The 115,343-nt window shown below is 40.4% G+C and carries 121 protein-coding genes, 1 tRNA gene, 3 pseudogenes and 1 other annotated feature (1 of these 126 cut by a window edge); of the genes and pseudogenes, 75 read left to right on the forward strand and 50 right to left on the reverse strand.

Annotated features, from left to right (window positions below; all coding sequences use genetic code 11):
• Window positions 1-263 precede the first annotated feature (263 nt).
• The 4 genes from BM195_RS02990 to BM195_RS03005 all read left to right on the forward strand — a co-directional run bounded on the left by BM195_RS02990 (window position 264) and on the right by BM195_RS03005 (window position 4,385).
• Window positions 264-1,463: a quaternary amine ABC transporter ATP-binding protein gene (locus BM195_RS02990; protein WP_090233406.1), complete on the forward strand. Its 1,200-nt coding sequence runs from the start codon at window positions 264-266 to the stop codon at window positions 1,461-1,463.
• Window positions 1,456-2,310, forward strand: coding sequence for an ABC transporter permease (locus BM195_RS02995; protein WP_090233409.1), 855 nt, complete (start codon window positions 1,456-1,458; stop codon window positions 2,308-2,310). Before BM195_RS02990 ends, BM195_RS02995 begins: the two co-directional genes overlap by 8 nt.
• A 73-nt stretch (window positions 2,311-2,383) precedes the next feature.
• Window positions 2,384-3,298, forward strand: a complete 915-nt coding sequence (locus BM195_RS03000) for a glycine betaine ABC transporter substrate-binding protein (protein WP_090233413.1) — start codon at window positions 2,384-2,386, stop codon at window positions 3,296-3,298.
• Between the two features lie 133 nt (window positions 3,299-3,431).
• Complete coding sequence (locus tag BM195_RS03005) at window positions 3,432-4,385, forward strand: glycine betaine ABC transporter substrate-binding protein (protein ID WP_090233417.1); 954 nt, start codon at window positions 3,432-3,434, stop codon at window positions 4,383-4,385.
• Between the two features lie 55 nt (window positions 4,386-4,440).
• Here the strand turns inward: BM195_RS03005 and BM195_RS03010 are convergent, their stop codons facing one another.
• From BM195_RS03010 to BM195_RS03020, 5 genes are all read right to left on the reverse strand, one after another.
• Complete coding sequence (locus tag BM195_RS03010) at window positions 4,441-4,803, reverse strand: YtxH domain-containing protein (protein WP_090234167.1); 363 nt, start codon at window positions 4,801-4,803, stop codon at window positions 4,441-4,443.
• A 142-nt stretch (window positions 4,804-4,945) separates the two neighbouring features.
• Window positions 4,946-5,131 (reverse strand): tryptophan transporter, encoded by a 186-nt coding sequence (locus tag BM195_RS18950; RefSeq protein WP_342028007.1) that lies wholly within the window; start codon window positions 5,129-5,131, stop codon window positions 4,946-4,948.
• Between the two features lie 14 nt (window positions 5,132-5,145).
• The gene (locus BM195_RS18955; protein WP_342028008.1) at window positions 5,146-5,331 is read right to left on the reverse strand and encodes a tryptophan transporter; all 186 of its coding nucleotides are present in this window, start codon (window positions 5,329-5,331) and stop codon (window positions 5,146-5,148) included.
• A gap of 14 nt (window positions 5,332-5,345) precedes the next feature.
• The gene (locus BM195_RS19045; RefSeq protein ID WP_425283888.1) at window positions 5,346-5,474 is read right to left on the reverse strand and encodes a tryptophan transporter; all 129 of its coding nucleotides are present in this window, start codon (window positions 5,472-5,474) and stop codon (window positions 5,346-5,348) included.
• A gap of 190 nt (window positions 5,475-5,664) precedes the next feature.
• The gene (locus BM195_RS03020) at window positions 5,665-6,090 is read right to left on the reverse strand and encodes an HIT family protein (RefSeq protein ID WP_090233420.1); all 426 of its coding nucleotides are present in this window, start codon (window positions 6,088-6,090) and stop codon (window positions 5,665-5,667) included.
• Window positions 6,091-6,772: 682 nt separating this feature from the next.
• Between BM195_RS03020 and BM195_RS03025 the strand changes: the two genes are divergently transcribed.
• Together BM195_RS03025 and BM195_RS03030 are read left to right on the forward strand one after the other, a co-directional pair.
• On the forward strand, window positions 6,773-7,516 hold the full coding sequence (locus tag BM195_RS03025) for an ABC transporter ATP-binding protein (RefSeq protein ID WP_090233423.1): 744 nt from the start codon (window positions 6,773-6,775) through the stop codon (window positions 7,514-7,516).
• Entirely contained in the window at window positions 7,509-8,723 is a 1,215-nt protein-coding gene (locus BM195_RS03030; RefSeq protein WP_090233425.1) for an ABC transporter permease, read from the forward strand. Before BM195_RS03025 ends, BM195_RS03030 begins: the two co-directional genes overlap by 8 nt.
• A 75-nt stretch (window positions 8,724-8,798) precedes the next feature.
• Here the strand turns inward: BM195_RS03030 and BM195_RS03035 are convergent, their stop codons facing one another.
• Together BM195_RS03035 and BM195_RS03045 are read right to left on the reverse strand one after the other, a co-directional pair.
• A complete protein-coding gene (locus tag BM195_RS03035) occupies window positions 8,799-9,998 on the reverse strand; it encodes a M20 family metallopeptidase (protein ID WP_090233429.1) in 1,200 nt (399 codons plus the stop codon).
• 304 nt (window positions 9,999-10,302) lie between these two features.
• Window positions 10,303-10,737 (reverse strand): ferritin-like domain-containing protein, encoded by a 435-nt coding sequence (locus BM195_RS03045; protein WP_090233434.1) that lies wholly within the window; start codon window positions 10,735-10,737, stop codon window positions 10,303-10,305.
• A gap of 303 nt (window positions 10,738-11,040) precedes the next feature.
• On the opposite strand from BM195_RS03045, the gene BM195_RS03050 reads away from it, so the two are divergent.
• The 6 genes and pseudogenes from BM195_RS03050 to BM195_RS03075 all read left to right on the forward strand — a co-directional run bounded on the left by BM195_RS03050 (window position 11,041) and on the right by BM195_RS03075 (window position 14,214).
• The gene (locus BM195_RS03050) at window positions 11,041-11,688 is read left to right on the forward strand and encodes a phosphatase PAP2 family protein (protein WP_090233438.1); all 648 of its coding nucleotides are present in this window, start codon (window positions 11,041-11,043) and stop codon (window positions 11,686-11,688) included.
• Between the two features lie 111 nt (window positions 11,689-11,799).
• Complete coding sequence (gene liaF, locus BM195_RS03055; RefSeq protein ID WP_244535653.1) at window positions 11,800-12,537, forward strand: cell wall-active antibiotics response protein LiaF; 738 nt, start codon at window positions 11,800-11,802, stop codon at window positions 12,535-12,537.
• A 14-nt stretch (window positions 12,538-12,551) separates the two neighbouring features.
• Window positions 12,552-12,929 (forward strand): methyl-accepting chemotaxis protein, encoded by a 378-nt coding sequence (locus BM195_RS03060; RefSeq protein WP_090233444.1) that lies wholly within the window; start codon window positions 12,552-12,554, stop codon window positions 12,927-12,929.
• Window positions 12,908-13,141 (forward strand): annotated as a pseudogene (locus BM195_RS03065) (helix-turn-helix domain-containing protein); the annotation flags it as partial. The gene BM195_RS03060 and the pseudogene BM195_RS03065, both read left to right, overlap by 22 nt.
• Window positions 13,142-13,275: 134 nt before the next feature.
• A complete protein-coding gene (locus BM195_RS03070) occupies window positions 13,276-13,701 on the forward strand; it encodes a disulfide oxidoreductase (protein ID WP_090233447.1) in 426 nt (141 codons plus the stop codon).
• A gap of 3 nt (window positions 13,702-13,704) precedes the next feature.
• Window positions 13,705-14,214 (forward strand): thioredoxin family protein, encoded by a 510-nt coding sequence (locus BM195_RS03075; RefSeq protein ID WP_090233450.1) that lies wholly within the window; start codon window positions 13,705-13,707, stop codon window positions 14,212-14,214.
• A gap of 155 nt (window positions 14,215-14,369) precedes the next feature.
• Here the strand turns inward: BM195_RS03075 and BM195_RS03080 are convergent, their stop codons facing one another.
• The gene (locus BM195_RS03080; RefSeq protein ID WP_090233452.1) at window positions 14,370-14,867 is read right to left on the reverse strand and encodes an antibiotic biosynthesis monooxygenase family protein; all 498 of its coding nucleotides are present in this window, start codon (window positions 14,865-14,867) and stop codon (window positions 14,370-14,372) included.
• A 369-nt stretch (window positions 14,868-15,236) separates the two neighbouring features.
• On the opposite strand from BM195_RS03080, the gene BM195_RS03085 reads away from it, so the two are divergent.
• The 4 genes from BM195_RS03085 (at window position 15,237) to hemY (ending at window position 20,911) form a co-directional block, all read left to right on the forward strand.
• Window positions 15,237-17,366 (forward strand): transglycosylase domain-containing protein, encoded by a 2,130-nt coding sequence (locus BM195_RS03085; protein ID WP_090233454.1) that lies wholly within the window; start codon window positions 15,237-15,239, stop codon window positions 17,364-17,366.
• Window positions 17,367-17,518: 152 nt separating this feature from the next.
• On the forward strand, window positions 17,519-18,553 hold the full coding sequence (gene hemE, locus BM195_RS03090; protein ID WP_090233457.1) for a uroporphyrinogen decarboxylase: 1,035 nt from the start codon (window positions 17,519-17,521) through the stop codon (window positions 18,551-18,553).
• A 16-nt stretch (window positions 18,554-18,569) separates the two neighbouring features.
• On the forward strand, window positions 18,570-19,508 hold the full coding sequence (hemH, locus tag BM195_RS03095; RefSeq protein WP_090233461.1) for a ferrochelatase: 939 nt from the start codon (window positions 18,570-18,572) through the stop codon (window positions 19,506-19,508).
• Complete coding sequence (hemY, locus tag BM195_RS03100) at window positions 19,505-20,911, forward strand: protoporphyrinogen oxidase (protein WP_090233465.1); 1,407 nt, start codon at window positions 19,505-19,507, stop codon at window positions 20,909-20,911. Before hemH ends, hemY begins: the two co-directional genes overlap by 4 nt.
• Window positions 20,912-21,132: 221 nt before the next feature.
• On the opposite strand, the gene pepF (BM195_RS03105) is transcribed toward hemY, so the two are convergent.
• Together pepF (BM195_RS03105) and yhfH are read right to left on the reverse strand one after the other, a co-directional pair.
• The gene (gene pepF / locus BM195_RS03105) at window positions 21,133-22,944 is read right to left on the reverse strand and encodes an oligoendopeptidase F (protein ID WP_170848131.1); all 1,812 of its coding nucleotides are present in this window, start codon (window positions 22,942-22,944) and stop codon (window positions 21,133-21,135) included.
• A gap of 208 nt (window positions 22,945-23,152) precedes the next feature.
• Window positions 23,153-23,281 (reverse strand): protein YhfH, encoded by a 129-nt coding sequence (yhfH, locus tag BM195_RS03110; RefSeq protein WP_090233472.1) that lies wholly within the window; start codon window positions 23,279-23,281, stop codon window positions 23,153-23,155.
• A gap of 100 nt (window positions 23,282-23,381) precedes the next feature.
• On the opposite strand from yhfH, the gene BM195_RS03115 reads away from it, so the two are divergent.
• From BM195_RS03115 to BM195_RS03135, 4 genes are all read left to right on the forward strand, one after another.
• On the forward strand, window positions 23,382-24,125 hold the full coding sequence (locus BM195_RS03115) for an MBL fold metallo-hydrolase (protein ID WP_090233474.1): 744 nt from the start codon (window positions 23,382-23,384) through the stop codon (window positions 24,123-24,125).
• A 63-nt stretch (window positions 24,126-24,188) separates the two neighbouring features.
• Window positions 24,189-25,184: a lipoate--protein ligase gene (lplA, locus tag BM195_RS03120; protein WP_090233475.1), complete on the forward strand. Its 996-nt coding sequence runs from the start codon at window positions 24,189-24,191 to the stop codon at window positions 25,182-25,184.
• A 261-nt stretch (window positions 25,185-25,445) separates the two neighbouring features.
• Window positions 25,446-26,984, forward strand: coding sequence for a fatty acid--CoA ligase family protein (locus tag BM195_RS03125; protein WP_090233479.1), 1,539 nt, complete (start codon window positions 25,446-25,448; stop codon window positions 26,982-26,984).
• Between the two features lie 213 nt (window positions 26,985-27,197).
• Window positions 27,198-27,719 (forward strand): competence protein ComK, encoded by a 522-nt coding sequence (locus tag BM195_RS03135; RefSeq protein ID WP_090233486.1) that lies wholly within the window; start codon window positions 27,198-27,200, stop codon window positions 27,717-27,719.
• Here the strand turns inward: BM195_RS03135 and BM195_RS03140 are convergent.
• Entirely contained in the window at window positions 27,667-28,056 is a 390-nt protein-coding gene (locus tag BM195_RS03140) for a YhjD family protein (RefSeq protein WP_090233491.1), read from the reverse strand. The two genes, BM195_RS03135 and BM195_RS03140, sit on opposite strands and share 53 nt — an antisense overlap.
• Window positions 28,057-28,308: 252 nt before the next feature.
• On the opposite strand from BM195_RS03140, the gene BM195_RS03145 reads away from it, so the two are divergent.
• The 6 genes from BM195_RS03145 to BM195_RS03165 all read left to right on the forward strand — a co-directional run bounded on the left by BM195_RS03145 (window position 28,309) and on the right by BM195_RS03165 (window position 38,397).
• Window positions 28,309-28,971, forward strand: a complete 663-nt coding sequence (locus BM195_RS03145) for a TVP38/TMEM64 family protein (protein ID WP_090233494.1) — start codon at window positions 28,309-28,311, stop codon at window positions 28,969-28,971.
• Between the two features lie 133 nt (window positions 28,972-29,104).
• Window positions 29,105-29,653: a signal peptidase I gene (lepB, locus tag BM195_RS03150; protein WP_090233496.1), complete on the forward strand. Its 549-nt coding sequence runs from the start codon at window positions 29,105-29,107 to the stop codon at window positions 29,651-29,653.
• A gap of 498 nt (window positions 29,654-30,151) precedes the next feature.
• On the forward strand, window positions 30,152-33,688 hold the full coding sequence (gene addB / locus BM195_RS03155; protein ID WP_090233498.1) for a helicase-exonuclease AddAB subunit AddB: 3,537 nt from the start codon (window positions 30,152-30,154) through the stop codon (window positions 33,686-33,688).
• Window positions 33,689-33,850: 162 nt separating this feature from the next.
• Window positions 33,851-37,570, forward strand: a complete 3,720-nt coding sequence (gene addA, locus BM195_RS03160) for a helicase-exonuclease AddAB subunit AddA (RefSeq protein ID WP_090233502.1) — start codon at window positions 33,851-33,853, stop codon at window positions 37,568-37,570.
• A gap of 385 nt (window positions 37,571-37,955) precedes the next feature.
• Complete coding sequence (locus BM195_RS18775; RefSeq protein WP_280141231.1) at window positions 37,956-38,084, forward strand: hypothetical protein; 129 nt, start codon at window positions 37,956-37,958, stop codon at window positions 38,082-38,084.
• Window position 38,085: 1 nt separating this feature from the next.
• Window positions 38,086-38,397, forward strand: a complete 312-nt coding sequence (locus BM195_RS03165; RefSeq protein ID WP_244535654.1) for a cupredoxin domain-containing protein — start codon at window positions 38,086-38,088, stop codon at window positions 38,395-38,397.
• A gap of 56 nt (window positions 38,398-38,453) precedes the next feature.
• Here the strand turns inward: BM195_RS03165 and BM195_RS03170 are convergent, their stop codons facing one another.
• The 6 genes from BM195_RS03170 to BM195_RS03195 all read right to left on the reverse strand — a co-directional run bounded on the left by BM195_RS03170 (window position 38,454) and on the right by BM195_RS03195 (window position 40,425).
• Window positions 38,454-38,672, reverse strand: a complete 219-nt coding sequence (locus tag BM195_RS03170; RefSeq protein WP_090233505.1) for a spore germination protein — start codon at window positions 38,670-38,672, stop codon at window positions 38,454-38,456.
• A gap of 138 nt (window positions 38,673-38,810) precedes the next feature.
• Complete coding sequence (locus BM195_RS03175; protein ID WP_090233509.1) at window positions 38,811-39,191, reverse strand: spore germination protein GerPE; 381 nt, start codon at window positions 39,189-39,191, stop codon at window positions 38,811-38,813.
• An 11-nt stretch (window positions 39,192-39,202) separates the two neighbouring features.
• Window positions 39,203-39,349, reverse strand: coding sequence for a spore gernimation protein GerPD (locus BM195_RS03180; RefSeq protein WP_342028011.1), 147 nt, complete (start codon window positions 39,347-39,349; stop codon window positions 39,203-39,205).
• A 7-nt stretch (window positions 39,350-39,356) separates the two neighbouring features.
• A complete protein-coding gene (gene gerPC, locus BM195_RS03185) occupies window positions 39,357-39,923 on the reverse strand; it encodes a spore germination protein GerPC (RefSeq protein WP_170848132.1) in 567 nt (188 codons plus the stop codon).
• Between the two features lie 69 nt (window positions 39,924-39,992).
• The gene (locus tag BM195_RS03190) at window positions 39,993-40,196 is read right to left on the reverse strand and encodes a spore germination protein GerPB (protein WP_090233523.1); all 204 of its coding nucleotides are present in this window, start codon (window positions 40,194-40,196) and stop codon (window positions 39,993-39,995) included.
• Between the two features lie 16 nt (window positions 40,197-40,212).
• Window positions 40,213-40,425, reverse strand: a complete 213-nt coding sequence (locus tag BM195_RS03195; RefSeq protein WP_090233527.1) for a spore germination protein — start codon at window positions 40,423-40,425, stop codon at window positions 40,213-40,215.
• A gap of 201 nt (window positions 40,426-40,626) precedes the next feature.
• Between BM195_RS03195 and BM195_RS03200 the strand changes: the two genes are divergently transcribed.
• Window positions 40,627-41,799, forward strand: a complete 1,173-nt coding sequence (locus tag BM195_RS03200) for a DUF418 domain-containing protein (RefSeq protein WP_090233530.1) — start codon at window positions 40,627-40,629, stop codon at window positions 41,797-41,799.
• Window positions 41,800-42,065: 266 nt separating this feature from the next.
• On the opposite strand, the gene BM195_RS03205 is transcribed toward BM195_RS03200, so the two are convergent.
• Complete coding sequence (locus tag BM195_RS03205) at window positions 42,066-43,262, reverse strand: ornithine--oxo-acid transaminase (protein ID WP_090233534.1); 1,197 nt, start codon at window positions 43,260-43,262, stop codon at window positions 42,066-42,068.
• Between the two features lie 169 nt (window positions 43,263-43,431).
• On the opposite strand from BM195_RS03205, the gene BM195_RS03210 reads away from it, so the two are divergent.
• Together BM195_RS03210 and BM195_RS03215 are read left to right on the forward strand one after the other, a co-directional pair.
• Window positions 43,432-43,797: a YisL family protein gene (locus BM195_RS03210; RefSeq protein WP_090233537.1), complete on the forward strand. Its 366-nt coding sequence runs from the start codon at window positions 43,432-43,434 to the stop codon at window positions 43,795-43,797.
• 317 nt (window positions 43,798-44,114) lie between these two features.
• Window positions 44,115-45,611 (forward strand): alpha-amylase family glycosyl hydrolase, encoded by a 1,497-nt coding sequence (locus BM195_RS03215; protein ID WP_090233541.1) that lies wholly within the window; start codon window positions 44,115-44,117, stop codon window positions 45,609-45,611.
• An 84-nt stretch (window positions 45,612-45,695) separates the two neighbouring features.
• On the opposite strand, the gene yppF is transcribed toward BM195_RS03215, so the two are convergent.
• Both yppF and BM195_RS03225 read right to left on the reverse strand, forming a co-directional pair.
• Window positions 45,696-45,881 carry a YppF family protein gene (yppF, locus tag BM195_RS03220; protein ID WP_090233543.1) on the reverse strand — a complete coding sequence of 62 codons (186 nt, stop codon included), beginning with the start codon at window positions 45,879-45,881 and terminating at the stop codon, window positions 45,696-45,698.
• 205 nt (window positions 45,882-46,086) lie between these two features.
• Window positions 46,087-46,947: a DegV family protein gene (locus tag BM195_RS03225; protein ID WP_090233545.1), complete on the reverse strand. Its 861-nt coding sequence runs from the start codon at window positions 46,945-46,947 to the stop codon at window positions 46,087-46,089.
• Window positions 46,948-47,208: 261 nt separating this feature from the next.
• On the opposite strand from BM195_RS03225, the gene BM195_RS03230 reads away from it, so the two are divergent.
• Complete coding sequence (locus BM195_RS03230; RefSeq protein WP_090233546.1) at window positions 47,209-48,051, forward strand: YitT family protein; 843 nt, start codon at window positions 47,209-47,211, stop codon at window positions 48,049-48,051.
• A 187-nt stretch (window positions 48,052-48,238) separates the two neighbouring features.
• Here the strand turns inward: BM195_RS03230 and BM195_RS03235 are convergent, their stop codons facing one another.
• From BM195_RS03235 to BM195_RS03245, 4 genes are all read right to left on the reverse strand, one after another.
• A complete protein-coding gene (locus BM195_RS03235) occupies window positions 48,239-48,502 on the reverse strand; it encodes a NifU N-terminal domain-containing protein (RefSeq protein ID WP_090233548.1) in 264 nt (87 codons plus the stop codon).
• A 208-nt stretch (window positions 48,503-48,710) separates the two neighbouring features.
• A complete protein-coding gene (locus BM195_RS03240; RefSeq protein WP_090233550.1) occupies window positions 48,711-48,914 on the reverse strand; it encodes a DUF3813 family protein in 204 nt (67 codons plus the stop codon).
• A 1-nt stretch (window position 48,915) separates the two neighbouring features.
• Window positions 48,916-49,065 carry a hypothetical protein gene (locus BM195_RS18190; protein ID WP_170848133.1) on the reverse strand — a complete coding sequence of 50 codons (150 nt, stop codon included), beginning with the start codon at window positions 49,063-49,065 and terminating at the stop codon, window positions 48,916-48,918.
• 184 nt (window positions 49,066-49,249) lie between these two features.
• Window positions 49,250-50,080, reverse strand: coding sequence for a Cof-type HAD-IIB family hydrolase (locus tag BM195_RS03245; RefSeq protein ID WP_090233553.1), 831 nt, complete (start codon window positions 50,078-50,080; stop codon window positions 49,250-49,252).
• Window positions 50,081-50,211: 131 nt separating this feature from the next.
• On the opposite strand from BM195_RS03245, the gene BM195_RS03250 reads away from it, so the two are divergent.
• The 5 genes from BM195_RS03250 (at window position 50,212) to moaD (ending at window position 52,943) form a co-directional block, all read left to right on the forward strand.
• A complete protein-coding gene (locus BM195_RS03250) occupies window positions 50,212-50,973 on the forward strand; it encodes an alpha/beta fold hydrolase (RefSeq protein ID WP_090233556.1) in 762 nt (253 codons plus the stop codon).
• Window positions 50,974-51,094: 121 nt separating this feature from the next.
• Window positions 51,095-51,406 (forward strand): metal-sulfur cluster assembly factor, encoded by a 312-nt coding sequence (locus tag BM195_RS03255; RefSeq protein ID WP_090233558.1) that lies wholly within the window; start codon window positions 51,095-51,097, stop codon window positions 51,404-51,406.
• Between the two features lie 338 nt (window positions 51,407-51,744).
• On the forward strand, window positions 51,745-52,251 hold the full coding sequence (mobB, locus tag BM195_RS03260) for a molybdopterin-guanine dinucleotide biosynthesis protein B (protein ID WP_090233560.1): 507 nt from the start codon (window positions 51,745-51,747) through the stop codon (window positions 52,249-52,251).
• Window positions 52,241-52,717, forward strand: coding sequence for a molybdenum cofactor biosynthesis protein MoaE (locus tag BM195_RS03265; RefSeq protein ID WP_090233564.1), 477 nt, complete (start codon window positions 52,241-52,243; stop codon window positions 52,715-52,717). Before mobB ends, BM195_RS03265 begins: the two co-directional genes overlap by 11 nt.
• Window positions 52,710-52,943: a molybdopterin converting factor subunit 1 gene (moaD, locus tag BM195_RS03270; RefSeq protein WP_090233567.1), complete on the forward strand. Its 234-nt coding sequence runs from the start codon at window positions 52,710-52,712 to the stop codon at window positions 52,941-52,943. The genes BM195_RS03265 and moaD overlap by 8 nt, the downstream gene beginning before the upstream one ends.
• 292 nt (window positions 52,944-53,235) lie before the next feature.
• Here the strand turns inward: moaD and BM195_RS03275 are convergent, their stop codons facing one another.
• Window positions 53,236-53,928, reverse strand: coding sequence for a Crp/Fnr family transcriptional regulator (locus tag BM195_RS03275; protein ID WP_090233569.1), 693 nt, complete (start codon window positions 53,926-53,928; stop codon window positions 53,236-53,238).
• Window positions 53,929-54,081: 153 nt separating this feature from the next.
• Here BM195_RS03275 and BM195_RS18015 point away from each other — a divergent pair.
• A pseudogene (locus BM195_RS18015) lies at window positions 54,082-54,285 on the forward strand (hypothetical protein); the annotation flags it as partial.
• A gap of 16 nt (window positions 54,286-54,301) precedes the next feature.
• On the opposite strand, the gene BM195_RS03280 reads toward BM195_RS18015, so the two are convergent.
• Window positions 54,302-55,117: an undecaprenyl-diphosphate phosphatase gene (locus BM195_RS03280; protein ID WP_139223968.1), complete on the reverse strand. Its 816-nt coding sequence runs from the start codon at window positions 55,115-55,117 to the stop codon at window positions 54,302-54,304.
• Between the two features lie 103 nt (window positions 55,118-55,220).
• On the opposite strand from BM195_RS03280, the gene BM195_RS03285 reads away from it, so the two are divergent.
• Complete coding sequence (locus BM195_RS03285) at window positions 55,221-55,556, forward strand: hypothetical protein (RefSeq protein ID WP_090233577.1); 336 nt, start codon at window positions 55,221-55,223, stop codon at window positions 55,554-55,556.
• 226 nt (window positions 55,557-55,782) lie between these two features.
• Here the strand turns inward: BM195_RS03285 and BM195_RS03290 are convergent, their stop codons facing one another.
• Window positions 55,783-55,962 (reverse strand): DUF2929 family protein, encoded by a 180-nt coding sequence (locus tag BM195_RS03290; RefSeq protein WP_090233579.1) that lies wholly within the window; start codon window positions 55,960-55,962, stop codon window positions 55,783-55,785.
• 94 nt (window positions 55,963-56,056) lie between these two features.
• Between BM195_RS03290 and BM195_RS03295 the strand changes: the two genes are divergently transcribed.
• From BM195_RS03295 to BM195_RS03320, 6 genes are all read left to right on the forward strand, one after another.
• A complete protein-coding gene (locus BM195_RS03295; RefSeq protein ID WP_090233582.1) occupies window positions 56,057-56,638 on the forward strand; it encodes a hypothetical protein in 582 nt (193 codons plus the stop codon).
• A gap of 208 nt (window positions 56,639-56,846) precedes the next feature.
• Window positions 56,847-57,809, forward strand: a complete 963-nt coding sequence (locus BM195_RS03300; RefSeq protein ID WP_342028009.1) for a BMP family ABC transporter substrate-binding protein — start codon at window positions 56,847-56,849, stop codon at window positions 57,807-57,809.
• A 90-nt stretch (window positions 57,810-57,899) separates the two neighbouring features.
• The gene (locus tag BM195_RS03305) at window positions 57,900-58,841 is read left to right on the forward strand and encodes a beta-ketoacyl-ACP synthase III (protein ID WP_090233587.1); all 942 of its coding nucleotides are present in this window, start codon (window positions 57,900-57,902) and stop codon (window positions 58,839-58,841) included.
• A 29-nt stretch (window positions 58,842-58,870) separates the two neighbouring features.
• Complete coding sequence (gene fabF / locus BM195_RS03310) at window positions 58,871-60,121, forward strand: beta-ketoacyl-ACP synthase II (protein WP_090233591.1); 1,251 nt, start codon at window positions 58,871-58,873, stop codon at window positions 60,119-60,121.
• Between the two features lie 284 nt (window positions 60,122-60,405).
• Window positions 60,406-60,612 (forward strand): YuzI family membrane protein, encoded by a 207-nt coding sequence (locus BM195_RS03315; RefSeq protein WP_090233594.1) that lies wholly within the window; start codon window positions 60,406-60,408, stop codon window positions 60,610-60,612.
• A 92-nt stretch (window positions 60,613-60,704) separates the two neighbouring features.
• Window positions 60,705-61,460, forward strand: a complete 756-nt coding sequence (locus tag BM195_RS03320; protein WP_090233598.1) for a YjbA family protein — start codon at window positions 60,705-60,707, stop codon at window positions 61,458-61,460.
• Between the two features lie 143 nt (window positions 61,461-61,603).
• On the opposite strand, the gene trpS is transcribed toward BM195_RS03320, so the two are convergent.
• Entirely contained in the window at window positions 61,604-62,599 is a 996-nt protein-coding gene (gene trpS, locus BM195_RS03325; protein WP_090233601.1) for a tryptophan--tRNA ligase, read from the reverse strand.
• Between the two features lie 48 nt (window positions 62,600-62,647).
• Window positions 62,648-62,824, reverse strand: a binding site (T-box leader).
• A gap of 184 nt (window positions 62,825-63,008) precedes the next feature.
• Between trpS and BM195_RS03330 the strand changes: the two genes are divergently transcribed.
• On the forward strand, window positions 63,009-63,965 hold the full coding sequence (locus BM195_RS03330) for a ketopantoate reductase family protein (protein WP_342028012.1): 957 nt from the start codon (window positions 63,009-63,011) through the stop codon (window positions 63,963-63,965).
• Between the two features lie 89 nt (window positions 63,966-64,054).
• Here the strand turns inward: BM195_RS03330 and panD are convergent.
• The 3 genes and pseudogenes from panD to panB all read right to left on the reverse strand — a co-directional run bounded on the left by panD (window position 64,055) and on the right by panB (window position 66,143).
• Window positions 64,055-64,416: pseudogene (gene panD / locus BM195_RS03335) on the reverse strand (aspartate 1-decarboxylase).
• 11 nt (window positions 64,417-64,427) lie between these two features.
• Window positions 64,428-65,300, reverse strand: coding sequence for a pantoate--beta-alanine ligase (panC, locus tag BM195_RS03340; protein ID WP_090233607.1), 873 nt, complete (start codon window positions 65,298-65,300; stop codon window positions 64,428-64,430).
• A 12-nt stretch (window positions 65,301-65,312) separates the two neighbouring features.
• Window positions 65,313-66,143, reverse strand: coding sequence for a 3-methyl-2-oxobutanoate hydroxymethyltransferase (panB, locus tag BM195_RS03345; protein WP_090233611.1), 831 nt, complete (start codon window positions 66,141-66,143; stop codon window positions 65,313-65,315).
• A 361-nt stretch (window positions 66,144-66,504) separates the two neighbouring features.
• On the opposite strand from panB, the gene BM195_RS03350 reads away from it, so the two are divergent.
• The 6 genes from BM195_RS03350 to pepF (BM195_RS03375) all read left to right on the forward strand — a co-directional run bounded on the left by BM195_RS03350 (window position 66,505) and on the right by pepF (BM195_RS03375) (window position 73,522).
• The gene (locus BM195_RS03350) at window positions 66,505-67,725 is read left to right on the forward strand and encodes a putative glycoside hydrolase (RefSeq protein ID WP_090233614.1); all 1,221 of its coding nucleotides are present in this window, start codon (window positions 66,505-66,507) and stop codon (window positions 67,723-67,725) included.
• A gap of 237 nt (window positions 67,726-67,962) precedes the next feature.
• Window positions 67,963-68,550, forward strand: coding sequence for a GNAT family N-acetyltransferase (locus BM195_RS03355; protein WP_090233619.1), 588 nt, complete (start codon window positions 67,963-67,965; stop codon window positions 68,548-68,550).
• A gap of 279 nt (window positions 68,551-68,829) precedes the next feature.
• On the forward strand, window positions 68,830-69,225 hold the full coding sequence (spxA, locus tag BM195_RS03360; protein ID WP_090233623.1) for a transcriptional regulator SpxA: 396 nt from the start codon (window positions 68,830-68,832) through the stop codon (window positions 69,223-69,225).
• A gap of 366 nt (window positions 69,226-69,591) precedes the next feature.
• On the forward strand, window positions 69,592-70,287 hold the full coding sequence (gene mecA, locus BM195_RS03365) for an adaptor protein MecA (RefSeq protein ID WP_090233626.1): 696 nt from the start codon (window positions 69,592-69,594) through the stop codon (window positions 70,285-70,287).
• Window positions 70,288-70,436: 149 nt separating this feature from the next.
• Window positions 70,437-71,627 carry a competence protein CoiA gene (locus BM195_RS03370; protein ID WP_090233629.1) on the forward strand — a complete coding sequence of 397 codons (1,191 nt, stop codon included), beginning with the start codon at window positions 70,437-70,439 and terminating at the stop codon, window positions 71,625-71,627.
• An 83-nt stretch (window positions 71,628-71,710) separates the two neighbouring features.
• Entirely contained in the window at window positions 71,711-73,522 is a 1,812-nt protein-coding gene (gene pepF / locus BM195_RS03375) for an oligoendopeptidase F (protein ID WP_090233631.1), read from the forward strand.
• 339 nt (window positions 73,523-73,861) lie between these two features.
• Here pepF (BM195_RS03375) and BM195_RS03380 read toward each other — a convergent pair whose 3' ends face one another.
• The 4 genes from BM195_RS03380 to BM195_RS03395 form a co-directional block, all read right to left on the reverse strand.
• Entirely contained in the window at window positions 73,862-74,050 is a 189-nt protein-coding gene (locus tag BM195_RS03380) for a hypothetical protein (RefSeq protein WP_090233634.1), read from the reverse strand.
• 424 nt (window positions 74,051-74,474) lie between these two features.
• Window positions 74,475-75,371, reverse strand: coding sequence for a ClpXP adapter SpxH family protein (locus BM195_RS03385; RefSeq protein WP_090233636.1), 897 nt, complete (start codon window positions 75,369-75,371; stop codon window positions 74,475-74,477).
• A 257-nt stretch (window positions 75,372-75,628) separates the two neighbouring features.
• A complete protein-coding gene (locus BM195_RS03390) occupies window positions 75,629-76,018 on the reverse strand; it encodes a globin domain-containing protein (RefSeq protein WP_090233641.1) in 390 nt (129 codons plus the stop codon).
• Between the two features lie 82 nt (window positions 76,019-76,100).
• Entirely contained in the window at window positions 76,101-76,676 is a 576-nt protein-coding gene (locus BM195_RS03395) for a CYTH domain-containing protein (protein WP_090233644.1), read from the reverse strand.
• A 234-nt stretch (window positions 76,677-76,910) separates the two neighbouring features.
• On the opposite strand from BM195_RS03395, the gene yjbM reads away from it, so the two are divergent.
• From yjbM to BM195_RS03410, 3 genes are read left to right on the forward strand one after another with little or no spacing between them, the layout of a single operon-like run.
• The gene (gene yjbM, locus BM195_RS03400) at window positions 76,911-77,516 is read left to right on the forward strand and encodes a GTP diphosphokinase (protein WP_090233647.1); all 606 of its coding nucleotides are present in this window, start codon (window positions 76,911-76,913) and stop codon (window positions 77,514-77,516) included.
• A gap of 14 nt (window positions 77,517-77,530) precedes the next feature.
• Window positions 77,531-78,337, forward strand: a complete 807-nt coding sequence (locus BM195_RS03405; protein ID WP_090233651.1) for an NAD kinase — start codon at window positions 77,531-77,533, stop codon at window positions 78,335-78,337.
• Window positions 78,338-78,368: 31 nt separating this feature from the next.
• Window positions 78,369-79,241 carry an RluA family pseudouridine synthase gene (locus BM195_RS03410; protein WP_090233654.1) on the forward strand — a complete coding sequence of 291 codons (873 nt, stop codon included), beginning with the start codon at window positions 78,369-78,371 and terminating at the stop codon, window positions 79,239-79,241.
• Between the two features lie 101 nt (window positions 79,242-79,342).
• Here BM195_RS03410 and BM195_RS03415 read toward each other — a convergent pair whose 3' ends face one another.
• Window positions 79,343-80,530: an FtsW/RodA/SpoVE family cell cycle protein gene (locus BM195_RS03415; RefSeq protein ID WP_090233657.1), complete on the reverse strand. Its 1,188-nt coding sequence runs from the start codon at window positions 80,528-80,530 to the stop codon at window positions 79,343-79,345.
• Between the two features lie 298 nt (window positions 80,531-80,828).
• Between BM195_RS03415 and mgtE the strand changes: the two genes are divergently transcribed.
• A complete protein-coding gene (gene mgtE, locus BM195_RS03420) occupies window positions 80,829-82,187 on the forward strand; it encodes a magnesium transporter (RefSeq protein WP_090233660.1) in 1,359 nt (452 codons plus the stop codon).
• 189 nt (window positions 82,188-82,376) lie between these two features.
• On the forward strand, window positions 82,377-82,880 hold the full coding sequence (locus BM195_RS03425) for a CotO family spore coat protein (protein ID WP_170848134.1): 504 nt from the start codon (window positions 82,377-82,379) through the stop codon (window positions 82,878-82,880).
• Between the two features lie 137 nt (window positions 82,881-83,017).
• Here BM195_RS03425 and BM195_RS03430 read toward each other — a convergent pair whose 3' ends face one another.
• Window positions 83,018-83,476, reverse strand: coding sequence for a CotY/CotZ family spore coat protein (locus BM195_RS03430; RefSeq protein WP_090233664.1), 459 nt, complete (start codon window positions 83,474-83,476; stop codon window positions 83,018-83,020).
• Window positions 83,477-83,751: 275 nt separating this feature from the next.
• Between BM195_RS03430 and BM195_RS03435 the strand changes: the two genes are divergently transcribed.
• The 5 genes from BM195_RS03435 (at window position 83,752) to BM195_RS03455 (ending at window position 86,261) form a co-directional block, all read left to right on the forward strand.
• Complete coding sequence (locus BM195_RS03435) at window positions 83,752-84,003, forward strand: hypothetical protein (protein WP_090233666.1); 252 nt, start codon at window positions 83,752-83,754, stop codon at window positions 84,001-84,003.
• 114 nt (window positions 84,004-84,117) lie between these two features.
• Window positions 84,118-84,309 carry a hypothetical protein gene (locus BM195_RS03440; protein ID WP_090233669.1) on the forward strand — a complete coding sequence of 64 codons (192 nt, stop codon included), beginning with the start codon at window positions 84,118-84,120 and terminating at the stop codon, window positions 84,307-84,309.
• Window positions 84,310-84,378: 69 nt separating this feature from the next.
• Entirely contained in the window at window positions 84,379-84,642 is a 264-nt protein-coding gene (locus tag BM195_RS03445) for a hypothetical protein (RefSeq protein ID WP_090233674.1), read from the forward strand.
• Between the two features lie 882 nt (window positions 84,643-85,524).
• The gene (locus BM195_RS03450; protein WP_090233676.1) at window positions 85,525-85,884 is read left to right on the forward strand and encodes a hypothetical protein; all 360 of its coding nucleotides are present in this window, start codon (window positions 85,525-85,527) and stop codon (window positions 85,882-85,884) included.
• Window positions 85,885-85,958: 74 nt separating this feature from the next.
• The gene (locus BM195_RS03455; RefSeq protein WP_090233678.1) at window positions 85,959-86,261 is read left to right on the forward strand and encodes a hypothetical protein; all 303 of its coding nucleotides are present in this window, start codon (window positions 85,959-85,961) and stop codon (window positions 86,259-86,261) included.
• Window positions 86,262-86,402: 141 nt separating this feature from the next.
• Here BM195_RS03455 and BM195_RS03460 read toward each other — a convergent pair whose 3' ends face one another.
• The 6 genes from BM195_RS03460 to BM195_RS03485 all read right to left on the reverse strand — a co-directional run bounded on the left by BM195_RS03460 (window position 86,403) and on the right by BM195_RS03485 (window position 92,638).
• Complete coding sequence (locus tag BM195_RS03460) at window positions 86,403-87,095, reverse strand: DUF421 domain-containing protein (protein WP_090233682.1); 693 nt, start codon at window positions 87,093-87,095, stop codon at window positions 86,403-86,405.
• A gap of 135 nt (window positions 87,096-87,230) precedes the next feature.
• Window positions 87,231-87,656 carry a GNAT family N-acetyltransferase gene (locus BM195_RS03465; RefSeq protein ID WP_090233685.1) on the reverse strand — a complete coding sequence of 142 codons (426 nt, stop codon included), beginning with the start codon at window positions 87,654-87,656 and terminating at the stop codon, window positions 87,231-87,233.
• Entirely contained in the window at window positions 87,653-88,171 is a 519-nt protein-coding gene (locus tag BM195_RS03470) for a YjcG family protein (protein WP_090233687.1), read from the reverse strand. The genes BM195_RS03465 and BM195_RS03470 overlap by 4 nt, the downstream gene beginning before the upstream one ends.
• A gap of 92 nt (window positions 88,172-88,263) precedes the next feature.
• Window positions 88,264-88,995 (reverse strand): alpha/beta hydrolase, encoded by a 732-nt coding sequence (locus BM195_RS03475; protein WP_090234174.1) that lies wholly within the window; start codon window positions 88,993-88,995, stop codon window positions 88,264-88,266.
• Window positions 88,996-89,085: 90 nt separating this feature from the next.
• Window positions 89,086-90,918 (reverse strand): ABC transporter ATP-binding protein, encoded by a 1,833-nt coding sequence (locus BM195_RS03480; protein WP_090233689.1) that lies wholly within the window; start codon window positions 90,916-90,918, stop codon window positions 89,086-89,088.
• Window positions 90,899-92,638 carry an ABC transporter ATP-binding protein gene (locus tag BM195_RS03485; protein WP_090233691.1) on the reverse strand — a complete coding sequence of 580 codons (1,740 nt, stop codon included), beginning with the start codon at window positions 92,636-92,638 and terminating at the stop codon, window positions 90,899-90,901. Before BM195_RS03485 ends, BM195_RS03480 begins: the two co-directional genes overlap by 20 nt.
• 308 nt (window positions 92,639-92,946) lie before the next feature.
• Between BM195_RS03485 and BM195_RS03490 the strand changes: the two genes are divergently transcribed.
• The 5 genes from BM195_RS03490 to BM195_RS03510 all read left to right on the forward strand — a co-directional run bounded on the left by BM195_RS03490 (window position 92,947) and on the right by BM195_RS03510 (window position 95,964).
• Window positions 92,947-93,639, forward strand: coding sequence for a DUF421 domain-containing protein (locus BM195_RS03490; protein WP_090233693.1), 693 nt, complete (start codon window positions 92,947-92,949; stop codon window positions 93,637-93,639).
• A 97-nt stretch (window positions 93,640-93,736) separates the two neighbouring features.
• Window positions 93,737-93,809: transfer RNA gene (locus BM195_RS03495), tRNA-Val, on the forward strand.
• 191 nt (window positions 93,810-94,000) lie between these two features.
• The gene (locus BM195_RS03500; protein ID WP_090233696.1) at window positions 94,001-95,083 is read left to right on the forward strand and encodes a hypothetical protein; all 1,083 of its coding nucleotides are present in this window, start codon (window positions 94,001-94,003) and stop codon (window positions 95,081-95,083) included.
• Window positions 95,084-95,110: 27 nt separating this feature from the next.
• Window positions 95,111-95,506, forward strand: coding sequence for a BRcat domain-containing protein (locus BM195_RS03505; protein ID WP_090233699.1), 396 nt, complete (start codon window positions 95,111-95,113; stop codon window positions 95,504-95,506).
• 68 nt (window positions 95,507-95,574) lie between these two features.
• Window positions 95,575-95,964 (forward strand): hypothetical protein, encoded by a 390-nt coding sequence (locus tag BM195_RS03510; protein ID WP_090233703.1) that lies wholly within the window; start codon window positions 95,575-95,577, stop codon window positions 95,962-95,964.
• Between the two features lie 38 nt (window positions 95,965-96,002).
• On the opposite strand, the gene BM195_RS03515 is transcribed toward BM195_RS03510, so the two are convergent.
• From BM195_RS03515 to BM195_RS03525, 3 genes are read right to left on the reverse strand one after another with little or no spacing between them, the layout of a single operon-like run.
• Window positions 96,003-97,181, reverse strand: coding sequence for a tyrosine-type recombinase/integrase (locus BM195_RS03515; protein ID WP_090233706.1), 1,179 nt, complete (start codon window positions 97,179-97,181; stop codon window positions 96,003-96,005).
• 38 nt (window positions 97,182-97,219) lie between these two features.
• Entirely contained in the window at window positions 97,220-97,396 is a 177-nt protein-coding gene (locus BM195_RS03520; RefSeq protein WP_090233708.1) for a helix-turn-helix domain-containing protein, read from the reverse strand.
• 6 nt (window positions 97,397-97,402) lie between these two features.
• Entirely contained in the window at window positions 97,403-98,083 is a 681-nt protein-coding gene (locus BM195_RS03525; protein ID WP_090233711.1) for a helix-turn-helix domain-containing protein, read from the reverse strand.
• A gap of 93 nt (window positions 98,084-98,176) precedes the next feature.
• Between BM195_RS03525 and BM195_RS03530 the strand changes: the two genes are divergently transcribed.
• Both BM195_RS03530 and BM195_RS03535 read left to right on the forward strand, forming a co-directional pair.
• A complete protein-coding gene (locus tag BM195_RS03530) occupies window positions 98,177-98,989 on the forward strand; it encodes a helix-turn-helix domain-containing protein (RefSeq protein WP_090233714.1) in 813 nt (270 codons plus the stop codon).
• Window positions 98,986-99,774, forward strand: a complete 789-nt coding sequence (locus BM195_RS03535) for a hypothetical protein (protein ID WP_090233717.1) — start codon at window positions 98,986-98,988, stop codon at window positions 99,772-99,774. The genes BM195_RS03530 and BM195_RS03535 overlap by 4 nt, the downstream gene beginning before the upstream one ends.
• A 745-nt stretch (window positions 99,775-100,519) precedes the next feature.
• Here the strand turns inward: BM195_RS03535 and radC are convergent.
• From radC to BM195_RS03555, 4 genes are all read right to left on the reverse strand, one after another.
• Window positions 100,520-101,128 carry a RadC family protein gene (gene radC / locus BM195_RS03540; protein ID WP_244535655.1) on the reverse strand — a complete coding sequence of 203 codons (609 nt, stop codon included), beginning with the start codon at window positions 101,126-101,128 and terminating at the stop codon, window positions 100,520-100,522.
• Between the two features lie 202 nt (window positions 101,129-101,330).
• Window positions 101,331-102,092, reverse strand: coding sequence for a hypothetical protein (locus tag BM195_RS03545; protein WP_090233721.1), 762 nt, complete (start codon window positions 102,090-102,092; stop codon window positions 101,331-101,333).
• Between the two features lie 24 nt (window positions 102,093-102,116).
• The gene (locus BM195_RS03550; protein WP_139223966.1) at window positions 102,117-102,635 is read right to left on the reverse strand and encodes a hypothetical protein; all 519 of its coding nucleotides are present in this window, start codon (window positions 102,633-102,635) and stop codon (window positions 102,117-102,119) included.
• A gap of 62 nt (window positions 102,636-102,697) precedes the next feature.
• On the reverse strand, window positions 102,698-102,901 hold the full coding sequence (locus tag BM195_RS03555; protein ID WP_090233724.1) for a hypothetical protein: 204 nt from the start codon (window positions 102,899-102,901) through the stop codon (window positions 102,698-102,700).
• 269 nt (window positions 102,902-103,170) lie between these two features.
• Here BM195_RS03555 and BM195_RS03560 point away from each other — a divergent pair, with 269 nt between their 5' ends.
• The 8 genes from BM195_RS03560 to BM195_RS03595 all read left to right on the forward strand — a co-directional run.
• Window positions 103,171-103,437, forward strand: a complete 267-nt coding sequence (locus BM195_RS03560) for a TIGR04540 family protein (protein WP_090233727.1) — start codon at window positions 103,171-103,173, stop codon at window positions 103,435-103,437.
• Window positions 103,438-103,462: 25 nt separating this feature from the next.
• The gene (brxF, locus tag BM195_RS03565) at window positions 103,463-103,921 is read left to right on the forward strand and encodes a BREX-3 system P-loop-containing protein BrxF (protein WP_090233730.1); all 459 of its coding nucleotides are present in this window, start codon (window positions 103,463-103,465) and stop codon (window positions 103,919-103,921) included.
• A 13-nt stretch (window positions 103,922-103,934) separates the two neighbouring features.
• Window positions 103,935-107,618, forward strand: coding sequence for a DUF6079 family protein (locus tag BM195_RS03570; RefSeq protein ID WP_090233733.1), 3,684 nt, complete (start codon window positions 103,935-103,937; stop codon window positions 107,616-107,618).
• 17 nt (window positions 107,619-107,635) lie between these two features.
• Window positions 107,636-110,371, forward strand: a complete 2,736-nt coding sequence (locus BM195_RS03575) for a DNA methyltransferase (protein WP_090233735.1) — start codon at window positions 107,636-107,638, stop codon at window positions 110,369-110,371.
• Window positions 110,372-110,392: 21 nt separating this feature from the next.
• The gene (gene pglZ / locus BM195_RS03580) at window positions 110,393-112,345 is read left to right on the forward strand and encodes a BREX-3 system phosphatase PglZ (RefSeq protein WP_090233737.1); all 1,953 of its coding nucleotides are present in this window, start codon (window positions 110,393-110,395) and stop codon (window positions 112,343-112,345) included.
• A gap of 16 nt (window positions 112,346-112,361) precedes the next feature.
• Window positions 112,362-113,072: a hypothetical protein gene (locus BM195_RS03585; RefSeq protein WP_090233739.1), complete on the forward strand. Its 711-nt coding sequence runs from the start codon at window positions 112,362-112,364 to the stop codon at window positions 113,070-113,072.
• Between the two features lie 462 nt (window positions 113,073-113,534).
• Window positions 113,535-114,536, forward strand: a complete 1,002-nt coding sequence (locus BM195_RS03590) for an AAA family ATPase (protein WP_090233741.1) — start codon at window positions 113,535-113,537, stop codon at window positions 114,534-114,536.
• Window positions 114,529-115,343 carry the beginning of a S8 family peptidase gene (locus tag BM195_RS03595; protein WP_090233744.1) on the forward strand. Its footprint extends 1,762 nt past the window's final position, so 815 of the gene's 2,577 nt are visible here — the first part of the coding sequence; the start codon lies at window positions 114,529-114,531; its stop codon lies off the right edge, out of view. The genes BM195_RS03590 and BM195_RS03595 overlap by 8 nt, the downstream gene beginning before the upstream one ends.

Here is a 115,343-nt window from a genome sequence, read left to right on the forward strand (position 1 = left end):
ATTTGAAATCTGTATCGGATAGGATATATAGTATTAAGAGTGATGCAGAACGGATCTAATGAATGCTTTTATATTGTCATAGATTTCATTGGACGACGTGTGTATAACATACATGAAAAATGTACTAGTACTTTTTTCTTGGCGGACAGGAAGTGTGCAATTCCTGTTGCTGAACTGGAGCAACAAGAATCATGGCTAGCATTAAGTCAAGGTTCCCAGCGTGCTGTGAATTCAGAAAGTCAATTGAAGAGAGGTGAATAATTTTGCCAGTGATAGAGGCAAAGGGCCTGTCTAAAATTTTCGGCAGGAACCCAAAACAAACAACAAAGCTCTTAGATGAAGGTTTATCAAAAGAAGAAATATTGAAAAAAACCGGAAATACAGTAGGTGTAAACCGTGCCACGTTTGAAGTGGAAGAAGGCGAAATCTTTGTCATTATGGGGTTGTCGGGAAGCGGTAAATCGACATTGGTACGACTGATTAATCGTCTGATTGAGCCGACTGAAGGCAGTATCATGATTGATGGTGAGGACTTGGCTTCAATGGACAAGGAATCGTTAAGGAAAGTTCGCAGGGAAAAACTGAGTATGGTTTTTCAGCGATTTGCATTGTTTCCGCATCGGACTGTTCTGGAGAATGCAGAGTTTGGTCTGGAAATTCAAAATGTGGCAAAAGAAGAAAGGGAAAAGAAAGCCAAGGAATCACTTGAAATGGTTGGTCTGGGGGAATATTTTCATCAAAAACCGGGTCAGCTTTCGGGCGGTATGCAGCAGCGTGTCGGTTTAGCACGTGCGCTTGCAAATGACCCTGAAGTCTTGCTGATGGATGAAGCATTCTCAGCGTTGGATCCCCTTATCCGGAAAGATATGCAGGATGAGCTAATTGATCTACAATCGAGCATGAAGAAGACCATTGTGTTTATTACACACGATTTGGATGAAGCATTAAGAATAGGTGACCGTATTGCATTGATGAAGGATGGTTCCATTGTACAAGTCGGAACACCTGAAGATATATTAGTGAATCCGGCAAACGACTATGTTGAAAAGTTTGTCGAGGATGTGGATCGTTCTAAAGTACTGGTTGCGCAAAATATTATGAAGCGCCCTGAATACGTTAATATCGACAAACATGGTCCGCGCGTTGCACTTGAACGTATGCGTGAAGAAGGACTTTCCAGTATTCTGGTGATTGACAGTAAGCGGAACTTGAAGGGATATGTAATAGCCGAGGACGCCTCTGAAGCACGCAAGAAAGAAGTACGTGACCTGAATAACATTCTGCGTACAGATATTGAAAGAGTTAGCAAGGATACACCGCTGAATGATATCTTTAACGTTATTCATGATTCACCAGTTCCGGTTGCTGTTGTTGAAAACGAAAAACTGGCGGGAATCATTGTACGCGGTGCTGTACTGGCCGCACTTGCTGGAGATGGCGAGGTGAATTTGGAAGATGCTTAATGATATATTGGATTTTGTGCCGGAGATTCCGGTTGCAGAATGGGTAGAAACGGTTACAGATACAATTACTGACTGGTTTGCATTTTTATTTGATCCGGTCAAGGAACACTTCGGCTCATTCATGGAATGGTCATCCGAAATGCTCATGCAGGTACCGGCTGTGATTATTATATTGATTGTTGCAGTACTTGCCTTTTTCTTGTCAGGTAAAAAAATTGGTCTGGCAGCATTCAGTATTGTCGGTTTATGGTTTATTTATAACCAGGGATATTGGGAACATTTGATGAGTACATTTACATTGGTATTAATTGCAAGTCTTTTATCCGTCATTATCGGAGTTCCGTTTGGTATTCTGATGTCCAAAAGCAAAACTGCTGAAGCAATCATTACACCAATACTTGACTTTATGCAGACGATGCCAGCGTTTGTTTACTTGATACCTGCTGTTGCATTTTTCGGTATTGGTATGGTACCGGGAGTTTTCGCATCACTTATTTTTGCGACACCCCCAACAGTACGTTTTACAAACCTGGGTATCCGTCAGGTATCAAAAGAACTGGTTGAAGCCTCTGATGCATTTGGAAGCACCGGCTCGCAAAAATTGTTTAAAGTGGAACTGCCAATGGCTAAAGCGACCATTATGGCTGGTATTAATCAGACTGTTATGCTATCGTTATCCATGGTGGTCATTGCATCGATGATCGGTGCACCCGGACTTGGAAGAGAAGTGCTGTCATCACTGCAGCGTGCCCAGGTAGGTACCGGGTTTGTTGCAGGTGTAGGAATTGTGATTCTTGCCATTGTAATTGATCGGTTTACACAGACGGTTAATTCCAAAAAAGATTAAATCGTTGGTACCTTTTCTTCATGAAAAGTTCCATATAGAAACAATATTATTATAAAAAGGGGAGTTTATAGTTATGCTTAAACTTAATTGGAAACGTCTTGGCCTTGCTGCCGGACTTTCATTATCGTTAGTAGCTGCTGGATGCGGCGGCGGATCAGATGACGACGGATCTGGAGACAATGGTGAATCCGACGATGGATCAGCTGTTGGTGAAGGTAAGGAAATCGAACTGGCCTATGTTGAGTGGGATACAGAAGTAGCATCCACTCATGTTGTAGGAAAAGTATTGGAAGACCTTGGCTATGATGTGAATTTGACACCTTTAGATAATACAGTTATGTGGGAAGCAGTAGCGAACGGTGAAGCAGATGGCATGGTTGCAGCATGGCTTCCAGCAACACACGAAAGCCAGTATGAAGAGTATTCCGACCAAATGGTTGAGCTGGGTGTGAACTTGGAAGGTGCCAAAATCGGTGCAGTTGTACCAGAATACATGGATGTTGATTCTTTGGAAGACCTTGATTCACAAGCTGATCAGACGATCACAGGGATTGAGCCTGGTGCTGGTGTCGTAGCAGCATCTGAAGAAGCTGTGGAAACATATGATAACCTTGAAGGATGGGAAGTACAGACATCCTCAAGTGGTGCCATGGCTACTGCACTTGGTGAAGCAATCGATAATGAAGAAGACATTGTTGTTACAGGCTGGTCACCGCACTGGAAATTCCAGAAATATGATCTTAAGTATTTAGAAGATCCTGAAGGTGTTTATGGTGAAGCCGAAACCATTGAAACTATGGTACGCGAAGGTTTAGAAGAGGATCTGCCAAACGCTTACCAGGTATTGGATAACTTCCAATGGGAGTCTGCTGACATCGAAAGTGTCATGCTTGATATCAACGAAGGTACTTCACCTGAAGATGCAGCCGCAACATGGGTTGAAGAAAACCAGGAAAAAGTAGATGAGTGGACAGAAGGTATTGAGTAAGAAGTAAAAAAGACAAATAGAGGCTGATACATACTGTGTCAGCCTTTTGTTTTGATATTTTATGTAACTTGGGGAACTATGAAAAGGGATCTAAAACATTTCACCATGAGATCAGAAGGAGCGATGCGCACTTATGAAGAAGGTACTTGGAAAGAGATTAACCCTCTTGATGGGAATTACGATTGTGTTGATCATAGCTGGATGTGGTGGAGGCAATGACACAGATGATTCTGCCACTTCTGAAGATGCTGGAGATAATGATGGGGCTAGCGAAGAGATAAATTACAGTGAAGCGGTTGAGTATACCATTACAGGTATTGAACCTGGTGCAGGGATCTCTGTCACAACCGAAAAAGCGATTGAAGAATATGATTCGCTCAGTGGCTGGGAAGTTAATTTATCATCAACTGCTGCAATGGCATCTGAACTGGATGAAGCGATCTCCAATGAGGAACCGATTATCATTACAGGATGGAATCCGCATTGGACATTTGCTCAGCATCCGGATATGAAGTATTTGGATGACCCGAAAGGTATTTATGGTGAAACGGAAGTTATCAAAACCATTGTTCGCCAAGGATTGCAAGATGATAAGCCAAATGGATATAAACTGATTGACCAATTTGAGTGGGAAGTTGAAGATATGGAAAGCATCATGTATGAATCAAAAGAGACCGGTGATGATATCGAAACTGTTGCAGAGCGCTGGGTCGAAGATAATCAGGACAAAGTCAGTGAATGGACAGAAGGTGTCGAGGAGGTAGACGGCGAACCATTTGAGCTTGTGTCTACACCGTGGGATTCTGAGCGAGCTTCCGCCTATGTGATAAAATCTGTTATGGAGCGGTTGGGCTATGATGTTACGGTAACACCTGTAGATGTCGCTGTTGTATTTGAATCAATTGCAAATGGTGATGGTGATGCATCATTGGCACCATGGATGCCTTTAACACACAAGGATTTTTATGACGAATATTCAGATCAATTTGAAGACCTTGGACCGAATATGGAAGGAGCCAAAATCGGCTTGGTTGTTCCAGAATACATGGATCTTGAATCGATTGAAGATCTGCAGCCGAACGAATGAAGAAAGTAAAGAGGCTATCGTATATTTTTCCGATAGCCTCTTTATGATGAACATGTTAGCGTGATTCCTTCACTTTATCTTCTAAATCTTTTAAGCTTGATTCAATTTGTTCCAGGTATTCATGAATGTTTTCCTGATGTGGCTCCACCGTTTTTTTCCATTCTTCCACAGAGCTTATCATTTCCTGTGTCAATTCCTTAACAAGGACAGCACCCTCTCTGGACGTTTCAGTAATCTGTTTTTTCAGCTGCAGACTTTCATTCTTTAATTTTTCGAACAGCCCTCTCCATTCAAGGCTTTGTATCCTGGCACGACTCCGGAAGTTTTTGCCTGATTCTGGTGTGCTTAGCAATGTTGCGGCAGCACTTACTGTTCCCCCTACCAGGATCCCAAGAAGTAATGATTTTCCTTTAGCCATAATGACGAATGCTCCTTTCAATGACTCCATATTACATTTACCTTTTTGGACTATATAAAAACATGATGTTACCATATCTGATTTTAAAAAATCCTCTGACAAGTAAATGCGCCAAAGGATTGATCATGCAAGCAGTCATATATCACGCGGGGGTCAGTGGCCATGATTGTTTTAGGATGCTTTGGACAAGTGGATAAACAATTATCATAAATACTGTATTCAATGCAGCCGCTGATAATACGACTGTCACAAACAATATCGGAAACACACCTTCCATTAATCCGATAATATAAAGAGCCACTGTTAAAAATACTGAATCGCTGATCATGGTGCCGATAGCTGTTAGACAGGAACATGAATATTGTTGTTCATCCGATTTTTAACCAATAATAGTAATCCAAAAAACAGTATTCCCGTAATCGGCTTATCAATCATGTTGTGTCCGCCTGGTGTTTGTGTGGTCAAAGCAGAAATAACACCTGCTACAATGGATAATACCAGAACATACTTCGTTTTCGGAAAAAGCATAATTCCCAAAAACATCATGGAGAGCAGATGTCAGGTTTCATTCCGTAAATGAAAGGCGGAATTATAAAATGTAATACTGCACCAATCCCCAAAAACAATGATAAAGGACTAAAATCCTCGTATTCATTTTTGCCTCTCCTCATCTCAGCTATAGCCTAGTGGATACAGGTCAATTCAATGTTGCCACAAGATGTGGCGGATTAGTCGAACTTTTTTTCCAGGCTAATCATTTCCAGCTGTGCACTTATTGCCAGCTGCGAAATATACTTTCATTATAACAGAAAAGGGTTTAAATAAACAGTATTAATTTTCTAATATTTGAAGGATGTTGTGTTAAAAAGCTGCATTAATTTCATCAGCGATTTGCGTCAGGTCATCTTGTGAATAATCATCGCTATGTACTTGCCAGTTGGATGAAAATCCGTCATGATCGCCATAGCGCGGGAGTATGTGAATATGTAAATGGAATACTGACTGATCTGCAGGTTTCTCATTATTGTTCAACAGGTTCATACCGATGGGCTGATATGCTTTCTTAAGGGCATTTGCAATTTTTGGGATACGTTCAAACAGTTTCCCGGCTACTTCAGGCGGTGTTTCATAAATATTTTTTGTATGTGTTTTGGGGATGACCAGTGTATGTCCTTTTGTCACCTGACTGATGTCGAGAAACGCGTAAACAGCTTCGTCCTCATAAACTTTCGCCGATGGTATTTCCCCATCAATGATCTTGCAAAAAATACAATCCTCATGAGCCATTTCCAATCACTCCTATACATGTTTTTAATCATTGTATATAGAAACAGAGGTGAAAGTAAAGCTAAACGTATAGAAAAGTCGAGGTGCACCCTTGGCCTTGAATGCTAAAAAAATAAACAGGTCAGGCTCACGTTTTAAGTGAACCTGCCTGCTTTAAGAAGCAAGAGAATGACAAAGCATCTAACGTTGGGGACTTTGTAATATTCGTTAAATCGCATACTGCTATTAACGCGATTACAAAAACCGATTTGTCAGAATCCCAAATAATTGGGAGGTTCAGGCAAAAAGGTTTAAAGCATTAGATGGTACATTTAAAGACCTATGCTTTGCATCACAAGACGCTCGGCTGCTGATCTTTGCCTGTTAATCACCTAATTATCGATCACAGACACCTCATTTGTGTGTAATGCGAAATTATATGATTTTGTTCATCCTCTTTACTTCATTCCCTAGTCTGTACGGTGGATAATATTTTATACACATTTATCCCGCAGTAATGGTCAGCAACTCGCCCAAAAACGGCAGTCAACTACCTCTGAATGCCCGATTCTGTTCAATTAACATGTCAGTGGAAAAAACCTCCACTGAATGAAATTTTACTTGATTGTCGAAGAGTTTGCTTTGGCATGACACGTTAAACGTGGTAAAATTTTAACTAAGTGAAAATTCAGGAGGAACGCTTGTGGAACCTTTGTTACATATAAATGACCTCTATGGTGGTTATACGCATAAAAACGTGCTGCATGGTATTTCGTTTGATGTTTATCCCGGAGAAATTGTCGGGCTGATTGGACTGAATGGTGCAGGGAAAAGTACAACAATTAAGCATATTATCGGATTGATGCAAGCTAAAAAAGGAACGGTCGCGGTTAATGGAAAAACATTTCAGGAAAACCAGGACACGTACCGGAGTGAAATGGCCTATATTCCGGAGATGCCGATACTGTATGATGAACTGACATTGTACGAGCATCTTCGGCTGACGGCAATGGCCTACAATATTTCAGAAGACCTTTTTGAAAAAAGACTGCCGCCACTGTTGAAAGAATTTCGGATGGAGAAACGGCTCAAATGGTTTCCAACTCATTTTTCAAAAGGAATGCGCCAAAAGGTCATGATTATGTGTGCGTTTTTAATCGAACCGCCGCTTTATATTGTGGACGAGCCGTTTGTCGGACTTGACCCGCTCGGTATTAAGTCATATTTACAACTAATGGATGACATGAAAAAAGATGGATCCGGCGTGTTAATGTCGACACATATTTTGGCGACAGCTGAACGCAATTGTGATCGGTTTGTCATATTGCATGAAGGCCGGATCAGAGCAGTCGGTACGCTCGAGAAACTGCGGCAGGACTTTCATATGCCTGAAGCAACACTTGATGATTTATATGTGGAATTGACAAAGGAAGATAGCCATGTTTGATTCGCATGATTTTTTCAAACAACGCTTTGCGGCGCATATGAAAGAGATAAGCCGTTATTTGCGTTATATTTTTAATGGACACATTGCTTTTGCCATGCTGTTTTTTGTTTCTGCAGCTGCTTATTATTACCAGCAGTGGCTTGCTGGTCTTCCCGAAAATTTTCCGACGGCATTGATCGTTGGGGGGACATTCGGGCTTTTGGTCAGTTACAGTCCTGTTCGCACGCTGCTGAAAGAGCCCGACCTGGTTTTCCTGATTGCCGCCGAGAATAAAATGGGTCCTTATTTCCGGGATACGCTGCTTTACAGTTTTGTTGTCCAGCTTTATATTATATTACTAGCCGGTGCTGCATTCGGTCCGTTATATTTTGCTTCTTATCCTGACCGCGCAGGAAATGCCTATTTATTGACTCTTTTTGTTGTGCTTATTTTCAAAGCTGGAAATATGATTGCCAACTGGTGGATGCTGAAAATTAGAGAACCCGGAATGCGTCAGGCTGATCATGCTGTACGTATTTTACTGAATGTTGCTGTTTTTTACTTTATCATTCGGGGTGAAATGATGTGGGCCGGTATCACAACGGTTTTGTTTGCATTCGTATTTTTATACGACTTAAGTGTCTCTCGAAAGCAGCCCGGTATTGTCTGGGATTTACTGGTGGAGAAAGACCGCAGCCGGATGCAGATGTTCTACCGGATGGCTAATATGTTCACAGATGTTCCACACTTAAAAAATCAGGTGAAAAGCAGACACTGGCTAGTATCACTGGTCAGCAGGGTGCCATTTGCCAATCAGCATACCTTTGATTATTTGTACCGGATTTCATTTGTGCGCGGCGGAGACTATTTGGGTATGTATGTCAGACTGATTGTTATAGGCGGTTTGTTTATTTACTTCGTACCGAACATTTGGATGAAATTACTGTTTGCATTACTGTTTTTATACATGAGCACGTTTCAGATGATGACGTTATACCATCATCACCGGACGGTTATGTGGCTTGATTTATATCCGATTGATTTGGGCGTACGCCAGCGGTCACTGTTAAAATTGCTGTTTCAGCTGACACTGATACAAACTGTTGTATTTGCACTATTGTTTTTGAGCATGCAGGAATGGATTGGTATGGGCGTCGTGCTTGTCGGTGGTACGGTGTTTAACTATCTATTTATTCAGGGATATGTGAAAAAGAGAGTGCAGGTATAGAAGGAAAAATCAATGTACTTCCTGTTTTGAAGCGTTCAGTCGTTTTACATTTTTATCTGTCAAAAGAGACTGGTACTAATAAGAACCAGCCTCTTTTAACTTTTTATTACTGTCTTGATATTCAAAATATGCTGAGATAAGCGTTTTGGCCGCTACCGGCAATGCGCGTTCATCGATATCAAATTTTGGATGATGGTGCGGATATTCATTTCCCGCTTTTTGCGCCCCTGTAAAAAAATACGCGCCGGGCTTTTCGAGCGTATAATAGGCAAAATCCTCGCCGCCCATGACCGGTTTTACTTCTTCGGTTGTGTGAATTTCATCAACATATTTTGCAGCCCGAAGTACCAGCCCGGCTTCTTCAGCGTGATTGACAAGCGGCGGATATCCCTTTTCATAATTGAATGAATAAGTTGCATCATTCGCGACACATACGCCTTGAATGATCTTTTCCATTTCTTCAATGACTTTTTCCTGAATGTCTGTGTTTAAAAATCGGACGGTGCCAACCAATCTGGCAGTATCTGCAATGACATTGAATGTAGTCCCTGCATCAAACACACCTATCGTTACAACTGCCGTTTCAAGCGGATCAATACGCCTGCTGACGATTTGCTGGAGCTGTGATACCACTTGGGAACCAAGTACAATAGCATCTTTGGTTTCATGTGGGTATGCACCATGACCGCCGAGCCCTTGAATATTGATTTCAAACCGGTCCGTTCCAGCCATGAATACGTTTTTCGATGTTTGCATCACACCAAATGGGGTAGTAGCCCACAGATGTGTCCCAAAAACGGCATCGACATGATCAAGCGCACCGGATTCTACAATCGGTTTTGCCCCGCCTGGTGCATACTCTTCTGCGTGCTGATGCAGAAATACTATCGTTCCCGGCAAGTCGGCTTGAAAAGATTTCATCGTTTTGGCGAGTGTCAGGAGTGCTGCAGTATGTCCGTCATGTCCGCATGCGTGCATTACACCGTCCACTTTTGATTTATAGGGAACATTTTTTTCATCCTGGATCGGCAATGCATCAAAATCGGCTCTCAGTGCAACGGTTTTGCCTGGTTTGCCGCCTTTTAAAGTGGCAATCACGCCATTGCCACCGACATTTTTCTGGTAAGGGATTCCTAGTTCTTCGTAAAAATCAGCGATATATTGAGCTGTTTTCGTTTCCTGAAAGGACAATTCGGGATACTGATGCAGATAACGGCGAATGTCAACCATTTCGGGGTATAGCTCATCCAGTCTTTTATGTATATCCTGTAACAATGAAAAGCCTCTCCTCTTTGTAATTTCCAACTATTATAACACTTTTTAAGGAAGAAGTGTTGATTGGAGGGTATATTTCTGAAAACACCTGTATAGGAAGGAGAAGTGTCCTATTCGGTGGAAAATATCTTCTGGGACGAGACAATCCCCAAAAGAGCAGGAACTTCGGCCGGAGAGCAGGGACTCCAGCCGGAGAAAAGAACTTTAATCTAGGAAACAGTTATTACAGCCTGACATACACAAAATTGCGAAAAACTGCACAAACTGCTCCAAAAATCCAACTTTTGAAATAGTCTTTTATCGTTTAATTAACTCTTGGATCAGTTAATAACCGTTCAATCTCTTCTTTATGCCCTGTTTCATCTGCAATCATATCTTCCAATTTTACGACTAGTTCAGTGTAGCCTAATTGTTCTGCCTGTTGTTTGCGTTGTTCATAACGTTTAATCGTATCGGCCTCAGAATCGAGAGCAGCTTCCAGTAAATCTTTGACTTCTGTTGGCTGCGGAATGTCAGCGGATTTCGTTGTCGGCGTTCCGCCTAATGACTTGATTTTTTCGGATAAGTACAATGCATGCCCCATTTCGTCATTGATTTCGCCTTCGAAAAAAGGCTTCAATGCAGAACGGTACAAGCCGGAAACGACCGATGCACTGTACGTATACTGAATCGCTGCAGCATATTCATGGGCCAAATCTTCATTCAATCCATCAATCAAATTCTGCAGATTTTGATCCATTATATATCCCAACCTTTCGCTTATAATTAGAGCACATAATTATCATTCCCCTCTTTATATTTTTGAAACATAAAGTGACACTACATTCAGCGGGGTGTTTCGACGGACGTGATGCTGGCGTTGCGACAGGACGTTGCGATCTTAGCCGCCCCCCGCTAAATGTTAGTAGAACAGAATCGGACCTTTACAGGCAGTTGTTCCCACCATAGTTTTTACGTTTGTTCTGCAACCATGAAATGGAGAACTTACAGCCCTGTTATGACGGGGGAAAATAAGATATGATGGACACAGGAGGCTTAGAACGTGTTGAATAGACGGAAATATATCATGTTATTATTACTATCGTTGCAGCTTTTAATCATCGGTATTTGGGTCATGCGGATTATCAGCGGACAAGTTGTTTACATTGATCAGATGACCCGGGGACTTGTGCAACAATTGGCAGACACTAATGTTTATACATTCTTTCGCTGGTTAACCGAATTAGGTTCCAGCACGTTTTTGACACCATTCACAATTATCACGTCCCTTTTATTGTGGTGGGCTTTCCGGGATTGGCTGCCGGCATTGGTATTTGGCCTGGGAACTTTGAGCGGTCACGGCGTGAATATACTTATGAAGCAACTTGTTGAACGTGAAAGGCCAAGTATTTTGGTTGCTGCCAATGCTGAAGGGTACAGCTTTCCATCCGGTCACGCGATGATTCCAATGGTTTGTTATGGACTGCTCGCGTATTTTCTTGCCAAAAAATTAACATCGTCTAAAGCTGCTATAACCGTTCAATTCAGTCTTGCCTTGCTTATTTTTTTGATCGGAATCAGCCGATATGTGATTAATGTTCACTATTTAACGGATGTCTTCGCAGGATTTGTTTTCGGGTTTATCTTTTTAGCAGGTTTGATTTATTTGTATGAATGGCTGCAGGAGGTAAGGGGAAGATCTCGGTCTTGAGACTGATACAAAAACAGGCTGTGGACAATTATTTACACTCAGGCCATCATGTATAATGGGTACAAGAGCTTTATTCAAATGAGTTAGGTGGATGATGGGAGGGGGAACCGATTGATACGTTATATTTTAGCAATTATGCTTATCTCGTTTGGTGTTGCACTTGCCTTAGAGAATATCGGTGTCATAGACATTAGTGTTCATCATGCGTGGTTGTATATTTATCCGATTATATTTATGATATTTGGCTTCAAATGGATAGCTGATCGAGTAAGACATCGTGGCGGCAGCTGGATTTTTGGATCTTTTTTCTTTATTTTCGGGATATTGCTTCTGATGGACCGGTTTGATTTCATCACATTCCAGTTTGGCGATGTGTTGAAATTATGGCCACTCTTGATTGTTTATATCGGCTTTACGTTTATTGGCAGCAGTAAACGAATGTTTGTTCATCGGAAGGTAAGGACCAACATGAATCATACTGATGATACAAGATTTTTTTCGGTAGGCGACCAAGAATATAACCGGCCGAACTGGAAGGTCGAACCCATGCATTTACGCAGAATGGCTGGTGATTTTTACCTGGATTTCTCCAAAGCATTTATCCCGGAAAAGGAAATACCGACTACAATTAATTCATTGGCAGTTGATGTTCATATACTTATGCCGGAAAATATTGCATTCAGAGTGGAAGCTACTGTGATGGCCGGTGAAATTACTGCTGCCGCTCAAAAAAAGGATGGGATTAACCGAACGATTACGTATGAAACGCCGGATTATGAAAAGGCCATACAGAAACTGAATTTGTTTATAAAATTGCAGGCTGGCTCTATTAGAGTTGTCAACATTTGAAAGGGGACGGATCAATGCTGAAAAAACTGAGTGGTATTCGTTATATGTATATTCGTTCTCATTTATATGCGGTTTTTTTGACAGTGATATTATTGCTATCTATCTTGTTAAGCATTTATGTCATTTTTGCTCCCGATTGGCTGTCGGTGGGAGGCATTTTTACGTTTATCCTGCTCTATATGCTATTTGCAATTGTGATTTCTTGTTATGCCGGTTTTAAGTCAGGCGGCAAAATGAAGGAGCGGCTGGATTATCTGTCTGTATTGATTACACAGTTTGCGAACGGACATTATGATTCCCGCATGCATTTTCAGGAAAGTGATGAACTTTCAAGAATCAGTGATGAGATGAATGAACTGGGGGAGAAGCTGCAGAACCAGGTGAAAATGTGATCGAACCCAAAGTTGCCGGAAAAATGATGTCCAGTTTCCGGAGAGACGGGAAGAAGCTGCATGATGAATTGACTGAACGTGAACTTGAGGTGCTGCTTTGTATTGGAGAAGGATTAACGAATCAGGAGATCGGGGAAAAACTGTACATCGGTATTAAAACAGTGAAAACCCATGTCAGCAGTATTCTTGCTAAATTGGACGTTTATGACTAGACTCAGGCTGCTGTGTATGTTCACAAAAATGACTTATGGAAGCAAAAAGATTAGCGGCGAGAAGGCTTCCTTTTTGCTTTTTTTCTGTTCTTGCTTGTATAATACTTGAGAAAATGAAATGAGGGGATGACCATATGGAAAATACAAAAACAAGGGAAACATTAATTATGGTCATATGGGCGCAAGCGCTTGTTGCCACGTTGGGCAGTCTGTTTTTTTCGGAAATCATGGGCTACGTACCATGCGAACTATGCTGGATACAGCGGATTTTGATGTATCCGCTCGTCATTATTTATGGCACTGCCCTTATTAAGAAAGACTTGAACATTGCATTACCGGGGTTGATTTTAAGTGGAATCGGGATGCTGGTTTCGATTTATCATTATTTCATCCAAAAGCTCCCGGCATTACAGGATGCAGGTGATGCGTGCGGCGTTGTTCCATGTAATACGGAATACGTGAACTATTTCGGATTTGTTACGATCCCATTTCTGGCCAGTACCGCATTTATCATTATATTCGTATTGCATCTTTTATTACTGAAACGGGGGAGGAAATAATTTATGCAAAAGAAAATGCTGATCATTCTGGGTTCGATTGTCGTGCTATTTGCTGCCCTTTATTTTGTGATTGATTATAAAAATCAGCAGGCGATTGGGGACAACGAAAACCCATATGGAAAAGATGACCTGGAACAGGCAACGATTGACCAGCTGGATGATCCAAACTACCAGAATCAAATTGTACCGGACGAATTGAGCGAACAACTGCATAACGGAGAGGATATGGTCGTTTATTTCTATGATCCGACATGTCCGCATTGTCAGGAATTAACACCGAGGCTGGTACCGATTGCAGAAGAAATGGATGTCGATATGAAAAAACTGAACCTGCTTGAATTCCGGGATGCATGGGATCAATATGGCATTGAAAGCACCCCGACCCTGATTTACTTTGAAAACGGTGAGGAAGTTGATCGGGTCAATGGAGCACAACAAGATGACATATTCAGAGCGTTCTTCAACGAATATGTCATGAATGATTCGGAGAATAATGATGAGCAAGCAAGCTAGGGAGTACCCTGGCTTGCGTTTTTCTTAAAAAACAAATTCGGCTAACTCGGATTGAGCAAAACGGATTTCTGCATCCAACCTTTGGAAGACTTGGGATTTGATTTAACTCTCTAATCTTTGGCTTTCGGAGAACGGATATGACACCCGAGATTTTCTTAATCCATATCGATCATATGGTAACTCGTCACGAAAGGTCTGTCCAGAAAGTATGCAGGTGGTTTGACGTCACCGCCACCTTGATGTGCCTGTTTAAATTGATCCGATTTTTTCCAGTTTTCAAAGTCAGCTTTGGATGCCCACTGAGTCATAACGATATAAGTATTTCCTTTCTTTGGTCTTAATAAGCGGAATGCCTGAAATCCGGGCATGGATTCCACGTTCTGCTGCCGCTGTTTAAACTTGTCTTCAAATGTTGCCTTGCCTTCATCGGCTACCGGGATATTATTCATGACGACAAAACCTTCTGACCGGACTGTTCCATTTTCAATGAGAATCTCATATGCTCTCCCGGAAGCAAAGATGCTTTTTCCATTGCCTTCATAATAAACTAATGTACTTGCGCTCTCCCGCATAAAATAAAAATCGATATCCGGATGCTTATCCGGGAGTTTTTTTAAAAAATCAAGTGTCCCATTTGTCATATAGGCATTCATGACGACACTCCTTTCATTTTTCTCTTCCTATCATAACATACCAGCTTAGCTTGAACGTAAATCGATTGATTCACTCTAACTGCCAGTAAATGTCCGATAAGCTCATCTTCCAATCAGTGGGGAAAGACGCCCCACTGATTGAAGAATCACTTTATCCCGCATGTAACTGGCAGTAAGTCCCCAATTATAAGATTTGAAGAAGTTAACAAGATAAGTGCTGACTAACTGCTCATCTAACAATCAGTGGGGAAAGACATCCCACTGATTGAAGATTCACTTTAAAATTATTATTAAGTAACATCAAGTATTAATACTTTCGTCTTTGCGAAAATTGTCGTATACTAATACGTGAGGTGAATTCACAAGAAGATGAAAAAGCTAAAGTGGCTGTTGCTTTCATTGGTTTTCGTTCTGGTATCGGGCATAATCGGATATGTTGTCATTTTATTCGGCGGCGGTCTCATTGTTGATGAGGAAAATTTGGTTCTTGATGCCACAACAACGGTTGAAACAAGCGATGGAACAGTCATCGGTAAGTTATATAAAGAGAATCGGATGCCCATCACGCTTGATAAGATTCCCGGACATGTCCAGGAGGCATTTATATCTATAGAGGACAGGCGATTTTATGAACATGCAGGGGTTGATTTCATTTCGGTTGTCCGGGCTGTTTATCGTGATATTGTTGCGATGGCTAAGGTAGAAGGCGCCAGCACGATAACCCAGCAGCTGGCGAAGAACTTGTTCCTGACGAATGATAAAACATGGCTGCGTAAGACAAAAGAAGTTATGGCCGCTATTCATTTGGAACGGCATTTATCAAAAAATGAAATCCTCGAATTGTACTTAAATGAAATTTACTTTGGACAAGGTGTATATGGAGTCGAGGCTGCAGCCCGAAAATTTTTTAACAAGTCAGCAGCAGATTTAACAATATCAGAAGGGGCATTATTGGCAGGAATGGCGAAAGCACCAAATGGCTATTCACCAGTAAACCATCCCGAAAAAGCAGAAAAACGGCGAAATGTTGTATTACAAGCAATGGATGATACAGGCAGCATTACGACAGAGACACGTACACAGGCACAGGAAAAAAAACTTGGTTTGGATGTACAGGAATATGAACCGAAACCGTGGGCGGCAAGTTACATTGATTTAGTTTTAAAAGAAGCTGAAGACAAGTACCAGTTATCCAGTGATGAATTGCGACGCGGCGGATATCGTATTGTTGCTAACATCAACCAAAATATCCAGCAAATTGCCTATGAAAAATTTCAGAATGAGGATTATTTCCCGGGTAATACCGAGGGGGCTGAAGGTGCCTACGTTATGCTGGAACAAGATACGGGTGAAATTGCTGCTGCTGTCGGCGGCAGGGATTACCAGCTTGGTGACTTGAATCGTGTTACAGTCAATCGTCAGCCAGGGTCTGCGATCAAACCAATTGCTGTTTATGGTCCAGCTATGATGCAGGAAACCTATCAGCCGTATACACTTATTCCCGATCGAAAAATGGAAATTGATGGGTATACGGCAACAAATTATGATGATCAATATACCGGGTCGATTTCCATTTATGATGCAATTGTTGAGTCGAAAAATGTACCGTCCGTTTGGCTGTTAAACGAAATAGGCATTCCTTATGCGAAAGATTATTTAAATAAACTGGGGCTGCGAATTCAAGATGAAGGACTGGCAATAGCATTGGGCGGATTATCAGAAGGTGTGACACCTTTACAAATGGCACAAAGCTACCGGCCATTTGCAAATGGTGGCGAAACGATTGATGCGATTGCAATCGACCAAATCCTTGACAGAAAAGATGAGGTTGTTTATGAAGGAGAGACGGACACTGCAGAAGTGTTCAGTCCGCAAGTTGCCTGGAACATGACCTCAATCCTGTCCAATGTTGTCACATCAGGCACAGGAAGTGCAGGCGAGTATACAAAAGCATTGGCAGGTAAAACCGGTACCACACAGCACCCGTATGTTGATGATGCAGTGAAGGATGCATGGTTTGTCGGGTTTACACCGGACTATATAAGTGCAGCATGGATGGGTTATGACACATCTGATGAGAATCATTACCTGACAGCCGGAAGTGAAATGCCGACTAGGCTGACCAAAGATATTTTATCGGAATTTGATGAACAGGAAACGCTGGCAGCTTCATTTGAAAAGCCGGAAAATGTTACTGCATTGCCTGAGCCAATTGAACTGCCTGAGGATATAACATTACATGGCGACTATTCGTTTGGCGGCTTTTCCCTTTTTAACGGAAAACTGGAGTGGACAAAAGCTGGGGATGATCGCATCGTTTATCACATTTATCGGGAGGAAGAAGGCATTGATGAACGGATCGGGGAAGTAGAAGGAGATAACAAATATACGATTGATCGTATTTCATTTTTTGGATCATCCCGCTACTATGTTGTTCCTTATGATCCATTGACGAACACAGAAGGGCAAAAGTCAAATACGGTTGAACTGTCAAGGTAATGTCAATACTTGAATTGGGCAGGCATTTAGGGGAAGACATCATATATAATTTAAACAAATTGATGACAATACGTAATATTTTCTATACAACGACATCGGAAATCGCTATAGTTGAAAATGGGCAATTTACGCTGCTATAAAGGGTGAACTAAGTGACAAGACATTTGAATGAAGCCATTTTAAAAGTATACAACGGAGAGAAAGCCGATTATACCCCTGCATGGTTTATGCGCCAGGCAGGCAGGTCGCAGAAAGAATACCGTGAACTGAAGGAAAAATATTCTCTATTTGATATTACACACCAGCCTGAATTGTGTGCCTATGTAACGCGCCTTCCTGTTGAACACTACGGAGTGGATGCAGCGATTTTATATAAGGATATTATGTCACCACTGCCGGCACTAGGTGTGAATGTGGAAATTAAAAAGGGAGTCGGTCCGGTGATAGACAACCCAATCACTAATTTTCAGGATGTTGAACAGTTGGGCTCCATCAATCCCCAACAAGACATACCGTATGTGCTGGATACAATCCGGCTGCTGACAGCGGAACAGCTGAATGTACCGCTTATTGGCTTTAGCGGCGCTCCATTTACACTGGCAAGCTATATGATTGAAGGCGGACCATCAAAGAATTACAGTAAAACAAAAGCACTGATGTACAGTCAGCCCGATGTCTGGTTTGCGTTAATGGACAAACTAGCGAATATGACGATTACTTATGTGCAGGCGCAAATTGATGCCGGCGCCCGGGCGATTCAAATTTTTGACTCATGGGTCGGAGCAGTGAATGTCTGGGACTATCGTTATTATATCAAGCCGGTCATGCAGCGGATTTTTTCGGAATTGCAATCAGAAAGCGTGCCATTGATTTTATTCGGTGTCGGTGCACGTCATTTGCTGCTGGAATGGAACGACTTGCCGGTTGATGTCATCGGCCTTGACTGGCGCACCTCCATTACCGAGGCACGGCAAATGGGGGTTACCAAAGTCTTACAGGGTAATCTTGATCCGACAGTTCTGCTTGCTGATTGGCAAACGATTGAGGCAAAAACGAAAGCTATTTTAGATGAAAGCTGGCAGCAGGGAGGACATGTTTTTAACTTGGGGCATGGTGTCACACCGGATATTAAGCCGGAAACATTGAAAAAATTAACTGAGCTTATCCATACGTATTCGAAACGATAATCGAGAGGTGTTACAAATGGAAAAGAAAAAATTAGGACTGCTTGTGATGGCATACGGAACGCCTTACAAGGAAGAAGACATTGAACCGTACTATACAGATATTCGCCACGGAAGAAAACCATCCGAGGAAGCGCTGCAGGATTTGAAAGACCGCTATCAAGCAATTGGCGGCATTTCACCTCTGGCAAGAATCACGGAAGAGCAGACCAAAGCATTGAAAGAAAAACTGAATGCATCACAGGATGAGGTTGAATTCAAAGCGTATATCGGTCTGAAGCATATCCATCCGTTTATTGAAGATGCCGTTCAGCAAATGGCAGAAGATGGCATTGAGGAAGCTGTTTCAATTGTACTGGCACCGCATTACTCAACATTCAGTGTCAAATCGTATAACAAGCGTGCTAATGATACAGCAGCAACTTACAGCATTTCCATCGAATCAGTGGAAAGCTGGTATGATGAGCCAGGTTTTATCAAGTACTGGGCCGATCAAATCAGTGCCATTTATGATGAGTTGTCTGCACAAGAGCGGGAAAAAACTGTTCTGGTTGTTTCCGCACACAGCCTGCCGGAAAAGATTTTGCAAGATGGCGACCCTTATCCTGATCAGTTGAAGGAAACAGCCCGTCTCATTTCCGAAGCGACTGGAATCCAACATTATGCGATCGGCTGGCAAAGTGAAGGGAATACTCCTGATCCATGGCTCGGTCCGGATGTACAGGATTTGACCCGTGATTTGTATGAACAGAAAGGCTATCGTTCGTTCGTATATGTGCCGGTTGGCTTTATTGCCGATCACCTGGAAGTTTTATATGACAATGATTATGAATGTAAAGTGGTTTGTGATGAATTGGGAGCGAACTACTATCGTCCGGAAATGCCAAATACCCATCCGCAATTCATCGCAACTCTTGCTGATGTCGTTATGAAAAAGGTAAAGCGTGAAGTCCGATGAGCGAAACAAAAAAGATTTTAATAGCAGGCGGCGGAATAACCGGCTTATCCGCTGCCTACTACTTGCAAAAAGAAATCAGTGAAAAAGATCTCCCGTATGAAGTAAAGCTTATCGAAGCAGGCAGCCGGCTCGGCGGCAAAATAAAAACAACCAGACGCAATGGGTTTGTAATTGAGCAGGGGCCGGATTCGTTTTTATCACGGAAACAGCCTGGTGTTAAACTGGTCCGGGAATTGGGATTAAGTGATCAGCTGGTACGCAACGGGACAGGACAATCCTATATTCTTGTGAATAATAAACTGCATAAAATGCCTAAAGGTTCCTATATGGGAGTGCCAATAAACATTCGTCCATTTTTGTTATCCCGTATTTTTTCGATGAAAGGAAAACTGCGTACAGGAATGGATTTTGTGCTGCCACGGGGAAAAACAGGTGACCAGTCACTGGGAGCGTTTTTCCGCTGGCGTTTTGGCAATGAATTGGTGGAAAATTTGATTGAGCCGTTATTATCGGGGATTTATGCCGGTGATTTAGATGACATGAGCATCATGGCAACATTCCCGAATTTTTATCAGCTTGAACAGGACCACCGCAGTTTGATCAAAGGCTTGCAAAAGACGATGCCGGAAAAGTCAAATCTGAAAAAATCAGACGGGAAAAAGCAGGGGATGTTTTTCTCATTTGAAAATGGACTGGAAACATTGGTTGAGCGGCTTGAGGAAGTTCTGGGCGATATGGTTTCATTGAACGTCGGAGTCGACCATGTCGAAAAGAAAGATCACGGCTACCATGTTTTGCTGAGTAATGGTGAAGTGTATAAAGCAGATGCAGTTGTCATGGCCACACCGCATGATACATTACCGAAAATGTTCAGCCAGTTTGATGTATTCGATGCATTCCACGACATTCCGTCTACATCTGTTGCCAATGTTGCCATGGCGTTTGATGAATCGGCGATTAAGCAGGATATCGACGGAACCGGATTTGTCGTATCACGAAATAGCAATTTCAGGATTACAGCATGTACCTGGACACATAAAAAATGGCCGAATGCCGCACCGGATGGCAAAGCGCTCGTCCGCTGCTACGTCGGAAGACCGACTGACCAATCGGTGGTACATTTATCAGACGAAGAAATTACTGACATTGTATTGAACGATTTGAATAAAACGATGAATATATCAGAGCAGCCTGAATTCAGCGTCATCAGCCGCTGGAATAATGCAATGCCGCAATACACCGTCGGACATACCGAGCAGATTGCAAAAGTACGGGAAGATATGCAGGATAAGCTTCCGGGCCTATTTTTGGCCGGCAGTTCGTATGAAGGTGTTGGCATCCCGGATTGTATAGATCAAGGGGAAAAAGCAGTTGCTGATGTATTGGCGTTTTTGGGCAAATAAAATTGGAATCGGTATTGAACAAAGTGTTTGGTGTCGGTTCTTTGTTTTGATTAACGGAAGCTGAACCTGGGCGAAAACGCAAAATATCGATAGAGAAGCGGGTGTATCAACAGAAGAACGATAGAATCGACCGAAGTAAGTGTTATAAATAACATCATCCCGTACAAATCATTCAAAAAAAGTGCTTCAGCCAAGCCAAAGCTGAAGCACTTCTCCCTTATTCATTCATAACTCTTTTCCAGATCATCAACGAGCTCGCCGACATAGGCAACTGCTTCCCTAATAGCATCCGGATTGGACATATCAATACCGGCTTTTTTGGCAAGGTCGAGCGGTTTCATAGTTCCGCCGGCTTTCAGTACTGTTAGCCAGCGGTCGACTGCAGGCTGCCCCTCTTCCCGGATCTTCTTTGCCATAGCAGTAGAAATCGTTAGACCTGCAGAATACGTATACGGATATAAACCCATGTAATAGTGCGGCTGCCGCATCCATGTCAGGCCTGCATCGTCATCGATCGACACTGCGTCACCCCAGAAATTTTCGAGTGCTTCTTTCTTCTGTTCGGACAGTACTGCAGCGGTCAATGGTATTCCTTCCTCAGCCAAACTGTACACGCGACGCTGGAATTCGCCTTCAAGCAAGTGTGTCACAAAGTTATGATAATAGGTTCCAAGGAGCGAGCTAATGACCCAGCGTTTCATCCGCTTGTTGTCCGTTTTGGCCAGCATATGATCAGCCAGCAGTAACTCATTTAAAGTAGATGGTGCTTCGATAAAATACGTGGATGCCCGTGTGTTGACAAGTGACTGATTTTTACCGGCAAGATAGAAGTGACCCGCATGTCCCAGCTCATGTGCCAGTACAAATGCCCCCCGCATTGTATCTGTCCACGTTATTAAAATATACGGGTGGACGTCATATGGAGAAGAACAAAATGCTCCTGTTTGTTTTCCGACATTGTCGGCCCGGTCAACCCAGCGATTGTTAATACCCTGTTGCATGATGTCACTATACTCCGGTCCCATCACTTGAAGCGCTTCAAGAATCGTATCTGTTGCATCTTTGTATGTTGTAGCCGGATTGAATTCCGGATCAAGTGGCGCTTTCAAATCGGCGAAGCGCATCTCATCAAGGCCGAGTTTTTCCTGTTTCAGTCTTGCAAATCGGCGCATATGTGGAGCCAGTTCCCGCTGAATAACATCAAGTTGATTGTGGTACATATCTTTCGTTACCTGCTGTGGCTGCAGCAGCATATCGGTAACGGAGGCATAGGAACGCAGACGGGATGTTGTCACTTGCTTTGTCACTTCGGTGGCATATGTCGCTGCATAAGTGTTTTTATACTGGTTCAGCGTTTTAACGAATGAGCCATATGCCTTTCTGCGGGTCGTTGTATCGGATGACAGTTCATAGCTGTCCTCATAAAGTGCCGCCGACATTGGCAATTCTTCACCATTACTGTCTTTAATTGGATCAAATTCCATATCGGATGATTTGCTGCGCTGATAGATCATATACGGTGCACTATGTACCTCATCAAGGGCTGCAAGTGTTTCTTCTATTTCAGGAGCTAACGTAAAAGGTTTTTTTTCCAAAACGTCATCAAGCATTTTCTGGTATGTTTTCAATTCCGGTTCTTCACTTATAAAGTGTTCAATAGCATCACTTGATAACTGCAGGAGCTCATTTTCAACGAAAGATAGTTTGGCGCCGATTGCAGCCATTGCAGATGATACCTTGGCAGAGTCAGCCTGATTTTGCGGATCAGATCCATCTGAACTTGATTTAAGGTTGGCGTACGTCGCCACATGAATCAGGCGTTTTTCAAAATTCTCCTGAGCCTGCAGACCATTTAACAGGTTTTTGGCACTGGATGTCAGTCTTCCTCTATATTGGGTCACATCACTGACATTTGCCTGAAGGGCGTTTAATTCTTGTTCCCACGCTTCATGGGAAGCAAATAAATCGGTTAAATCCCACGTCTGTTCTGCCGGTACTTCAGAACGTGTCAGGCGTTTCGTTTTTGTTGTCATAATAATTACTCCCTCCCAATTTATTTCGTTACGCTAATTAATTATAAAATAAAAATAACTGAAATAATATCATTTTCGGATATTTTTTGGAAAATAACTGTGTGAATTCCCGGACAATCATTCAAAACAAACAAAAAAATACAGCTGTATGAATAGCTGTATCAATGGAAAGGAACTATATAGTACAGTACAATGGAATTGGATGTTGTTACCTGGCTGGGTGATCACACTCGTCACACAAATTGCCGTAACAATCGGCTTTCTCAAACATCTCGTTACCGCAATGATGGCATTTTTTCCGTGGCAGATTTCTGAAAAATTCAACAACGTTCATCATGGTATCATCCCCTTAGTGTTGGTAAAAACTATTGTATTATAACAGTATGCAACAAGTCAACACTGTGTTACAACAAAATTTAAAATTGAGGTGTTTATTTATGAAGTTAACGATTATCGGATGTTGGGGAGGCTATCCAGCCCCGGGTGGTGCTACCTCAGCTTATATGCTTGAGCAGGATGACTTTACTTTGCTGATTGATGCTGGCAGTGGTTCATTATCCAAATTACAATCCATGAAACATGTCATGAATTTGGATGCGGTCATTCTTTCTCACTACCATAACGATCATATAGCAGATATTGGTGTTCTTCAGTATGCTTGGCTGGTGCAATCTTATATGAGTGATCGAAAGGAAGTGTTGCCGATTTATGGGCATCAAGAGGATCAGTATGGCTTCAAGTCATTGACACACAAGCATACAGAAGGGGTTGCATATGACCCGGCTGCAACATTGGAAGTTGGTCCATTTTCCATCACCTTTTTAAAAACAGTCCATCCAGTACCATGCTATGGTATGCGTATTACAAACGGAGAAGATGTAATCGTTTATACTGCGGATACAGCTTTTAAGGAAGCGTGGTACGACTTTGCCAAAGATGCTGATCTCCTGGTAACGGACTGCAACTTTTATGCGGATCAGGATGGTTCGGCAGCAGGACATATGACCAGTAAAGAGGGAGCGATGATTGCAGACAAAGCGAATGTCGATGAATTGATTCTCAGCCATCTGCCGCAATATCGTGATAACAACGATCTGGTAAAAGAAGCTAAAGCATTTTATTCCGGAAGTATTCAGCTGGCTAAAGAAGGGCTGGTCTGGGGAAAAAGTCATAATTTTTGATTATCCTCCGCGTTTCTATTACACTAATAGATGTTGAATAATTGTGCTAGGGGAGGTTATTTCATGAAATTCATTGACAATGAAGGAATTACTGATCCGACGATTAATCTGGCGATAGAGGAATATATATTGCAGAATTTCGGGGAAAAAGATACATATTTACTGTTTTACATCAATAAACCCTCGATCATTATCGGACGGAACCAAAATAGTGTTGAAGAAATTAACACGGACTATGTGGATGAGAACGGCATCAAAGTTGTCCGGCGTCTTTCCGGTGGTGGCGCGGTCTATCATGATGAGCAAAATCTCAACTTCAGCTTTATTACAAAAGATGACGGGGAAAGTTTCCAGGACTTTGCCAAGTTCACCCAGCCGATTATTGAAGCGTTGAACAAACTGGGTGTGCCAGCGGAAATGAAAGGCCGGAATGATCTTGCTGTAGAAGGCCGTAAAATTTCCGGAAATGCGATGTTTTCAACTAAAGGTCGGATGTTCAGTCATGGAACATTGATGCTCGACTCGGAAATTGAAAATGTCGTTTCAGCCTTGAACGTCAATAAGGAAAAGATCGAATCAAAAGGCATCAAATCAATTCGCAGCCGTGTTGCCAACATTTCCGAGTATCTGGATGAAAAAATTTCAATGGACGAGTTTAAAGAGATGATCCTGAAACATATTTTCGATGTGGAGGATGTCAAGGAAGTTCCACGCTATAAATTAACTGAAGCGGACTGGAAAGAAATTCACAGGATTTCCGAGAACCGTTACCAAAAATGGGAATGGAATTATGGCAAATCGCCCAAATTTAACGTACGGGCGTCACATAAATTTGATGCGGGACTTGTTGATGTAAGACTCGACGTCAATAACGGCATCATCGAAAACTGCAAAATTTATGGGGACTTCTTTGGATTGGGAGAAGTCAGCGATCTGGAAAATGCATTGACAGGTGTACGCCATGAGCGAAAAGTAATCGAGGAAGCACTGGCAGATGTTGATGTACCGCATTACCTTGGCAAGATTCCAAAAGATGAATTTATTAAGTTGCTGTATTAGTACAGAACAACCGGCTCCTTATGATAAGCAGTCGGTTTTTTCTTTATATATAAAGGATAAGGCTTGATAACATTTCGGGTATGTTTCAATATCAAATTGGCATTCTCGCCAATTTCCGCCGCTCTGCCCTCTAATCTCATCCTTCACTCTAATAAGGCGGCATCCCATTCAGCAAACGCTTTCACTTGAATTTTTATTATCAGTATTTTACAATTAATATAAAATGAATGACTATTCATTCATATCAAAGGGGGAGAAAACGTGAATTTATCAGAACAATTATCGATGACAGCTAGAAAAAACCGTCACAAGACGGCATACATTTTTCAGGATAAGGAAACAAGTTACATGGAGCTGGACGTTGCTGTTACGAAATTTGCTTCCCGCCTGCAGCAGCTCGGCTACAAAAAAGGTGATCACATTGCCCTTGTTGTCAGCAACAGCCCATACTTTATCATCGGATTGTATGGTGCACTGCGGATGGGGGCCGTTGTCATTCCGATCAATCCATTGTACACATCACACGAAATGTCTTATATTTTGAGAAATGGTGATGTCAAGGGAATTATCACAATGGATGTGTTACTGGAAAAATTTGAAGTGATTCAGGATCAGCTTCCGGATGTAAAATATTACATATCCTGTGAAAGCGAGGATGATCTATCCTTAGCAAACAGCCCTTTGTCCTCAAAAATGAAATCGTTATCACAAATGGTGGCCGAAGGCAGTCTTGAATTCAAAGATCCGGGCACAGATGATGAAGACACGGCGATTATACTGTACACTTCCGGAACGACCGGCAAGCCTAAAGGTGCGATGCTGTCCCATCAAAACATCTATTCAAATGCCAAAGATGTTGCTGATTATTTAACCATCAACGCAGAGGATCGTGTGATTGCTGCGTTACCAATGTTCCATGTGTTTTGTCTGACGGTAGCATTGAATGCACCACTGATGAATGGCGGTACGGTGCTGATTATGCCGAAATTTTCACCGCAGGAAGTTTTCCGGCTTACCCAAAATCATAACGCTACTGTCTTTGCCGGTGTACCGACGATGTATAACTATTTGCTGCAAAGTGCTGATAATCATCAGGATTACTTTACCGGCATCCGTTTATGTATTTCAGGGGGAGCCGCGATGCCTGTGTCATTGTTAAAAAACTTTGAACAAACGTTTAACGTAAAAGTTTCTGAAGGTTATGGATTATCAGAGGCATCACCGGTCACATGTTTTAACCCGTTGGATCGCCCGCCCAAGTCAGGTTCGATTGGTAGGAGCATTGTCAATGTGGACAATAAGGTCGTCGATGAATTGGGCCAGGAAGTTCCGCCAGGTGAGGCTGGTGAATTAATCGTCCGCGGGCCAAACGTGATGAAAGGCTATTACAAACTGGGAGAAGAAACAGCAGCCGCCTTAAAAGATGGATGGCTGCACACCGGTGATATGGCGCGGATGGACGATGAGGGTTATTTTTACATTGTTGACCGGAAAAAAGATATGATTCTCGTCGGCGGTTACAACGTCTATCCGCGTGAGGTGGAAGAGACGCTGTATGACCATCCAGGGATCGCAGAGGCAGCTGTTGTTGGTACACCGCATCCGGAGACAGGGGAATCCGTCCTTGCCTTCGTTGTAGCAAAAGATACTGAATTGAATGAGCCGGATTTATTGGCGTTTTGCAAGGGTCATCTGGCTAAATACAAGGTTCCATCGAAGATTTCGTTTTTGGATGAATTACCGAAAAACACAACAGGAAAAATATTGCGGAAAAACTTACGTGAACAAATCGAACAATAATGGAAACAGGGTGTCCAGATCATGCGGACATCCTTTTGTGGTTTTAACGGTCAGAAATTGACCTTTATTGAAACCATAATGGATTTGGTAAGCGTTCATATTTCTGAAAACAATTTTAAGAAAAATCAAATTTTCTATTGCCTTTTTCATGCTGAATTGGTAAATTATACATATGCCTCTTTCTTTTCATGCTACATGAAAGGATGAAATATAATGATAGACCATTTTCACTCTCCATCTTATGAAGTAACTCCCCTTACAATGGCAGTTGTTCCACAGCAGGATGAAAACGGCAATACTAGTACGTGTGTATTGGAAGAGCAGGAAGAATTCTTTATTCACTTTTCTCCAAGTAAAATCATTGATCATGCATGCAAATTCTTTGGGAGCAGTCTGCGTGGCCGTCAGGACGGAACTCGCGGCATATGCGGCATTACACATAAAGCGCCCATTTCCATTGACCCGACCAGCGGCATGTATTTTTTCCCGACAACCTCCCCAAACAACCCGAAGTGCTCATGGATTGCCCATTCACATATTAATCAGGTCAATCAGGGACCCGGAAGGCAGACGGAAATTATCTTCAAAAATCACAAATCCATTCTTCTGGATGTTTCATTTGGCTCGATGCTTAACCAGGTACAAAGGACTGCGCAGTACCGGTATTTATTGGATAATCGCATCAAGTATCTGCAGCGGCATAATGTCGATGTGGCGGCAGAGCCTTTTGCATAAGCTCCTGAATGATTGCTTCCACTTTTTTGCGGATTGCCGGGTTAAAGTAGTTACGTTTTTCTTCACGTCCTCTGCAAAGAAATAGATAGGATGAAAACGAATCATTTTTATTCAATGTAATGACCTGAATCTTTTTATCCTTCATTATCTTTCGCAGTTCCCTTCGTTCATTGACTGCTTCGGTATTCATTTTTTCCAAAAGTGTTATATAAGGTTCTTTGATTTTAAAAGTTCCTTGCCGGATACGTTGCATATCTTGCTGAATCACAACCATCGCCATCGAAAGAAACAGGAAGCGTGAAGCCAGCTGTAATTCTTCATCGTTCAGATAACGCATGTAATCTCCTCCGTGAACGAACATTTGTTCCATGTTTATTATATGATAAAATAAACAAAAAATATACCAAAAAAAAGATTTAAGGTAAAATGAAGAGAAAGAGGCACGTGTATTCTATCAGCAGAAGCATAAAACGAGGAAACTTTTGGACAAGCGCTGCATGCATAAACGGACGATTACTTTAAAATAAAAATAGTTATACTGAATAGCAGATGAAGAAAACCACTGAGAAGAATAGGGGACAATGAACACATGTATTTGCTTAACATCAGCATTATGGATTGGCGAATTTGGCTTGAACAGGAAAAAATGGATGAGTTTATCCTGGAATTACTGAATGAATATGAAAGCCTTGGCCCATTGCCAGGCATTTTATTGCCGTTTATCGAGGCGTTTCTTCCATTTTTGCCGTTAGTCGTGTTTGTGTTTGCCAATGCCGCAGCGTATGGTTTATGGGAAGGGTTTATATTATCCTGGATTGGCGCATGTGTCGGTGCGATACTTGTATTTTTGGTCATCCGGAAACTGGGGGACAAGCGTATATTCAAGGTGATACAACGGAACAAGCAAGTGCGCCGGGTCACTGGATGGGTGGAACGGCATGGCTTTGGTCCGCTCTTTCTATTAATGTGTTTCCCATTCTCCCCATCATCGGTAATCAACGTCGTATCAGGGCTTTCGAAAATAAGTACGCAGCAATTTATTCTGGCAGTACTCATGGGTAAGTCGGTCATGATTTTTTCCATCGCCTTTGTAGGTTCAAGTATTTTTGAGTTTGCTAAAAATCCTGTCGGAACCATTGTTGTCGGAATCTGCATTGTATTATTTTGGGTGTTCGGAAAATATATTGAACGGCGTCTGCAGCGGAAAACCATGATAAAAGAGATTTCCGAAAGAGACCAGGTTAAAAAATAAATGATCAGGGTATGCTAGTAGAAAAACGAGGCTCAGCATCATTTTTCCGGAGATCAGATACCATATTATACTTTCTGATCTTAGCAAAAGCGGAAAAGTCAGCTAAGTTCCAATATCCTGGAGGAAAGCTGGAATGAGAAAAAGCTATTTTCGTAGTATAATCCCAGTCATGCTGGCAGCAGCAGTCCTGGCGATTATGTTCCGATCCTGGTTATTTGCCAGTTATGTCGTAAACGGAGAGTCAATGGAACCAACGCTGTATGATGGCAATCTGCTAATGGTCAATAAAGTTGTCTACAATCTGACAGACGTTGACCGCTTCGATATTATTGTGTTTCATGCAAATGAACAAAATGATTATGTGAAACGTGTGATTGGACTGCCTGGTGATGAAATTACTTACGAAGATGATAAACTGTATATTAATGGAGAACATGTACAGGAGAAATTTTTAGATCCGTTTCAGAAAGTGGCTGACAGCAAACCATACACAGAGGATTTCACGCTGGAAGGTGTCACAGGCTTGGCCAAAGTGCCTGAAGGAAAACTGTTCGTGATGGGTGATAATCGCAGGGATAGTCTCGACAGCCGCAAGATCGGCTTCATTGAAGTGGGAGAGCTTGTCGGGAAAGTCGATATCAAATACTGGCCATTTTCGGAAATGACATTAAGTTTCGGATAAAGATCATATGTTTGGAAAGTGTCACAAAACCTGTTTCTCTGATAAAATGAGAAATAGGTTTTATTGTTGGCTCTTTTAACATAGATTGTTGATACTTAATCCGCAGCCCGAATACACATGCTCGTCATGTTGAAAGTTATTTCGGAGAAGCATATGCTCCTCGCAACTCGGAGCTTACTCGATAGATGTTCCGCTTGTCGCTTTTCGCGGGTGACTCGTGAGCCTTCTCGCTCGTACCTCGCTGTGGGAGTCTCACTTTGGTCACTGTTCCCGCAGGAAAAGGAAGGCTTCCAGCATTACATCGCACGAAGAAAAGTGCTTTCCTTTTTCAAGGAGTCTACGTGTATTCGGACTGCTCAGAACACCTAGAATATTTCAGTTTCATTCAAAACAACCTTTAGAAAAACATCCGAAATTGTGGTTAACCTTATAAAACTGTCGGCGTTTGCTGCAAGCTCAGACAGATGCCGGTTTTTCTGATTGCAGGGGGAGAAGTTTATGGGAATCCGATTTTTATTAGGCAGAGCAGGAACCGGTAAAAGTGAACGGATTTTAAGTGACATACGGAAAAAATTGGCCGAAAATCCACAAGGGTCGCCCATCTTTTATATTGTGCCGGAGCAAATGACTTTTCAGCAGGAATATGCATTATTTCAGAACGAAACAATTAAAGGAAGCATCCGTGCTCAGGTTGTCAGCTTTTCTAGGCTGGCATGGCGAGTGCTTCAGGAAACCGGCGGCGGGACAAGGCAATTTATCAGTTCAGTTGGAACCCAGATGATGCTCCGTAAAATTATCGCGGAGAAAGAAAGTGAATGGCAGGTTTTTCAAAAGGCTTTGGAAAAACAAGGATTCCTGGAACAGCTCGAGAATATGATAACCGAGTTCAAGCGATACCGGATTACACCTGAAATGTTGTATATGCAAATGCAACAGATGCAGCAATTTGTCCATAAGGAACCCGGTGAGGCAGCGTTAACGGGAAAGTTGAATGATTTGGTCTATATCTATGAAAATTTAATTCACGCTCTTCAGGGCAAGTATATTGATAGTGAAGACCAGCTGCAAATGCTTGCTGATAAAATAAAGGATGCACCTTTGCTTGAGAATGCTGACATTTATCTGGACGGATTTCACCGGTTTTCACCGAAGGAGTTGCTCGTTGTGGAAGCATTGATGAAAAAATGCCATTCCGTAACGGTTGCTTTGACAACAGATATCCCGGAAAAAGATACGCTTTCCGAACTGGACTTATTTTATCAGACAAAAGAAACCTATGATGCACTGCAAACAATTGCTAAGGAGAATAGGATCCCAATAAACGGGCCAATTCTATTAGACCCGAAAGACGGCAGATTACGTGATCGTCCGTATTTTGCCCATTTGGAGCAGCATTTTGATGTAAGGCCTGCACCTGTGTATGACGGAGAAGTGCCCATCCAAATTGCTGAGGCAGTTCATCCGCGTGCAGAAGTAGAAGGGGTTGCCCAGGAAATTCTCCGTCTTGTAAGAGAGGAACATTACCGTTTTCAGGATATAGCGGTGTTTATTCGCCAGACTGATGTCTATCATGATTTGATTGATACGATTTTCGCTGACCATGATATTCCTGTATTTATTGATGAGAAACGCAGCATGTTGAATCATTCGCTGATTGAATTGATCCGTTCTGTAATGGATATCGTTGAGGGGAATTGGCGTTATGATGCTGTTTTTCGAGTGCTGAAAACCGGGTTCATCCCGTCTACTGAAGCGAAGTACCCGCTTGATGATGATGCGATTGATGAGCTGGAAAATTATGTGCTGGAGTATGGTATCCGGTCACGTGCGCAATGGCTTGGTGATGACGAATGGGTTTTTCAGCGTTTCCGCGGCTTTGACCAATCGGCACAAACAGATGCAGAAAAAGAAACACAACAAAGGATAAACGCATACCGGAAACAAGTTGCCAGGGCACTGCAGGCATTTGACGAGAATATCAGACAGGCTGAAACAGTACGGGAACGGTGTGAAATCATTTATATACTGCTGGAAAAACTCGATGTACCTGCGAGACTCGAAATAATGCGGGAAACATATGATGCAGAAGGACAACTTGAAAAAGCACGTGAGCAGGAACAGGTATGGAACGCCGTCATTCAGCTGCTGGATGAAATGGTGGAAATGGCCGGGGATGAGACGATGACGATGGAAACGTTCCGGGCTGCTATCGAGGCCGGCTTCGAATCACTCACATTTGCTCACGTACCGCCAAGTATTGACCATGTGATTGTCGGTACGATTGACCGTTCCCGAATCAGCGGTATGAAATGTTCGTTTCTGCTTGGTGTCAATGATGGCACATGGCCGATAAAGCCGTCAGAAGATGGGATGATCAATGAGCAGGAGCGGGACATTTTGGCAGAACATGGCCTGCAGCTGTCGGAAAGCAGCAAGCGGCAGCTGTTGGATGACTGGTTTTATATGTATCTCGCTTTTACCTCAGCGAATGACTATTTATGGATCAGTTATCCGCTCAGCGATGAAGAAGGAAAAGCAAAAATGCCATCACAGCTGATTAAGCGGGTAGAAGACCTATTCCCTGAATGCTGTGACCATCTATTGCTGCAGGATCCTGATGAGCTGGTTGATGCCGAACGGTTTATCACCACACCAATAAAAACAAGAGCGGCGTTAACGGCCCAGTTGGCCCGCAGCCGCAAAGGATATCCGATAAAAACGGTATGGTGGCATGTCCTGAACTGGTATATCCGCAATCATCCAAAATACCATACGACTTATATTATTTTGCAAAGCCTGTATTATCAGAACCGCCCGGTTAACCTGACAAAACAAACGATCGAACAGCTTTACCCGAAACAGGTAAAGGCGAGTGTATCAAGGCTGGAATCCTATTACCGCTGTTCCTATCAGCATTTTGCCCAGTACAGTCTCAGGCTGCAGGAACGAAAAACGTATAAGCTTGATGCACCTGATATTGGACAGCTTTTCCATGAAGCACTGAAAAAAATTACTGAATGGATTCAGGCTGAAGGCAAGGATTTTTCTCAATTAACCGAACATGAGAGTGCAGGGTATGCCAAACAGGCCGTTGAAAATCTTGCACCTGTTCTGCAGCATCAGATTTTGCACAGCTCCAATCGCTACAAATATATTCAGCAAAAGCTTCAGGACGTTATTACGAGAGCAACGTATATTTTAAGTGAACAGGCACGAAAGAGTGAATTTTCACCTGTCGGGCTGGAGCTTGGGTTTGGTGATAAACAGACACTTCATCCGGTTACACTTCAGCTGCCGAACGGGTTTGAATTAATGCTGCGTGGACGGATTGACCGTGTTGATAAAGCGGAAGGTGCAAACGGATTATTTTTACGGATCATTGATTATAAATCGAGTGAAAAAGGACTGGATCTTTTGGAAGTGTATTACGGGCTGGCACTTCAGATGCTGACATATTTGGATGTTGTGCTGTCCCAGTCTGAACAATGGCTCGGGGTGAAAGCAGAACCGGCCGGCGTGCTCTACTTCCACGTACACAACCCGATGATTTCTGGCAAAATGAAAATGTCTGATGCTGAAATTGAAAAAGAGTTGTTCAAGAAATATAAGATGCAGGGACTATTGCTGTCGGATGAAGAGATCGTCAAACTGATGGATACATCACTTGAATCGGGCAGGAGCCAAATCATCCCTGCCGGCGTGAAAAAGAACGGCGGGTTCTACAGTGGCTCCAGGATTGCCGACAATGAAACATTCGGGAGTCTGCAGCAGCACATTCACCATTTGATGATGCAAGCGGGCATTGATATGACATCCGGCGGCGTGCATCTGAATCCATATCAGCATAAGCAGCAAACAGCGTGCACCTATTGTCCATTCAGATCCGTTTGTCAGTTTGATCCAATTCTAGAGGAAAACAACTACCGCAAGCTGACCGATATGAAGGATGAAGAAATTCTGGAAAAGCTCCGTTACCCCGCCTTAACGGGCAGCAAGATCCCCACTTCAAGATTTCAAAGAAATCAAGGAAGCTAAGTGGGAATCAGCTGTCCGTTAAGGTCCGATTCTGTTCGGGCCTGCACGAAGCAGGTCACAAAGGCGTTGCAACAGGTCGTTGCGTTCTTAGCCTTTGTTCCTTTTCATCTGTGGGGAAAAGCGCCCGCTGGATGAAGTTTCACTTTACAGGGAGGGATCATAATGGTCAACTGGACAAAAGAACAGGAAGAAGCGATTTTCCTGGATGGTCGTGATGTGCTTGTTTCCGCTGCAGCTGGATCGGGAAAAACAGCTGTCCTTGTGGAGCGTATTGTCCAAAAACTGGTCCGGAACGAAAATCCTGTTGATATTGATTCATTGCTCGTTGTGACATTTACGAATGCAGCAGCACAGGAAATGCGCAACCGGATCGGGGAGGCGCTGGAGGAGAAACTGGCCGAAGATCCCGCTTCAAGCCATTTGAAAAAACAATTATCACTGCTGCAGCGCGCATCCATCTCGACTTTGCATTCATTCTGTCTTGAAATTGTCAGGCAATATGCATATTTGCTTGATATTGATCCTGCTTTCCGGATAGCAGATGATATGGAAGCCGATTTGATCAAACAGGAAGTGATCGACGACCTGTTTGAAGAATGGTATGGATCACAAGGAACCGATCAGCAGAACTTCTTTGCGGTGGTTGATCGTTTTTCCAGTGACCGCAGTGATACAGATGTAGAAAGTCTTGTTCTTGATTTATACACATTTGCCATGCAAAACCCCTGGCCGGACACATGGCTTGATGAGCTAGCGGACGTTTATGACATTCCGGACAACTGGCAGGAAGATGATTTGGAGTGGCTGTCGATCATCAAAAAAGAATTAAAAAATGAGCTTGACGCCATCGAGCAGGAAATGAATCGGGCGATGAATTTGACACGGGAAAGTGATGGGCCATATCAATACGCCGATGCAATTGAATCCGATCTTGCCAATTTGCAGGAAGCGCAAGTACATCTTGGTTCATGGAATCATTTGCAGACGTTTATGGTGTCCAGTTCATTTACCAGATTATCCGGAAAAAAAGTCGAGTGTAACGAAGCGAAAAAAGAAAAAGTGAAAAATCTGCGTGACAGTTATAAAAAACGCTGGAACGAAATGAAAGAAGGGTGGTTCAGCCGTAATCTGGCAAGTCATATTGCAGATATGCAGGAATTAGCTCCAGTTATCAGGCAGCTGACGGAATTGGTGAAGCAGTTCAAATTGCGTTTTACCGAAGAAAAGCGGGAACGGGCGATCGTTGATTTTTCCGACCTTGAACATTATTGCCTGCAGCTGTTAATGGAAGAAACATCAGATGAAAAAGTGGTGAAACCATCCAATGTGGCGGTCAATCTGCGGGAGCAATTTACCGAGTTGCTTGTGGATGAGTATCAGGATACCAATCTTGTCCAGGAGACCATTTTGTCGCTGATAAGTGACCAGGAAGGTGCCGGTAACATGTTTATGGTCGGTGATGTAAAACAAAGCATTTACCGCTTCCGCCATGCCGAGCCATCACTGTTTATTGACAAATATAACCGATTTAAGCGTGAAGCACTGTCCGCCAAACGGATAGATCTGGCAAGTAATTTCAGAAGCCGGGAACAAGTCCTCACAGGCACTAATTACATTTTTCGCCAGATTTTGGATGAGGATTTAGGTGAAATCAATTATGACGCAGATGCTGAATTGATTTATGCCAATAATATGTACGATCATTTGCCGTATACCGAACCGGAGCCTGAACTTGTCATTATCGACCGTGAATCACCTGACGAAAAAGAGGATTTGTCATCGGAAGAGGAGGACTATCAGGATCTGGAAAAGGCGCAGCTTGAAGCACGGGCATATGCCGAAAAGATCAAAGGATGGATCGGCCAGAGGGAAGCTGATACGCTAAAGGTTTATGATAAAACAACCGATACACAACGGGATATGCAGTACCGTGATGTGGTTATTTTATTGCGTTCGATGACATGGGCACCGACTATTATGGACGAGTTGAAAAAACAGGGGATTCCTGTTTATGCCGAGCTTTCAACTGGTTATTTCGATGCAATAGAGGTCAAAATCATGCTGAACCTGCTCAAAGTGATTGACAATCCAAGACAGGATATTCCACTAGCTTCTGTTTTGAAATCACCGATCGTCGGATTGAATGAAGAAGAACTCAGCCAGGTTCGATTAGCCGATAGACGAGGATCATATTACGACGCATTAAAGGCATTCCATCAGCAAAACACAGATGATACAGCGATTAAAGCGGCTCATTTCCTGGAAAAACTGAAACGTTATCGCCGTGTATCACGTCAGGGCGCTTTATCAGAGCTTATCTGGCAGATTTACAGGGAAACCGGTTACTATGATTTTGTCGGCGGAATGCCTGGAGGGCGGCAGCGGCAAGCTAACCTGAGGGCACTTTACGATCGGGCACGGGGCTATGAAACAACATCATTTCGCGGATTATTCCGGTTTCTACGGTTTATTGAGCGAATGGAAGAACGCGGAGATGACCTGGGTGCCGCCCGGGCATTGAGCGAACAGGAAGATGTCGTCCGAATTATGACGATTCATAAAAGCAAGGGACTGGAATTTCCGGTTGTCATTCTTGGTGCGATGGATAAACAGTTTAATATGCAGGAATTGAATCAGCGTTATTTACTGCATAAGGATCTCGGCTTTGCCAGTAAATATATTGACCCGGTCAAACGAATAACATATCCAACATTGTATTACCACGCTTTAAAACAAGAAAAATTGCGAGAGGCGCTCGCAGAAGAAATGCGTGTTTTATATGTGGCATTAACACGGGCGAAAGAGAAACTTCTGATGGTCGGGAATGTGGCATCCTTTGTCAAAAAGCAGGAAAAATGGGAACAGATAATCGATCATTCCGATTGGATATTGCCGGCACATTACCGAGTGAAATCAAAGACATACCTGGATTGGATTGGACCTGCATTAATCCGCCATCAGACGAATGATGCATTGCGCACCATGGACGTTTCCGATCAAGTGCTTGAAGCCATCCGTATTGATCCGTCCGACTGGAAAGTATCCGTTGTACATGGAAGCTCTTATACGAATTTGGATGAGACGTCCACTCAGGAAGACGGTGATTTGAAAGAGAACATCGTAAACTGGGAAATGCTCGATATCGATGACAATGCATACCAGCAGGCGGTTGATAATCGGTTATCTTATGTTTATCCATTTCAACAGGCAGCCCATTCCCGTGCGAAACAAACTGTTACGGAAATCAAACGGCAGCGCGAGATCAAGGATGAATACAGCGGTGATCAGCTTGTTCAGAAGTTTCAGCCGCCGATTGTCAAACGACCTGCCTTTATGCAGCAACAACAGACGATTACAGCTGCAGAGCGTGGTACCGCCATGCACACGGTGATGCAGCACATACCATTAACAAAGGCAATGCAGTCTGAAGCGATTGCCGAATTTGTGGAATCACTGGTTGAACGTGAAATCCTCACAAAACAGGAGGCAGAGGTCATTGATTTGCTTGCGATTGAACAGTTTTACAAAACAGCTATCGGCCGACTGGTCATGAATGCGCCGACTGTTTATCGTGAGGTGCCGTTCAGTCTGACATTGCCGGCAAAAGAGGCTTATGCAGAGTGGACGAGTGAAACAGATGAACAGGTATTAATTCAAGGTGTCATTGATTGTGCCATTCCAATGGAAGATGGCTGGATTATTTTGGATTACAAAACAGATTCCATTTCAGGTGAAGTGACTGATCGTGTAAAAGACAATCTGCTGAAACGTTATGAAGTCCAAATACGCCTTTACAAACAGGCATTGGAACGTATCTGGAAAGAACCGGTGAAATCAGCTTATCTTTATTTCTTTTCCAGACAGCTGGAATTGGAAATTTGATGAAGGAAATATGGTAAAATTGTTACAGATTAAACGTATTTTCCTACTGGCCAAACCCTGGTATGTCAAGGGTTTGGCTTTTATTTTGCGATGAAAAATCTTTTCTGGTTTCAAAATGTCATATAAATCACACGCTGCTGTGATACAGTTCACTTTGATGAACCCCGATGATAAATAAAGGTAAGAAATCCAAAGGGAGGTGGTTTACGTAGATGGATAACGTTAACCAAAAGAGAAAACGGACAAAAACGGGAAGCAGAGGCATTCACTAAAAGGAACATTTGCTTCATCGATGATTTTCGTGGATGGCTTTATTTTTCTATTGTATGCTGCAATCTTTTGGTTATATATGTTTCGGGTTGATATTTGAAAAAGGAGGCAGCGGATGATGCACCGTCACGAAAAAATTTGGCTGACATTAAGCAGTGTTATGATTCATGGTTTTATGTTATTGACAGGTTATCAGATGTTCGCATTAGGGATGGGATCGCCAAGCCAATACAGAGACCATTGATTTGCAGAAGGTCAATGATATTGAACCATTTGACGAACCTGGTTTCTATGAAACAGGTGAAAATAAATACGAAGTGATCATGACGCTTGAAGGGTTCATGTTCACACCAAGTGAAATGGAAATTCTGGCAGGATCTGAAGTGACGCCTATCATGACCTCAAAGGATGTCACGCATTGGTTTCAAATTGCCGGTACGAGTGTCAACGCAATGGTCATGCCCGGCTATATTCAAACAATAACCCAAACATTTAGTGAACCTGGCGAATATTTAGTAGAGGGAGATTTTATTTCGGACGAAATTTCAGCGCCATAAAAACTTGATTCCGGGCCTAACAGAAAAGAGCTGCTCATACAATTGTGAGCAGCTTTTTAAGCATTTGCTGAAACGTTCTGGTCATTAATGTCAGGATCAATCGGGTTTGTTGAGCTTACCCCATTATTGGTATTGAGAAAGTCCCCGGTATTAAAGGAACCTGAACCGGAGCTTGTTTTTGATGTGCTTTTAGGTGAAAGATAAAATGAGTCACCAAAATTGATGACGCCTCCATCCACACTATTTATTTTAATCGGTCCTACAATTGATGGCATGAAAACACCTTCTTCGGATTATGGTTATGATAGTTTATGAATCTGACATGTTTTTGTAACGTCAAAAAGTATAAATGATTATTGACCTTATAAGAAAAATTTCACTATTCGCTATAATACGCGGCGAATACTGTGTTTCTAATCTGGATCCGGTTTTAAATATATGCGGATATGCTTGATTCTGGCTTCGCTGTATACCTGGTCAATGCTGCCAATCTGGAAAATGGCCGTTTGGCTGACACCGATGATCTTCACATTGTCCACTCGAATTGTTTCATCGTGATGAAGTGTATTTTTTTGTACTTCTTCTATGGTTGTCGGCCAGTTTGCTTCCCGTTTAAATAGTGAATAATTCTTAAAATAAATGCCATCATCTTCATGAAAAGTAGCACCTTCTTTTTGTACAGCGATCCCTTTTGCGTGTGGTCTGGCATATTTCGTGTCACCTATATTGAAAATTCCACTGTACGTTAATCCATTAAGATTGATTTTATCAACAGCAGCAGTTCGTTTTGGCATAGCAAGTCACCTCATCCTGTTAGTGGTACAATCGATCCTAAAGCAGTTGCTTCAGGTGGTGTATCAAAAAAGGATGACAGGACAAATGCATCATTATCACCGATTAAAAATACAGATGATGCCGTAACCGTATCGACCTCTACATGGCCAACATGCATCCCCAAATTATGAACCTCCATATTCATTGTGCTGATCAGTCCCTTCCATGTATTTGTTTAATGAGTGATAAATTTCACGTTTGATTTGCTCACCTATATGAAACGTTAACTGTTCTTCATTAAGTTCTTGTTTGTTTTGTCTGGCCTCTGCTTCGTAATGTGCAATTCGTTCGGGAAGCTGTTTTGCCATATCTTCTATCAATATATTCGGATCGATATGATCCATCGCAACATGATGCTGGGCTGCAAGATCCCGAATGAGCTGCTTCCCATGTTCATTTAAATACGTGTTTAAATCCGGCAGCAATTGTTGCTTGATGGTCGAATTACCGGCTTCCGGCACCGAAAAGTCTTCTATGTTGTTTAAATCATCCGGTGCTGCGCCGATATGCAGTGTCCCATTGAGGTTTTCGATTTTCAGCTGGTCAAAGTGATATTCAATTCTTTCCGGCGTCTGCTGGTTTTGCTGATTGTTTTCAAGCTGCTGTATTCTTGTTTCCAGTGACCGGATAGTTCGATCCTGTTCATCGATACGCTGATAGAGGTTATAGACATATTGATTCCAGCTGTTCATATAAGTGTGCCCTCCTTGTTTAGGCAAAGACCTATCCATAACATATGCGTATCAATTTCAATTGTGATTTTAACCGGGCTGCTGCAGCCGGATGATCGCATGTTGACCCACAGGCTCAGCGGGTTCAGCAGGTTCCGTGAAACCACCTGTATTATGAATATCCGATTGAGCTTGGATGCTTCCGGTACTGCCTATTTGTAAAACAGATGAGTTTGATATGGCTCCTACTTTGATTAAATGAATGGATATCGATTGATGAATGACAAAGTTCATACGAAACACTCCGTTACTAAGTTATATTTTGATCTGTTTTGTCTTGGTCCGATACATATGTCATGGACTGCCCGAGTCTAATATAAGCTCTGTCCCCGGTGATGAAAGACCCGCCGCCAGCATAGGTTTTTGCAGTACTTTCCGGGCACATCGAATAAACATCCCCAATATTGAAGACGCTTGCGTTATCGATTGTATTCACTTTTACGGCACCTACTTTTGCTGGCATCGTAACGTCCTCCTTCTCTATAATTTATGTATCAAAACCAAATTGTGAAACAGGAAAGGTGAGTATAACGTATCTATTTAGTATCATGGCAGATAATAGCATGCTGCATCCTTACATTTCAGAATGAAAAATGCAAGGAACCGGATTCGGAAATTAACTTAAAGCATATTTTTTTAATTGTTTAGAAAGGCCGGTGGAAAAATGAATACTGCAGTACCTTTGCAAAAATACGAACGTATGATGTGGATTGATGCAGCCAGAGGATTTGCCATCTTAGGCATATTTGTGGTGAATATCGGAGCATTCTCGGCGCCGTATTTTTTATATGGGGGGGAGGAGGATGCCTGGAATTCGGCAATTGACCAATTCACACAAGTATTGATTGATGTTTTCTTTCAGGCAAGTTTCTACACATTGTTCTCGATTCTTTTTGGTTTTGGCTTGCAAATTTTAAAAGAACGTCTGGTGGAAAAAAGCATTGATGTCAGTTCGTTTTTATTGCGCAGACTTGTTATATTGATCGGATTTGGATTGGTTCATGCATTTTTGATCTGGCATGGCGATATTTTATTATCATATGGTATTATCGGGCTGTTTTTCATAGCTTTTGTACACCGCGGCGATAAAACAATTTTAATATGGGGGACATGTATGCTCGGTGTCAGCGTCTATCTTTATACTGCCATGTTATACGAGGCAAAAACTTTCCTCGGCGGTTCTAATACGGCAGGCATTTATGCTGCAAAAGAGAACTATGTGAGTGATAATCTACCGGTCATTTTAGGACAGAACTTAAATGACTGGCTGTATTCCAATGACCTATTCTCTTATTTGCTGCTTGCAACGACTTTATTGCCATTGTTTCTATTTGGGATGTATCTTGCCCGGAAACGCTGGCTGCATGATCCTGTTAAACATAAACGGAAACTTGCTACAGCCTGGATTATAAGCCTGATCATGTTTATTGGGTTGAAAATGGGACCATACATATACGGAAATCCTGTTTGGTTTTCCTACATACAGGATAATATTGGCGGTACTGCCTCGGCATTGTTTTACTTATTGTCAATTACAGTGCTTGCCCAAAACCGATTGGGCAAAAAATTACTGAAACCTTTCAGTTATGTCGGACGTATGTCGTTATCCAATTACATTGTCCAGTCGGTTATATGTTTTCTGCTGTTTTACGGTATCGGAATCGGACTGTACGGTTCCGTCAGGCCGATTGAAGCAATGGGAATTGTGGCTGTCGTGTATACGCTGCAGATTTTCTTCAGTAAATGGTGGATGGCCCGATACAGGTTTGGTCCGCTTGAATGGGTCTGGCGCAGTCTTACGTATAAGCAAAAACAGCCATTGCGTGAAAAAGGGTAGCTGGTCTATACAGGAAAGGGTGAGGAATCAACAGCAGAATTCTGAAATCAGCAGGAAGAACGAGAGAATCAACAGAAGAGAGTGGAGAATCGACAGAAGAACGAGAGAATCAACAGAAGAGAGTGGAGAATCAGCAGAAGAGAACCGAATCGATCGTTAAAAGACAAAAAATCAACAGTAACTATCATATCAAAACAAACTGGCTGCCTTCCCCTGCATTCAGCACGTAAAGAGACTGCGCCATCAAGGGGCAGCCTCCACTTGAATTATCCATTTAATACCTCTTTAATGCGTACAATGGCCCAGTCAAGATCTTCTTTCTCAATAATCAGTGGTGGGGCAAAGCGGATGACGTTTTCATGTGTTTCCTTGCACAGCAGACCTTTTTCTTTCAATTCTTCACAATAAGGTCTTGCTGCTTCAGTCATTTCAACACCAATGAACAATCCTTTGCCGCGCACCTCTTTAATGCTCGGGTTGTTGATTTTCTTAAGTTCTTCCATCATGTAGCTGCCGAGTTCCAGCGATCGGTCAGCCAAATTTTCTTCCTCCAGCACTTCAAGCGAAGCCGTTGAGACTGCAGATGCCAGCGGATTGCCCCCAAAAGTTGATCCGTGTGATCCAGGGTTGAAAACACCGAGAATGTCTTTATTGGCAACAACACAGGAAATGGGGAACACACCTCCGCCTAGTGCTTTACCTAAAATCAGGACATCCGGTGTGACATCTTCCCAGTCACAAGCAAACATTTTACCGGTACGCCCGAGTCCTGCCTGAATTTCATCAGCCATATATAATACTTTGTTTTCAGCGCAAACGTCATATGCCTCTTTCAAAAATCCATCAGGCGGCATGATGATACCCGCTTCACCTTGGATTGGTTCGAATAAAAAGCCTGCTGTGTTTTCATTAATGGCTTCTTTTAATGCATCAATATCCCCGTATGGTATTGTTTTGATACCAGGAAGCAAGGGACCAAATCCTCGCTGATATTCCGTTTCCGATGACAAGGACACGGCTGTCATGGTACGTCCATGGAAATTGCCCTCAGCAGCGATGATTTCGGCTTTGCCTTCCGGGATGCCTTTGACATCATATGCCCAGCGGCGGGCTGCCTTTATGGCTGTTTCAACTGCTTCTGCGCCAGTATTCATTGGGAGTGTCATTTCTTTGTTGGTCAGTTTGCACACTTTTTCATACCATGGACCGAGCTGATCATTGTGAAACGCCCGTGAGGTAAGGGTTACAGCGTCTGCCTGCTTTTTAAGTGCATTGATGATTTTTGGGTGACGGTGCCCCTGATTAACGGCGGAATAGGCACTCAGCATATCCATGTACCGGTTGCCCTCCGGATCCTCAACCCATACACCTTCCGCTTTAGCTATTACAACAGGAAGCGGATGATAGTTTTTCGCACCATATTCCTGTGTCTGATCGATAATTTCCTGACTTGTTTTTGCCATATTATCCCTCCGAATTAAAAATCCACTGCAATATCAGTATAACAGTTTTTGTTCTTTTTTACTTGAGAAAACTGTTCAACAAATTTTCAAATGATTTTCCTGAAGGGACATGTTAAGATAGGTACTATGACAATAGGAAATAGTATGTTTCAAGGAGGAACGAATAAAAATGAATACACATTTGCACGTAACCTCATGGGTGCTGGCATTTATTCTTTTCGTTGTTGTGATTGTACTCAATAAATCGGGTAATGCAAAAGCTGCTAAAATTGTTCAAATGATTCTCCGGCTGGACTATTTACTGATTTTATATTCCGGCGGCGAATTGCTTGCGGCCTATTTTAACGGTCCGCAAATGGGGGAAGCAATCATTAAAGGATTGGCAGGCATCTGGGTGATTTTTGCAATGGAAAATATCAGCTTAAAATCAGGCAGGAATGAGCCGACAAAAAGCTGGTGGATTCAGCTTGCCATTGCCGTTCTTCTGACGCTGATTTTAGGCTTCGGCCGGTTGGGCTTCGGATTTTTGCCATAAGCTTTAGCGGGCTTCGGGACTTCCTGTTGTGGGGGAGTCCTTTTTCATGCTTGTTCGGTTCAGGCAACCTACACGAATGGTTCAAAAATGAATATCGAGTATGAGCCTTCTTTTATATCTACAATCGAAAGAAAGCATAAAAAAGGGGGGACAGGATTTTTTAAATACGTGCCGTGCCCCTTTTTACACGCCGGCTTTGATTATAACAGTAGAAAGTATGATGAAGTATTTTGGACAAATTTGCTTTTTTCATTGACTACAGGTATACGTGGTTAATAATAGGAAAGGGAAGATATTACAAATGAAGGAGAACACATATGAAGCGCCTATTCTTTATAATACTGCTTATGTCACTATTTCCCGGTTTTTCACAAGTGGTGTCGGCAGCTGAACATGAAACAGCCATAAATGGTGAAATCATATACGATATATTGGTTGATCGTTTTAACAATGGTGATACGTCACTGGATGCACAGGTAGACCTGGATGATCCGCTCGCTTATCATGGAGGTGATTTACAGGGGATTACCGATCAACTAGATCATTTACAGGAATTGGGCTATACAACGCTCGTTTTATCACCAATTATGGAAAACGCTCCTGATGGCTATCACGGGTATTGGATTGAGAATTTTTATGAAGTGGACGAGCAATTCGGAACAATGGAAGATTTGCAAAGGCTGGTGGAAGAAGCACATAAACGTAATATGAAAATTGTACTTGAATTCGTGACGAACTATGTTTCCAGCACGCACATGATGGTGGAAGATCCTGGTAAGCATGATTGGATTAAGGAAAACAATCATGCACAGTCTTTCCAATGGCTGGATCAAACGGCTGTGCTGGATCAGTCCAATCCGGATGTACAGCATTTCATAAAGGATGTAGCAGATTTTTGGATTGAGGAAGCGGATATAGATGGTTATAAGTTTCACGCCGCTGATCAGGTCAATCAGGCATTTTTAGACGAATTAACAGCACATATTCGCGGAAATAATCCGGAATTCTATCTATTAGGCCATATTTTGGATGATGAAGCGTATACCGGTGATCTTACCGAAAACACGTCCATCCAGGCGGTGAAAAATCATGCACTCTACACACCTATGACGAATGTGTTTGCCAAGGCAGGCACGCCAATAACGCAGATTTATGAAAAATCGCAAAATAATGGTTTAGAAGGATTAAATTATCTGGACAATCCATACAAAGAACGGTTTACCCAAAAACTGCTGGAAAATGGAAGAACCCCATTAACGACGTGGAAGCTGGCATTAACCTATTTATATACCGCCCCTGGTATTCCCATGATTTATCAGGGATCGGAAATCCCAATGGGTGGTGGGGAATTCCCCGATAATCAGCAGTTAGTGGAATGGAACAGTGCAGATGAAGATCTGGAACAATTCATTAACCGAATTTCTGCCCTCCGATCTGAATTTCCGCCATTACAGCATGGGGACTATGAATTGTTGGGTTCCAGTGGTGCCATGAGTTTATTCAAGCGATCCTATGACGGTGAGTCCGTTTATATTGCCATTAATAACGACACGGAATCGCAAGTCATACCAATTGATGGAATTGAATTGGATCAACAGTTGAAAGGGTTGCTTGGTGATAACCTTGTACGGGCGAATGGAGACGGACAATTCAATATAGGACTCCCTCGGGAGACTGCTGAGGTATATGTTGTTCAGGAGGATACTGGTCTGAACTGGATGGTGATTTCACCAATCGCCGGAACCATGATCGTGTTTATTCTGGGCATAATGTATTTAACCAGAAAACAAAAAAAGCGGGAAGCAGATGCGTAATGCACGGCCCTTTCCCGCTTAATCGGCTGACTCGCTGATTTCATGCCAATTTAACCTCTAATCTATTGAAAGACGAGCACGCACTTATGCATACTCATGGGCTGAAATAGCACCCTGGCGATGAAGGTAATGATAAATTTTCCTGTAGTGATTTATGTCAATATCACCAGTGATGTATTTTTGCTGATAAAAATCCAACAGGGCATTTATGGATTCCGGCGGCTGGTTTCGCTCCGTTTCAAAAATCGTAATTAATTCAAAAATACTCACCCAACCCCTCCTTTACATTTCCGGTTTAGGTTGTCTTACCGGAAATATATGTTGGGGGCAGAAGAATCATGATAGATGATATATTTTTAATGATGGCCATAAAAATCTAGTTCTTGCCGGTGACACGGCACGACCTGTCCAAGTGACAGCTGCCAAATTTTCGCAAAGAAAACACTGACCCAGAAATTCCGGATCAGTACCGATATTACTTATAATCCTTATTTAAAAAGAAAAGGGCAAGTGTTCCTGGACCGGCATGTGCGCCGATGGTTGCGCCGACCATTTCGATCAGAATATCGTCTGTTTTGAATTTCGCTTTGATTAATGCTGCCATTTTTTGTGCTGTTTCGACATCATCACCATGACTGATGCCAATTGTCTGGCTGGAAAAGTCGGTACCGCGCTCTTCCATTATGTCGAGCATTCGGTTCAGCAGCTTTTTGGAGCCACGTATTTTTTCAAGCGGAACCAGTTTACCATCTTCAACATGAAGTATCGGCTTGATTTTAAGAAATGAACCGACAAATGCAGCGGTTTTGCTGACGCGTCCGCCGCGGTAAAGATATTCAAGGTCATCGACGGTAAAAATATGTTCCATGTTTCTTGCATGATATCCTGCTGTTTCAACGATTTCATCACTGTCTGCTCCTTTTTTGGCAAGCTGGGCAGCGCGAAGTACAACAAGCCCGTATCCAATTGATGCACACTTTGTATCAATAACGTGAAGGTCAGCTCCCGGATATGCTTCCTTTACTTCCTGTTCCATCATTTTGGCGGTCTGGTATGTACCTGACAGTTCTGAAGAGAAAGCAAGATACACTAAGGGTTGATTTGCTTGTGCATAGGATGTAAAAATAGCTTTAAAGGATTGCGGTGATACTTGGGATGTTTTGGGGCTCTTTCCTTCCCGCATGGCGTCATAGACTGTTTTTGGCTTGATATCGATACTGTCTTTGAATTCCTCATCCCCCAGATGAACCGTTAATGGTACCATTTCTATGTCATATGTTTTATAATGATCTTCGGACAAATCACATGCTGAATCTGCAAGGATTTTAATCGTCATTTTTTTCACCTACATTCGCTGAAATTATTATTTTTCCCGGTGTAATCGTCCGTAGAACTCCCATCACAGGAACAAAAGGGTAAATCAAATAAGTTCAAGTGGGAGTTAACGCTAACACCCCGATTCTGTTAAACTAACCATCAGTGGGAAAAGACACCCCACTGATGGAAGTTACACTTTACTTTAGTTTAAAGCTATAAAGGCGAATAGTCAAAAAATAATGATAAAAAATAACCATGTGTGCTAAAAAGGAGGGGTTCTGTGTTTTTAGTAGAAGCCAGGCGGATCGTTATTGTCATATTTGGTGCTGTACTGAATGCTTTGTCGCTGAACTTTTTCCTGATTTCAGCAAATGTGTATGCGAGTGGGTTTACAGGTGCAGCACAGCTCTTTGCCAGTATATTTAATGATTTTCTGGGTATTGGTTTATCAACTGGTATTATTTTATTTGTATTGAATATTCCAGTTGCCATATTGGGCTGGTATAAGGTTGGCAAAGGTTTTACCATTTACAGTGTCGTGTCTGTTGCGTTTACAACAATTTTCCTGGAAGTATTGCCTGTTGTGGCGCTTTCTGAAGATATTATTTTAAATGCTGTTTTTGGCGGTGTTCTCGCCGGCACAGGTGTCGGTGTTACACTAAAGCATGGTGCGTCAACCGGCGGGATGGATATTGTCGCAATGGTATTATCCCGGATGAAAGACAGACCGATCGGGACGTACTTTTTGACATTGAATGCCGTTATTATTGCGATGGCCGGTATTCTATATGAACCGGAAAACGCATTGTACACATTATTGACACTGTATGTGACGACTCGTGTGATTGATGCTCTTCACACACGCCATGAAAAAGTAACCGCTATGATCATTACACACAAGGCCGAAGAACTGCAAAAGGCGATCCACGATACAATGGTTCGTGGAATTACCATTCTTCCGGCAAAGGGGGCTTACACAAGGGATGATAAAAGCATGATGTACCTTGTTGTTACTCGTTATGAGCTTTATGATCTTGAACGAATTATCGGTGAAGTGGATCCGAATGCATTTACGAATATTGTACAGACAACAGGCATATTCGGATATTTCAGAAGGGATTAATACTGATGACGATTAGGGGTAAATTTACATAAAAAATATTGATGATGTTAAATGCGATACTGACGCTGGCGGCTTGCGGTGACAGCTGTGACCCATCCGATGAACAAAATGACCGGGGGAAAATGAGCAACGGAAGTAAAAAACAGACAGCAACTAAAAATTGCTGTCTTGATGGTTATGTATCGTATTAGTATCCATATTTTTCAATGACCTCAATGACACGCGGCTTCAGTTCATCCCATTCAACATCAAAGGCTTTATTAACGGTAATGAAGTTTTGATAGCCAAACACGTTATCAACACCGTTTACTTCCATCAGATCATTCAAAATGTCATGTTCGCTTGTATCACCAGGCATTACGGAAATACTGTTATCTCCTTCAAAAATGAGGCTGTCAGTAGTAAATTTCAATGCATTCGGATTTGGTGTAGCTTCAGCTCTTATTCCCATTTTTATTCCCTCCATCGTTATCCATACTTGGGTATATTTTAACAGAAAAATGGATGAAAGGGAAACACCCTTAATCCGGAGATCCGAATAAGGGTGCTCATGCATGTTAGAATCCCGAGCTTCATCAGAATCAATGAATGGCGGATCATTAACATGCCATGAATGAATATCTGCTGAGGTATTGTCTGACCCTCATCTTCAGCGGAGGTTACTGCAGCTGATTGTGTTGTCTTAACTGCTGCTCAAGCTGTTGGAGCTGCTGCTGTTCTTCAGGGGATGCCTGGTTTCTGGCAGTCTGTATCGCATTTTGTGCAGCTTGCTGTTCCTGCTGGTTTGCATTGCCTTGAGCATTCGTTAATTGGTTGACGGCATTTCTGGCGCGCTGCATTAAATTATTTTGCTGCTGTGCCATATTAAACCCCTCCTATCGTGTGGCGGTCAGCTTGTTCCTGTTTGCGTTTTGTATCAGAAAAACGCGACCTGTACGGAAATACTTCATCATGTTTCTTGACGGAATCAGCACTATGGTGGCTGAATCGCCTTGACTTGCTTTGTTTTCCCATCGGCAATTCCTCCCTTGGAATACGCCTTGTTCCAACTGCAAGATTTCCGTTGTACTGTGTTAAAACCAAACAAAATAAGAAGTGAACGCTTTATGCGCTCACTTCTAGTTTGCTCGGCTGTTTACCGAATATGAAAGGAAATTTTTACACTTGGTTTTACAAGCAGTTTTGGTGAACACGTATTTTAGATGGCTTCAGATTGAAGTTTCAAATAATCTTCCAAAAAGATTCCGATCCCATCGTTTTCGTTCGTTTCCGTAACGTGCTTGGCGACTGTTTTCAGCTCGTCGATTGCATTCTCCATTGCAACACCGACACCTGCATAATCAATCATTTCCAAATCATTATCTTCGTCGCCAAATGCAATAATTCGTTCGTTCGGGATATGATAATAATGAGCAATTTTTTGCAGACCTACCGCTTTATTTAACCCTTTTTTGACAATCTCGATTATATTCCATGGTGCACCCCAGTTACGATGTTCAATCAGTTCGGCATGGTAATCATCAAGATGGTTTCGTATTTCCGCAATGTTTTCTTCTTTAGGGTGAATCAATAATGAAGTTGGATCGTCTTTCAGCTTGTTTTTAAGACTTCCGATGGTGAAAGGTGAATCCTGACGGGTTGCCTGAAAAATTTCAATGATTTTTTCATCATAGTGATCCATGTGGATATGATCCATGACCTCTGCGATGATGTTATGCACATTGAGGTCATAGCATGCATCAACGATCCGATGTGCTGTTCTGACCGGCATGGGATTATGCAGCACATCCCATTTGTGATCGGTCGGATGATGGATGAGCGCACCATTGAAGTTTACCATTGGTGTATCAAGTCCGAGCATATGATAGTAGTCAATGCTTGCGCGATGCGGTCTTCCGGTTGCGATCACCACAATATGTCCTTCATTGATGGCTTTATTGATCGTCTGTTTATTGCGTAAACTAATTTCTTTATCATCAGTCAATAGTGTTCCATCCAAGTCCAACGCAATTAGATGTTTTGTTTCCATATATTTCACCTCGTATGCTCTATAGTTTATAAGTGATGGTGCTATATGTAAAGGATTCGTTTGCAATTTACAAAAACTTCATATTATGATAATTAGTATCAACTATTTTATAAGGAAAGGAATCGCCATTTATGATAGGAGTACTTCATAAAACCATCGCAACCATACCATGCTTAGTTATTGTTGATCATACAAAACAAAACGATACATTGCCAACCATTACATATTTTCATGGCTTTACTAGTGCCAAAGAGCATAATTTACCGCTAGCGTATCTACTGGCAGAAAAGGGCTATCGGGTTATTCTTCCGGATAGTATGTATCATGGTGAGCGTGAGCGGGAAATATCCAGCATTAAAAAACAAATATCGTTTTGGGATATTGTCATGAAAAATGTGGAGGAATTGAAAGATATCAGGGACGAATTGGATTCAGAAGATCTTGTGTTGAACGACCGATTTGGTATTGCCGGAACCAGTATGGGCGGGATTACAACCGCTGCAGCTCTTACACAATATCCGTGGATCAAAACAGCAGGAATCTTGATGGGGTCACCAAAAATAACGACTTATGCTAAAACATTGGTAGACAGTTTTAAGAAAATGGGGGATCTGCCTGTTACCGATGATGTAATCAAGGACCTATACGTCCGGCTTGAACAATATGATCTGTCGAAACAAGCCGATACACTGAATGAGCGCCCGGTATTATTCTGGCATGGTGAAAGGGATCCAGTGGTGCCGTTTGACCACTCATATACTTTTTATGAAGATGCTAGACAGTTGTATACCAATCAGGAAAATATTCAATTCATCAAGGAAGCAAATCGTGATCATAAAGTGAGCCGGTATGCTATACTGGAGACGGTTAAATGGTTTAAGAAGCATTTATAGGATGTTTTGAACATGAAGTCGCCACATTCTGTGTAAGTCCCTTATCGTGTGATGCAAATCATTTAAAAATGGGATGATATATGTTTAAATAAAGATATGAACATTGAAGGAGGGGATTGTCATGGATGCAGCTCTCGAGGAAAATATCATGGGTGCGCTTGAAAATGTTATCGATCCTGAGCTGGGTATTGACATTGTCAATCTTGGGCTTGTATATGGCGCTGATATGGATGACAATGGTGTCTGTACAGTTACGATGACGCTGACAGCAATGGGTTGCCCGCTGGCAGGTCATATTGAACAAGATGTCAAGCGCGCACTTGCAGATATTCCTGAAATTGAACAAGCAGAAGTGAATATTGTCTGGGATCCGCCATGGGGTAAAGAAAACATGTCACGCTATGCGAAAATCGCACTCGGTATTCCTGATTAATAAGGCGTGTTTTAAAAGGGAAACCTGAACTAATGGGTATTCGTCAAAAAAGTCACACAAGGTTGATTCAGCAAATGGATCGGCCTTTTTTATAAGATAAGTACAAAATTTACCAGTACATATTTTTGTTGCAAAATAAGTCACGTCCGGCTCCAGCGCCCAGCGACTAGCCGATTTTCTTCACTTCCGTACGATAAGTTAACATCGATTCGCTTTACTTATCGTGTTTCCTTTATCCCCTGCGGTTCAACTCCAGTCCGTACGTCGCTAAAAGGGCGTTTGCGCCTTTGTTCTAAGGCAAATAAAAATTTTTAGGAAGTGTGCGGAGAGGAAAAAATATGCATATTTATCAGATTATCGGGTACAAACGATCCGGGAAAACAACGGTCATGAACGAACTGATCCAGTATTTTTCCGGAGAAGGGCTCAGAGTCGGTTCGTTGAAACATCATGGCCACGGCGGTGAGCCGGATATGGCAGGAGGAACAGACAGCTATCAGCATCATGCGTCTGGTTCAGTTATCAGCGGTGTACAGGGCGCTGAGCTGACACAGCTGAATTTAAAAATGCCGGTTGAACTGCATGATCTGATTCAGATGTATGCCAGGTTCCCGCTTGATTTACTGCTGATTGAAGGCTATAAAATGGAAGTGCATCCCAAAATTGTTTTAATTAAAAGTGAGGAAGACCTGTCGCTTTTACAGCAACTTTCAAATATAATAGCCGTAGGAACGTGGAATATGGGTTTGCGGAAAAATTGGCGCTATCCCGTGTTTGACATGAACAATCTGCAGAATAGCATACCAGCATTGGCTGATGATATAAGAAGGGATTCTGTTGGATAAAAAATTTTGGATAACAAAAGAGCCGATAAATCCTAATGACTGCATCAAGAAAGTCGTCAGGAATGAGGCAGGTGCGGTAAATACGTTTATCGGTACTGTCCGTGAATATACGGATGGCAAGCGGACATTGTTCCTCGAATATCAGGCATACGTGCCAATGGCGGAAAAGAAACTGGTACAGATCGGTAAGGAAATCGAGGAAAAATGGGAAGATGCCGATACCTCCATTGTGCACCGAATTGGACGGCTGGAACTTACCGATATAGCGGTTGTCATCGCGGTGTCAACCCCGCACCGTACTGATGCGTTTGAAGCGAGCCGCTATGCGATTGAGCGGATTAAGGAACTTGTCCCGATTTGGAAAAAAGAACATTGGGAAGACGGAACAAAGTGGCTTGGGGATCAGCAGGAAAAAACATCTTATGCTGCGAATAATCCTTTAAAGGAGGGTATGCGCGATGATTAAAGTTTTATTTTTTGCCGAATTGCAGGAAGCGGCGGGCAGTGAACAGGTGAGTGTGGAAGCAAATGGCTTGTCGGTTAACGAACTGAAAGCAAAATTGTTGTCATCGTATAAGCTGGATAATTTGAATCATGTCATGATTGCAGTCAATGAAGAGTATTCTCCGGAAGATACCGTACTAAAGAGTGGCGATGTTGTCGCGTTCATTCCACCGGTCAGTGGGGGATAGTTATACGTTCTATAATAAAGCTGCTCAATTGAATGCTGTTGGAGATATAAATTCACAAACGAGCGGCTATTAATTCCACATTTTTGGCGTTATCAAAGCTTATGCTGTAATCCAAGCAGTCCGCTTACAGTCAGGCCGGCTATTCAAATAATAAAAAGCGTAAACAGGATGACACTTTTCCTCGTTGATCAATTCTTTTCATGTTGAGACTTTCCGACTGTGTTTGATAAAAAAGCTGTGAACAACATATCAATCCCAACAAAAAAATCACCCCGATGGATAATCTTTCTCCCTAAAACAATTCGTCTTCCAATGCATCGGTATCCAGAACAATCGCACCGGACTTGTCGGTTGTCACCAGATTTTGCATTTTTAGCTGGGTCAGTGTGCGGCTGACGGTTTCACGGCTTGATCCGATCATATTGGCGAGCTCGCGGTTGGTAAACTGGGTGGTCAGTTTGATCAATCCGTCGCTCGTTTCTTTTCCGTAGCCCCGCGAAAGCCGTAATAACAGCATAATAATTTGTTCGTATGTGTTATGAAGAATTTTTTCTTCCAGACGCCCCTGTAAATCAACAATGATATCACCTAGTACTCGAAACAGTTTCACACTAATGTCAGGATAATTTATTAGGAAGTTTTCAAACGATTGAATCGGAATATAAATTAATACTGCTTCTTCTAATACTTTAGCATGTGCGGGGCAATTATCCTGTCTGAAAAAACCCTGGTGCGGAAACATATCGCCCGGCTGCAGTATGTTTACAATCTGTTCTTTCCCATGGAAGTCGGTTTTATAGATTTTAACTTTTCCCTGGTGAATAAAGTAGACATTTGTTAGTGGATCACCTTGCATAAATATGTGTGTGCGGTGTCGATACATACGGTGCTTGGCCAAGTCGATGATCGGTTCAATCTCTATGTCGGTCAGGTCTTTAAACAACGGGAATGTCTGAAGCAGTTTCTGTACCGTACCTGTCTTCATTAAGGTTTCTCCTTTCGTTAACGAGTGCGACCTTATACGTTAATAGTATCATAAAATAAACGTACTTATTGCGGCAATTTGTGACACTTTAATGGGTGTGTGATGAATATCATGCACGTGTCGTGTTTCCGCTCATATCACCATAAACACGAGGTGTTCCAAAATCTCAGAAACCCGGATAAATATAAAGTAAATGTGGTGTGTGTGAATTCCGGCATGTGTGCGGCGGTTCAAGTCACGGGCATACAATGTGACAAGGGAATATATGGAAGTGAACCATATTGTGTTTATATTCCAAAAGCCTGGGGGAACAGCATAGGCGCGAAAGAAGACAAAAGACTTCCAACTTATCAGTAGTTGGAAGTCTTTTACTTTACAAAAATAATATAACCAGAATTCCGGCGGCGAAACAATAATAGGCAAAATACTTCAGGTTACCCTTCGCCATAATGTTCATAAACCATCGTAATGAATAATAGGTGGCAATGATCGACGCCGCAAAGGCTAGAATAGCAGGAATGGCAACAACACTGAACTCACTATCGGTCCCAATGAGATCCCCAGCCGATAACACGGTAATCCCAAGGCTGACCGGTATGTACAAAAGAAATGAGAACCGAAGTGCTGTTTCGGTTTTCATACCGACAAGCATCGCCGCAACGATCGTGGCACCGGAGCGGCTGATGCCGGGCACCAGTGCAACAGATTGGGCCAGTCCGACAATGATAGCGTCACGGACTGTGATGCCACCGTCATTTTTGCGCCCCCTCAGGTTGCGAATAATCCATAAAGCAGCCCCTGTTATGAGCAATGTCACCCCCACAATGGCAACACCGCTCAGCTTGTTTTCAATATAATCCTCAAACAACAACCCGATAATCCCGGTTGGAATTGTCGCGACCACTAAAAACAAGATAAACTGAAAATCATTTTTCGCATCTTCAGCTCGTGTCGTTATGTAGCGAATGCCATTTTCCACAAGACGATAAATATCTTTCCGGTAAATGACCAGTACAGCGATCAGTGAACCGAAATTCACCATGATTTCAAAAGAAAGACCATCGATTCCGACATCAAATAGCTCTCTAACAATGACCAGATGTCCGCTTGATGAGATCGGGATCGGCTCTGTGAAGCCTTGTAGCAGACCAAGAACAATGTATTTGACCAATGTCCAAAATGCTTCAATCGTTTCCATAAAACTTCCTCCCAAGTACGGTCTATTTTCAATCTCAGACATGTCACCAACCTATGGGCATGTGAATAGGATGATTGGTGAGGAGGTTGAAAATATGAACTATAATCAACAACATATGTATGAACTGTGTAAAAAGCATATGCATTCCTATGTCCTGGCCGAAATGAATGATGGTACGCAGGTCGATGGTATTATCACCGGTATCGACGATGAATATGTTTATATGGCAATACCAATAGGTCAGGATAACAACATGGGCTCACATCACCAGCATCACCGTCCATTCGGTTTTGGCGGATTTGGTTATGGATACCCGGGCTACGGATACGGTTTCGGGGGATATCCGGGATATGGACGTCCAAGAAGATTCAGCCGGCTGGTACTGCCATTGGCAGCGTTGACTGCACTAAGCGTCCTTCCTTGGTATTAAACCGTTTGCCAACGGAAAACAAACTCGCTGAATGATCAAACACCCTACCATCCCACCTGAACACTTGTAAAGACGAAACCCTTGCCATCATTACCTTGAGGGCAAGGGTTGATTCAAAAGGCAGCTATTTATTCGGCAAAAAGAATCATGAATGTCGGCTGCATCGCCTTCTCCTCATTTCCGGCATTCGGGCCTCGGGCTAAACGTAATATTGGCCGTGTTCTTTTTAATGTTCGTTTTCAGCTTTTAATACACCCTCACCCAGTACATAAACGACAAGTGTAAGGATGATCGCAACTATTAGTGTGCTTATTGGTTGAAATTCATTACCTGCCATGCTTGTTAATACATATGAAATAACACCACTAATCAGAATTGCCCAGAAAAAAGACCAAAAGAATCGCATGATGTATACACCTCGTTTTTTAAACTTTCCTTATACAGTTTATCAAATCGGTTTGAAAAATAAAAGGATTTGTTTCATGAAGGAGATGATCAATATGGTTGTTTTAGTAGAAAATTGTTTTCATTGGATAGGTTTTCATATCGTGAATCATTTGCTGGAAAATGGTTATAACGTTGATGGGACCGATAAGCTTAACACGGATAAAAAAGAGCATTTGTCAATGTTTGTCGGGCGTCATGAGTTATTCCGCCATATATCACCCCTGGAAAAACGTAACGCGTATGATGCATTCCTTCGAATTGATGATGATGAACTGAAATTGGAAAAAAATCACCCCGTAATCATCAAATTACCCATTATATTCGGGGAATGGATGCCAATGAGTCAGGAGGGCATGTATGTTCAGCATGATTTTATTCGATTTGATTCCGAGCAATTTCTATCGGAAGCTGTATATGTCAAAAACGTTTTAAAAAGCTTGCAGCAGTGGATACATTCATCGGACCTTCCATCAGTTTTGGAGGTCAAATCGTTTCACGATCGCCGAACGGACAATGTAAAACTTGAAAATGCCATCTATATTCGAAACAATAGACCTATAGCAGAAAGCATCAACATCGTCAAAGATCACTATGAAATGTATAAAAAATTTTACTCCCCCCTTAACAAGCAGTAAGCTCCAGCTGTAAAATGTTATGCAACCAAAAAGAGGGGGGAGCAACTGTGTGTACAGGTCCGATTCTGTTCAACTAACATTCAGCGGGAAATGCGCCCGCTGAATGAAGTTTCACTTTACGATGTCATGAAAATGTAATGATTGTTTGCGTTTACGGTGGTCTGTTTAATCGATACAATGCAGGTACAAGCTAAGGAATGGAGTGAAAATGTTGAAGAAGTTACCGATCATCATATTAACGGCTTTCATACTTGTTATTTTATCCGGCTGTGGCGATTCGGGAAATTTGCAAAATGCCGGTATGCTGGTGGAAACGTCTATTGATGATCAGCCGTGGGATCAAAAAGGTTATGAAGGAATGCTTGCGATCGAGGAAGAATTTAATGTTGATGTTTATTATAAAGAGGGCGTCCAAACAGAACAGGATGTGAGAGAAGCTGTTGAAGAATTAGTCAATGATGGTGTGAACCTTATCTTTGGCCACAGCAATACATATGGAACTTATTTTGAAGATATTTCGCAGGCGTATCCGGATATACATTTCGTTTATTTTAATGGGGGACAATTTGCCGAAGATGTAACAAGCATGAATTTTAATTCACATGCTATGGGATTTTTTGCCGGAATGATGGCAGGTGAAATGACCGAAACAAATCATGTCGGGGTGATTGGTGCTTTTGAATGGCAGCCGGAGATAGAAGGATTTTTTGAAGGCGTCTCTTATCAGAATCCGGAAGCAGAAGTGCATTTTAATTATGTGAATGACTGGAATGGCAAAGAAATGGCCATGCAAATGTATGAGACCATGCGGGGTGAGGACGCTGATGTCATTTACCCGGCAGGTAATGCATACAGCGTGTCTGTCATTGAGCAGGCAAGAGGTGATGGCATATATGCCATCGGTTATGTTTCTGATCAATCAGAAATTGATGGGGAAACTGTTTTGACAAGTACCGTGCAGCATGTTGAAGAAATATATACACGAACTGCTGAGAATTTTAATAAAGGTGATCTTCGTGGTGGTGTGATGACGTTTGATTTCCAGGATGATATGATTTCTCTGGGGGAATTCAGTCCGGAAGTCCCTGAAAAATTTCGGGAAAAGATGCGTGAAGAAGTAGAAGCTTATAAGCATACAGGGTTGTTACCGAATGAAAGGGAAATAGAGTAAGTCATTCTTGCACAATTGTAAAGGATGCATTAAAATTAGTACCAAGTCATAAGAATTGCTCTTAATAATAGTGGATAAGGAGATGGGAATATGGGCGTCGGCCTGCTAGGTACCGGGCATTATGTTCCGACTAATGTTGTTTCAAATAAAGATCTTGAAAAAATAGTGGATACAAACGATGAATGGATCAGGACAAGAACAGGAATTGAAGAGAGACGTATTGCCGATGATAATATAGATACATCGGATATGGCGTTTTATGCAGCACAGAATGCATTAAAGGAAGCAAACGTAAAAGCCGAGGACTTGGACATGATCCTCGTTGCAACCGTGACGCCGGATACACCTTTTCCATCTGTTGCAAACACGCTGCAGGATAGATTAGGTGCAGGAAAAATTGCTTCAATGGATGTCAGTGCAGCTTGTGCCGGATTTATGTATGGCGTGATTACCGCTAAACAATTTATTGAAACTAGTGCCTATGAAAAAATTTTAGTGGTTGGTACTGAAAAGCTTTCCAAAATTACTGACTGGACCGATCGAAATACGTGTGTTCTGTTCGGGGACGGTGCCGGAGCGGCTGTTGTCGGACCTGTTTCGGAAGGGAAGGGCATTCTTTCATTTGAACTTGGTTCGGATGGTTCAGGTGGAAAAGATCTCTATCAAAGTAAGGAAACAGACTATATATTTATGAATGGGCGTGAAGTGTTCAAGTTTGCTGTCCGACAAATGCCGGAATCATCGGTCAATGTTGTTGAAAAAGCCGGATATCAGAAAGAAGATGTAGACTATCTGATTCCGCACCAGGCAAACATCCGGATTATGGAAGCAGCCCGTGAACGATTGGGTATTGCAGAAGATAAGATGGCCACTTCGGTCAAAAAGTATGGCAATACATCTTCTGCCTCTATTCCAATTGCTTTATCAGAAGGCGTCAAAAGTGGTAAAATAAAGGATAATGATTTACTCGTTCTCGTCGGTTTTGGCGGAGGATTAACGTGGGGAGCCGTTGCTTTGCACTGGGGCCTTTAATGACTTAAAAGTAAATAGGAGGAGTAGAAATGGTGGAAAGAAGAGTAGTAGTTACCGGTCTCGGAACCATATCCCCTAATGGTAACGATGTCGGTACAATGTGGGACAATGTTGTTTCCGGGAATAGCGGAATCGATGTTATAAGCCGTATTGACCACAGTGAATTGCCAGCATCTGCAGCTGCAGAGGTCAAAGATTTTGATCCGACCAATTATATGGAAAAAAAAGATTCCAGAAAGATGGATTTGTTTACGCAATATGCTGTTGCTGCGGCACGAATGGCAATTGATGATGCAGAGCTTGCGATAGATGAAAGCAATGCCGATCGTGTTGGGGTTTGGGTCGGCTCCGGTATTGGGGGCATGGCAACCTTGGAAGATCAGCACACCAAATTGATGGAAAAAGGACCGCGTCGAATCAGTCCGTTTTTTGTACCGATGATGATCCCGGACATGGCAGCCGGTCAAGTATCCATTCAGCTCGGTGCGAAAGGAATCAACTCTTGTACGACAACGGCCTGTGCTTCTGGTGCCAATTCAATTGGTGATGCGTACAAGGCGATTGAACGCGGAGATGCCGATTATATGATTGCAGGTGGAACAGAAGCGCCCATTACGAACATGGCATTCGCCGGTTTTTCCGCGATGAAAGCATTGTCGACAAATGAAGATCCGAACAAGGCAAGCCGTCCGTTCGATAAAGACCGTGATGGGTTTGTCATGGGTGAAGGTGCAGGTATTGTAGTCCTGGAAACACTGGAATCCGCTATTGATCGCGGCGCACATATTTATGGCGAAATCATCGGTTACGCCGCTACAGGTGATGCTTACCATATTACGGCACCAGCAGAGAATGGGGAAGGTGCAGCACGCGCGATGCAGCAGGCTGTTCAGGATGCCGGCATTTCATTTGAAGAGGTAGATTATATCAATGCGCACGGCACAAGTACAGCTTTAAATGATAAATATGAAACCGAGGCGGTTAAAGCTGTTTTCGGTGGTCATGCAAGGAAATTGGCCTTGACATCAACGAAGGGTGTAACAGGTCATTTACTTGGTGCTGCCGGCGGACTGGAATCTGTGATTTCGGTCAAAGCGATTGATGATGGTGTCATCCCGGCAACGATGAACTACGAGACACCGGATCCGGATTGTGACCTTGATTATGTGCCGAATGAATCAAGAAAGCAGGATATTAACGTCGTTATGAGCAATTCACTTGGATTTGGCGGACATAACGCCACACTGATTTTCAAAAAATATAATGAAGGAAAAAACTGACTGCTTCGGTGGTCAGTTTTTTCATGTCGTCTGTTGATATAGCGGATCAATTAATGAATTGGCCCAAATCATGTTCGAACCGGCCTTCTATAGTTGTGAAGTGGCCGAAATAATAAACCGCACAATGCGTGAAGATGGCTGTATCAGTGTGTATGACAGCCAAGCTGAAACAAACCCGACAGATTACAGCAGCCATTACCTGTCAGAAATCAAACAATCATCATGAATCACATTCCCATGCATAAAATGAAAATAAATGACTGGACAAGCATGGGGTGTAGGCATTGATACTTATATTTCTTTTTTTGATCGGATTTGGACTAGCTGTATCTGGTGGTGTAACGATTATTGCCTATATGAATTTTTTACCTGTTGGGGTTTCCTGGGGAGATTACTTTATTTTTCTTGCGGGACGGCCCGAATGCTACTTTTTGCCGATTGGAATCATTTTGATGGCGGTGACACTATTACGTTATCCAAGCAACCTTTAATTTCTGTTGAATCGAATAATTTTTTTCATGATGGTCATAATGTATCTTAAATACATTTTCTTTAAATGATTCATTCAAAGCGAGGGTTGTTTATGCTATATTTACACGATGTCTGGGTAAACTGGTTTGAGGGCGAAGAAAATGGTTATAGTGTCTGCTATTTTCATGAATGGCGAAAGAATGATGGAATTGAGCTGCTGGATCAGGTTCCATTATTATACATAACTGAAGATCTGTATGAATACATCGAAAATGACATGCATGATTTGCCTGAAGAAATGATGGACCAAATATACAAACGTGCATATATGCGTAAAGGACAAGAACGTAATAGCCTTGAATGCGCAGCCGTTGTGACAGACGGGAATGATATTGTTGCATTTGATACGATCGGCTACCAGATACCAGTTCGAAAAAGCAGGCTGATCCCAAGGCAGGAGCAGCTTGTATTTGATATGATTAAAACGACGAAACCGGAATCGTTTCATTTTAATGGAAACAATGTCAAAAAAGAATATCACATGCTTTCAATGGAACCAAAACTTGTATACGGATTGACACGTCGGGAACGTCAGCTGAAGCAACTCCTGATGATTGCGCTTGATCAGCTGAAGACAGTTGATAATCTGGAGGAACTCCGGTATTGGCTCACCGAGTGGGATCCGAAACAGTATCCTTATCTAAGATACATGGACAAGGAAACCGTTTGGGATACGTTATATGAAGGTGTGAAGTATGGATGGAGCAAATCGCATGAAGACTTATGTGGCAAACTGATTAAAGGACAGCCGTTTCTCGAGAAAATGTGGGAATTGGAGCAGGCACCGAAACAAAATACATCGAATTAAGATACCTCATGAAACGCTAAATTTTGGCATAAAGTGCTGAAGTTCGAAAAACCGCTTAAGTTATAACACCCATATACAATTAAATTTTGAAGAATGAAATAAATAGGGTGGTCTGCAGCATTCTGCGGATCACCCTTTTATTGTTACCGTTTTTTCTTCACGCGGCCAAGACCCATTGCTTTTTTAGCTTTCTTTAGCATTTTATCTGCTTCAAAAGAAGCTTTATCGGCTCCTTGATCCAAAATGTTATCTAAAGCTTCAGAGTCTATCAGCTCATTGTAACGGTCCTGGATTGGTTTCAGGATATTAATGACCGCATTAGCAACATCCTGCTTGAATTCGCCGTAGCCTTTTCTTTCATATGTTGCTTCCAGATCCTCAATCGATTCCCCGGAACAGCTGGCGTAAATTGTCAGTAAGTTAGAAACACCGGGCTTGTTTTCTTTATCAAATTTCACAATGCCTTCAGAGTCGGTGACAGCACTTTTGATTTTCTTTTCAATATTTTTCGGTTCATCGAGCATGGAAATAAATGCTTTTTCATTCTCATCCGACTTGCTCATTTTTTTGGTTGGATCCTGCAGTGACATAATCCGTGCACCGACTTTCGGGATACTGACTTCCGGTACGGTGAAAATATCATTAAATTTGTTGTTGAACCGCTCTGCCAGATTGCGTGCCAGTTCGAGATGCTGCTTCTGATCTTCACCGACCGGAACGACATCTGTCTTATATAACAGAATATCCGCGGCCATTAACGGAGGGTAAGTCAATAACGATGATGATACAGCCTCTTTCCCGGCTGATTTATCCTTGAATTGAGTCATCCGTTCCAATTCGCCGATGTAGCTGATCGACTGCAGCATCCAGCCCAGTTGTGTATGTGCCGGAACTTCCGATTGTATAAACAATCTCGATTTCTCCGGGTCTATTCCGGAAGCAAGATACAGTGAGGCCAACGAGCGGATGTTGTTTCTCAATTTCAGCCTGTCCTGTGGCACGGTGATCGCATGCTCGTCAACAATACAAAAATAACAGTTATGTTCTTCTTGAAGTTCGGTAAAATGCTGAATTGCTCCTAAATAATTGCCGATTGTCAATGTTCCGCTCGGCTGGATTCCTGAGAATATCGTTTGCATATTCGTTCACTCCTTCATTTCCATAAAAAAGATCCATTAATCCCATTCAAAAGGGACGAATGAACCGCGGTGCCACCCTATTTATCATGTCTGATAGTACATGATCTCTTTTGGCAAAAAGCTCCAAAGCCCAATTCCAATTTACCATAGTGCTTGTTTTCACCGGCCACAAGCTCTCTAAAGTTCTAGAGGGTAATTGTACTTTAACTCCATCATAGCTTTTATTCCTATTTATTTTACTTATCATAACCAAAAATGAATTCAAATTCAAGTGAAAGGAGTTTGAGTACAGAAATATTAATAACAATAGTAGTGAGGGGATGGACCACATAAATTCATGAAGATTCAGGAGCATGAGTGGATATGTTACAGTATAATAAGCTATTTATAAAGATATCGACAAAGGGGTATATTCCAGATGAAGCTATTAATCCTTGGCGCCGGGGCTATGGGGAGTTTATTTGCGGGAAAATTAAAGCAAGCCGGTATGGACGTCACGTTATACAATCGGTCGAATGACCATACCAGAGCCATACAGAATAATGGCCTGACACTAACCGATACCGATGGGAATGCCTCAACTGCTGTTCTTTCGGTTGTGACAAATCCTGCCGGGCTCACAGACAATTATGATCTTGTTCTTGTACTCGTTAAAGCGTTTGCGACGCAAAGTGTGCTTAAAAACGTTTTACCGGCTTTACATAAAAATACACCAATTCTTACGCTGCAAAACGGAATCGGAAATATGGAAAAAATCGAGCGTCTAGCACCAGCACACGATGTGATGGTTGGTGGAACACGGGCAGGAGCAGGCATTAAAGAACCTGGAGTTGTTGTACATCGAGCATGGGGCAGCACGTTTATAGGCGTTTCCCAGCCTGGTGATAACCAAGCGTTGCTTGATAAGATTGCATTGACTTTTTCAGCAAGCGGCCTGGAAACTCATGTGTCGGAAAATGTGCAGTCCATTGTCTGGAGCAAATTACTCGTTAATGTAGCGTATAATGGATTGACAGCAGTCACAAGACTCAAAAACGGGGATACTTTACTTGTTCAGGAAGGAGAGGACATCGTGGCAAAGCTTGTTCATGAAGCGGTACAGATTGCAAAAGCCAAGAAAATACCTTTATTGTTTGATGATCCGGCAGCTGAATGCATCCGGCTGGGCAAAGTAGAGATTGGCATGAATACATCTTCTATGCTGACAGATGTTCTCCATGAGCGCAAGACAGAAATAGATGTGATGAATGGTGCGGTTGTGGAAGAAGGAAGAAAACACAGAATACCGACACCTTATAATGACATGATGACGAAATTAATCAAAGTCATGGAAAATACTTATCAGCATAGCGTTCATTTGGCTTAATATAACTTTATATATTAAAGAAAACAGCCAGATTTATCGAACGAGTCAGACTGTTTTCTTTTACACTTCTATGTTGTTAATGGTGATTCCTATTCCAATAGTTCGCTTACCTCATTCTTTTCATTCATAATGGTAATGAGCGGCTTATGAGCTGCTAAATCCTCATTGGGAATGGAGAGCATAGGAAATAATAATAACGATGTCATCTTTTTGTACGAGTCTTGCTGATGCTCCATTTAGACAAACAACACCCTGATCCTCTCTCACCAGGAATAACATATGTTTCCAATCGGGCACCATTATGGTTATTGACAATTTGTACCTTCTCATGCGGTACAATGTTGACCTGATCCAAAATATCTTGATCAATTGTTACACTGCCGACATAATTTAAATCCGCCTCTGTTACACGTGCACGATGAATTTTACTTTTCATCATAGTACGAAACATACCGTTGCCTTCTAATTGTATCGGGTGATTATTTCTCCATAATTGTCGAGAATCAGATTATCGATTAATCTAGCCTTGTCAAAGTGAACAGCAGTAGCAAGTATGACCTGTTGATCAATGGATGAAACAAATTCTAATGACGGATAGCTCAGTAACTCGACATAATCAATTTTACCCGAAATATGCTGTTCAATTGTTTTCGTTACTAGGTGAATGATGTTATCCGGGTAATGCTCACCGTTACGGATAAGCTGTTGCCCCTGCTGTAATCCTTTATAAAGCCAAGCAGCTTCGTTTCGTTCCTGTTTGGTCAGATGAACATTGCGACTGCTTTTCGCCAGTCCATTTGCTTCCCTCACCGTTGGCAGTCCAACGAGTTCAATCGGAAAATTGAAATCATCGATTAATGCGTCCACAACGGCTGTTTGTTGGGCATCTTTCAAGCCAAAATACACTTTGTCCGGACTGATAATATGAAATAATTTCGTCAATACGGTCAGTACGCCATCAAAATGTCCGGGACGGGAACGCCCGCATAAAACATCAGTCCGGCCTTTTATCCTCATTTGCATGAGCATTGGCTTTGGATACATTTCTGTAACGGTTGGCATGAATAATACATCGACCCCGGCTTTTTCGGCATGAAGTGTATCAGCCTGCTCATCTTTTGGGTAACGTTCAAAATCTTCATTAGGCCCAAACTGTAACGGATTAATAAAGATACTGGCTACAACGACATCATTTTCTTTCGTCGCTTCTCGCATCAAGTTCAAGTGACCTTCATGAAGAAATCCCATTGTTGGAACAAAGCCGATCTGTTTCTTAAGGTCCCGGTAATGTTCAATCGATTGTTTCATGTCTTGAATCGTACGTATAATTTTCATAGATACTCCCACCTAGTCACTTTCAGGCAATGAATCTTTATTTTTGATCAAGAATAAATGACTATCAGAAGGAAAGCTTTCTTGCTTTACGTCTGAAATGTAAGCTTTCAACGCTTCTGTACCCTTTTCATTAAAATCAGCATATGGTTTAACAAATTTAGGCAACCGCTCAACACCGTATTTCATAATATCGTGATATACAAGCACTTGTCCATCACAATCTGGTCCCGCACCAATGCCAATAGTTGGGATGTTGATAGATTCTGACACGATTGCAGCCAGTTCTGTTGGAACACATTCCAAAACGAGTGCCGCAGCTCCATGATCTGCCACTTTCTTTGCATCATCCAGAAGTTTTTTTGCGGCGGTTTTATCTTTCCCTTGAACTTTAAACCCACCGAGCACATGAACAGTTTGAGGTGTTAATCCTAAATGTGCAATAACCGGAATCCCTGCCTCTGTTAATCGTTCTATAAGGCGCAACGTTTCTTGGGATGCACCTTCAATTTTCAGACTTTGGGCATTCGTTTCCTGAAAAATCTTTTTTGCATGACGCATAGATTCTTCCAATGAGATGTGATAGGACATAAATGGCATGTCAACCGCAATGAATGTATTCGGTGCTCCCCGTTTGACTGCTTTTCCGTGGTGGATCATGTCTTCAATTTTTACCTCAACGGTTGACTCATACCCAAGGACAACCATTCCCAATGAATCACCAACGAGGATCATATCAATGTCAGCTTGTTCTGCCTGTTTACCAGAAGGATAATCATATGCAGTGACCATGGTAATCTTGTCGTTATTTTCTTTCATATTTTTCAAATCTAATATACTAAGCATCATAGAACCCTTCTTTCTATATTCATAACTTAACGCCGTTTAGGATATATGGCTGTTTAGTAGACAAATATGCCTATAGAAAAATGACATGACTTCTTTTCGATATCAAACAGCAGGGGTTACATTGCTGAAATACGATGTATCATGTTTGTTGCAAAGTTATTCGTGAAATTCACAAACATTCATTATTGCATTCACTGATCAACTTCATTGTACTATATTTTTAGCCATGATCATAACATATGCATGTGTCAGCTATTATCTTCCAAATACTGTTGTCGTATTTTGAAATTTATTGTTCTATTAATGGTCGATTTCCTTTATAATAGATCTAAAAGGGAAAATGGGAGATTGATAGATAATGAAGAGAAAACACTTCATGATTACTGTTGCAGCAATTATTCTCCTTCTTATCGCAACGGTTATACCGATTACGGCACAACAAACGAGTGGTGAGGGGACATTGAAGGCAAGTCCGCATACAGAAAAACAAACGATGCTTTCCACGATTGATACCGAACAAAAACTACAGCGTTTTACATACGATTCCGGACTTGATTTTGAATACCCGGATGCCATCAGGGGAATTTATGTGACAGGCCCTTCAGCAGGTGGAGAGAAATTTAATAACCTCGTCAATCTAATCGATACATCCGACTTGAATGCCATGGTCATTGATATCAAAGAAGACCACGGGAACCTGACGATTAATGTCCCGGAAGACTCCCCATATAGCGATGCTGCTGTAAATTATATCGATAACCCACGGAAAATGCTCGAGTATTTAGAAGAAAAGGGGATTTATCCGATTGCCAGAATCGTCGTCTTCAAAGATTCTGTGTTGGCTGAACAACGCCCCGACCTGTCCTTTCAAAAAAATGGAAAGGTCTGGTCGAATAACAAAGGGGAGGCATTTGTCAATCCATATCAAAAGGAAGTATGGGAATATAATCTGAAAATAGCTAAACAGGCTGCCGAGCTGGGTTTTCAGGAGATCCAGTTTGATTATGTTCGTTTCCCGGAAGGATTCGAAAACAAGGACAGCGAATTAGACTATAGTCAGGGCGACTATAAAAATGAAGATATGAGTAATGTGAAGCGGCGTGTCAAAGCAGTTACTGAATTTGTCGAATATGCCAGGGAAGAACTGGATTATTATGATGTTGATGTTTCTGTCGATATTTTTGGTTATACAGCGACAATTGAAGAAGCGCCTGGAATCGGGCAAAATTTCCCTAAAATCGCAAGCAATGTGGATGTTATTTCGTCAATGATTTATCCGAGTCACTGGACATCCTATTTTGACATTGAATTTCCGGATAAAAAGCCATATGAAACGATAACCGAATATGTAAAAGTTGAAAATGGCATTCTCGATCAATTGGAAAATAAACCTGTATCACGCCCATGGATTCAGGACTTTGAGGCACCATGGCTCTATAGTGGGGCTCCGACTGAGTATGGCAAAGGAGAAGTGGAAGCGCAGATTAAAGCATTAAATGAAAACGGCATAAACGAATTCTTAATTTGGAATGCCGGTAACACTTATACGGAAAATGTAGATTATACACCGATGGATTAAGTACGATCACTGTGAATCTGGTGATAGTCGATATGTTTATTTTTGTCCATTGTAGTGATGGTTGTTTCTGTGCTAAAAAAACCGGGCTTTTTTGAATAAAACCCGGTTTTTTTAATTATAATAAGTTCATATAAAGCTAAACGGGGTAATAAAGGAGATGACAGCCTTTTAACCGGTTTAACATAAACGTCTGCTGTCGTTATAATGGAAAAGACTACTAAACGAAGGAGTAGGTCTATGAACTGGTATGAAAAATTGAACAAGTATTTCCCTGTTGAGGAGATGAAATCCAGAAAGCATATGGAAATGCTGCTGAAGGAAAAAGGGGATGTTTACCATAAAGATGAGGGACCTTACCACGTATTAATGTATGCGGAATTTGATACATTCCTTTTTATTGACTATGTCTGGGTTTCCGCGCAATCAAGAGGACAAGGGATCGGACATAAACTGATGGAAAAGCTGAAAGAACGGAATAAACCGATTATTTTGGAAGTGGAGCCTGTTGATTATGATGATACAGATACCGGGAAACGCCTTCACTTTTATAAACGGGAAGGGTTTACTCACGCCCGTTACATTGATTATAACCGCCGATCACTGACTACAAATGAAGAAACGCCAATGGAAGTATTGTACTGGTCCCCAAGTGATGAATCAGAAGAAATGATTTATGAAAAAATGAAAAAAATGTACGAGACGATTCATACGTATAAAGACGAAGAAATTTATGGTGAAGCTTATCAGCCGGTAGACGAGGTGCTGAGTTATGATGAAGACCGTGATTCACATGACATATTCGAAAACCTGACAGAAAGAGCATAGACATGATACTTATCATTTGGCCTCTTGGTTTTCCTGGGAACTAGAGGCCATTTTTTCAATCAAAAGGTTTAATGAAACATGGATTGGGGTATAGTACAATTAAATAAGAACATTTTGTGAACACATATATTTTTTGCCATTTTTTTGCGAAAACCTCTACCTTTTGATTGACAACTGTAGTATAATTACACATGTAAGTTATTTAAACTTATTTTAATTTGATAATAAGTTATTGTTCATTAAATGTCTATATATTCTAAAATTGAGGAGTGATGTTACGTGGTAACACTTTATACCTCACCAAGCTGTACATCATGCAGAAAAGCAAAAGCATGGCTGGAAGAACATGATATACCGTTTATAGAGCGTAACATATTTTCTGAGCCATTAACACTTGATGAGATCAAGGAAATATTGCGTATGACGGAAGATGGTACCGATGAGATTATATCAACCCGCTCAAAAGTATTTCAAAAACTGGATCTCAATATTGATCAATTGCCTATGAAAGACTTGTTCAATTTAATCCAGCAAAATCCGGGACTCTTGCGCAGACCGATTATTCTTGATGAGAAACGGCTGCAGGTCGGATATAACGAAGATGAAATTCGCAGGTTCCTGCCGAGAACAGTACGGACTTTCCAATTACGTGAAGCACAACGAATGGTTAACTGATTTTCCAGCATAGTATAAAATTAAAAACGCAGATCCTTCTAAACCAGGTCTGCGTTTTTTCTGTAAACATGTATATATTATTGTCCTGTATCCGAAGCGTGCAGTGTCAAAAAATAATTGAATATTTTATAACAGCTAGTGACAATGGGTGAAAAATCGTTTAAAATATAAAATTAACCATCTTTATATAGGCATATAAATTTTCAAACAGGATGCTTATATCATACAATGATGGTAAAGGAATAATGAGTGGTTATAAGTGTTTATGAAAAGGGAAACGTATCATAAATAATACTATTTGACTCTTCCACCATTTGGATTTGACCCTGAAAGTCACAATTCTTTAAACGAAGGGAGAGAAGCAGAATGGAAATAGAACGTATTAATGAGAATACGGTAAAGTTTTATATTACGTATGTGGATATGGAAGATCGCGGATTCCAGCGTGAAGAAATCTGGTATAACCGTGAACGGGGAGAGCAGTTATTCTGGCAAATGATGGAAGAACTTAATTATAAAGAAGATTTTAATGTTGATGGGCCGTTATGGATTCAAGTACAGGCAATGGATAAAGGTTTAGAAATTGTCGTAACGAAGGCACAAATCTCTAAAGACGGTGAGAATATTGAGCTGCCGGATGAGGATGGCAAAACGGTCGATATATCAGTTGATGATAAAATAGAAGATGTACTGGATGATAAGTTCGGAAAAGAAAGAGTGGGCAATGCCACTGGCAATGATGCGGGAGATGGCAGTCTTGCACTGATCGTTCGCTTCAATGACTTTGAAGATCTTATCCAATTAAGCCATTATTTCCAGGGTAACGATGAGGAATTAGAAAATACGCTTTATCATTATAAAGATCACTATTACTTGTATATTGTATTTCCGCAAGAAGATGATGACAGACAGGAAGATTTACTCAGTCAAATATTTGAATTCGCAAATGACACCGATGTAACCATTCACTTTCTGGAGGAATATGGTAACCAAATATTTGAAACCAATACGTTTGGTCAAATTCGCTCCCATTTTCCTGCAATCATTCGACGCTCTGAATAAAAGAGTGTCTTTTTTTTGGCTTTTTAACAAGGATAAAACTGCCAGTGATTTGGTATGGACACGTCACATACGCGGCAAATAACGAATTTTTCCTTTTTGCAGGATTTTGTCCATCGCTGTCGAATCTTTAAGTTGATGGAGGTGTTATAATGCTGCAAGCAAAAACTGAATATGGGAGAATCGTGATATTATCCTCCTTTACAAAGGAAGAGATCTTGGCCTGGAAGAAAAAAACGCAATTTTTTTGTCCGACCTGTCACGAACCGGTTATTGTAAAGGCAGGTTCCAAGACGGTTCCGCATTTTGCCCACAGTTCCAGGAGTAATTGTCCTTCACAGGAAGGTGGTGAAGGGGCTTATCATGAGAAAGGGAAATGGTTATTATTTCAATGGCTAAAGCACCAGCAGCTTGATGTACAGCTGGAAGCGAACTTGCCGGCCATCAATCAGCGGCCTGACGTTTTGATTAAACTAAAGGATAAAACGGTTGCTATTGAATATCAATGTGCAAGAATCCCACCTGAACAAATCATCCAACGAAATAAGGGTTACGACAGTCAAGGGATTGTTCCAATTTGGATTTTGGGTGCAAACCGACTGGACCGCTATAACCGGGATCAAATAAAAATCGATCAATTCCAGCTTTATTTCATTCATCAATTTTCTCCAGATTTTCCACTGACTTTATATTACTTTTGCCCGGATACACTCCGACTCATTTTATTTCAGGATTTGTATTTTCCAACAAAACAGAGAGCGGCAGGGAAGATGTTGATCAAACCATTAAATGACATGATCTTTACCGACTTGTTTCGGATTTCCTTTTTTACGAAAAAAAAGATATATCAAATTTGGAAAGGGGAAAAATATATATTCCGCACGAAACCTTCCAGACGTGTATACGGACGCGACTTGGCATGGCATCAATGGGTATACGTCAATGGCACCCACAAAGAGTCTCTCCCTTCCTTCATTCACCTTCCTGTTTCGGCTCAATACAGAATGGTAACCCCGCCATGGGACTGGCAGAGCAGGCTATGTCTTGAAATGATTAATCCGTTGGCAATTGGTGAAACATTCAGTCTCGGGCGCTGTATTCATTTTTTACGTCATCATCTGCGCCATGCGAAATTTTTCCCGCTTATTAGGTCAGCAGCCAACCCGATTTACCAATACCTTCAACTGCTGGAGTATCTTCAAATCGTCCGTGAGACCTCCCCTCATTGCTTTATCAAGCAAAATCCAATACCTTTTTATCAGCATATAGAAGCTGCATTAGGCAAGGATGACCAATTGATGGATCATTTCATGAAGCAAAATGAAGGCATGAATGTGAAATAATTCGTTATACTAAATAAAATAAAGGATTTTTTGGGTGAAGCTAGAATAAAATGTATAGAACGAACTATAAGGAGGATTTTAATATGGCAAAAGCAGCCAAGGAATTGCCGAAAAGAAATGATATTCCGGAAGAACGGAAATGGAAGCTGGAAGACATTTTTGCAACTGATGATGATTGGGAAAGAGAACTTGGAGCATTGCAGAATGATCTTCCATCAATTGAGAAATATCAGGGGAAAATCGCTGAATCAGCACAGAATCTGTACGAGGTTTTACAGCTTCAGGATGAGCTGTCAGAGCGATTAGGCAAACTGTTTACATATGCGCACATGCGTTATGATCAGGATACGACAAATTCAACGTATCAGGCGATGAATGCCAAAGCAGAAAATGTGCTGACCGTGACATCGAGCAAAATGAGTTTTATTGTTCCGGAAATCCTGGCAATGGATGAATCAAAACTGCAAACTTTCCTGGAAGAAAAAGAGGAATTAAAGCTTTATGAACATGTTTTGGATGAAATCAGCCGTCAGCGACCGCATGTACTGAGTGAAAAGGAGGAAGCACTGCTGGCAGAAGCATCAGAACCGATGTCAAGTGCATCCAATACATTCAGTATGTTAAACAATGCTGATTTAACCTTTCCTTCGATAGAAAATGAGGATGGGGAAGAAATTGATTTGACACATGGACGTTATATCGGTTTCCTGGAGTCCAAGGATCGCAACGTCCGGAAGTCGGCATTTAAAGCTATGTATGACACCTATGATAAATTCATTAATACGTTTGCTTCGACATTAACAGGTACGGTTAAAACAGATAATTTCAATGCTAAAATGCGAAATTATGATTCTGCACGTCAAGCAGCATTGGATAATAATAATATTCCGGAACAAGTTTATGAAAACCTTGTGGCAGCCGTCAATGAAAAGTTACCACTGCTGCACCGCTATGTCCGCCTGCGGAAAAAAGTGCTTGGTGTTGATGAATTGCACATGTACGACATGTACACACCACTGGTCAAAGACGCCGATATGAGCATTTCCTATGAAAAAGCACATGAATATGTGCTTGAAGCGCTGGCGCCACTTGGGGATGACTATGTTAATGTCCTGAAAGAAGGTTTTTCAAGCCGATGGATCGATGTAGAAGAAAACAAAGGCAAACGAAGCGGTGCCTATTCTTCCGGCGCGTATGGCACTCATCCGTATATTTTGCTGAATTGGCAGGATAAACTGAATGATTTGTTCACGTTAGCTCACGAATTGGGCCATTCACTACACAGTTATTATACGAGAAAGCACCAGCCGTTCCGGTATGGCAATTACTCCATTTTCGTCGCTGAGGTGGCCTCAACAACGAACGAAGCCTTGTTAAATGATTACCTGTTAAAACAGGTTGACGATGACAAACAGAAGCTTTATTTGCTGAATCATTTTCTGGAAGGATTCCGGGGAACCGTTTTCAGGCAGACCATGTTTGCCGAGTTTGAACATGATATACATGAGCGTGCACAAAATGGTGAAGCATTGACTGCAGAAAAAATAACGGCCATTTACCATGAACTGAACAAAAAGTATTTCGGTGATGATGTAGTATCAGATGAGGAAATTGGGAAGGAATGGGCGCGAATCCCTCATTTTTATATGAATTATTACGTTTATCAGTATGCAACAGGTTATTCTGCTGCGACAACACTTGCTGACAAGATTCTTAACGGAGAAGAGGGATCAGTTGACCGCTACTTGAATTACCTGAAAGCGGGAAGCAGTGATTATCCAATTGAGATACTAAAAAAAGCTGGTGTTGATATGACATCGAAAGAACCGATACTTGCTGCTCTTGACGTGTTTGAGGAAAAATTGAATGAAATGGAAGAACTGCTTCTGGATTAAACAATAGAATGGCTGCTACCGGTTTGTTTTGGCAGCAGCCTGCTTCATTTCAACATCGGAGTAAAGTGAAACTTCATTCAGTGGAGTGTATTTCTCCACTGAATGTTAGTTGAACAGAATCGGGTCAGTTGGCCGGCGTTTTTGGGCTGGTTACTGACCATTACATGCGGGGAAAAGTGAAACTTATTCAATAAAGCGTTTCAACTCATAGAACGTGCCCGGTACAAGGGGATACGATAAGGCTGAGCCTCTCGGTTTTCTAACGGGTAATCCTAATTGAATGGCAATAGGGCTGAAAACCCTCTTTATGTTTGTCTGGCGCAGGGACATTCTCGCAGGTTATGAACGTCCCCGCATTCTGCCCCGGTATACATTCCGGTGTGTAAATGTAAATATGGTTAAGTAAATCGAGATAAACAGCATCGGCAATGTAATGTATAATGGTATTAACTGCATGAGTCCAAGTAAATTTAATAATGCTGCAACCAACGTCATCATGAGAAAAATTAACGGCAGGAGTTCTTTCATCTTATCCACTCCAATTCAATGTTCACATAGAATAGAGGACTTTATTTTGAAATCAGCCAACTCGCCGATTTCCTCCCTGACCTCTGGTTTCTGACTTCTGTAAAATGATATGTGACAAACTTGTGAAATAGAAGTGTGACATTTTTGTGAAAAAGTGAACATGCTAATTGATAAAATAACGCCTCACTGATAACATTAATAATGTGAGATAAGTCACAAACAAAACCCCTTTGTTTTTGATCATGAAACTTTCTCCCATCCCCCTTTGTTTATACAGAGACGGAGAACAACAGGATGTACGCTGCCCCGTACATCCTGTTTTTTCATGTCAGAAAATATTAAGTATAGAGCATCATGAAACTAGTTTCTGTGAGCGTTAGTTACCAACATAAAAAACTCAAAGCAATTTACATAACTTTGAGTTTCATTCATCAATATATTTCCAAAATGTGCCGTACTTTACCGGAATCTTTTTCACGTACTGGCGCAGTTGCATTTTTTTCATTTCTTTGTCTGTTTCTGTTTCAGACCAGTCATATACGACCGATACCTCTTTGCTTCCAACAACATGATAATATTGGACAAAGTTTTCGAGAGGCGGTTTACTTGATGGAACTGGATCCTTTTGCAAAATCTGTTTCAGTATCTGTACATAAATATCATACGGATAAAGTCCTGACACTTTGATCCCTTGTTCATCTGTCCTTTGATTAAAAAAGACAATTGTTGGTATATAGTCAACTTCCATTTCCCTCGTCAGTTTCAAATCGGATTGGAACGCCTTCTTAGCCGATTGTGAGTACAAATCATCTTCAAATTCCTGGATATCCAAATTTGCTTCTCTGGCACATTGCTTTAGCACAGACATATCGGATATGTTTTCTTTACCCAGAAATGCGCTTTCTTGTACTCTTCGTAAAAACGTTTTGCCAGCCTTTTTACCTTGCAGTTCAGCTGCTTTTACGGCCATAGAAGCAACCCAAGGTGCCGAGATTTCATTCTCTGTCCATAAATCACCATCACAGGACATGCCTGTACGGGAGGCTATTTTTTCCCATATTTGCTTTAATTGTTTGGGTCTATCAAATAGATCTTTATTTAACGAATTCAGTTGCCCGCTAAGGATCGGTTGCAATGTGAAAAAACGTCCATATTCAATGGACAGCTTTTTCAAATAAGGTTCCAGTGACCAGCATTCCGGACATAGCGGATCGATAAAGACATATATTTCGACGGGTTTTTGAACAAAGTCGATATAGCTATATTGAGGCGATGTGCTTGTGTGATTTGAGCCTGACAGCTCTGGCTGGTTCCAACTCACATCGATTCTCCTTTCCAATGGATGTTCAAAAAGATATCAAATCATCAGCGGTGAATCTCTTGACTGCAGAGGATCTGTTGTTAAAATCACCAATGTCATCGAAAAAGTAAACACTTTTTCGTGCGATGTTTCGCTGCCGAATTTTTGTGCTGTGGGAAACACAGAAGTCAATATCCCGTGTGTAAGTCCGTCGGCTGAAACTTCGCCACTTTGACTTTCCTATTGATTGACTTTTTGAACGCTTACTTCCAGTACACTTACTTTTCGTTTACCGGTGTATTCATCATATGGTGAGCAGTCATGGTTAATTTTTCAAATATAGCTGTACGATGTGGTTCTTCGATTTTTGTTTCGTTGAGAGCTGCATCCATACATTCTAACCATGCATCCCGTCGCTCAGAGGTAATTTCAAACGATAAATGACGCCGTCGCAACATGGGATGACCGCGATCTTCGGTATACCACTTAGGTCCTCCGAAAAATTGTGTCAAAAATAACCGCTGTTTTCTGGCTGTTTCGGTTAAATCATCCGGGAAAACAGGAATCAGCTTTGGATGATTGCCAACCCGTTTATAAAATGCTGTGACTAATCTGTCAATCACTTCGAAACCGCCAATTGCTTCATATATCGTTTCAGGTTGTTTCATTGTTCTCGTACTCTCCAGTATATTTGTATATATTTTAGCAACGTCAAATTCCCATAGCAACTAATCTGATTAAGCTTTTGTGTCAATGACAGGTCATAGCGGAAAAAAAACGCTGGATCTTATTAGGTGTATCCCGCTTTTTTATGTTAAAATCTGTCAAAATCTCATGCATTCTTTCGAGCCCAGCTGCTTCGGATGCAGCTTCTATTTCCAGTTCATAGTCATTCGAACCGTGATAAGTGCTGTAGTCCAGTACTAATAGCATATTCTTGTAATTCAGTTCACGACGTTTTGTTATAAGACTTCCATAATAATTCAGTTTTTCTATGGTGATTCCTTTTTCAGCCATCCGCTTTGACACATTTTTCTCAAGCACTTTGTTCCCGTTCATCCAATTATCCGCTTCCTCTTGTGTCAATGAATCATGTGTTTCCAAAAGTCCGTTGGCATGTGGTTCCTTTAACGTTAATGTGAATGTTCCGTCCTTTTCTCTAATCCTGAGGGCACATCCCATTTTCTTCAGTGAGAAATCTGCTGTTTCAAAATAATGATTGGTTTGAAGTTGAGATTCTTCAGGGAATGGCAAGTTTTCAAAAAGACGGTTAAACTCCTCTTTTGTCAGCAAGTTTTTAAATTCAATTTCAATTTCCTGCCTCAATGGTGTCACTCCATCTCAGTGTCTTTTTTGGTTACCCGGCAGTAATCCGTCACAAAACGCCGGATAACTACCCATAAAGGTCCGATTCTGTTCAACTAACATTCAGCGGAGAAATACACTCCATTGAATGAAGTTTCACTTTATTATGGCGAATGATATACAAATATGCAAAGAATAGCTGTTGAATATGTTATGATGTGAAGGGAAAGAGATGATGTACAGGTGGTGTAAACAATGAATTGGGATGCTTTACTGGCCCCATATGCACAGGCAGTAGAAGAGTTAAAAATAAAATTAAAAGGAATCCGCAAACAATTTGAATATGAATCCAAGCATTCGCCGATCGAATTTATGACCGGACGTGTTAAACCAGTGCCAAGCATTTTGGAAAAAGCTGAGGCTAGACGAATACCGCTCGAACAGATCGAGGAATTGCAGGATATTGCTGGTGTTCGTGTAGTTTGCCCATTTGTTGATGACATATATGCTATTGTTAAAATGATCCGGTCACGGGAAGATTTGCACGTTATCGAAGAGAAGGATTATGTGTCGCATAAAAAAGAAAGCGGTTATCGATCTTATCATATGATTATTGAGTACCCGGTTGAAACAATTCATGGTGTCAAAATGGTCATTGCCGAAATACAGGTTCGTACGCTGGCCATGAATTTTTGGGCAACAAATGAACACTCGCTAAATTATAAATATAAAGGGAATATTCCTGCTGATATTAAATCAAGACTGCAGCGAGCGGCAGAGGCAGCCTTTAAACTTGACGAAGAAATGTCCATCATTAAAAATGAAGTACAGGAAGCAAGACGGATATTCCATCGAAAATAAGGAGGGTGCTGACTGTGAAGTTTGGAATTGTGTCAAAAGGTGATGAACGGTCCAATAGAATACAGGCAACGATGAAGCAATATTTAACTGATTTTAACTTGGAATATGATGAAACAAACCCCGATCTGGTTATATCAGTTGGTGGAGACGGGACTTTCCTGGAGGCATTTCATCAATACATCCATTGCCTCGGTTCAACATCATTTATTGGCGTGCATACAGGGCATTTGGGATTTTATGCCGACTGGACACCAGAAGAAGTGGAAAAGCTGATTATCGAAATTGCGAAAACCCCTTTTCAAATTGTCGAATACCCGCTTCTTGAAGTAACGATCCGCGACCGGGATGGGGGAGAAGAAAACCGGTTCCTTGCTTTAAATGAGACGACCATTAAAACAGCAGAAGGATCAGTTGTGTTTGATGTGGAAATAAAAGGTTCCCATTTCGAAACGTTCCGGGGAGATGGGTTATGTATTTCAACTCCATCCGGCAGTACAGCTTATAACAAAGCACTGGGCGGTGGGATTATCCACCCTTCTCTTGAGGCGATTCAATTAACTGAAATGGCTTCGATTAACAACCGGGTGTTCCGGACGATTGGTTCACCGCTTATTCTGCCAAAACACCATACGTGTATGCTGAAACCACTCGGGAATAAACGAACATTTTTAATAGCGATTGATCATTTTACGAAAAATTATAACAATGTCAAATCGATTCAATGCCGTGTTGCCAAGGAACTTGTGCGATTTGCCCGGTTCAGACCTTTTCCATTCTGGGATCGTGTTCGTGATTCTTTTGTTGCCGATGACGATGTTTAAACATTAAACAGCTTAAGGACGGTGCAGCAGCATGAATTGGACGATAGCCAAACATCATGAAGGACTCATGATACGAACATATTTGCAACAGGAACATCAATTTTCCAAACGAATGATGAAACAAATCATCCATAATGGCGGTGAAATCCGAGTAAACGAAGTAAAGCAGACTGTAAGATATGTGCTTAAAGCCGGAGATGTGCTGACCGTCACATTGCCTGAAGAGAAAAAGGGCAGCATGATGATCCCCGAAAAAATGCCGTTAGACATTGTATATGAGGATGATACTGTCCTCGTTATCAAGAAACCAGCAGGACGGGCAACCATTCCGTCATATCTCCATTCATCAGGAACAATTGCCAACGGCGTTTTGGCACATTACGAGCAGCAGAATCTCCCTTATACCTTCCATGTTGTTACCCGGCTTGACCGGAACACATCCGGGATCATGCTGATTGCAAAACATCGCTGGGGTCATTCTCTATTATCGGAAGCGCAAAAGAAAGGTAAGATCAAACGTGCGTATTATGCGATTATCGAAGGACATCTGCAACAAAAGAAAGGAACTATCAATGCACCAATCGACCGAAAAGAAGGTTCGATTATTGAACGGAAGGTAAGCCATGAAGGTAAACATGCAACCACCCATTATACCGCTCTAAAAGAATCCAATGACCATACACTCGTTCATGTCCAGCTGGAAACTGGCCGGACACATCAAATCAGGGTTCATTTCTCTTATATAGGCCACCCATTGGCCGGTGATGACTTGTACGGCGGTGTGACTTCTTTTATCAGCCGGCAAGCTTTACATTGTCATCATTTGTCGTTTGAGCATCCAATCACAAATGAGCAAGTGGACTTTTCTGCTGAAATGGCTGATGACATGAAGCAAATGGTATAGTGTTTACAAAAGACAGTTAAAAGGCTCCCTATTGCCAGTATCATAAAGGCATAAAGAGAGCCTGCGATATCCATTCGCATAACAGGTCACGGTATATCCCGTTAATTTTTCCACCTTGTTTCAAACATATATTCTTTCGTTCTAGAATGAACATTAAGCACAATACCAATTGCTAGCATATACGTAAGTGTTGAGCTTCCTCCATAGCTTAAGAACGGAAGCGGAAGTCCTGTGATTGGCAGCAGCTGAATGGACATACCGATGTTTTGGAAAATCTGATAAGCAAACATGCCAATCATTCCGGTAACGAGATAGCTTCCATAATCATCATTACTCTGGATGGCGATGTGAATCAGCCTGTAAATTAAAAGGAAAAACAACGTCACAACAATACTGGATCCGATAAAGCCGAACTGTTCAGCGATAGCAGTGAAAATCATATCTGTGTGCCGTTCCGGAATATATACTTCCATGTCACTAACGCCCTTTCCAAATAACTGACCTGATCCAACCGCAAGCATGGCTGTGATCAGCTGATAACCGGCATCAGGGTTTTCATCAGGGTTCAGCCATCCGGTAAATCTGCCTGCAACATGATCAAGTCCGGAATTATCAAGAAATGCTGTAAGATGATCCGGAAAGAAGTACCATACAGCAACGACGATGAGAGCAATATCCACGACGATGAAAAAAATTGAAAAGAGAATCCGCCATCTAATCCCTGATACGAGAATCATGCTCCCTGTAATCGCGGCAAGGACCAGAAATCCGCCCAAGTCTGGCTGTGTGATCAAGAAAAACATGGGTGGAAGAGACAGGAAAACGATTTTGACAAGCAGTCCGAGATCGCTTTTAATCGTTTTGTTCATATATTTGGCATTGTGACGGACAATCACATGTGCAAGCGTCAGAACAAGGATGACTTTGATAAATTCGCCTGGCTGAATCGTCCCTATGACCGGAAATTGAAACCAGCTCACGGCACCATTTGCTTCAGTAACAATACCGGGCGGGAATCCGACAAAAAGCATAAACAGTGACAATACACCAATTCCATATAAGAACCAGGTAATCTGGTGGAATCGGTCATAATCAATCAACATCACTGCAGCAACCACCATACCTCCAGCAATATACCACATCCCCTGCCGCAGCCAAAAATTGGACTCTTCATATTTTGCAGGCAATGAAGGCTCGATAATATTAAGTGTAAAAATACTTACTAGACCCAACAGTATGAGAATTGATAATAATGTATAATCTAAATTAAATGCTGATCGGTTTTGCATGATTCAACCTTACTTTCCATAAAATTCTTGTTGTTTTCCATTTGTTTTGCCAAAATGCGTGTTCAAAAAGGGGGTCGCATCATTTTTTGCAGAGCCTTTTGAACATGCTTTTTTAGGGAATAGTATATTTAGTGTTTATCTCTTTTTTATCCAAGTGTAACCGTTACAGACCACCACTTTACTTGCATATGAATCCATTATATCTTAAGTTTACACGAAAACAATCGATAATTTAAGTATTATGGTGAAAAAAAAGACAACATGCTAAAATGATACCATTGTGAAAGGACGTGTTCATATGGAGAATAACGGCATAGAGCAAATTTTGTGGGATGAACTGCAGACGCTTGTAACGAACGAACGAATGGAATCGTTTCGTATAAAATTCTTGGATATGCACCCATATGACCAGGCATTGTTTTTCATTGAGCAGCCGGAAGAAATACGATTGCGTATTTATACATACTTATCTCCGGAAGAAACGGCAGATATCATGGAGCATATTGATCTGGATGATATCAAACCGTTGTTTACTGAAATGGATCCTCGCTTTGCAGCAATGGTTATTGCGGAAATGGCAACAGATGATGCAGTGGACATTTTGAATGAGCTGGAGAAGGATGTTGTCGTCAGTCTACTGACAATTATGAACGATAAAAATGCTGATGAAATTAGGGAATTGCTTCATTACGAGGAAAAAACAGCTGGCAGTATCATGACAACTGAATTTGTGGCGATCTATCAGTCGAAACCGGTAAAAGATACCATGAAGTATCTGAAAGCGGAGGCTCCAGAGGCAGAAACGATTTACTATTTATATGTAATTGATGAGGATAAACATCTTGTTGGGGTTGTGTCGTTACGAGATTTAATTGTAGCAGAAGGAGATATACAGATTGCCGATTTGATGAGTGAAAACGTATTGTCTGTATCAGTGGCGAAGAATCAGGAAGAAGTGGCCCAGATGATCCAGGATTATGACTTCATGGCACTTCCTGTTGTCGATTTTCAAAATCATTTGCTCGGTATTATAACCGTCGATGATATATTGGATGTCATGGAAGAGGAAGCGAGTAAGGATTACTCCAAGCTTGCAGGTGTATCCGATATGGACCGGCCAAAAGACAGTGCACTGATCTCCGCAAAGAAACGTTTGCCATGGCTTGTTATCTTGTTGTTTTTAGGTATATTGACCGCAAGTTTGATCGGACAATTTGAGCGTGCTCTAGAACAAGTAGCTGTGCTCGCTATCTTTATTCCGTTGATTGCCGGCATGGCTGGTAACACTGGAACACAAGCATTGGCGGTTGCTGTACGTGGTCTAACAACAGGTGACTATGGTAAACAAGGGAAAATGAAGCTTATGGCCCGTGAAGCGATTACCGGATTGATTAATGGTATTGTCTGTGGTGCTCTGATTACAGCCATTGTTTATTTCTGGCAGGATGACTTTTTTCTTGGGCTACTGGTTGGTTTATCCATCATGTCAACATTGATTATTGCTACGTTGGCAGGAGCACTCGTTCCCATCATCATGGACCGATTGAATATTGACCCTGCAGTCGCTTCAGGACCATTTATCACGACAATCAATGATATTATTTCGATTTTGATTTATTTCGGGCTGGCAACAGGTTTTATGCAATATTTGATCTAGAGCAAGTTCTGTTTCAATATAGAGGTTGGGTGACGTGCGAGATTTCTCAGCGAATACTGACTGCACTTTTGGTATCTGACCTCGCGGGAAAACGAAGCGGCAGTCCTAGTTATTCATATAGGCAGACACACATTTAAAACAGGGGTCATATAATAGGTTGACGAATGGCTTAAAAAGGAGCGTATGTATATGGGGGATAAAAAAGTAGCCAAAAGTCCATTACTTTACATTCATCAGCCTGGTATCCAGACACCCGAGGCACCAATGCAGAGCCAATATATGACACCGAAAAACAAACGTCATGACAAAAAAGGCGGATCCAGTAAAATCAAAAAACAGCCCGTGAATCGGAACTTGTTCAATAATCAAAACGTATATGAACAAGCGGAAGAGGAGATTGAATCATCAGAAGAGAGTCCTGAACTAGATCAGCAGGATTATGCAGTTGAGGATCGTCATCAGGAACGGAAAAAATTTAAAGATTTGACACTTAAAGAACGTGTCGATTACTTTTTGAATTCACCTAAACATGCACCAGTCATGCGGGCTGAAATAAAAACGGCGGGACGAAGCTACAGGGGGAACATTGTCGATTACCAGGACGACAACGTCTATATACGTGTTGGCAAACGAACAACACCTGCGAAGGTACCGTTTGATACAATTAAGGAAATACGCCTTATTGGGTTTTAAAAGCAGATGAAGTTCTTACGTTCAAAAACAAGGTGCTCCGTTGTATAACGAAGCACCTTGTTTTTTTAGGGGGCATAATAGAACTTCGGCATCCGTTACAAAGTGCAGCGGATGCCGATTTCTAATTACGGTTTTAATTAGTTGAACGCGTTTACTGCCGGCAGACATGTTACATGGCAGAAGCAGTTCAAGTCTACTGTTATGCAAATACCAGTAGCACACAGATGCTTCGTATACTGGTCTACAGGGTCTTTTGGATTGTCATCGTCATCATGAGGATCTCTCAGCAGCTCAACAACTGCACAGCAATCATCATCTACCCGCTTAACACGGAAGTAGAAGCTGGATGTTACATCACCAATATCGTCTGGGTTTGCACCAAAACCTTTGAATGGTTTACAGCCATCCTTGCAATAAAGGATTACTGGTACTGTGTCAAGGCCATTGCCTGCATCTGTGTCACCCAGCAAATCGCTGATTGATTGTTCACAGCTGGTGGAGCAGCAATTTTCGACTACATCATTCTGGGCTTCAACAATCTCGCGCAAAATATCACAGACACAGTTGCCTGTTTTAAAATCTTTTCCACAACCCATGAATTAATTACCCCTTCCTTTGTGTTATTGACCTGATGTCTCTAATAGAGTATGTGGAGATAGGTATATGGTGTGGGCACACGTCAGCATTACATGAATATTTCTAAGGCAGTCGTTTAACAAACCGCCCGATTAAAACCAAAAAGGCTTAATACTACATTTGAACATTTTTTGGAAGAAACTTTAATCGTTTTAGGACATTTGTCTATACTCCATAAAAGAAAGAACATAGACTAATAACGACTATGATTCCAATGATGAGGAGTGTTGATGTCATGTCCGATCATAAAAAAGTGATCCATGTAAAGGACTTGGTGATAAAAGCGGATAATGTCCATATAGAGCCAAGACGTTCCCGCAGAGATCCATTTTTTGGTCCGCGTCCGAGATGGGAAATGGAAAAGCATGAAGAGTCGGCCGATAAAGAAGATGTTCATGATAAAGAAGATGTTCATGATAAAGAAGATGTTCATGATAAAGAAAGTTCAGAGGACAAAACGGAGAGGAAACCATTCTCTTGGTTTTAAGTAAATTTTATCAAGATTAGGGACAGCTGCTTATGGCTGTCTTTTCTTCATACCGGAAATGTCTAGGTTCGCTTTATTTTCAATGCTTGATATATAGATAGGAGAGGACTGCAGATGCACGAGCGATTGATCCGAACACTGCAAATCATAGATAAACATTTAGGAAAGAATGAAAAGTGGTTTCAATACCCTGAGCAAAAAGCGGAGTCATTTAATGCCGAAATAGAGTCCTGGGACAAGGAATTTTCACTGAGGGCAGCGAAATTTGAAGCAGTAATGGATGAGTTAGAAAAAATTATGGAATAATTTTTATTTGTAACGGGTAAAGATTAGTAAGAGCACATGAAAGTGGTGTGTAAAGGAGGAGGAGCGGGGATGGGATATTTATTACCGATCAATCATTATCAGTACTATGATTATCAAAGACGGATAATCAAGGAAAGGCCGGATCCTTTTCACATCGAGAGACCCTACAAAACGATATTGAGAGCAGCATACCATGATCATCACAGAAGTCAAGTGTCGATAAACTCGAAAGAACGTCCAGATTTAAAATTGCGTGGACCAAAGCTGCCCGAAGCAGAAAAAATATATGCAGAAATGACAGGAAAAGGGCGATATTTCAGCAACAGTGTATAGAAAGGAGAGGTAGCGTGGGAAAGTCCTCATATGACACGTGAAAGCGTCAAATTTCACGTGTTTTTAAATTATCAGAAGTGCCTTATTGATAAAAGCAACTTCCCTTTTTCTTGAGGCTGAGACAAAAGTATATTAGCCAAAGGTAAATCCGAACGATGATTCCACTATGATTGGAACCATCAACTGAGAAGTAACTTGGTCTTAGAATTGCTTGCTTCCATGCTTTTGTTGGTAAGTGCATGATGGTTGCTGCGGAAAAATACGCCCTTTCCGGGGCACGGCCTCAGCTAACTTTGCCAAGAAAACCACTTGACAAAGTGGATCTTCTGCTCGCGCTGTTCTGCCAGGCGTGTCGCACAGCTTAGAAGCGTGTTCTCATAAGGTGACAGCAAGTTCAATGAATATCGTTCCATAAGTTCTTTTCTTCCAACCATCAGCACCCCAACATGAGCGGGGGCAGCATACGGAGACTCCAATGGGAACAGCGCGAGCCGAAAACCCGCAGGAAATAGGTCTTTGCTTTCCGAGGAGGCTGAGTCCGTGCCCATGGAAAGCGCAGTATGCTGCCGGAGCGAATGATCGCACGCAACTAACATCAGAATGAAAGGAAGGGTGCACCAAGACAAACTGTCACGCGTTCGCAGTCGGTATCAACGATGAATAAGGATGTGACTGTTGAAAAAGTAAAATGCCGCAATTCCTGCCCTGTAATCGTTTATCTTTATAGTGAAACGTTTTAATGGTGTCCCGCCTCAAACATGTGTCGATAAGGTTTTCATAACAGATATTAAAAAATATTCAATTGACATACGTTAATGGCCTTTCCTGTTAAAATATCATCGGCATACATTGTAATGAAAGCAGAAAAAGGGGGGAAGTAATATGCGGAAAAAATTTGATAAAGACGGTAACCAAGAGGTTAGTTTTTCAAAATCCAGAGCAAAGGCAGATGCAGATTCAGAGTCAAAAGTTGATTTCGACAGTGATCTAAAGTTTGAAAACGAAAATGAAAACGAAAATGAAAACGACTTGAAAAACAGAAACCGTAATATCAATATCGCAAGAGTCATAAACAGCGGGAATTCCTTTGTAGATATTGAAGTTGATGTTGAAGCTGAATCTGAGGCTGACTTCGGTGAAGAATCTGAAGATGGTGACGATGTTGCTGGCGCACAGGATGACAGAGACGACCGTAACAGGCGGGAAAGGCGCAGAAGACGCAGAAGAGTAAGGAGAAAATAAATATTAATGGATAACTGTCAAAGTGGGATGAATATTCCACTTTGTCAGTATGTTTTTTAAGTGGAGGTGTATTCATGGAAAGCCTAAATGAGCTGTATTCATTTGATGGTAATAAAGAAGGCATGGTTAAGAAATCGGTTGAATCAATCATTAAGGACAGTGGCAATTCTGATGTTGACATCAGTATACTCATTGATACTACGCCCATGGCATACGCAATGTTGTGTTCACTATTGTCGACCAATCAATTGACAAGACACGAATTTGAAAAAGCTGTCCGGAAATTAGAGGATTTAACGAGAAATAATGATCATTATTTTACAGGAAAAAACGATGTTTCTACCGTAAGACTAAAAGAGAGAGGAATAAGAAGGTAAAAATTTGCCTTCTTATTCCACATGAAAGTTGATGAAAGTTGCACATGGGGATAACGCGTTGATTCTCGTATTGCTTTGATACCGAAACACACTTTGCAGCTCATATGATAAATAATTTGACCTCATGAATCCACACACGAGCTATTCTTTATTATGGTAAAGCATCACAAATAGCTTTTGCCGGTTTTCCTGCCATTCTGCATAGAAGACTTCGTCAACAGACGTAATATTTTGTCTGCGAAGTTCCTCTTCCAGCCATTTTTTGGTTAATTTCGCTTCTTTCAGATTGTCCCATACAATTTCACCGTCATTAATGATGGTTCTGGCCATCTTAACAGGTTCTGTTGTGACGTTAAGGTCTGAATTGGTTGGTATTTGATATTCCGACTTTTTTAAGATTGAGACAGTTCCATCGGTTTCAAGAATGGCATATTCCACTTCTTCCATGGAAAATACATCCTTGGAACGTAGTAAGTGCTGCAGCTGATCGATATCCAGCCGGTTTTTTTTCACAACATCATATATGAGATGTCCTTTATGAATGATAACAGCAGGCTGACCTTCCAATATAGCTCGCGTTCCTTTGAATTTTTGAGTGATCACTTCTGTAATGTATAATAATGCCCCCCATAAAATAACTAAAAATGCAATTTCCGGTATTCCTGATTCTTTATCAAACAGGGCATTGCCGACCAGTTCCCCTAATATGATGGCGGAGATAAAGTCAAATGGGGTCAGTGCTGATATCTGTGTTTTTCCAAGTACCTTTACCATCACGAATAAGGCCAAAAATCCAAAAATCGTATCGGCAAACATTAGAAGATATTCTTTCAATGGATATTCCCCCTTTTAATTCTTTTCATAGCATTGCCTTTAAAAAGGAATGTCATGCAAAACGGGTAAAGGGGGAAATCCGATCTGAAAAATGACATGAAAAAAGAGTATCGCTGATAAAATACAGGATACCCTTCATTCCAACTTTTTGGTCATGGTCACATGCGGGATTCCCGCATCCATAAATTCCTCTGATACAACATCATAGCCCAATCTTTGATAAAAATCGATGGCATGTGTCTGTGCATTTAATTTAGCTTTCACATAACCTTTTTTGCTTATAATGTCTTCCATTGCCTGAATCATTCTTGAGCCGTGGGATTTTCCACGTTGATCTTTGAGAACACAAATCCGTTCCAGTTTGCCGTAGCTGTCAACAAAACGTACGCGGGATGCAGCAATAGGTACACCCGCTTCATATCCAATTAAATGGATTGCCTGCTTGTCAAACTCGTCTATTTCAACGTCAGGTGGTACATGTTGCTCGTCGACAAATACAGTTGTGCGTACGCTGTAAGCTTGCTCTTTTTCCTGTGGTGTTTCGACAGCTTTGATAATCATACGAATTCCTTGCCAAATACAAAAGATTCATAAACTGTCCATACATCATTATCCAGCTGGTAAACCAGGTGGAAACGGTCAATTTTGTCCTCAAGTTGAATATCTTTCATACGAAGACTGCCGTAGACATCCGAATATTCGTCGTGCGAAAGCTTCTGGGCAATGGTTATATGCGGTACAAACGAATATCTCTGGTTTTCCGGGAATTTTCCTTGTTGCATTTTTTCAGCCAGGTCATTCAATTGTTGAAGCGGTTCGATTTTTAAATAAATGGTATTGGTTACCGGTGCAAATGTACTAACCTTGTTTATGGTCAGGTCAAATGGTTCGGTTTCATTTGCAATATGTTTCAATTCGGTTATCAGTTCTGTAATTTTTGCATCGTCCACTTCAAAGGCTTCTTTTAATGTAAGATGTGGTGGAATCAGTGCATAATGCGGATCATAGCGTTTCCTGTATGAATTAATCTCATCCTGAACCGGCTTTGATGGAAAAATAACAATCCCGTATTTCATCATATAACCTCCTTCAATTTGCTGTTGTTTTTAAGTATACCCTCAATTATAACAAAAAGTGGATTGAATAAAAAATAAAATGTGAAAAAATTTTAAATTGGATCAAACATACTGGTGAGTGCCCGGCCTAAATCTGATTGCCAATATTTCCAGGTATGTTTGCCATCTGCCAGCTCATGATAGATGTAATTCATGTCTTTTTCCTGCAAAAGTTTACGCAACGCCCGGTTGGGTGTAAGGAAATCTGCTTTGTTTCCATCTGTCGTATCCACGTCAGTTTCATCAGTGCCAATCGTATGATAAATGGCAATCGAATAGATGTCTTTTGCTTTCCGTACAGCCAGTTTCACCGTTTGGTCCACATACGGCGACTGCATGATAACTTTTCCGAACGTATGCGGATATTTTAAAGCAGTCATCAGGGCCAGTGTTCCAGCCAGTGAATCACCAACCAGTGCACGTGATTGTCCCATATGATAGGTAGGGAACATATTATCCAGAAATGGCACAACTTCATGCACGAGAAATTTGCTATATGCCAGCTGCTGGTTACCAATTGGATGATATTTATCTTTCCGGTCGAATTTGTCCCGGTAATGAATCCCGGCTAAAATTGTATTGGATATATCCCCGTTATCATGCAGCCGGTCACTCCATGTTGCAGCCCGCCCCATCTGATAATAATCGTCTCCATCCTGCATAATACAAATTTGGTATTTATAAAGAGGGGAAAAAGATTCAGGCTGATAAATTTTCAGTGTCATCGTTTCATTTAAAAACTTGCTGTCAATCTGTTTTTCGATCATGGTTCCTTTACGTCCGATGTTGAACACCTCGTTTACATATCTTAGTATGCTCCAGCATGCTTTCATAAAACAAATCATTGCCAGTTTATCATGTTTTGGCAGCATATTCTAAGCGTGCGCTGTTTTCAGCTGTTCCTTGTATAAGTGGTAATAATGGCCATACTGTCTGATCAGCGTTTCATGAGAACCTTGTTCGATTATTTCCCCATTTTCAAGCATGACGATTTTATCCGCTTCTTGAATCGTATTCAATCGATGGGCGATGACAAAGCTGGTTCGGTCCTGCATCAGCCGCTTAAGCGCGTCCTGGATTTTTAACTCTGTAACAGTATCAATATTACTCGTCGCCTCATCCAAAATAAGGATGGAAGGGTTGGTTATTATTGCCCGGGCAATGGTGATCAGTTGTTTTTGTCCCTGGCTGACCCCGCTGCCTGTCTGATCAAGCACGGTATTATAGCCGTTTGGAAGCCGCTCGATAAAGTCGTGCGCATTTGCATTTTTGGCAGCCATTATAATTTCGGCATCTGTTGCATCCAGCCTGCCGTAGCGAATATTTTCCTTTATAGTACCGTGGAACAGAAATGCATCCTGCAAAACAAACGCCATTTGCTTGCGGAGACTGCTTCGTTTAATGTTTTTTAAATCGATTCCGTCCAGTTTAATCGAACCGCTGTCATAATTATAAAATCGTGAAATGAGGTTGATGATCGTTGTTTTACCGGCACCGGTATGCCCGACAAAGGCCACTGTCTCGCCAGGATAAGCTGTAAAACTGATCTGTTTCAAGATGGGTGTTGCTTCATAGGCAAAAGATACATGGTCGAATTCCAGATGACCATCTGTACTGCTGAGATTTTCTGCGTCGTGTTCATCGATTTCTTCCTGTTGTTCGTCTACAATATTAAAAACACGTTCGGCACCGGCGACCGCTGATAGCAAAATATTAAACTGGTTGGATAATTCGTTGAGCGGACGGGTGAATTGCCGGGCGTATTCGGTGAAAATAACGATAACACCCACCGTAATGATGCCTTCAATGGCAAGGATACCACCCGCAAGCCCGATCAGACCAAAACTTAAGAAGTTCAGCATGTTCATGACTTTTGGAATAAAGCCTGCAAATGTCTGTGCCCAGAATCCGGAATGCTGCAGGTTTTCGTTGCGTTCGTTAAATTCACGGATCACTCGCTCTTCCTGAGAAAAGGTTTTGATGACATGCTGACCTGACACTGTTTCCTCCACATATCCGTTTAGCTCCCCCAAATGGTGCTGCTGTAATTTATATAGTGGACCGGTCCTTCTTGTAATCCAGCGAAGCGCCATAAACATCACCGGAATGATTGTCATCGTAATCAGCGTTAACAGCGGGCTCAGCATCAGCATAACCACGACTGTTCCGACAAGCGTCAAAATGCTGGTGAATATTTGGATAACGGATTGATTCAATGTATTGTTGATATTATCAATATCGTTGGTGATCCGGCTCATTAGTTCTCCGTGTTGCCGTTTATCAAAAAATGATATCGGAAGCCGGTGGAATTGATGAAACAGTTCTTTCCGCAGTGAATAAACAGTATTTTGTGCAATACCGACCATCCAATAGTTCTGCAGGAAAACCGATACTGAATGTAATATATAAATGGTAAGCAGCCAGATGAGCAGCATGCCAAGTCCGGATGGTTCCTGGGTTACAATAAAGTCATCAATAGCCATCCCGACCATAAATGGCCCCGCAAGACTCATCGCAGAACTGATGAGCACCATCAAGATAACCAGCAAGAGCATCATTTTTTCACGTGCTAAATACGACCATATCCGCTTAATCGTCCCGGCGGTATTTTGTGCGCGATTCGTTTGCTCCTCCTCCTGTTGAATACGGAGCTTATCAATCGGTATATTTTTGTATTGAAAAGGGCGTTTAAACTGTCCTATTCGCATAGGTATATTCCTCCCCAAATTGTGAGGCAGCAATCTGCCGGTAAAGCGCAGAATCCTCAAGCAGCTTATCGTGTGTACCGATTGCCAGTGTTTCACCATAGTCCAGCAGCAAAATCCGGTCAGCGGTCATAGCTGTTGAGATTTTTTGGGTAATGATCAGTGTTGTGCAGTTATATTTTCGGATAGCTTCGAGCAGTTTTGACTCAGTGGCAAGGTCAAGCGCACTTGTACTGTCATCGAGCATAAGGATTTTCGGTTGCCGGATCAATGCCCTCGCAATTGATATACGCTGCTTTTGCCCTCCCGATAAATTAACACCTTTCTGCCCGATTTTTGTCTCGTATCCATTCGGCAGTTCCATAATCGTATCATGAATTTGGGCATCTTTGGCAGCCTGGATGGTATCATCTTTGGTTGCTTGTTCTTTTCCCCAAGCTATATTGTCGGTGACGGTACCGGTGAATAGGAGCGGATTTTGCGGAACATAACCAATGCTCCGTCGCAAATTTTCCAGTCTGTATGCATGAATTGGCTGGTCATCGATATAAATCATGCCTCTATTTGTATCATACAAATGCGGGATGAGCTGGAACAGAGATGTTTTGCCTGAACCTGTCGCACCCATTACTACCATGTTTTCATTTGGATAAACAGTGAAGGAGACAGATTTTAATGCATTGTCCGGCATGTTTGGATAAGCAAAAAATACATGGTCAAACGTAATTTTTCCGCTTTGTACCGCTGCTTCCTCATTTGCAAAAGTGCTGTCAGCAGGATTTGTCTTGACTCGGAGTACCTGATTCAGCCGTTCAGCTGATGCTTTGGCGCGGGAAAAGCCCATAATCATGAATGTGAACATAGAGATGGCCATTGCCACCCGCATGGCATAATTGACAATTGCCACGACATCACCGGTGTTGGTTTCGTCGGAAATGGCCAGCGCATTGCCGTGCCAGAGGATAAAAATCAGACTCATGTTCATGACGAAAAGCAAAATCGGCATGGATGTCTCAATGAAGCGGAATGTTTTCCGCATGATATTGGCCAGGCTTTCATTCGCATTTATAAATCGGCTTTCTTCATGGTTACGACGCAAAAATGCTTTAATTAGCCGCATTCCGGCAAGATTCTCCTGCATTACCTGATTAACGTGATCCACATTGCGCTGTACACGATCAAACAACCGAGTCGCAACTTTCAGCACCCATAGAATAAATCCGACTAAAAGCGGCACTGTTACAAGAAAAATCAGGGCAAGCCGTGGACTGACTATAAAAGACATGATCACCCCGCCAATTGCAATCAGCGGTGCTTTAGCCATAATCCTGAGTGCCATAAATATGGTATTCTGCAGCTGGCGGACATCATTGGAAAACCGTGTTACAAGCCCTGATGTCGGATATTGGTTCAGATTTGCAAACGAAAAATCCTGTATCTTTTGGAAAAGCTGTCTGCGAATATCATAAGCAAATCCGAGTCCCGTGTGTGCAGCATAGAAGGAGTTGAATATTCCCGCAATAAACGCCGTGAACGCCATTGCGATCATGATACCGCCCCACATGATAATCGTGTCGAAATCCTGATTTACAACCCCATCATTAATCATCTTTCCAAGGAAAAATGGCAGCAATAGTTCTACCATCAGTTCAATGAAGGTCAATGCGTAAGCGACAGTAATAGGAATTTTATATGGTTTCAGAAAGGAAAGAACATGCTTCAAGCCGGTGACCTCCGATGTCATTTTTGCAAATTGTTCCATTATTATTATAAAGGTAAACGGTTTGTTAGCCAAGAATGTGTTTCGGTAATAGAAAAACATTCATATATGCCGCGCTTTCATGATAGGAAACTTTGCTCTTTTATTTTGCCTTCCATTCACAAATCGTGAATATTTCGCCCGGAATTTATGAACTTTCATTTGATTTTGTGACAACTTTAGCCAATAAACCCGGATAGCTGAACAGAGAATTATAATTCCATGGAACCGGCAGATAATATGGCTAAAGTATGTCAAAAGTGAGGTACAAGATGTTCTGGTTTATCGGAAAGACGATTTTGTTATATTTCATAACGATTATGATCATTCGGACGATGGGAAAATCTGCTTTTGCCCAATTGACAGCGCATGACCTTGCTGCGATCTTTTTCGTGATTTCACTTGCCACAGGACCGGTCGTCACGGAAAATCTTGTGCAAACCATTACTGGGCTGGTTGTTATTGGGCTTGTACATATTGGGTTTTCCCGGCTTATGCTGTTTAACAGGTTAAATAAAATTTTTGTCGGCAAACCCACGGTTGTCATAAAACATGGAAGTCTTATCCAGGAAAATTTAAAAGGATCACATTTTACGTTATCTGAACTATTATCCGAAGTACGGGAAAAAGGGTATCCGGATATCTCAATTATAGATTATGGAATTATCGAACCAAATGGCGGGATCAGCATTGTTCCGAAACAAGAAATTGCTCCTGTAACACCTGAACAATTAGATGTTGAAACTTCATATCAAGGGCTTCCGATAGCGGTCATTATCGAAGGAAGAACCCAGCATCAAAATTTAGAGCTTATTAACAAGGACGAACAATGGTTAGATAAAAAGCTTGCAGCCGCCGGTTATCCTGATCGAAACCAGATTTTCTATGCGGCAGTCCGTGATGGTGACGATTCGTTGCTGATCGATACAGGAGCTGGAAGTAACAGAAATGGACAAAACAAGTAATTATATACGGAGCTGTATAAAATTCAATTGAAAAACGATTGACAGAACGAGATAGTTTTAATATAGTTATATTTGTCGATAAAAAACATAAAGTTGCGATTCCGTAGCTCAGCTGGGAGAGCGCATGCTTGACAGGCATGAGGTCGTTGGTTCGAGCCCAATCGGAATCATACCGCAGAACCCTTGATAGACAAGGGTTCTTTTATTTTGTCTTCTCACATCTGGGATTGTAATTGCTCCTTTTGGTCACATATTGGTCACGTACTTACATAGAACATAATATTTTTTGCTGAATTTGAAGGAATTCACAAAAATTTGTAGAATTAATACATTATTAACACTAAAAAGGTGTGTGTTTGTATTGAACTCAATAGCAGATATAGCTTTAATAAACGATGTAATAAATCTTCCCAAAACCACATTACAAGAATTATGTACAGATTTAAATTTGGATAACAAGGGTTATAAAGCTGACCTAGTTACACGTATATATGACTATATACAACAACACCGAGGTTCGCAAAGTGAAATTTTTGAGTCATCTAAGCAAAAGTTACTTGCCGGAAAGACTGCTTTGACTTGGTATAAGTTGGATAACAGTATAACAAGTGATGAATTTAGAGAATTAGTTACTGAGAAAAGTGATGCTAACCCTTTTGAAACTGTCGATATTCCAATTCTAACTGAATTGACTACTTCACCATCTTTGTTAAGTGGTGCTGTTGGTTTAAATGAAAATGAAGTTTATCTTAGATTTGCCTATAAAAGTGGTGTCCGTCAAGATCCCTATGGTACTGATATAACAACTACTCCTAAAAGTGGCTTTTCAACCGTTTACTTTGATTCAAATTCGAGCATTTTAGAAATAAGAGGGGACACCCGAAAAGCTGATGAAATTGCTAGTATAGTTGCAGGTCTTCTTGACCAAAGAGTTAACTTAGAACCGGTTGAAATTCCTTTTAATCAAACAATTGGTCAAATTGCAGATAATTTAGAGGGTGAACTAATAGATGCTACTTCTAAACCTGAATTTATTCTTGAAGACTTTGACGAAGAACAGACCAATGCTGTTGGGAATGTTTTATTGGCTTTAGACGAATTTTTTAGTACTAATGATACTGAATTATTGGAGGAGCAACTAAATTACGCCAATCAAGCATTCGATAATCAAATCACGGTTCCTTTCTCTGCTCTAATCCTTTCCGGAATGGGAAAAGTTGGATTGGGAGGTCAAAGAGAAATACGAGGATTACCACTTTATGATTATTTAAACCCAAATTTACAACATCAAGGTGGATACATTCGATTTAACTTTCATGAGGCTGGTTTGGAAAAATCTTATACCATAAGGGTGGGAATGACAACAAAAAGTATTTATTTCTCTACTCCATCAACAGAAGATGTAATTAGTCATGTAAGAAGTAACGTTATCTTAAATATTTAACTATGCTTTAGTAAAGGGGGATTCCTTATGGCGCCGAAATTTGCAAAAAGAAAGAAGATAATAGAATTTGTGGAAATGGCTGCCACTGGCCCAGTAGGAGGATTTTATCCTACTGCTGTTTCAAAATATATTGATTCCTCACTTGAAGAAGTATTAGAATTCTTATTGGGTCTAACCGAAACTGAAGAACTTACTCTTGTTTGGGAATTAAGGTGTCCTGATTTTTCTTGTGGAAATATAATTGAGTTAAGCCAAGAGGAAAGAAGTAATAAAGAAATCGAATGTAATAAATGTGGAACTGAATTTGAATTACAAGACAGCGACTTTTATCCACGATTTGATATTAACCCAGAATATAAAGAATATATTAAAGAAGAAAATAAGAATAAAAAAAAACAAATATTATCCCTGCAACCTCATTAGTTGGGAATCCAACTTCTTTATATGACAAAGTGGTAAAGAATCTTAGTGATGACTCAAAGCGTACTCTCATGAAAAATTCACCTGATATTGTTATCGATAAATTGCAAATTGTAATGGAGGGCGATGGTTTTTTGGAAGATAAAAGTAGAAATATATCTGACTTAAGAGATGTAACCATGGGAGACAACTTTAACCAAGGGGATAATGTTTCTCAAACAAGTATTAAGCAGACCCCAGAGTTGCGAGAGGTTTTAGAACAATTAAAAGAAGAAATCAAAAATATTCCCTCTGCCGATAAACAAGAGGTAGCAGAAATGCATTATGATTTGTTAGAGGAATATATTGAACAAAATGAGCCATCTAAAATTAAAAAGTCTTTGATTGCTCTAAATGAAATACTCTCCACTTCCGGATCGATATTTACAATTGCTGATCAGTTCGGAATTTCTATATCATAAATAGAAGCAAAAAAACCCTTTAGAAGGGTTCTTTTGCTTCACAAATTAATCACGTAGGGTAAATTGGTCTCTTTGATGGTGTTTTCATCATTGTTACTTGGTTTATTCCCGAAAAGCATGTTTCCAAATTGTTCGGCTGTTTCTTCTTGCATATTAGGCAGCAGATGACTATAAGTATCCAATGTCATTCGGGTATCAGCATGTCCAAGTCTCTCTGAAACGACTTTTGGATGTGCGCCTTGTTTTAATAATAATGAGGCATGTGTATGCCGCAAATCGTGGAAGCTTATTTTTTTGAGATTGGCCTTTTTAATCTGAGCGTAGAAGTTGCGTAATAAGTTTCTAGGGTGTAGGGGCGTGCCTTCCTGTGTGGCAATTACTAATCCATGATCTGAATAAAAGGTACCGGATTTTAATTTTTCCTTGGCTTGATTAACTTTATGTTTATTCAGCTCATGCATCAATTGATCTGGTAAGGCAATTGTCCTGGCTCCGGCAGCTGTCTTAGTTGAATTCTTCAATTCTCCAAAGTGACTCAGTGTTTGACGTACATTTAAAACGCCTCGGTCAAAATCAATATCTTTCCATCGGAGACCTAAAATTTCGCTTTGTCTCATGCCTGTGTTTATAGCAATTTGATAAACAATATAATATCTGTTGGTTTTAGTTACTTCTAAAAAATGTTGGACTTCATCGAGATCCCAAACTTCCACTTCTTTCTTCTGTACTTTTGGAAGTTCAATGAACTCAGTGACATTCTTAGGAATATACTCGAATTTCACACCTTGCTTAAGCGCCTGACTAAGAAACTTATGAACATTTCTGATATTATCGTTAGACAATCCTTTTTCCTGACTGAGAGTATGATATAACTGTTGTACATGCATTGCTGATAAATCAGGTAACATAATCTCTCCGATATAAGGAATCACATGACTGTTTACGGTTCTGCTATATTTCAAGTAGGTGTTTTCACCAACGGTCAATTGTTTATTCTTTAACCATTCACTTAAAAATTCATTCATTGTAATTTTCTTTGGTTCAACGTATGTACCGCTGTTTAATTCATGGAGCATTTCTGTCATTGCTTTATGTGCTTCTTTCTTAGTTTTGAACCCTCGTTTCTTCTTTTGCTTACGCTTTCCGTTAATTCCCTTACCCATTTCAATGACATAATACCAACTTGTTTTATCCTTTCTAACAGATCCTGAATACATAAAAATTCCTCCTTTTTATAAATAGATGGCAGAGAAGTTTAAGCTTCTCCACCATTTAGCCACTGAAAGAATACATCTTTTGAGACTTTAATTCTTCTCCCTATACGCACTACATGAAATTGACCTGAATTCACGAGCTCATATGCCTGGCGTCTCCCAATACCTAAAATTTCTTGAATGTCAGTAACATCTAATGCTTCTGGATATTGATACATGAAATATCACTCCTTATGTTCAGTTATTTGGATATCGGTCAATTCATTATAAGGTGTTGAAACAGTATCGTGCGCTTCTGATAAAGGTGAACGTTTTAATGCTTTATTCCATTCGTTAGAAGATAGGTTTTCAGGATTCAGTTCCACTGATTGAATAATCTGGCTTAAAGCGGTAGTAAGTTCCATTTCTGTCATTGGTTTATTGTATCGATATAGTAATTTCCCTTTCTCTTGGGGGGTTTTTTCATGAACAATAACTGAAATTCTGCGTCTATTCTGCCAACCTTGTCCATTATTGTTTAAATCGCTAGTATAGTATTCTTTTTCACCAATTACGATGCTGTCAAAATCATCAAAGTTCATATCAACATCAACAACATCATCGGTTGGGCCGATAGAAAATAAATTATTGTTTGTATTGTAATATTCATCAGTGAATACCTGTATCGATACATTAAACTCTTTGGCCAAAGTATGTATCACATTAAAAGAGGGCTTTTTTGATTCACCTCTTTCAATAGATGTTATTGTCTGGGATGCTATTCCGGTTCTTTTTGAGATAGAATTTGTTGTGTAAATTTCAGGGTCTATCTCATCCATAAGTTTTCTTCTGATTAAGCGTAATCGTTCACCAAGACTACTGTTCTTGAGAATATTTAACTCAATGGAAGTAATGCTTGTTGCCATAAAATAACCTCCTATAAATTTCCTTTACACTATTATAACAGTTTGGTAGTATTTAAACAAGAAAAATTAATGGAAGGAAGTGGAGATGAGAAAATGCCAATAAATACATCAAACCATACATTTATTGTTGAAAGATCTATATTTAGCAACACCTTTCCAGAGCTTAAAGAAGACCGTCTAAGAGTTTATTTACTTATGTGCAGGGTAGTGGGTGCTAAAAAAGATGGTATCTGTTTTATGAGTATTAAAACGATATCAAATGAAGTGAACTTAACCGAGCATCGTACAAGGAAAGCAATTGAATGGCTTTGTGAGAAACACTTTATAAAAAAAGTAAGAAGATGGAAACAGAGTAATGTATATGTTGTGTTGGTTACTCCGGACTATGATCCAGTGAAGAAACAATATTACTCAAATGAAGATATAGATAGAGGTCGTCTTAGCATGAAAGATACACTTAATGGATATGTTGAGTTACCAGTTGAAGTAATGGCGGGTTCCATATTACGAGATAAAACATTATGGACTGATCGAAAAATAAGGATATTTGGCCAGTTATATCTTTATCATTGGATTGATGAATTTGGTGGAGTAGATCCTAAGGTCGTTCAAGTGAAAAAGAATACAATGTATATAAGCGAGTTATTTAGCTATACAATTGGTTGTTCATCACAGGATATAATAAGTGTAATTCGATGGTTAATCAGGGAAGGTTTTGCATCAAAAGCCAAAACTGTGTACCGTCAAAATCCCAACTCAATCTTTAAAGAAATACAATATATTGGTGATGCGGTAAAAACTAATAAACTACCTAGCGATACACTAATTGACGTTATTAGAATGAACTGTATACCAAGTTTGAAACTGAAAAATGCAATTGATAGAACAGGGGGAAGAATTGCATGATGACACAAACATCACAACAAAAACAATTACCTAATGTAATAATGTCACAAAGAAAGGGAAATGCAATTATCCAAATTAAAGATGAGCCATTAGTAAAAACGAGGCCTCAATATCCACACGAAATCATCCAAGATCATTCTATGATGATGTTTCAGCAACTGATTATGAAGAGGGGCAGAGCAGCATTAAGAAGTAAATCATTGAATGTATTTCGTAATGCATTGAATGTTGAAATTGAAATAATAACTTTACAACCATCGGATCAATTCTACTTAGAAAAGGTATTAAAGGCAATTTTTGATGGATTAAATAAGCATGTGATTTATGATGATCGGATTATAAATAACGCACAAGTATGGTTGAAACAAGCAAATAAGAAGTATCCCAATACTATTATTAAAGTAGCTCTTGAGGATTGTATAAATGGGAATAGTATAAGTTTTAATTGTAAGCTTCCTTGTATTGAGAAGAAAGAAGCGGTTGTGTACGATATCGGAGGAGTTTTGACGCCATCTTCTCAATCAATTGTAGAACAGAAGACCATTGAGCAGGCCTTGAAAAAACATGCAAGTAATGTGTCTGGAAACACCCAGTATGATATATGCCATATGCTGTTTTGCACGCACAATGATACAAAAGATGTCGACAACATGTTTATGATCTACATAAATGCAATACGTAGGTTAGGTTTGTTTAATCATTCAAGTAACATAGGTATCGGTATGTATAAACGACATGCGAAACCAGGGGAAGAGCAGACAATAATAAATCTACTATCCAAGTGAACTGCACACCTCCTTAAGCTACGTATGGCAAGGTACATACAGTCATTATGCATATACATATTCTCAAGGAATGATAGATCGTAAGTGTCTCACTATAATTAATCCTTTATCATGTTGTGTATGTCGACGAGATGATATCAGGTTTTTTATAAAAATTTCATTCCCAATGTTACAATTTTGGCTTGTAGCTGATTACTACAAAGTGAACGGCATTTATAACCAATTCCTGACAACACGTAAAATGAATCTGCACCTTAAAATGCTGACATAGCAGCATTGTTGTCTATCATGATTCAGGTGCCGAGCATAATTATCATTAAACATGTAAATGTTAGCCCATTACGTTATTTTTTAGGGAGAGTCAATGTCCACTGACTCTCCCTATATTTTGCTTCCATTTGAAATTAGAAATCAATTAGATGAATGGTTAAATGATGGCAATGTTGCTGAAGCTTATATTACAGAATTAACATTACACTAAAAATCTTATACAATCCATTGTTACAATTTCCATTTTTTTAGATATATATAAAGTAAAATTTTTTTGCGAATAATTATGTATTGACTCAATCAGTTTTCATTTTAAAAAATGCTGTTATGACAGGAGTTTTGTGTTTGTTGATACCTGGTTTTGAGAAAATGTTTAATGAAATTAGTCATCTTTAGCCCAACTTATGATGAAATAGATGGGAAGCCAGTGATGGCACTGGCTTCCAGTTGTCACACTGTCTTCCCAATAAGATTTTTATAGATATCCTTTTTCTTTTAAGCTAGTATATTTTTCATGGCCGATAATAAGTGAATCGAGCAATTCAATACCTACCATTTTCCCCACATCTGCTAGTCGTCTTGTTACGTGGATATCCTCCTGACTGGGCTGCGGTGAACCCGAAGGATGGTTGTGTGCACATACAGCACTTGCGCAACTTCTGCGTATCAAATGTTTGAACACTTCCCTTGGATGGGCTATTGATGCATTCAATGAGCCGATAAATACTGTTTCACGAAATAACACTTCATTTTTCGTGTTTAGTCCAAGAACTACAAAATGTTCTCTGTCTGCGTATTGAAGATCCTTCAAATACTCAAATCCATCTTCAGGTGAACGAATCGTAAATCGTTGTTCAACCGGGCATGGATTCATACGAGCAAGTTGTAGTGCGGCGATAATTTGTTTCGCTTTCACTTGCCCAATACCTTTGATTTGCAAAAGTTCTTCTTCCGTTACATCCAACAACTCTTGGATAGATGGGTAGCGGCTGAATAGTTCATTCACTACATAACTGTCTTCCTTTTCGCGAGTTGTTGTTGCCAATAGGTTTTTAAAAGTGATTTTATCAATTGAATTGTTCATTATAAATTCCTCCATTATTGTTTGATTGAATTAAAAAAGGAGAGACGATATACGCCCCTCCTAATTGAGTGAATAACTGTTATGAGATACAATGTAACTAAGCGATAATGCTAGTGTCCTTAAGCTGAGTTCATGCGCTGATGAGCTCATCTTTTTTGTGCATTAAAAAGCCCATTGACTGCATTTGCAATCTCATGGGCTTTTAATGATCATCTTGTGTATTTGGTTTTCTCACCTCCTGATATGCCTCCTTTAGATGGAGTAGATCCCTTATAAAATCAGATGCCTGTTTCTTTGTCAGCTGTGTGCTACGTTCAACACCATATGTCATCTTCATGATCTCTTTTGCAACTTCTGTTGACATATCGATGTCATTGACGATGCGAAATATCGTATACAGCTGAGGCTTCACAACGAATTCATCACCCCTTTTAGTGTTGGATTGTCGCGGAAAACTCTCGATATCTTGTGTGAACAATCCACTTGAACGTGTTGCTGAAAGAACAGCATCAATCAAAGCACGTTTCTTCGCCATCTTCAGCACTGTGTTTACGATTGTATAAGGATCTTGATGTTGAAATGATGATTCCTTGCTATTGCATGAACCCAGACCCTCAGACTCGACGATTCCATTATCTTTACGTGTGAGTGTCGTCTTTACTTCATAGGCAAATATGCCGGATTCCCACTGTTCAATGCGGTTGACGACTTCAGCTGTTTTCGTGAAACCGAATGCATCACATAGCTTTTCTGCACCAGGCTTTAGTAACGTTGGTTTTGAAAAGCCTTGTACTAAACCGTAATCAACTCCTTTCACCATGGCGTCTTGAACGAATTGTTGTAGCTCATTAATTCGTTGTTGTGATTCAGTCGATGATACAACGACGTTAGGTAAGAACAGAGAATTTGCTTCGCTGTTACTTGAAAATGGCACAATATTATTCGTTTGTTTATCTGTCGTCATTTTATATCACCCCCTTTCAATGGATTAACGTCTATCCTTAATGACATCTGCTAGTTTAGATATACCATTGGATGTTTTTTGAACAAGGTATTTCCCAGCCTTATGATTTAGCTGGTTACCTTTTTTAATGGTTTTGTCAGAAACGTCTAATGTTTTCGATGCAATGTTATGTGCAGATTGATTTACTTTTTCGATGCTGTTGGTAACTTTAATCACTGCATCTTCTCCTTTAGTTCCGGTAAATTCTGCACTCCTGCTTAATCCATCAGCAATACGTTGTTTAAATGACTGTTGCTTGGATAGGTCATTCTCATGTAAAGCCTCGATTTCTTCTATTGCCGTTTGGATTTTGTTTCTCTTCGTTATTAAATTAGACAGTCTTACGTAGTCATTACGTTCAACTGAATCTACTATTTCATGTGCAATATCTTCATTCTGACTAAGCAAAGCTTTGTAGATTGTTTTAACCTCTGGAATCGAAATGCTTTTCCCATTTAACAATTCGGATTGACTGTCGTAACCTTTCCGAACATTCTTCTTCATCATTGATTTCCTCCTAGTGATTGTTGTTAATTGACTGCCACTTGATAATAGAGGGCTTACAATTAATGGTTGAAATAGTGGTAACCTCTTAAGGTTAGCTTCAACATCAAGCCGTCAGATTTGCTTCTTTTGATAAGAATCAAACCTTCATCTTCAAGGGCTAAAAGATCTACTTTTTTGATGTCATACTTAACCAAAAACTTAACTGGAACCCACTTGTTCATTTCCTTGGCTCGAATGAGAATCTGTTCCAATGATCTATTCATCTTTGTTCTTCCTTTTATGAGTGCGCTCCTCTCACCGCGCTTGTCGTCTCTGTAAAGCACAAAAAAACCGTTATCTATCCAAATCGATGGATAAATAACGGTTTATATAAAAGGGGTGGGGCATGAAACGGATGGGTACCCCTTTTCCTTATAATGAATGGTGGAGGGGAGAAAAAATGTTGCTATTTTTTATAATCTATTGTGTTACCAAAGAACTAGATATAAAATAAAGATAAAGTATAAAAAATGTAAGAGTAGGTGACTTCAACGTGGAAGTTAAACTTTTTCAAAAAACGCAAAGAGATTTAGCTGTATCGGTTAACTTAGTTATTGATACATATTGGGAAGATGGTATAAGTGAGAGTAAAATGGTGGAAATGATACAGAAGCTATATATTAATAATGAAAGCAAGTTTTTGAAGAATGGAAAATATACAACCGTGCTTCGTCAGCAGTGTGGTAAGAGAAGGTTGGAAGTCGTAAGTAGGGTGTTGAATATGGATCAAATGACGGCAAGTCAATCTATGTATTTATAAAATAATTAGCCAGGGTGTTGTTTTGATGAGTTCAGATATAATGCAAGCTATAAATCGGGAACTAACTAATATTCAACTTAAAAGACATCAGTTAATTTTTCTAGTGACAGAACAATTTAAGAAAGATATCAAATGTGTTTCGGAGTCGCTAGAAGTTCCGTATGTTAATGTTAATTACGAACTAAGTGAAGTGTTGAAAGACTTGCCGTTGAAAAAAAGACCTAGACAAGTGAGTGAGTTTCTAACGAAAATAGTACGAAATAAAAATGCTGACACGCTAGTTATTGACAATATTGAGATCTTGTTTGACCCACAATTGCAACAAAATCCTGTTTTACTACTAGAGAATATTAGTCGAAATGTCACATTGATAGTTGGATGGAAAGGCCACTATTCTGGCCGAAAATTAGTTTATAGCGAGCCGGAATATTATGATTATTTTACACATGAAAATACAGAAGGAATAATTATTAATTATACGTAGAGGGGGAAAAGCCATGAAATATAGTGATTTAATTCATTTTGAACCGATTGAATCCGTTGTACAGTTAAAAGATGCAGATGAAAAGCAAAGTGCTTTTAATTTATTAGACACATATGTTATTTCAGAACGAATGGCTGAAATCTTAGATGAATTGGTAATGGAACAGTTACAGTTTAACCGCCCGGCCGATAATAAAAGTATGTTAATTGTCGGTAATTATGGAACAGGTAAATCTCATTTAATGAGTGTTATATCAACAATTGCTGAGCTGGATGGTTCTAGTGAAAGAGTTCAAAATGAAAAAGTAGCAAATAAAGCAAAAGAAGTTGAAGGAAAGTTTAAGGTTATCCGAACAGAAATTGGAAGCGTCCAAACATCTTTTAGAGATATTATTTGCGGTGCCATTGAAGATGGCCTGGAAGATTTAGGTGTAGATTATACGTTTCCAGCCGTAGATGAAATTCGAAATAATAAAGATTCCTTAATGGAAATGATGGCTGCTTTCCATGAAGTCTACCCAGATCAAGGGTTACTTTTAGTTGTTGATGAATTACTTGACTACTTGAAAGGCAGGAAAGAACAAGAACTGTTTTTAGATCTCGGTTTCTTAAGAGAACTTGGAGAAATCTGCAGTAAAACGAAATTCAGATTTATTGCTGGCGTGCAAGAGATGTTGTTCGATAATCCGAAATTTCAATTTGTTGCCGAACAATTACGCCGTGTAAGGGAAAGGTTCGAACAGGTGAGTATTGTTAGAGAAGATATTGCTTATGTTGTCTCTCAAAGACTTCTTAAGAAGGACGATAAACAAAAAGCATTAATCCGTGAGCATTTACAAAAATTCACGAACTTATATGATCGCTTGGGTGAAGAATTAGAGCAGTATGTTAATTTATTCCCGATTCATCCGTCTTACTTATCAACGTTTGAAAAGGTTACAGTGGCTGAGAAGCGAGTCATACTCAAAACATTGAGTAATGAAATGAGAAAGGTTATGGAAAATGAGGTGCCGGATGGTAAGCCTGGATTAATTTCGTTTGATAGTTATTGGCCATATATTGAAAATGATCCTTCGTTAAAAAGTAATCCGGACATAAAAGAAGTCATGACCAAAACAAAAATATTACAGGATAAAGTAGAAAATGCATTTACTAAGCCATTATATAAGCCTATGGCTAGACGAATCGTCCAAGCTCTTGCTGTGTTTAGACTTACAACAGATGATATCTATGCACAATTAGGACTAACTCCTGAAGAATTAAAGGATAATTTATTATTACACATCGATTTGCTGGATGAGGATGACGCTGCATATTTCTTAAAAACGACCGTAGAGTCTGTATTAAAAGAAATCCAAAAGACGGTCAGTTACCAATATATTTCGGCAAATGAAACGAACGGTCAATACTTCTTAGACATAAAAAAAGATGTGGCAGTGGATGATTTAATCGAGCAAAAAGCTGAGGGACTTGTCGATGATCAGTTAGACAGATATTATTTCGAAGCATTAAAGCGAGCCACTGAAGTGTCAGATTCGACTTATAAAACAAACTATCGGATATGGATGCATGAGTTACCTTGGCCAAACCAAAAAGTGACAAGACAAGGGTACATCTTCTTTGGGGCACCGAATGAACGATCAACTGGACAGCCTCCAAGAGACTTTTATATTTATTTACTTCAGCCTTTTGCACCACCAAAGTTTAAAGATGAACACAAGTCAGATGAAGTGTTCTTTAAGCTTGTAGATAAAGATGAAGCATTCATGCGTTCATTAAAACTTTATGCCGGTGCACAAGAGATGGCTGTAACAGCAGCAAGCAGTACAAGAAAACTTTATGAATCGAAAGCAGACACTTACCTGAAAGAGCTAGTTAAATGGTTAAGAGAAAATTTAACAACAGCTTTTGAATTAACGTATAAGGGTAAAACAGATCGGGTAGCAGAATACGATATATTTATTACACCAGGAGCTACGGTTAAAGAAGTGATAAATGATGTTTCTTCGGAATGCTTAAGTCAACATTTTGATGAAAAATATCCAGATTATCCTGCCTTTGGTAAATTACAAACACCAATGACTAATGAAAGTTTATCAATATATGTCCAAGATGCTTTGAAAAATTTGAATGGAGCTAATAATAGACAGGGTTATGCTATACTCAATGGATTAGTGCTATTGGATGAAAAAGGAAAATTGAACCCTCGTCAATCCGGATATGCAAAATGGGTGATTGAGAAATTAGAAGGAAAAGCACAAGGACAGGTCGTAAATCATTCTGAGTTTATTGAGGATGTCTATACAAGTCAAGGAATAGAAGATATTAAGCAAACTAAAGAATTTAAGATGGAACCTGAGCTATTTACAGTTGTATTAGCAGCCTTAGTCAATAATGGAGATATTGTCATCACAATAGATGGCAAAACTTATGATGCCATGAATTTTGAAGAACTTGTTAAGGTATCGTTAAATGACTTCACTAGTTTCAGTCATATTAAGAAGCCAAGCGGTCTACCAATGCCATCGATTCGGGCGATCTTTAATCTGTTTGATATTGATGAAGCATTAACAAGGGAACATGCTCTACAGACGGGTATCGCACAGATGCTTAGTGAGTCACGTAAGGTTCTTGAAGAAATTGTCAAAATGTCTAATGACGTGAAAGATGGATTCCCGATTTGGGAAGGAAAAATACTATCTGAATCTGAAATTAATGATTATAGGGAACAGTTAAGTACATTTAAAGAGTTTTTGGAAGGGTTACAAGTTTACAATTCTAAAGCCAAACTCCAAAACTTAAAATACACAGTTGAGGAAATTAAGGAACAAGCTAATGCACTAAAACTGTTAGACGACCTCAAAAACTTAAGGGATAAATCCTTCGAGTATGGAAAGGAGATTTCTTATCTTCAAACGGCACAACATCAATTACCTCAAGAGTATAAGTGGCATGATGATGTTGAAAATGCCATAACGGATTTAGTACATGCTCTTAAAGAAGGTGAAAATGCACAAAAAGAGTTTCAAGCTTTAGAAGAAATAAAAAATAAATACATTGATATATATATGCAGTTGCACAATCAGCATCGAATAAATGCAACTGAAGATAACGAAAAAAGTAAATTATTGAATGATCAAAGACACCAGGCATTAAAAGAGTTATCAGATATTAATATATTGCCTTCTCAAATCTTACAAGATTGGCAGCAAAAGATAAATTCGTTGAAATCATGTTGGAACCTTACTAAGGAAGACTTGCACCAGAAGCCAATTTGTCCACATTGCCGTTTCAGGCCTAAAGATGAAAATCTTAACAATAAAGCAAGCCTGGAAATTCTTAGTGAGAATTTAGATGAGTTATTAAATAATTGGACAGAATCACTTATAGCTAACTTAAATGATGATGAAGTGAGGAAAAGCATCTCCCTTTTGAATGAGGATGAAAAACAAATTATTAACGAACTACTAGATAAAGGCGAGTTAAGGTTACCTATTGATGTTAAGTTCATCCAAGTTATAAAGGAATTATTTCAAGGTATTGAGAAAGTCGAAGTTTCAATTTCAGATCTAAAAGAAACGTTTGCTAATGGATCACCACTTACCATAAATGAAGTAAGAAATCGTTTTGAACAAATGCTAAGAGAACAAGTTGGAAATTTCTCATCTGATCGTGTGAGAATTATGTTAAAACAATAATTGCGGAGGCCGTTTATATGACTGATAAGAATAAGCAGCTAACAATGATTAACGAAAACAAAGATGAAGACGAGCAACCAGTGACAGTACTTGGTATGACATTTAAAAATGATCAAGAAAGAAGAGAGTATTTTACAGAAGAATTAAGAAAAAAGCTTCCCGAACTAAAGGAAATAGAAGGATTTCCGATGGGTGAGGATGAAGATATCCTTGCCTTATCGGATCCTCCTTATTATACAGCATGCCCTAACCCTTGGATCAGCGATTTCATTGAACAGTGGGAAGACGAAAAATCAAATACTGTTAGGGAAGAAAGTTACCATAGAGAAACATTCGTGGCGGATGTTAGTGAGGGAAAAAGTGATTCAGTATATAAAGCACATAGTTACCACACTAAAGTACCACACAAGGCAATTATGAGATATTTATTTCATTATACTAGACCTGGTGAAATTGTTTACGATGGTTTTGCTGGCACTGGTATGACAGGAGTGGCAGGGGCGATGTGTGGAGATCGAAACTCAAGTGAAGATCTAGGGTATATTGATAATAATGAAATCGGTGGAAGAAAAGTTGTTTTAGGGGATTTATCTCCAATTGCTTCATATATTGCGTATAACTATAATACTCCCATAGAAACAGCTTCTTTTGAAGAAGAGGCTTATAATATAATTAGTGAAGTTGAAAATGAGTTTACATGGATGTATGAGACTTATCATAACAATAACGAGAAGGCAAAGATAAATTATACAGTGTGGAGTGATGTATTTATTTGTCCAAACTGTACAAGTGAAATTGTTTTTTTTGAGGCTGCAGTAGACTATAAAAATGGTAAAGTTTATAAAGAGTTTTGCTGCCATTCATGCCAAGCAAAACTAAAGAAGAAAGGTCTTGAAAGGTCTTGGGAAACAAAAGTCGACATAAACACCAATAAAACTATTGAACAAATAAAGCAAGTACCTGTATTGATAAATTATACTTATAATAAGAAGAAACATAATAAAAAACCTGATAAATTCGATCTGAATAATTTAATGAAAATAGATAAAATGAATATATATTACTGGTATCCAAATGATAGAATGCCCCTAGGAGATGAATCAAGGAGAAATGATAGAACGGGGCACACTCATGTTCATCATTTATATACAAAAAGAAACTTGATGATATTATCCATGTTAAGAGAGAAATTTCTTAACAGCAAACACAGGAATGCGTTGATGCTTTTATTTACAAGTCATCTTATTAATTTATCAAAGTTAAACCGGTATAGACCTAGTGTATCTTTTCCTTACAACCCTTTAAGTGGGACGTTATATATGGGATCGCAAATTTCTGAAGCGAACCCCTTTATTGCATACAAAAATAAGGTGAAAAGGTTCGTTTCTGCCTTTTACATGAACGAAGTAAATGCCGTTATTGAGACATCGTCACTTACGGACACAAATATTAAAGATAATTCAATTGATTATATATTTACAGACCCGCCATTTGGTGCAAATATTATGTACTCAGAATTAAGCTTTATGTGGGAATCTTGGATAAAAGTTATTACTAATAACCAGAATGAAGCGGTAATAAATAAAACTCACAATAGATTACTACCTGATTATCAAGAATTAATGCAAGACTGTTTTGAACAATATTATAGGGTTTTAAAACCAGGGAGATGGATCACAGTTGAATTTAGTAACTCTAAAGCTAGTGTATGGAATGCAATTCAAGAATCATTACAAAGAGCTGGTTTTGTCATAGCGAATGTATCAGCTTTAGATAAAAAAATGGGTAGTTTTAAGGCTGTTACTACAACTATAGCAGTTAAACAAGATCTCGTAATTTCAGCATATAAGCCATCCAAAAAAATGATACAGGAAATTGAAAGTAATGATAGAAGTTCCGAAACTGCTTGGGCTTTTATTAAACAGCACCTTGAAAATCTTCCCGTGTTTATGGGTGACAAAGGAGAAGCACATCAAATAGTTGAAAGAACCCCAAGGGTTTTATTTGATAGAATGGTTGCTTATCATGTTCAAAACGGTTTAGTAGTACCGATATCGTCTGGTGATTTTCAGGCAGAGGTGACTCAAAGGTTTCCGATTAGAGATGGAATGGTTTTCCTAGAAAATCAAGTCGCAGAGTACGACAAGAAGAGAATATTAGTTAAGGATTTTACACAAACAACCCTCTTTGTTTCGGATGAAAACAGTGCCATTGAATGGATTCGTCAGCAATTAATGAAAAAGCCACAAACGAGACAAGATTTACATCCTAATTTTATGAAAGAAATTCAGCATATCCATAAACATGAACTGCTACCTGAATTAGATCAACTGTTAGAACAAAACTTTTTGGAATATGTAGGGGACGGCCCTGTTCCAGATCAAATTGCGAGCTATCTTAAAAAAAATTACAAGAGTGTAAGAGGTCTTGAAAATGATCATTCTGATATGAAAAATCTAGGCATGAACCGTTGGTATGTTCCTAATCCAAACAAACAAGCAGATCTTGAAAAATTACGTGAGAGATCACTATTACGTGAATTTGAGTCTTATGTTGAAGAGGTAAGTAAAAGTCGGAAGAAACTAAAACAGTTCCGCACAGAAGCTATTCGAGCAGGTTTCAAGAAGGCTTGGAGCGACAAAGAATACCAAAAAATCGTGGATGTGGGTGAACGGCTGCCTGAAAAGGTTATTCAGGAAGATGATAAGTTATTAATGTATTTTGATAATGCACAAATACGATTAGGAATGTAATGTGGAGAGTAGGATGTTTATATGGCAAGCTGGAGAGATGAAATTCTGAAAGTAACAGCAGAACCGGTATCGTTTCTATACGTTATATCCGATCCAGATGGTTTATTAAATGATGAAACCATCCTGACAAAGCTTCAAAGTAAAAATATAGAAATGATTGAAATTGAAGATGTTATTAGTTTCCGGTATGTATTCGAGTCTAAATACCGAAAAGCCATTTACAATCGTGAAAAAGCCTTAGTTGTACGAACAGAACTGGAAGATTTTCATAAGTTACCATATGATTTATTAAAGCTTGGAAGCAAACACAAAATCAGTTTATCCAACATATTTCCAAAACTCTCCTATCCAATCATTAAACAATTAAGTACAACAGACTTAGATGCCTTGTATACTGTTTATCAGCAGTATCAAGGTTCTTCGTCTGATACTGACACCATTAAATTTTTACTTAATAGGGTTTATAAAATTTACCCAGAGATTATTGAATCCACCTCTGATTTCATTAAATTCTTGCTTTCATATCATTATCAAGAGATTCAATTACCCGAGGAATTAGAAAAATATATTATAGATAGTCTAAATCAGGTTGACATGCTGAATGCACTGCCAGTAAAAAGATTGATACAATCAAGAAGTTATTTTTACTCATACCTTCAAGATGAATGGGATGAGTATATTTCTCAATTACATAATGAAAGTGAACAAATCAAAGATCCATTTGATGCCCAATCACACTATCATACAAAGCATTCATTTTCTCATCCGGATGTAAGAAGACTGCTAAATGATTTATTTTATGAAAACAAATTGCACCCGATTAAAGGTTATGAGAAGGAAACATTACCAAATTGGACGCATCCAGGTATTATTGTAGATGAAGCGGGTGACAAGAAAGATAGGATTTATAAATTACTTAATACAGTTAGAGAAAAATTAAATGGTCATACATCATATAAAATTTGGATAGAGATTGCCAAGTTATATGGAGAGCTGGGTAATTTATTTTTTTCCTTTAAGAATGAGTTAGATAAAGAAACAACCACAACTTTTGGTGAGCTAACAAACCAAATAAATCGAGAATTTGAGTATTGGATGTTTGAAAGTTATAGTACGCTTTATAACATACCATACTATCCAAGTCCGGTCATGGTTGATAGAATTCCGCATTATTTAGAAAGTCTAAAACGTGACAAAATAGCATTAATCGTACTTGATGGAATGAACTTTATTCAATGGAGTCAGGTGAAACAGTCACTGTTAAATAATAATATTCAAGTTAATGAGAATGGCATCTTTGCTTGGGTTCCAACATTAACATCCATCTCAAGACAGGCTATATTCTCCGGTGAAATTCCGATGATGTTTTCTGATAGTATTCATACAACAAATAAAGAGGAAAAACTCTGGAAAACGTTTTGGGAAAATCATAGTATATCAAAACAAAAGGTTTCCTATCAAAGATCGCTAGGACAAGGTGATTTTAATAAGGAACAAATTGAGGCACTCAAAAGAAACGATATAAGAGTGGCAGGTTTAGTCGTTGATACAATTGATGAATTAACTCATGGGGCAATTCAAGGTCACAAGGGAATGCACGCTGAAATAGATATTTGGCTTAAAAATAACTACCTATTGAATTTGATTCGAGACCTAGGTGAATCTGGGTACTCCATTTTTATAACTTCAGATCACGGAAATACTGAAAGTTATGGGAATGGAAGGTTATCTGACGGTGTATTAGTTCAATCTAAGGGAGAAAGAGTCAGGATTTATAAGGATAAGCTAACCCGGGATGAAAGAGCAGATGAGTTTTCACTTTTAAGATGGCCTAACATTGGTATTCCAGAAGATATGCATGTATTGTTAGCTAATGAGAACAAAGCTTTTATCCCTAAACAGGAACAAGCAGTAAGTCACGGATCTATCAATATCAATGAAGTGATTGTTCCATTTGTAGAAGTTAATCCATAAACAGTGAGGGATGCTCATGGCAAAACCAGTAGGATTTGATCAAAAAATATTACTACATCAATTGGATTTTACATTGAATGAAGCTAGAAGGACAAAACGTAAAGAGATGTATGAAAAATTAGACGAGTTCCTAATCGATGATATTAGAGGTGTTAAATCAAGAAAGAATGCAGCTACTATGCTGATGAAAATTTGGTACTTGGTAAACGATGATAATAAACATCTTCAAGAAAATGCATTTCACTTATACCCAGATTTACGTAATGATGAACGTTTGGTTCTCCATTATGGCATGACGGTTTTGGCTTACCCCTTTGTAAAAGACTTGGTTCGGGAGATGGGAAAATTATTTAAATTGCAGGATGAAGTCACTGCTCAACAAATTAGCCGCATTATGAAAAATTTATATGGTGATAGAAGAAGAGTAGAGGTTGCAACAAGTGCTGTACTCATGAGCCTGAAATCGTGGGGGGTCATTTCATCCGGGGACAAAAGACATATTTATATAACTGGTGAAAATTTGTCTATCCAAGCTACCGAAGTTAAAAAGTGGTTAGCAGAAGCTATTATTCGTTCTTCGGAGGGGTCATCGATAACATTAGAAGAATTAAATTCAAATTCAGTTTTCTTTCCGTTTGATTACACTATATCTTCATCAAATTTAGACGACGAATACTTTCGAATTAACAGGCAAGGATTGGATATGATTATGGTTGGAGTTGTATAGCCCTTATTCCTTTGAATGAGGGTAAATTATCATTTATTAAAAGGATTAAAAACCACTATAGACTTCAATCAATCAAAAGAAATTTGGAGTAAAACGAAGCAATTATAAGGTAGTTCCTAATGGGAGAGTAGAGAAGACTAACCTTATGATTTAATGTAATCCAGGGGATTGATCTTTTGCATTACCTTCTCTTTTCGAAGCAGACGAACCGTCCCCATGCTTACAAAAGTGGCATTTTATAGTAGTTATTATGTAGATATACCCTTATTTAAAAAGGTGAAATGAAAAGAAATACCTCTCAATTACTACATAATGGTAGTTGTCGGGTGACTAAACAGCAAAAGGCTAGGAGTACTCTTTATAACCAATCACCATTCCTTGCCTTTTACCATAGTATGAAAATACAATATGTATTATAATATACAGTTTACAAAACTATATAAGAAAGGAGGAGTAAAGAAAATGGCTCGTGCAGACCTTTTATTAAAACTTGTAAAATCAGGTTCTAAAGGAGATTTAAATCTTTTTAATAAAACTGTAGAAGCGATTATTGCAGAGGAAAGAAGTAAGAACCATGGTATACTTGCGGATAATCTATTGGAAGCATTAAGACAAAATAAAAAAAACAGTTACACTAATGGATCAAATAATATCAATTCATTATCATTAAATAAAAGTAGTTTATATTTTGAATCGGTTCCTGAAATTAACTTACATGACCTTATATTAGAACCAAAATTATTGGAATCATTCAATGGTTTAATTGAGGAACATTTTCGAAGTGATATGTTAAGATCGTACAATTTAGAGCCTAGGAATAGAGTCTTACTAGCTGGCCCTCCGGGTAACGGGAAAACATCAATCGCAGAGGCATTAGCAAAAGAGTTAATGCTACCTTTTATTTCAGTACGTTACGAAGGTGTTATTGATAGTTATCTTGGGGAGACATCAAACAAATTAAATGATTTATTTGAGTATGTAAGATCCAGAAGGTGTATACTGTTCTTTGATGAGTTCGATACCATAGGGAAAGAAAGAGGAGATTCCCAAGAAACCGGTGAGATAAAAAGGGTTGTCAGTTCACTGTTACTTCAAATTGATCGATTACCGAGTCATGTTATTGTTGTAACTGCAACGAATCATCCTGAACTATTGGACAGAGCAGTATGGAGAAGATTCCAAATTAAGTTAGAACTTGACCAACCAACAAAAAAACAAATTAGTGAATGGTTGGATAAATTTGAATTCGATAATAATATTTCACTGGAGTACTCTAAAAGAACACTGGTAGATAATCTTTCGGGATTAAGTTTTTCGAACCTCAATGACTTTGGATTAGACATTAGAAGAAAATATGTTTTATCTTTACCAGACGCTGATATGCGTAAAATTGTTAAGGAAACATTAAGGGATTTAAGAAGTCAGTATTTATACTCAGATTTAAGGAGTGATAACAGTGAATGATCGACCTATACTGATTCTTCCAAAACCGACTTCAGTTGACAGATCAACTAGAAAATCTATGATAGGAAAGATTAATTATCCTAAACATGATGAACAAGTAAAAAGAATTTTACCGAAGTTTAAACGTCTTGAAAATGCAATAGACAACAGGAAAGGCACAATTAGTGAAAGCGTTGTAGGGATAGATCCTGAATATGCTTTAGTTTTTGAAACAGTTGGTACTATTGAAAACTTTGTAAATGCTGTTAAAAAAGTTGAAGGTTTAGAGTGGCTAACTGAAATTGAAGAATACATAGATTCTGATGATAACTTTTATGCTGTTAAAGATGGTGAGAAAGTTGATGATAAAAAACTTAATGGTCGTTTATTTTTAATGATGTCAGATCAACAAGCAATGAGAGAACTACAATCTTTATGGAATAAGTATCAGAATAATGAAAACTTTGAACACGGGTACGGTAGATGGAAATTGTTATTCTCCCAATTAAAGGATTTAAGGTTATGGGATGTACAGGATCGCTTTTATAATACAGGATTGTTAGAAGTTCTGGAGGAGAAAATTAGTATTGGACAAGAAATTATTAAATTTGAGATTGAATTGTGGTTCAGGAATGAAAAAGGTAAAAGATATGAAGCATCTAATTCGGTAAAGAAGCTGGTAACTGCTGCACAAGGTAAAGTAATTAATGAAAGTATAATAGAAGATATATCATACCATGCTTTATTAGTAGAAACACCAATCACTTTGTTTGATGATTTAAAAGATGAATCTAGCATTATGTTAATTAAATCTGAGTCAATAATGTA

Source organism: Lentibacillus halodurans (assembly GCF_900112045.1).
Lineage (GTDB): Bacteria > Bacillota > Bacilli > Bacillales > Amphibacillaceae > Lentibacillus > Lentibacillus halodurans.

Coding starts and splice junctions, on each gene's coding strand:
- BM195_RS03505 (WP_090233699.1), top strand. CDS start 95,111: ATGGCGCCGAAATTTGCAAAAAGAAAGAAGATAATAGAATTTGTGGAA.
- BM195_RS03195 (WP_090233527.1), bottom strand. CDS start 40,425: ATGCCAGCAAAAGTAGGTGCCGTAAAAGTGAATACAATCGATAACGCA.
- BM195_RS03210 (WP_090233537.1), top strand. CDS start 43,432: ATGAATACACATTTGCACGTAACCTCATGGGTGCTGGCATTTATTCTT.
- BM195_RS03470 (WP_090233687.1), bottom strand. CDS start 88,171: ATGAAATACGGGATTGTTATTTTTCCATCAAAGCCGGTTCAGGATGAG.
- BM195_RS03575 (WP_090233735.1), top strand. CDS start 107,636: ATGACTGATAAGAATAAGCAGCTAACAATGATTAACGAAAACAAAGAT.
- BM195_RS03285 (WP_090233577.1), top strand. CDS start 55,221: ATGAACTATAATCAACAACATATGTATGAACTGTGTAAAAAGCATATG.
- BM195_RS03440 (WP_090233669.1), top strand. CDS start 84,118: ATGCACGAGCGATTGATCCGAACACTGCAAATCATAGATAAACATTTA.
- BM195_RS03215 (WP_090233541.1), top strand. CDS start 44,115: ATGAAGCGCCTATTCTTTATAATACTGCTTATGTCACTATTTCCCGGT.
- pglZ (WP_090233737.1), top strand. CDS start 110,393: ATGGCAAGCTGGAGAGATGAAATTCTGAAAGTAACAGCAGAACCGGTA.
- BM195_RS03045 (WP_090233434.1), bottom strand. CDS start 10,737: ATGGATCAAAATCTGCAGAATTTGATTGATGGATTGAATGAAGATTTG.
- brxF (WP_090233730.1), top strand. CDS start 103,463: ATGAGTTCAGATATAATGCAAGCTATAAATCGGGAACTAACTAATATT.
- gerPC (WP_170848132.1), bottom strand. CDS start 39,923: ATGAACAGCTGGAATCAATATGTCTATAACCTCTATCAGCGTATCGAT.
- BM195_RS18775 (WP_280141231.1), top strand. CDS start 37,956: ATGATGCACCGTCACGAAAAAATTTGGCTGACATTAAGCAGTGTTATG.
- BM195_RS03115 (WP_090233474.1), top strand. CDS start 23,382: ATGAAGTTAACGATTATCGGATGTTGGGGAGGCTATCCAGCCCCGGGT.
- lepB (WP_090233496.1), top strand. CDS start 29,105: ATGAGAAAAAGCTATTTTCGTAGTATAATCCCAGTCATGCTGGCAGCA.
- BM195_RS03080 (WP_090233452.1), bottom strand. CDS start 14,867: ATGAATGCCTATATGACAAATGGGACACTTGATTTTTTAAAAAAACTC.
- BM195_RS03275 (WP_090233569.1), bottom strand. CDS start 53,928: ATGAAGACAGGTACGGTACAGAAACTGCTTCAGACATTCCCGTTGTTT.
- BM195_RS03175 (WP_090233509.1), bottom strand. CDS start 39,191: ATGCCAAAACGAACTGCTGCTGTTGATAAAATCAATCTTAATGGATTA.
- BM195_RS03450 (WP_090233676.1), top strand. CDS start 85,525: ATGCGGAAAAAATTTGATAAAGACGGTAACCAAGAGGTTAGTTTTTCA.
- BM195_RS03525 (WP_090233711.1), bottom strand. CDS start 98,083: ATGGCAACAAGCATTACTTCCATTGAGTTAAATATTCTCAAGAACAGT.
- BM195_RS03590 (WP_090233741.1), top strand. CDS start 113,535: ATGGCTCGTGCAGACCTTTTATTAAAACTTGTAAAATCAGGTTCTAAA.
- BM195_RS03585 (WP_090233739.1), top strand. CDS start 112,362: ATGGCAAAACCAGTAGGATTTGATCAAAAAATATTACTACATCAATTG.
- BM195_RS03545 (WP_090233721.1), bottom strand. CDS start 102,092: ATGACGACAGATAAACAAACGAATAATATTGTGCCATTTTCAAGTAAC.
- fabF (WP_090233591.1), top strand. CDS start 58,871: ATGGTGGAAAGAAGAGTAGTAGTTACCGGTCTCGGAACCATATCCCCT.
- BM195_RS03490 (WP_090233693.1), top strand. CDS start 92,947: ATGTTCTGGTTTATCGGAAAGACGATTTTGTTATATTTCATAACGATT.
- BM195_RS03480 (WP_090233689.1), bottom strand. CDS start 90,918: ATGCGAATAGGACAGTTTAAACGCCCTTTTCAATACAAAAATATACCG.
- BM195_RS03415 (WP_090233657.1), bottom strand. CDS start 80,530: ATGCAAAACCGATCAGCATTTAATTTAGATTATACATTATTATCAATT.
- BM195_RS03295 (WP_090233582.1), top strand. CDS start 56,057: ATGGTTGTTTTAGTAGAAAATTGTTTTCATTGGATAGGTTTTCATATC.
- mecA (WP_090233626.1), top strand. CDS start 69,592: ATGGAAATAGAACGTATTAATGAGAATACGGTAAAGTTTTATATTACG.
- BM195_RS03425 (WP_170848134.1), top strand. CDS start 82,377: ATGGGGGATAAAAAAGTAGCCAAAAGTCCATTACTTTACATTCATCAG.
- BM195_RS18950 (WP_342028007.1), bottom strand. CDS start 5,131: ATGATCAGCGATTCAGTATTTTTAACAGTGGCTCTTTATATTATCGGA.
- BM195_RS03140 (WP_090233491.1), bottom strand. CDS start 28,056: ATGCGTTATCTGAACGATGAAGAATTACAGCTGGCTTCACGCTTCCTG.
- BM195_RS03020 (WP_090233420.1), bottom strand. CDS start 6,090: ATGGCTCATGAGGATTGTATTTTTTGCAAGATCATTGATGGGGAAATA.
- BM195_RS02995 (WP_090233409.1), top strand. CDS start 1,456: ATGCTTAATGATATATTGGATTTTGTGCCGGAGATTCCGGTTGCAGAA.
- BM195_RS03205 (WP_090233534.1), bottom strand. CDS start 43,262: ATGGCAAAAACAAGTCAGGAAATTATCGATCAGACACAGGAATATGGT.
- BM195_RS03380 (WP_090233634.1), bottom strand. CDS start 74,050: ATGAAAGAACTCCTGCCGTTAATTTTTCTCATGATGACGTTGGTTGCA.
- addB (WP_090233498.1), top strand. CDS start 30,152: ATGGGAATCCGATTTTTATTAGGCAGAGCAGGAACCGGTAAAAGTGAA.
- BM195_RS03465 (WP_090233685.1), bottom strand. CDS start 87,656: ATGATTATCAAAGCTGTCGAAACACCACAGGAAAAAGAGCAAGCTTAC.
- BM195_RS03355 (WP_090233619.1), top strand. CDS start 67,963: ATGAACTGGTATGAAAAATTGAACAAGTATTTCCCTGTTGAGGAGATG.
- addA (WP_090233502.1), top strand. CDS start 33,851: ATGGTCAACTGGACAAAAGAACAGGAAGAAGCGATTTTCCTGGATGGT.
- BM195_RS03085 (WP_090233454.1), top strand. CDS start 15,237: ATGAAAAAGCTAAAGTGGCTGTTGCTTTCATTGGTTTTCGTTCTGGTA.
- panC (WP_090233607.1), bottom strand. CDS start 65,300: ATGAAAATTATACGTACGATTCAAGACATGAAACAATCGATTGAACAT.
- BM195_RS18955 (WP_342028008.1), bottom strand. CDS start 5,331: ATGCTTTTTCCGAAAACGAAGTATGTTCTGGTATTATCCATTGTAGCA.
- trpS (WP_090233601.1), bottom strand. CDS start 62,599: ATGCAAACGATATTCTCAGGAATCCAGCCGAGCGGAACATTGACAATC.
- BM195_RS03245 (WP_090233553.1), bottom strand. CDS start 50,080: ATGGAAACAAAACATCTAATTGCGTTGGACTTGGATGGAACACTATTG.
- BM195_RS03520 (WP_090233708.1), bottom strand. CDS start 97,396: ATGTATCAATATCCAGAAGCATTAGATGTTACTGACATTCAAGAAATT.
- BM195_RS19045 (WP_425283888.1), bottom strand. CDS start 5,474: ATGAGGAGAGGCAAAAATGAATACGAGGATTTTAGTCCTTTATCATTG.
- BM195_RS03305 (WP_090233587.1), top strand. CDS start 57,900: ATGGGCGTCGGCCTGCTAGGTACCGGGCATTATGTTCCGACTAATGTT.
- BM195_RS18190 (WP_170848133.1), bottom strand. CDS start 49,065: ATGGGAAAACAAAGCAAGTCAAGGCGATTCAGCCACCATAGTGCTGAT.
- panB (WP_090233611.1), bottom strand. CDS start 66,143: ATGCTTAGTATATTAGATTTGAAAAATATGAAAGAAAATAACGACAAG.
- BM195_RS03075 (WP_090233450.1), top strand. CDS start 13,705: ATGCAAAAGAAAATGCTGATCATTCTGGGTTCGATTGTCGTGCTATTT.
- BM195_RS03060 (WP_090233444.1), top strand. CDS start 12,552: ATGCTGAAAAAACTGAGTGGTATTCGTTATATGTATATTCGTTCTCAT.
- BM195_RS03135 (WP_090233486.1), top strand. CDS start 27,198: ATGATAGACCATTTTCACTCTCCATCTTATGAAGTAACTCCCCTTACA.
- BM195_RS03250 (WP_090233556.1), top strand. CDS start 50,212: ATGATAGGAGTACTTCATAAAACCATCGCAACCATACCATGCTTAGTT.
- mgtE (WP_090233660.1), top strand. CDS start 80,829: ATGGAGAATAACGGCATAGAGCAAATTTTGTGGGATGAACTGCAGACG.
- BM195_RS03535 (WP_090233717.1), top strand. CDS start 98,986: ATGATGACACAAACATCACAACAAAAACAATTACCTAATGTAATAATG.
- BM195_RS03510 (WP_090233703.1), top strand. CDS start 95,575: ATGAAAAATTCACCTGATATTGTTATCGATAAATTGCAAATTGTAATG.
- BM195_RS03190 (WP_090233523.1), bottom strand. CDS start 40,196: ATGAACTTTGTCATTCATCAATCGATATCCATTCATTTAATCAAAGTA.
- BM195_RS03180 (WP_342028011.1), bottom strand. CDS start 39,349: ATGCATGTTGGCCATGTAGAGGTCGATACGGTTACGGCATCATCTGTA.
- BM195_RS03390 (WP_090233641.1), bottom strand. CDS start 76,018: ATGAAACAACCTGAAACGATATATGAAGCAATTGGCGGTTTCGAAGTG.
- BM195_RS03550 (WP_139223966.1), bottom strand. CDS start 102,635: ATGAAGAAGAATGTTCGGAAAGGTTACGACAGTCAATCCGAATTGTTA.
- BM195_RS03000 (WP_090233413.1), top strand. CDS start 2,384: ATGCTTAAACTTAATTGGAAACGTCTTGGCCTTGCTGCCGGACTTTCA.
- BM195_RS03445 (WP_090233674.1), top strand. CDS start 84,379: ATGGGATATTTATTACCGATCAATCATTATCAGTACTATGATTATCAA.
- BM195_RS03430 (WP_090233664.1), bottom strand. CDS start 83,476: ATGGGTTGTGGAAAAGATTTTAAAACAGGCAACTGTGTCTGTGATATT.
- hemY (WP_090233465.1), top strand. CDS start 19,505: ATGAGCGAAACAAAAAAGATTTTAATAGCAGGCGGCGGAATAACCGGC.
- BM195_RS03145 (WP_090233494.1), top strand. CDS start 28,309: ATGTATTTGCTTAACATCAGCATTATGGATTGGCGAATTTGGCTTGAA.
- BM195_RS03555 (WP_090233724.1), bottom strand. CDS start 102,901: ATGAATAGATCATTGGAACAGATTCTCATTCGAGCCAAGGAAATGAAC.
- yhfH (WP_090233472.1), bottom strand. CDS start 23,281: ATGATGAACGTTGTTGAATTTTTCAGAAATCTGCCACGGAAAAAATGC.
- BM195_RS03300 (WP_342028009.1), top strand. CDS start 56,847: ATGTTGAAGAAGTTACCGATCATCATATTAACGGCTTTCATACTTGTT.
- BM195_RS03350 (WP_090233614.1), top strand. CDS start 66,505: ATGAAGAGAAAACACTTCATGATTACTGTTGCAGCAATTATTCTCCTT.
- BM195_RS03570 (WP_090233733.1), top strand. CDS start 103,935: ATGAAATATAGTGATTTAATTCATTTTGAACCGATTGAATCCGTTGTA.
- BM195_RS03235 (WP_090233548.1), bottom strand. CDS start 48,502: ATGGGAATAAGAGCTGAAGCTACACCAAATCCGAATGCATTGAAATTT.
- BM195_RS03320 (WP_090233598.1), top strand. CDS start 60,705: ATGCTATATTTACACGATGTCTGGGTAAACTGGTTTGAGGGCGAAGAA.
- BM195_RS03200 (WP_090233530.1), top strand. CDS start 40,627: ATGAATACTGCAGTACCTTTGCAAAAATACGAACGTATGATGTGGATT.
- BM195_RS03455 (WP_090233678.1), top strand. CDS start 85,959: ATGGAAAGCCTAAATGAGCTGTATTCATTTGATGGTAATAAAGAAGGC.
- radC (WP_244535655.1), bottom strand. CDS start 101,128: ATGAACAATTCAATTGATAAAATCACTTTTAAAAACCTATTGGCAACA.
- mobB (WP_090233560.1), top strand. CDS start 51,745: ATGCATATTTATCAGATTATCGGGTACAAACGATCCGGGAAAACAACG.
- BM195_RS03435 (WP_090233666.1), top strand. CDS start 83,752: ATGTCCGATCATAAAAAAGTGATCCATGTAAAGGACTTGGTGATAAAA.
- pepF (WP_170848131.1), bottom strand. CDS start 22,944: ATGACAACAAAAACGAAACGCCTGACACGTTCTGAAGTACCGGCAGAA.
- BM195_RS03010 (WP_090234167.1), bottom strand. CDS start 4,803: ATGGCTAAAGGAAAATCATTACTTCTTGGGATCCTGGTAGGGGGAACA.
- BM195_RS03530 (WP_090233714.1), top strand. CDS start 98,177: ATGCCAATAAATACATCAAACCATACATTTATTGTTGAAAGATCTATA.
- lplA (WP_090233475.1), top strand. CDS start 24,189: ATGAAATTCATTGACAATGAAGGAATTACTGATCCGACGATTAATCTG.
- BM195_RS03070 (WP_090233447.1), top strand. CDS start 13,276: ATGGAAAATACAAAAACAAGGGAAACATTAATTATGGTCATATGGGCG.
- BM195_RS03005 (WP_090233417.1), top strand. CDS start 3,432: ATGAAGAAGGTACTTGGAAAGAGATTAACCCTCTTGATGGGAATTACG.
- yjbM (WP_090233647.1), top strand. CDS start 76,911: ATGAATTGGGATGCTTTACTGGCCCCATATGCACAGGCAGTAGAAGAG.
- BM195_RS03255 (WP_090233558.1), top strand. CDS start 51,095: ATGGATGCAGCTCTCGAGGAAAATATCATGGGTGCGCTTGAAAATGTT.
- BM195_RS03170 (WP_090233505.1), bottom strand. CDS start 38,672: ATGCCATCAATTGTAGGACCGATTAAAATAAATAGTGTGGATGGAGGC.
- BM195_RS03410 (WP_090233654.1), top strand. CDS start 78,369: ATGAATTGGACGATAGCCAAACATCATGAAGGACTCATGATACGAACA.
- BM195_RS03290 (WP_090233579.1), bottom strand. CDS start 55,962: ATGCGATTCTTTTGGTCTTTTTTCTGGGCAATTCTGATTAGTGGTGTT.
- BM195_RS03225 (WP_090233545.1), bottom strand. CDS start 46,947: ATGACGATTAAAATCCTTGCAGATTCAGCATGTGATTTGTCCGAAGAT.
- BM195_RS03030 (WP_090233425.1), top strand. CDS start 7,509: ATGTTTGATTCGCATGATTTTTTCAAACAACGCTTTGCGGCGCATATG.
- BM195_RS03370 (WP_090233629.1), top strand. CDS start 70,437: ATGCTGCAAGCAAAAACTGAATATGGGAGAATCGTGATATTATCCTCC.
- BM195_RS03240 (WP_090233550.1), bottom strand. CDS start 48,914: ATGGCACAGCAGCAAAATAATTTAATGCAGCGCGCCAGAAATGCCGTC.
- BM195_RS03515 (WP_090233706.1), bottom strand. CDS start 97,181: ATGTATTCAGGATCTGTTAGAAAGGATAAAACAAGTTGGTATTATGTC.
- hemH (WP_090233461.1), top strand. CDS start 18,570: ATGGAAAAGAAAAAATTAGGACTGCTTGTGATGGCATACGGAACGCCT.
- pepF (WP_090233631.1), top strand. CDS start 71,711: ATGGCAAAAGCAGCCAAGGAATTGCCGAAAAGAAATGATATTCCGGAA.
- moaD (WP_090233567.1), top strand. CDS start 52,710: ATGATTAAAGTTTTATTTTTTGCCGAATTGCAGGAAGCGGCGGGCAGT.